General features: G+C 68.0%; 105 protein-coding genes and 1 pseudogene (2 of these 106 cut by a window edge). 57 read left to right on the top strand and 49 right to left on the bottom strand.

All coding sequences use genetic code 11. The features are described from left to right. Together GC106_RS22730 and GC106_RS22725 are read left to right on the top strand one after the other, a co-directional pair. Positions 1-1095 carry the 3' portion of an AfsR/SARP family transcriptional regulator gene (locus GC106_RS22730; RefSeq protein WP_173134151.1) on the top strand. The gene continues 705 nt to the left of window position 1, outside the view, so 1095 of the gene's 1800 nt are visible here — the last part of the coding sequence; its start codon lies off the left edge, out of view; it ends in the stop codon at positions 1093-1095. Between the two features lie 30 nt (positions 1096-1125). Beyond that, positions 1126-1635 (top strand): flavin reductase family protein, encoded by a 510-nt coding sequence (locus GC106_RS22725; RefSeq protein WP_173134148.1) that lies wholly within the window; start codon positions 1126-1128, stop codon positions 1633-1635. Between the two features lie 183 nt (positions 1636-1818). Here the strand turns inward: GC106_RS22725 and GC106_RS22720 are convergent, their stop codons facing one another. Continuing rightward, positions 1819-2859 carry a methyltransferase gene (locus GC106_RS22720; RefSeq protein ID WP_173134145.1) on the bottom strand — a complete coding sequence of 347 codons (1041 nt, stop codon included), beginning with the start codon at positions 2857-2859 and terminating at the stop codon, positions 1819-1821. A gap of 197 nt (positions 2860-3056) precedes the next feature. Between GC106_RS22720 and wrbA the strand changes: the two genes are divergently transcribed. Then, positions 3057-3668, top strand: a complete 612-nt coding sequence (gene wrbA, locus GC106_RS22715; RefSeq protein ID WP_173134142.1) for an NAD(P)H:quinone oxidoreductase — start codon at positions 3057-3059, stop codon at positions 3666-3668. Between the two features lie 63 nt (positions 3669-3731). Here wrbA and GC106_RS22710 read toward each other — a convergent pair whose 3' ends face one another. Continuing rightward, a complete protein-coding gene (locus GC106_RS22710; RefSeq protein WP_173134139.1) occupies positions 3732-4904 on the bottom strand; it encodes an acyltransferase family protein in 1173 nt (390 codons plus the stop codon). 238 nt (positions 4905-5142) lie between these two features. Between GC106_RS22710 and GC106_RS22705 the strand changes: the two genes are divergently transcribed. The 7 genes from GC106_RS22705 to GC106_RS22675 all read left to right on the top strand — a co-directional run bounded on the left by GC106_RS22705 (position 5143) and on the right by GC106_RS22675 (position 11635). Continuing rightward, on the top strand, positions 5143-6378 hold the full coding sequence (locus tag GC106_RS22705) for an acyl-CoA dehydrogenase family protein (protein WP_173134137.1): 1236 nt from the start codon (positions 5143-5145) through the stop codon (positions 6376-6378). A 31-nt stretch (positions 6379-6409) separates the two neighbouring features. Further along, a complete protein-coding gene (locus GC106_RS22700) occupies positions 6410-6823 on the top strand; it encodes a YybH family protein (protein WP_173134135.1) in 414 nt (137 codons plus the stop codon). Between the two features lie 30 nt (positions 6824-6853). Next, entirely contained in the window at positions 6854-8071 is a 1218-nt protein-coding gene (locus GC106_RS22695) for an MFS transporter (RefSeq protein WP_173134133.1), read from the top strand. Between the two features lie 45 nt (positions 8072-8116). Beyond that, complete coding sequence (locus GC106_RS22690; RefSeq protein ID WP_312872789.1) at positions 8117-9361, top strand: acyl-CoA dehydrogenase family protein; 1245 nt, start codon at positions 8117-8119, stop codon at positions 9359-9361. 13 nt (positions 9362-9374) lie between these two features. Then, positions 9375-10211, top strand: a complete 837-nt coding sequence (locus GC106_RS22685) for an aldo/keto reductase (protein WP_173134131.1) — start codon at positions 9375-9377, stop codon at positions 10209-10211. A gap of 10 nt (positions 10212-10221) precedes the next feature. Further along, positions 10222-10650, top strand: coding sequence for an ester cyclase (locus GC106_RS22680; protein WP_173134129.1), 429 nt, complete (start codon positions 10222-10224; stop codon positions 10648-10650). An 85-nt stretch (positions 10651-10735) separates the two neighbouring features. Beyond that, entirely contained in the window at positions 10736-11635 is a 900-nt protein-coding gene (locus GC106_RS22675; RefSeq protein ID WP_173134127.1) for a glutathione S-transferase family protein, read from the top strand. An 18-nt stretch (positions 11636-11653) separates the two neighbouring features. Here the strand turns inward: GC106_RS22675 and GC106_RS22670 are convergent, their stop codons facing one another. The 15 genes from GC106_RS22670 to GC106_RS22600 form a co-directional block, all read right to left on the bottom strand. Continuing rightward, positions 11654-12853, bottom strand: coding sequence for an acyl-CoA dehydrogenase family protein (locus GC106_RS22670; protein WP_312872788.1), 1200 nt, complete (start codon positions 12851-12853; stop codon positions 11654-11656). A 130-nt stretch (positions 12854-12983) separates the two neighbouring features. After that, positions 12984-14414 carry a class II 3-deoxy-7-phosphoheptulonate synthase gene (locus tag GC106_RS22665; protein WP_246366587.1) on the bottom strand — a complete coding sequence of 477 codons (1431 nt, stop codon included), beginning with the start codon at positions 14412-14414 and terminating at the stop codon, positions 12984-12986. Next, a complete protein-coding gene (trpA, locus tag GC106_RS22660) occupies positions 14405-15163 on the bottom strand; it encodes a tryptophan synthase subunit alpha (protein WP_173134124.1) in 759 nt (252 codons plus the stop codon). The genes GC106_RS22665 and trpA overlap by 10 nt, the downstream gene beginning before the upstream one ends. After that, entirely contained in the window at positions 15160-16362 is a 1203-nt protein-coding gene (trpB, locus tag GC106_RS22655; RefSeq protein ID WP_173134121.1) for a tryptophan synthase subunit beta, read from the bottom strand. Before trpB ends, trpA begins: the two co-directional genes overlap by 4 nt. Then, positions 16359-17162, bottom strand: a complete 804-nt coding sequence (gene trpC, locus GC106_RS22650) for an indole-3-glycerol phosphate synthase TrpC (protein WP_217280827.1) — start codon at positions 17160-17162, stop codon at positions 16359-16361. Before trpC ends, trpB begins: the two co-directional genes overlap by 4 nt. Next, complete coding sequence (gene trpD / locus GC106_RS22645; RefSeq protein WP_173134118.1) at positions 17159-18181, bottom strand: anthranilate phosphoribosyltransferase; 1023 nt, start codon at positions 18179-18181, stop codon at positions 17159-17161. Before trpD ends, trpC begins: the two co-directional genes overlap by 4 nt. 1 nt (position 18182) lies before the next feature. Then, positions 18183-18746: an anthranilate synthase component II gene (locus GC106_RS22640; protein WP_173134115.1), complete on the bottom strand. Its 564-nt coding sequence runs from the start codon at positions 18744-18746 to the stop codon at positions 18183-18185. Further along, positions 18743-20140 carry an anthranilate synthase component I family protein gene (locus GC106_RS22635; protein WP_173134112.1) on the bottom strand — a complete coding sequence of 466 codons (1398 nt, stop codon included), beginning with the start codon at positions 20138-20140 and terminating at the stop codon, positions 18743-18745. Before GC106_RS22635 ends, GC106_RS22640 begins: the two co-directional genes overlap by 4 nt. A gap of 32 nt (positions 20141-20172) precedes the next feature. Continuing rightward, positions 20173-21501 carry a cytochrome P450 gene (locus GC106_RS22630; protein ID WP_173134109.1) on the bottom strand — a complete coding sequence of 443 codons (1329 nt, stop codon included), beginning with the start codon at positions 21499-21501 and terminating at the stop codon, positions 20173-20175. A gap of 14 nt (positions 21502-21515) precedes the next feature. Next, positions 21516-24383 carry an aminotransferase class V-fold PLP-dependent enzyme gene (locus GC106_RS22625; RefSeq protein ID WP_173134106.1) on the bottom strand — a complete coding sequence of 956 codons (2868 nt, stop codon included), beginning with the start codon at positions 24381-24383 and terminating at the stop codon, positions 21516-21518. A 166-nt stretch (positions 24384-24549) separates the two neighbouring features. Then, complete coding sequence (locus GC106_RS22620; RefSeq protein ID WP_312872787.1) at positions 24550-25197, bottom strand: transglutaminase-like domain-containing protein; 648 nt, start codon at positions 25195-25197, stop codon at positions 24550-24552. After that, positions 25191-26345: an acyl-CoA dehydrogenase family protein gene (locus GC106_RS22615; RefSeq protein WP_173134103.1), complete on the bottom strand. Its 1155-nt coding sequence runs from the start codon at positions 26343-26345 to the stop codon at positions 25191-25193. Before GC106_RS22615 ends, GC106_RS22620 begins: the two co-directional genes overlap by 7 nt. Positions 26346-26412: 67 nt before the next feature. Next, positions 26413-26787, bottom strand: coding sequence for an ectoine synthase (locus tag GC106_RS22610; RefSeq protein WP_173134100.1), 375 nt, complete (start codon positions 26785-26787; stop codon positions 26413-26415). A 67-nt stretch (positions 26788-26854) separates the two neighbouring features. Further along, entirely contained in the window at positions 26855-27109 is a 255-nt protein-coding gene (locus GC106_RS22605) for a phosphopantetheine-binding protein (protein ID WP_173134097.1), read from the bottom strand. A 1-nt stretch (position 27110) separates the two neighbouring features. Beyond that, positions 27111-28568, bottom strand: a complete 1458-nt coding sequence (locus GC106_RS22600) for an AMP-binding protein (protein WP_173134094.1) — start codon at positions 28566-28568, stop codon at positions 27111-27113. A 344-nt stretch (positions 28569-28912) separates the two neighbouring features. Here GC106_RS22600 and GC106_RS22595 point away from each other — a divergent pair, with 344 nt between their 5' ends. Both GC106_RS22595 and GC106_RS22590 read left to right on the top strand, forming a co-directional pair. Next, complete coding sequence (locus tag GC106_RS22595) at positions 28913-30277, top strand: TrpB-like pyridoxal phosphate-dependent enzyme (protein WP_173134091.1); 1365 nt, start codon at positions 28913-28915, stop codon at positions 30275-30277. 1 nt (position 30278) lies between these two features. Continuing rightward, entirely contained in the window at positions 30279-31178 is a 900-nt protein-coding gene (locus GC106_RS22590) for a DMT family transporter (protein ID WP_173134089.1), read from the top strand. Positions 31179-31239: 61 nt separating this feature from the next. Here the strand turns inward: GC106_RS22590 and GC106_RS22585 are convergent, their stop codons facing one another. Next, positions 31240-31563, bottom strand: coding sequence for a nuclear transport factor 2 family protein (locus GC106_RS22585; protein ID WP_173134087.1), 324 nt, complete (start codon positions 31561-31563; stop codon positions 31240-31242). A 158-nt stretch (positions 31564-31721) separates the two neighbouring features. Between GC106_RS22585 and GC106_RS22580 the strand changes: the two genes are divergently transcribed. Genes GC106_RS22580 through GC106_RS22565 form a run of 4 tightly spaced genes read left to right on the top strand, consistent with a single transcriptional unit; the run spans position 31722 to position 34342 of the window. Next, positions 31722-32144, top strand: a complete 423-nt coding sequence (locus tag GC106_RS22580) for a nuclear transport factor 2 family protein (protein ID WP_173134085.1) — start codon at positions 31722-31724, stop codon at positions 32142-32144. Between the two features lie 10 nt (positions 32145-32154). Then, positions 32155-32520, top strand: a complete 366-nt coding sequence (locus GC106_RS22575; protein WP_173134083.1) for a nuclear transport factor 2 family protein — start codon at positions 32155-32157, stop codon at positions 32518-32520. Then, positions 32517-33965, top strand: a complete 1449-nt coding sequence (locus GC106_RS49390) for a GMC family oxidoreductase (RefSeq protein ID WP_173134081.1) — start codon at positions 32517-32519, stop codon at positions 33963-33965. Before GC106_RS22575 ends, GC106_RS49390 begins: the two co-directional genes overlap by 4 nt. Then, positions 33965-34342 (top strand): VOC family protein, encoded by a 378-nt coding sequence (locus tag GC106_RS22565; protein WP_173134079.1) that lies wholly within the window; start codon positions 33965-33967, stop codon positions 34340-34342. The genes GC106_RS49390 and GC106_RS22565 overlap by 1 nt, the downstream gene beginning before the upstream one ends. A gap of 231 nt (positions 34343-34573) precedes the next feature. Here the strand turns inward: GC106_RS22565 and GC106_RS22560 are convergent, their stop codons facing one another. Beyond that, positions 34574-36232, bottom strand: coding sequence for an NAD(P)/FAD-dependent oxidoreductase (locus GC106_RS22560; RefSeq protein WP_173134077.1), 1659 nt, complete (start codon positions 36230-36232; stop codon positions 34574-34576). Positions 36233-36510: 278 nt separating this feature from the next. Between GC106_RS22560 and GC106_RS22555 the strand changes: the two genes are divergently transcribed. From GC106_RS22555 to GC106_RS22515, 8 genes are read left to right on the top strand one after another with little or no spacing between them, the layout of a single operon-like run. Further along, a complete protein-coding gene (locus GC106_RS22555) occupies positions 36511-37335 on the top strand; it encodes a type 1 glutamine amidotransferase domain-containing protein (RefSeq protein WP_173134075.1) in 825 nt (274 codons plus the stop codon). A gap of 4 nt (positions 37336-37339) precedes the next feature. After that, the gene (locus tag GC106_RS22550; RefSeq protein WP_173134072.1) at positions 37340-38932 is read left to right on the top strand and encodes a thiamine pyrophosphate-binding protein; all 1593 of its coding nucleotides are present in this window, start codon (positions 37340-37342) and stop codon (positions 38930-38932) included. Further along, positions 38929-41436 carry a DJ-1/PfpI family protein gene (locus GC106_RS22540; RefSeq protein ID WP_246366579.1) on the top strand — a complete coding sequence of 836 codons (2508 nt, stop codon included), beginning with the start codon at positions 38929-38931 and terminating at the stop codon, positions 41434-41436. Before GC106_RS22550 ends, GC106_RS22540 begins: the two co-directional genes overlap by 4 nt. Before the next feature lie 5 nt (positions 41437-41441). Then, positions 41442-43496 carry a glycogen debranching protein GlgX gene (gene glgX, locus GC106_RS22535; RefSeq protein ID WP_173134069.1) on the top strand — a complete coding sequence of 685 codons (2055 nt, stop codon included), beginning with the start codon at positions 41442-41444 and terminating at the stop codon, positions 43494-43496. Further along, a complete protein-coding gene (locus GC106_RS22530) occupies positions 43493-43807 on the top strand; it encodes an anti-sigma factor antagonist (RefSeq protein ID WP_173134066.1) in 315 nt (104 codons plus the stop codon). Before glgX ends, GC106_RS22530 begins: the two co-directional genes overlap by 4 nt. Continuing rightward, positions 43804-44289, top strand: a complete 486-nt coding sequence (locus GC106_RS22525) for an ATP-binding protein (RefSeq protein ID WP_173134063.1) — start codon at positions 43804-43806, stop codon at positions 44287-44289. The genes GC106_RS22530 and GC106_RS22525 overlap by 4 nt, the downstream gene beginning before the upstream one ends. Further along, positions 44240-45433: a PP2C family protein-serine/threonine phosphatase gene (locus tag GC106_RS22520; protein ID WP_173134060.1), complete on the top strand. Its 1194-nt coding sequence runs from the start codon at positions 44240-44242 to the stop codon at positions 45431-45433. Before GC106_RS22525 ends, GC106_RS22520 begins: the two co-directional genes overlap by 50 nt. 26 nt (positions 45434-45459) lie before the next feature. Next, positions 45460-46626, top strand: coding sequence for an FAD-dependent monooxygenase (locus GC106_RS22515; RefSeq protein WP_173134057.1), 1167 nt, complete (start codon positions 45460-45462; stop codon positions 46624-46626). Here GC106_RS22515 and GC106_RS22510 read toward each other — a convergent pair. Together GC106_RS22510 and GC106_RS22505 are read right to left on the bottom strand one after the other, a co-directional pair. Then, on the bottom strand, positions 46608-49586 hold the full coding sequence (locus tag GC106_RS22510) for a type I polyketide synthase (protein WP_173134054.1): 2979 nt from the start codon (positions 49584-49586) through the stop codon (positions 46608-46610). The two genes, GC106_RS22515 and GC106_RS22510, sit on opposite strands and share 19 nt — an antisense overlap. Before the next feature lie 236 nt (positions 49587-49822). After that, the gene (locus GC106_RS22505) at positions 49823-50656 is read right to left on the bottom strand and encodes a helix-turn-helix transcriptional regulator (protein WP_246366575.1); all 834 of its coding nucleotides are present in this window, start codon (positions 50654-50656) and stop codon (positions 49823-49825) included. 383 nt (positions 50657-51039) lie between these two features. On the opposite strand from GC106_RS22505, the gene GC106_RS22500 reads away from it, so the two are divergent. The 4 genes from GC106_RS22500 (at position 51040) to metK (ending at position 56162) form a co-directional block, all read left to right on the top strand. Beyond that, positions 51040-52053 (top strand): hypothetical protein, encoded by a 1014-nt coding sequence (locus tag GC106_RS22500; RefSeq protein ID WP_173134048.1) that lies wholly within the window; start codon positions 51040-51042, stop codon positions 52051-52053. Between the two features lie 177 nt (positions 52054-52230). After that, entirely contained in the window at positions 52231-53448 is a 1218-nt protein-coding gene (locus GC106_RS22495; protein WP_173134045.1) for an IS701 family transposase, read from the top strand. Further along, complete coding sequence (locus GC106_RS22490) at positions 53448-54896, top strand: ATP-binding protein (RefSeq protein ID WP_173134042.1); 1449 nt, start codon at positions 53448-53450, stop codon at positions 54894-54896. The genes GC106_RS22495 and GC106_RS22490 overlap by 1 nt, the downstream gene beginning before the upstream one ends. Before the next feature lie 72 nt (positions 54897-54968). Continuing rightward, a complete protein-coding gene (gene metK, locus GC106_RS22485) occupies positions 54969-56162 on the top strand; it encodes a methionine adenosyltransferase (RefSeq protein WP_173134039.1) in 1194 nt (397 codons plus the stop codon). A gap of 79 nt (positions 56163-56241) precedes the next feature. Here the strand turns inward: metK and GC106_RS22480 are convergent, their stop codons facing one another. Next, positions 56242-57390, bottom strand: a complete 1149-nt coding sequence (locus GC106_RS22480) for a cytochrome P450 family protein (RefSeq protein WP_173134036.1) — start codon at positions 57388-57390, stop codon at positions 56242-56244. A 205-nt stretch (positions 57391-57595) separates the two neighbouring features. Next, positions 57596-58027 carry a DUF6069 family protein gene (locus GC106_RS22475; RefSeq protein ID WP_173134033.1) on the bottom strand — a complete coding sequence of 144 codons (432 nt, stop codon included), beginning with the start codon at positions 58025-58027 and terminating at the stop codon, positions 57596-57598. Between the two features lie 39 nt (positions 58028-58066). Here GC106_RS22475 and GC106_RS22470 point away from each other — a divergent pair, with 39 nt between their 5' ends. Continuing rightward, on the top strand, positions 58067-58411 hold the full coding sequence (locus GC106_RS22470; protein WP_173134030.1) for a DNA polymerase ligase N-terminal domain-containing protein: 345 nt from the start codon (positions 58067-58069) through the stop codon (positions 58409-58411). Further along, the gene (locus GC106_RS22465; RefSeq protein WP_246366573.1) at positions 58408-58986 is read left to right on the top strand and encodes a uracil-DNA glycosylase family protein; all 579 of its coding nucleotides are present in this window, start codon (positions 58408-58410) and stop codon (positions 58984-58986) included. Before GC106_RS22470 ends, GC106_RS22465 begins: the two co-directional genes overlap by 4 nt. A gap of 42 nt (positions 58987-59028) precedes the next feature. Here GC106_RS22465 and GC106_RS22460 read toward each other — a convergent pair whose 3' ends face one another. The 4 genes and pseudogenes from GC106_RS22460 to GC106_RS49385 form a co-directional block, all read right to left on the bottom strand. After that, positions 59029-60237: a PQQ-dependent sugar dehydrogenase gene (locus GC106_RS22460; RefSeq protein ID WP_173134026.1), complete on the bottom strand. Its 1209-nt coding sequence runs from the start codon at positions 60235-60237 to the stop codon at positions 59029-59031. Between the two features lie 44 nt (positions 60238-60281). Beyond that, a complete protein-coding gene (locus GC106_RS47995) occupies positions 60282-60629 on the bottom strand; it encodes a cellulose binding domain-containing protein (protein WP_246366622.1) in 348 nt (115 codons plus the stop codon). 189 nt (positions 60630-60818) lie between these two features. Next, a pseudogene (locus GC106_RS22455) lies at positions 60819-62186 on the bottom strand (endo-1,4-beta-xylanase); the annotation flags it as partial. A 142-nt stretch (positions 62187-62328) separates the two neighbouring features. Continuing rightward, the gene (locus GC106_RS49385) at positions 62329-65730 is read right to left on the bottom strand and encodes a CHAT domain-containing protein (protein ID WP_173134021.1); all 3402 of its coding nucleotides are present in this window, start codon (positions 65728-65730) and stop codon (positions 62329-62331) included. Between the two features lie 62 nt (positions 65731-65792). Here GC106_RS49385 and GC106_RS22445 point away from each other — a divergent pair, with 62 nt between their 5' ends. Genes GC106_RS22445 through GC106_RS22435 form a run of 3 tightly spaced genes read left to right on the top strand, consistent with a single transcriptional unit; the run spans position 65793 to position 68094 of the window. Then, positions 65793-66167, top strand: a complete 375-nt coding sequence (locus GC106_RS22445; RefSeq protein WP_173134018.1) for a hypothetical protein — start codon at positions 65793-65795, stop codon at positions 66165-66167. Then, complete coding sequence (locus tag GC106_RS22440) at positions 66164-67060, top strand: hypothetical protein (RefSeq protein ID WP_173134015.1); 897 nt, start codon at positions 66164-66166, stop codon at positions 67058-67060. Before GC106_RS22445 ends, GC106_RS22440 begins: the two co-directional genes overlap by 4 nt. A gap of 5 nt (positions 67061-67065) precedes the next feature. After that, positions 67066-68094: a hypothetical protein gene (locus GC106_RS22435; RefSeq protein ID WP_173134012.1), complete on the top strand. Its 1029-nt coding sequence runs from the start codon at positions 67066-67068 to the stop codon at positions 68092-68094. 220 nt (positions 68095-68314) lie between these two features. On the opposite strand, the gene GC106_RS22430 is transcribed toward GC106_RS22435, so the two are convergent. From GC106_RS22430 to GC106_RS22420, 3 genes are all read right to left on the bottom strand, one after another. Continuing rightward, positions 68315-69352 (bottom strand): fatty acid desaturase family protein, encoded by a 1038-nt coding sequence (locus GC106_RS22430; RefSeq protein ID WP_173134009.1) that lies wholly within the window; start codon positions 69350-69352, stop codon positions 68315-68317. Between the two features lie 262 nt (positions 69353-69614). Further along, positions 69615-69851, bottom strand: coding sequence for a hypothetical protein (locus tag GC106_RS22425; protein ID WP_173134006.1), 237 nt, complete (start codon positions 69849-69851; stop codon positions 69615-69617). A gap of 2 nt (positions 69852-69853) precedes the next feature. Further along, positions 69854-70771, bottom strand: a complete 918-nt coding sequence (locus GC106_RS22420) for an acyl-CoA desaturase (protein WP_173134248.1) — start codon at positions 70769-70771, stop codon at positions 69854-69856. A 605-nt stretch (positions 70772-71376) separates the two neighbouring features. Between GC106_RS22420 and GC106_RS22415 the strand changes: the two genes are divergently transcribed. Continuing rightward, positions 71377-71832, top strand: coding sequence for a DUF6292 family protein (locus GC106_RS22415; RefSeq protein WP_246366571.1), 456 nt, complete (start codon positions 71377-71379; stop codon positions 71830-71832). Between the two features lie 153 nt (positions 71833-71985). Here the strand turns inward: GC106_RS22415 and GC106_RS22410 are convergent, their stop codons facing one another. After that, positions 71986-72369: a winged helix-turn-helix transcriptional regulator gene (locus GC106_RS22410; RefSeq protein ID WP_173134004.1), complete on the bottom strand. Its 384-nt coding sequence runs from the start codon at positions 72367-72369 to the stop codon at positions 71986-71988. A gap of 95 nt (positions 72370-72464) precedes the next feature. On the opposite strand from GC106_RS22410, the gene GC106_RS22405 reads away from it, so the two are divergent. Continuing rightward, entirely contained in the window at positions 72465-72854 is a 390-nt protein-coding gene (locus GC106_RS22405; RefSeq protein ID WP_173134002.1) for a RidA family protein, read from the top strand. Here the strand turns inward: GC106_RS22405 and GC106_RS22400 are convergent. Genes GC106_RS22400 through mobA form a run of 6 tightly spaced genes read right to left on the bottom strand, consistent with a single transcriptional unit; the run spans position 72851 to position 83384 of the window. Next, complete coding sequence (locus GC106_RS22400) at positions 72851-74761, bottom strand: molybdopterin biosynthesis protein (RefSeq protein ID WP_173134000.1); 1911 nt, start codon at positions 74759-74761, stop codon at positions 72851-72853. The genes GC106_RS22405 and GC106_RS22400 overlap by 4 nt on opposite strands. Next, complete coding sequence (locus GC106_RS22395; RefSeq protein WP_173133998.1) at positions 74758-75978, bottom strand: molybdenum cofactor synthesis domain-containing protein; 1221 nt, start codon at positions 75976-75978, stop codon at positions 74758-74760. Before GC106_RS22395 ends, GC106_RS22400 begins: the two co-directional genes overlap by 4 nt. Continuing rightward, positions 75975-77705, bottom strand: coding sequence for an NAD(P)H-dependent oxidoreductase subunit E (locus tag GC106_RS22390; protein WP_173133996.1), 1731 nt, complete (start codon positions 77703-77705; stop codon positions 75975-75977). The genes GC106_RS22395 and GC106_RS22390 overlap by 4 nt, the downstream gene beginning before the upstream one ends. Continuing rightward, on the bottom strand, positions 77702-80644 hold the full coding sequence (gene fdhF, locus GC106_RS22385) for a formate dehydrogenase subunit alpha (RefSeq protein ID WP_173133994.1): 2943 nt from the start codon (positions 80642-80644) through the stop codon (positions 77702-77704). Before fdhF ends, GC106_RS22390 begins: the two co-directional genes overlap by 4 nt. Before the next feature lie 51 nt (positions 80645-80695). Beyond that, positions 80696-82498: an aldehyde ferredoxin oxidoreductase family protein gene (locus GC106_RS22380; RefSeq protein WP_173133992.1), complete on the bottom strand. Its 1803-nt coding sequence runs from the start codon at positions 82496-82498 to the stop codon at positions 80696-80698. 37 nt (positions 82499-82535) lie between these two features. Next, a complete protein-coding gene (gene mobA / locus GC106_RS22375; protein WP_217280826.1) occupies positions 82536-83384 on the bottom strand; it encodes a molybdenum cofactor guanylyltransferase in 849 nt (282 codons plus the stop codon). Positions 83385-83403: 19 nt separating this feature from the next. Between mobA and GC106_RS22370 the strand changes: the two genes are divergently transcribed. Further along, a complete protein-coding gene (locus GC106_RS22370) occupies positions 83404-83706 on the top strand; it encodes a hypothetical protein (protein WP_173133990.1) in 303 nt (100 codons plus the stop codon). A gap of 77 nt (positions 83707-83783) precedes the next feature. Beyond that, a complete protein-coding gene (locus GC106_RS22365; protein ID WP_173133987.1) occupies positions 83784-84200 on the top strand; it encodes a VOC family protein in 417 nt (138 codons plus the stop codon). Positions 84201-84300: 100 nt separating this feature from the next. Here GC106_RS22365 and GC106_RS22360 read toward each other — a convergent pair whose 3' ends face one another. Beyond that, positions 84301-84843 carry a GNAT family N-acetyltransferase gene (locus tag GC106_RS22360; RefSeq protein WP_173133984.1) on the bottom strand — a complete coding sequence of 181 codons (543 nt, stop codon included), beginning with the start codon at positions 84841-84843 and terminating at the stop codon, positions 84301-84303. A gap of 69 nt (positions 84844-84912) precedes the next feature. Here GC106_RS22360 and GC106_RS22355 point away from each other — a divergent pair, with 69 nt between their 5' ends. From GC106_RS22355 to GC106_RS22335, 5 genes are all read left to right on the top strand, one after another. Then, the gene (locus tag GC106_RS22355; RefSeq protein ID WP_173133981.1) at positions 84913-85305 is read left to right on the top strand and encodes a hypothetical protein; all 393 of its coding nucleotides are present in this window, start codon (positions 84913-84915) and stop codon (positions 85303-85305) included. A 79-nt stretch (positions 85306-85384) separates the two neighbouring features. Beyond that, positions 85385-86068 carry a DUF6766 family protein gene (locus GC106_RS22350; RefSeq protein WP_173133978.1) on the top strand — a complete coding sequence of 228 codons (684 nt, stop codon included), beginning with the start codon at positions 85385-85387 and terminating at the stop codon, positions 86066-86068. A 130-nt stretch (positions 86069-86198) separates the two neighbouring features. Next, positions 86199-87212, top strand: a complete 1014-nt coding sequence (locus GC106_RS22345) for an SDR family oxidoreductase (protein ID WP_312872786.1) — start codon at positions 86199-86201, stop codon at positions 87210-87212. Positions 87213-87215: 3 nt separating this feature from the next. Further along, complete coding sequence (locus GC106_RS22340) at positions 87216-88184, top strand: DNA topoisomerase IB (protein ID WP_173133975.1); 969 nt, start codon at positions 87216-87218, stop codon at positions 88182-88184. A 54-nt stretch (positions 88185-88238) separates the two neighbouring features. Next, a complete protein-coding gene (locus GC106_RS22335; protein ID WP_173133972.1) occupies positions 88239-88568 on the top strand; it encodes a plasmid stabilization protein in 330 nt (109 codons plus the stop codon). Positions 88569-88644: 76 nt separating this feature from the next. Here the strand turns inward: GC106_RS22335 and GC106_RS22330 are convergent, their stop codons facing one another. Further along, positions 88645-89031 carry a DUF5997 family protein gene (locus GC106_RS22330; RefSeq protein ID WP_173133969.1) on the bottom strand — a complete coding sequence of 129 codons (387 nt, stop codon included), beginning with the start codon at positions 89029-89031 and terminating at the stop codon, positions 88645-88647. Positions 89032-89088: 57 nt separating this feature from the next. On the opposite strand from GC106_RS22330, the gene GC106_RS22325 reads away from it, so the two are divergent. Both GC106_RS22325 and GC106_RS22320 read left to right on the top strand, forming a co-directional pair. Continuing rightward, on the top strand, positions 89089-89796 hold the full coding sequence (locus GC106_RS22325; protein ID WP_173133966.1) for a LysR family substrate-binding domain-containing protein: 708 nt from the start codon (positions 89089-89091) through the stop codon (positions 89794-89796). Between the two features lie 217 nt (positions 89797-90013). Further along, on the top strand, positions 90014-91306 hold the full coding sequence (locus GC106_RS22320; RefSeq protein WP_312872785.1) for a ferredoxin reductase family protein: 1293 nt from the start codon (positions 90014-90016) through the stop codon (positions 91304-91306). A 61-nt stretch (positions 91307-91367) separates the two neighbouring features. Here GC106_RS22320 and GC106_RS22315 read toward each other — a convergent pair whose 3' ends face one another. Then, on the bottom strand, positions 91368-92276 hold the full coding sequence (locus GC106_RS22315) for a hypothetical protein (RefSeq protein ID WP_312872784.1): 909 nt from the start codon (positions 92274-92276) through the stop codon (positions 91368-91370). A 321-nt stretch (positions 92277-92597) separates the two neighbouring features. Between GC106_RS22315 and GC106_RS47985 the strand changes: the two genes are divergently transcribed. From GC106_RS47985 to GC106_RS22305, 3 genes are read left to right on the top strand one after another with little or no spacing between them, the layout of a single operon-like run. Next, positions 92598-92987: a sensitive to high expression protein 9 homolog gene (locus GC106_RS47985; RefSeq protein WP_246366568.1), complete on the top strand. Its 390-nt coding sequence runs from the start codon at positions 92598-92600 to the stop codon at positions 92985-92987. Then, the gene (locus tag GC106_RS22310) at positions 92936-93931 is read left to right on the top strand and encodes an SNIPE associated domain-containing protein (RefSeq protein WP_246366566.1); all 996 of its coding nucleotides are present in this window, start codon (positions 92936-92938) and stop codon (positions 93929-93931) included. The genes GC106_RS47985 and GC106_RS22310 overlap by 52 nt, the downstream gene beginning before the upstream one ends. Positions 93932-93933: 2 nt before the next feature. Further along, on the top strand, positions 93934-94488 hold the full coding sequence (locus GC106_RS22305; RefSeq protein ID WP_246366565.1) for a DUF2510 domain-containing protein: 555 nt from the start codon (positions 93934-93936) through the stop codon (positions 94486-94488). A gap of 54 nt (positions 94489-94542) precedes the next feature. Here the strand turns inward: GC106_RS22305 and GC106_RS22300 are convergent, their stop codons facing one another. Together GC106_RS22300 and GC106_RS22295 are read right to left on the bottom strand one after the other, a co-directional pair. Then, positions 94543-94905: a YciI family protein gene (locus tag GC106_RS22300; RefSeq protein ID WP_173133954.1), complete on the bottom strand. Its 363-nt coding sequence runs from the start codon at positions 94903-94905 to the stop codon at positions 94543-94545. A 129-nt stretch (positions 94906-95034) separates the two neighbouring features. Beyond that, complete coding sequence (locus GC106_RS22295) at positions 95035-95595, bottom strand: CGNR zinc finger domain-containing protein (RefSeq protein WP_173133951.1); 561 nt, start codon at positions 95593-95595, stop codon at positions 95035-95037. A 50-nt stretch (positions 95596-95645) separates the two neighbouring features. On the opposite strand from GC106_RS22295, the gene GC106_RS22290 reads away from it, so the two are divergent. From GC106_RS22290 to GC106_RS22280, 3 genes are all read left to right on the top strand, one after another. Beyond that, a complete protein-coding gene (locus GC106_RS22290; RefSeq protein ID WP_173133948.1) occupies positions 95646-96326 on the top strand; it encodes an AzlC family ABC transporter permease in 681 nt (226 codons plus the stop codon). Then, entirely contained in the window at positions 96323-96628 is a 306-nt protein-coding gene (locus GC106_RS22285; RefSeq protein ID WP_173133945.1) for an AzlD domain-containing protein, read from the top strand. Before GC106_RS22290 ends, GC106_RS22285 begins: the two co-directional genes overlap by 4 nt. 166 nt (positions 96629-96794) lie before the next feature. Continuing rightward, a complete protein-coding gene (locus GC106_RS22280) occupies positions 96795-96941 on the top strand; it encodes a hypothetical protein (protein ID WP_173133942.1) in 147 nt (48 codons plus the stop codon). 3 nt (positions 96942-96944) lie between these two features. Here GC106_RS22280 and GC106_RS22275 read toward each other — a convergent pair whose 3' ends face one another. Further along, a complete protein-coding gene (locus GC106_RS22275) occupies positions 96945-97376 on the bottom strand; it encodes an STAS domain-containing protein (protein ID WP_173133939.1) in 432 nt (143 codons plus the stop codon). 346 nt (positions 97377-97722) lie between these two features. Between GC106_RS22275 and GC106_RS22270 the strand changes: the two genes are divergently transcribed. The 5 genes from GC106_RS22270 to GC106_RS22250 all read left to right on the top strand — a co-directional run bounded on the left by GC106_RS22270 (position 97723) and on the right by GC106_RS22250 (position 103456). Then, on the top strand, positions 97723-98475 hold the full coding sequence (locus GC106_RS22270; protein WP_246366619.1) for a GAF and ANTAR domain-containing protein: 753 nt from the start codon (positions 97723-97725) through the stop codon (positions 98473-98475). A 132-nt stretch (positions 98476-98607) separates the two neighbouring features. Then, positions 98608-99564 (top strand): UDP-glucuronic acid decarboxylase family protein, encoded by a 957-nt coding sequence (locus tag GC106_RS22265; RefSeq protein WP_173133936.1) that lies wholly within the window; start codon positions 98608-98610, stop codon positions 99562-99564. Positions 99565-99582: 18 nt separating this feature from the next. Then, on the top strand, positions 99583-101223 hold the full coding sequence (locus GC106_RS22260) for a carbamoyltransferase family protein (protein ID WP_173133933.1): 1641 nt from the start codon (positions 99583-99585) through the stop codon (positions 101221-101223). Beyond that, positions 101220-102179 (top strand): glycosyltransferase family 2 protein, encoded by a 960-nt coding sequence (locus tag GC106_RS22255; RefSeq protein WP_173133930.1) that lies wholly within the window; start codon positions 101220-101222, stop codon positions 102177-102179. The genes GC106_RS22260 and GC106_RS22255 overlap by 4 nt, the downstream gene beginning before the upstream one ends. After that, positions 102176-103456, top strand: a complete 1281-nt coding sequence (locus GC106_RS22250; protein WP_173133927.1) for a UDP-glucose dehydrogenase family protein — start codon at positions 102176-102178, stop codon at positions 103454-103456. Before GC106_RS22255 ends, GC106_RS22250 begins: the two co-directional genes overlap by 4 nt. On the opposite strand, the gene GC106_RS22245 is transcribed toward GC106_RS22250, so the two are convergent. Then, positions 103453-103863: a hypothetical protein gene (locus GC106_RS22245; protein ID WP_173133924.1), complete on the bottom strand. Its 411-nt coding sequence runs from the start codon at positions 103861-103863 to the stop codon at positions 103453-103455. The genes GC106_RS22250 and GC106_RS22245 overlap by 4 nt on opposite strands. Before the next feature lie 197 nt (positions 103864-104060). On the opposite strand from GC106_RS22245, the gene GC106_RS22240 reads away from it, so the two are divergent. Then, positions 104061-104894 (top strand): MOSC domain-containing protein, encoded by an 834-nt coding sequence (locus GC106_RS22240; protein WP_173133921.1) that lies wholly within the window; start codon positions 104061-104063, stop codon positions 104892-104894. A 34-nt stretch (positions 104895-104928) separates the two neighbouring features. On the opposite strand, the gene GC106_RS22235 is transcribed toward GC106_RS22240, so the two are convergent. The 4 genes from GC106_RS22235 to GC106_RS22220 are packed head-to-tail and all read right to left on the bottom strand — an operon-like array spanning position 104929 to position 112905. Beyond that, positions 104929-105753: a hypothetical protein gene (locus tag GC106_RS22235; protein WP_173133918.1), complete on the bottom strand. Its 825-nt coding sequence runs from the start codon at positions 105751-105753 to the stop codon at positions 104929-104931. Positions 105754-105762: 9 nt separating this feature from the next. Further along, positions 105763-107082 carry a DUF6055 domain-containing protein gene (locus GC106_RS22230; RefSeq protein ID WP_173133915.1) on the bottom strand — a complete coding sequence of 440 codons (1320 nt, stop codon included), beginning with the start codon at positions 107080-107082 and terminating at the stop codon, positions 105763-105765. A gap of 23 nt (positions 107083-107105) precedes the next feature. Then, complete coding sequence (locus GC106_RS22225; protein WP_246366563.1) at positions 107106-108899, bottom strand: glycoside hydrolase family 127 protein; 1794 nt, start codon at positions 108897-108899, stop codon at positions 107106-107108. After that, a complete protein-coding gene (locus GC106_RS22220; RefSeq protein ID WP_173133909.1) occupies positions 108892-112905 on the bottom strand; it encodes a discoidin domain-containing protein in 4014 nt (1337 codons plus the stop codon). The genes GC106_RS22225 and GC106_RS22220 overlap by 8 nt, the downstream gene beginning before the upstream one ends. A 230-nt stretch (positions 112906-113135) precedes the next feature. Between GC106_RS22220 and GC106_RS22215 the strand changes: the two genes are divergently transcribed. Beyond that, on the top strand, positions 113136-114215 hold the full coding sequence (locus GC106_RS22215) for a glycoside hydrolase family 43 protein (RefSeq protein ID WP_246366555.1): 1080 nt from the start codon (positions 113136-113138) through the stop codon (positions 114213-114215). 93 nt (positions 114216-114308) lie between these two features. On the opposite strand, the gene GC106_RS22210 is transcribed toward GC106_RS22215, so the two are convergent. Next, positions 114309-114803 carry the end of a glycoside hydrolase family 127 protein gene (locus GC106_RS22210; RefSeq protein ID WP_173133906.1) on the bottom strand. 1377 nt of this gene lie beyond the right edge of the window, so only the last 495 of its 1872 coding nucleotides appear in the window; the start codon falls outside the window, past its right edge; it ends in the stop codon at positions 114309-114311.

The raw sequence follows: 114803 nt of genomic DNA, 5'->3' as shown, positions 1-114803 counted from the left end.
CAGGAGCTGCACCACAAGATCCTCAACGGTGAACTGCCCGCGCAGGCCGCTCCGGTGGCCGCGGCGGCGGTTCGTGTTCCCGCGCAACTGCTCGCCGACGCACCGGACTTCGTCGAACGCCGGGAGTACACCAAGGAAATCCGGCGGGTGCTCACCGCGCCCGACGCGACCGGCGTGCGAATCGCCGCACTGCTCGGCCGGTGCGGTGTCGGCAAGTCGGCGTTGGCACTGCACGTCGCCCACCAGATGCGTGACCGGTTCCCGGACGGCCAGCTCTACGCCGAACTCGGCGCGTCCCGCTGCACGCCTGCGGGTATCGGCGAAATCGCGTGCGGTTTCCTTCGCGCACTGGGTGTTTCGGACGCTCGTATCCCGGCCGACCCGGACGAGCGGGCGGCGATGTACCGCAGCCTGCTGGCCACGCGCAAGGTCCTGGTGGTTCTCGACGACGTGGTGGACGCCCGTCAGGTCCGTCCGTTGCTGCCGGGCGGGCCGGGGTCGGCGGTGCTGATGACCAGCCGTACCACCGTGACCGACCTGGCAGGCGTCAATCCCGTCGAGGTCGACGCGTTCAGCGACGCGGAGGCGATCGAGTTGTTCACGTCGATCGTCGGACCCGTCCGGGTCGACGCCGAGCCGGACGCGATGCGCGAGATCCTGCGGCTGGCCGGCAACCTGCCCCTGTTGGTGCGTGCCGCCGGAGCGCGGCTCGCGGCCCGGCCGCACCTGCGGCTCGGCCACCTGGCGACCCGGCTGCGGGACCCTCGCCGACGGCTGGACGAGTTCTCGCACGGCGCCCTCGACGTGCGGGAAAGCCTGGCGGCCACAGTGAACGGACTGCCCGCCGAGGCGAAGCGCCTGTGGCGCGCGCTGAGCAAGCTGCCGGTGGACAGCTTCGACGCGTGGATGGCCGCCGTGGACACCGGCGGTTCCGTGCAGGCCGCCGAACGGCTGCTCGACCTTCTCGTCGACCGCAGGCTCGTCGACATCGTCGGCGTCGACGACCGCGGCAACGTCCGCTACCGCATGCACGAAGTGATCGCGCTGTACGCGACCGAACTGTCCCAGCCGGCTCCGGAAAGCCGCGCCGCGTGAACACCCCTACCTGGAGAAAGGTGATCAGTCATGCGTGACCAGGCCACAGAGCAACTGCTGGACACCAGGCGGTTCCGTGACGTCCTCGGCCGGTTCGCCACCGGTGTCGTGGCCGTCACCGGTATCGACCCGCGGACCGACCGGCCCGTCGGGCTCGCGGTCAACTCGTTCACGTCGGTGTCCCTGGATCCGCCGCTGGTGGCATTCTGCGTGGCGCACACCAGTACCAGCTGGCCGGCCGTGCGGACCTCGGACCGGTACTGCCTGAACATCCTTGGCGACGACCAGCGCCAGGTCACGGCGCAGATCGCCGCCAAGGGAGGCGACAAGTTCCGGGGGGTGGACTGGTTCTCGTCGCCGGGCGGGATGCCGGTGCTGCCAGGGTCGCTGGCCTGGCTGGAGTGTTCGCTGTTCGCCGAGCACCTGGCCGGGGACCACGTGATCGTGGTGGCTCGGGTGCACCACGCCGAGTTCGGTGCGGGTGTCCGGCCGATGGTGTTCTTCGGCAGCAAGTACGGGACGTTCAGCGCCCCCCAGTAGGCCGTGTCCACCGTTCCGGCACCCCGAAATACACATTCCAGCACCGTGAAATCCCCGCCGGCTGGTTCGCGCGGGGATTTCACCGTGCCGGAACGGCGAACACGCGGTGCCGGAACGGCGAACACGCGGTGCCGGAACGGTGGACACGCGGTGCCGGAACGGTGGACACGCGGTGCCGCGGTGTTACTTGACGCCGCTGATCACGCCGTGCGGGGTCCACGTGTCGCCGGGCAGGCGCTCCACGTTGCCGAAGCCGACCTCGGTCAGCCACTTCTCGTACTGGCCCCACGGGTAGATCGTGCTGCCGCTGGCGGTGATGGTCGTGAAGTACAGGTTGTCCAGTGCCGCGTAGAGCGGGCCGTCACCCGTGTCGTCCGACATCACGTTGAAGATCAGCACCCGGCCGCCCTCGTCCAGGGCGTCGTAGGCCTTGCGCAGCAACGAAAGGTTCTCCTCCGGCGACCAGATCACCAGCTGGTTGGCGAACAGGACCGCGTCGTAGCCCTTCGGGTACGTGTCCGCGAAGATGTCGGCCTCGGCCACGTCGATCCGGTCGGTCAGGCCGTTGTCCGCGATCTTCTTCTTCGCGATCGCCACCGCACCGGGCAGGTCCAGCACCGTGAACTCCACGCCCTCGTTGGCCTGGGCCAGCTGGATCGCGTTGACGCCGTCGCCGCCGCCGACGTCGAGCACGCGGCGGACACCGTCCAGATCGGCCTTGGCGACCAGGATCGGGTTCGACAGGCGCGACCAGGACCGCATGCACTGGTAGAACAGTTGCTCGAGGTGCGGCGTCGCGGGCAGCCGGTGGTACAGGTCGGTTCCCTCGCCTTCGAAGTGGCGCAGGCCGACGTTCGTGTTCTGCCGCAACGACTCCACCAGATCACCTTGCGGCGCGTAGACGAACTTCGCCTCGAAGGTGATCAGGTCGGTCATGATCTCCCACTCGTTGGTGGTGAACATGGTGTCGATCAGTTCCGCGTTGCGGTACCGGCCGTCCCGCATCGTCGTCAGCTTCAGGGCGGTCGCGCCCAGCAGCAGCACGTCCACCGGCCGCCGGGCGAGGCCGAGCGCCTCGCTGATCTCGTCGCCGGTCAGGCCCGGCCGCTCGTTCAGCAGCCTGAACAGGCCCAGTTCGTTCCCGGCGTTGAGCACCTGGAAGGCCGCGGCCCCGAACAGGGTGCCGACAAAGTCGTTCCTGGTGAGCCGGTTGTCGTTGACCACTGGAGATCTCCATCCTTCCGGGTGAGGCTTCGCTCCCGATCGTGTCGAGCGGCCACCGCGTGTGGTAGACGTAGTTGACGTTGTTCCCGCACTTAACGAGATCCGGCCGTGTTGCGCGCTGAACACCGGCCGTGTGGCGAACCGATCGATACGGTTGCCGGAGTATCTTCTTTCCAACTTCGGTAGGGGTTGTGGTCATGAGTCCTCGGATCGCGGTCGTGTACTACTCGGCGACCGGCAACGTGCACGCGACGGCGGAGGCCATCGCGGAAGGCGCGGCGGACGCCGGGGCGGACGTGCGCCTCCGGCGGGTCGCCGAGACGGCCCCCGACAAGGCCGTCGACAAGAACCCGGACTGGCGGGCGCACCTCAACGCCACCGCCTCCATCCCGGAGGCCACGTTGGACGACCTGACGTGGGCCGACGGCTACGCGTTCGGCACGCCGACCCGGTACGGCAACATCGCCGCGCAGCTCAAGGCGTTCATCGACACCACCGGTGGCGTCTGGGAAGGCGGCCACCTGGCCAACAAGCCGGTCACCGGGTTCACCAGCACCGGTGAGCGGCACGGCGGCCAGGAATCGACGCTGCTCTCGCTGTACAACGTGATGTACCACTGGGGTTCCATCATCGTCCCGACCGGTTACGTCGACTACGACATCATCCACGCCGCGGGCGGAAACCCTTACGGTGTCAGCCACATCGCCGAGCACGGGCTGCCGGGCAAGGAGACGATCGTCGCCGCCAAGTTCCAGGGCGGCAGGCTGGCCAGGATCACCGAGCTGCTGACCGCGCTGCGCGCGGCCTGAAACCCCTGACACCTGTGAGTGCGCGGCCGGGGAACCGGCCGCGCACTCACAGGTGTCCTGGTCTTAGACAGTCGCGACTTGCTTGACGCGGGGCCGCGGCTTGCTGAACCGGCGCATGATCGGTCGTTCGACCAGCGCGTACAGCAACCAGGCCGCGAACACGCACATCCCCAGTGATACCGCGATGATCCCCAGAGCGGCCGGGACGTCCCAGGTCTGGAACGTGCCCGCGGACATCGGTCCGTGCATCAGCACCAACAGATGCACCATGTAGAACGCGAACGAGATCTCCCCGAGCCACACGGCGACGCGGTTGCGGAACGGGGACCGGTGGCCCTGCACGTCGGCCACCGCGCCGGCGGCGACGATGAGCGCGAGCGGGAGCGCACACGGCAGCACCATGCCGTAGACGTCAGGCAGCGTGATGGTGAGGGCATAACCCGGGATGAGCAGGAGCAGTGCCTTGCCGAGGCTGAGCGGAATCCACCGGCCGGTGAGCACGATCCTGGCCATCACGATGCCGAGCAGGAACTCCGGGATACGGGTGATCGGCAGCGTGTAGACGAACCAGTACTTGTACCACGGGATCGGGTAGTACGAGATGTTCGGCTGGTCGGGGAACACCTGCGCGATCACCGCGATGAGCCCGATCGACGCGACCAGGATCCCGGCCCAGAGCCACAGCCGCTCCGGCCGGATCCGGTTCACCAGCGGCAGGAGCACCGGGAACGACAGGTAGAACACCAGCTCGGCGCACAGCGACCAGCTCACGCCGTTGGCGTAGAACGCGGCGCTCTCCTGCGGGATGAACGCCTGCACGAGCAGGACCGACGGGAAAGTGTCCACAAGGGTCACTGTGCCCGCCGCGGCCATGAAGCCCAGCGCGATGACCATGGTGACGAAGTGGTTCGGGTAGATCTTCACCAGGCGGCGCCGCCAGAACGCGCGCCTGGTGTCGTTGGCACGCGCGGTCCACGTGAGCACGAAACCACTGAGGATGAAGAAGAACGAGACACCGACAAAACCAAGCTGGGAGACGAACTTCGGCAGCGCGTCGCTGATCCCCTGCGCGCTGAATATCCGGGAGTCGGCCACATGGCACAGAAACACCATCAGGGCTGCGGCGAAACGCATGCCGGTCAGCGATGGCAGCCGTGAATGGACGCGCGGGTCGATGGTCTGCACGGTCTTCCCCCTCAGTGCGCGAACGCGGACGACGAACGGAATCGCGGACATAACTCCTGGTGCACGGGCATGGATCGCTCCTGGAAGTGCGGCGGTATCGAGTTGATCGCCACGCTATGGACGGCCGGTCTCACCGCACTCTCCGCGCCCGCGCGCCGACTTGGACAAGTAACCCGGCCGACTTGCGGAAGTAGGTGGCCCGCTTGACGCGAAACGGTTTCGCCCGCCTGCCCGGCGATACCGTCGGGACAGATTTCCGCGACTCGTCAGTTTTGACTAGGAGGGGCTTGTGACCACCACTCAGCAACCGCCCGCACGGGCCGAGGCGGGCCCCCGGCCGGAGTGGGCGACGCGGCCCACCACGCCGGAGGGGTGGATCGAGCGCGCTCGCCAGGTAGGGCAGATCCTGGCCGCCGACGACGCCGAGCGTGACGCGGCGAACAAGACGCCGTACAGCGAGATCACCCTGATCAAGGAATCCGGTCTGGCCGGTCTGCTGCTGCCCGCCGAGCACGGCGGCGGTGGCCTGGAGTGGCCGACGGCGTACAAGGTGATCAAGGAAGTGTCCTTCGGCGACGGCTCGATCGGGCATCTGCTGGGCTACCACTACATGTGGAACTGGGTGCCCGCGGCCATCGGCACGCCCGAGCAGACCGCGCGGCTCGAGGCCGAGTCCGCCCGTGGCAACTGGATCATGGCCGGTGCGGTCAACGCGCGTGACAAGGACGTCGTCGTCCGTGACGAGGGCGATCACCTTGTGTTCAACGGAAAGAAGACGTTCTCCACCGGGGTGAAGGTCTCCGACCGCACGGTGATCGAAGGTGTGCTCGAAGGCACCGACACGCACGTGGTCGCGATCGTGCCGACCGACCAGCCCGGCCTGGTGAAGCTGGACAACTGGGACAACATGGGGCAGCGCCTGACCGAGAGCGGCGGCGTGAACCTCAACGACATCCGCGTCCCGTGGAGCGACGCACTGGGATTCGTGGACAAGAAGTTCCAGCCACGGCCGTACGGCACCATGAACGTGCCGACCGGTCAGGTCATCTTCGCCAGCTTCTGGCTCGGCATCGCCAAACGCGCGCTGCACGAGGCGTCCGAGTACACCCGTACCAAGGGAACGGCGTGGGGCGGTTACGAACGGACCGTCGACGAGCCGCGCGTGCTGGACATCATCGGTGACCTCACCGCGAAGCTGTGGGCCGTCGAGGCGCTCGTCGACCAGGTCGCCGAGGAAGGCCTTCCGCTGCACCGCGACCCGTACGGCGTGACCGAGCGGATGCGTGGCGAGTACAAGATCCGCACCGCCGCGGTGAAGATCGCCGCCGACTCGGTCGTCCTCGAGATCACCAACCGGATGTTCGAGGTGACCGGCGCCCGGTCCACCGCCAGCAAGTACGGCTACGACCGGTTCTGGCGCAACGTCCGCACGCACACCGTGCACGACCCGGTGCCGTACCAGCGCCAGGAGATCGGCGCCTTCCAGTTGCGCGACGAGGTCCCCACCCCCGGCTGGTACTCCTGATCGTCTACTTCGGAACAAAGGATTCCCTGAGATGACCAACACCCTTCCGCACGTGGAGCTGGCCACCGACCCGGCCGGCCACACCGAGGTCTTCGTGCAGGCCTTCAACTCCGGTGACATCGAGCGGGTGCGCCAGCTGTTCGACCCGAAGGCGGTGTTCGTGCCGGAGCCGGGCAAGCCCGTCACCGGTGAGGAGATCATCAGCCGCACCAAGGAGTTCCTCGACGGCGGCCTGCCGCTGTCGGCCACCACCCGGCACGTCTACGACACCGGTGACGGTATCGCGCTGCTGATCGTCGACTGGGTGATCGAAGGCACCACGCCGGACGGCGAGCACGTCCGCACCGTGGGCACCGGGACCGACGTCGTCCGGCGTGGCCCGGACGGCAAGTGGCGTTACCTCGTCGACAGCCCGTTCGGGACCGCCCGGGCGGACGCCGAATAACCGTCTCACTACGCACTGGAGAGAGCTGAAATGCCCGTCGCACTGCTGGCACTGGCGCTTGCCGTCTTCGCCATGGGCACCGCGGAGTTCGTGATCGCGGGCTTGTTGCCGGACATCGCGAGCGACCTGGACGTGTCGATTCCCACCGCGGGGCTGCTCGTGTCGGGGTACGCGATGGCGATCGTGATCGGCGGGCCATTATTCGTGGCCGCCGGCACGCGGTTGTCGCACAAGACACTGTTGATGCTCTCCTCAGTGCTGTTCGTCGCGGGCAACCTGATCGCGGCGATCGCTCCCGGTTACCTGATCCTGATGCTGGGCCGGGTGATCGGCGCGTTCGGGCAGGGGGCGTTCCTCGCGATCGGGTCCGTGGTCGCGGCGGACCTCGTCGCGGCGGGCAAACAGGCACGGGCCATCGCGTTGGTGTTCACCGGTGGCACGGTGGCCAATGTGGTCGGTGCGCCACTGGGCACCCTGATCGGCCAGAACATGGGGTGGCGGGCGACCTTCTGGATCATCACCGCGGTCGGGCTGGCGAGTGCGCTCGGCGTGCTCGCGCTGGTGCCCAAGCGGCCGAGGGCGCGCAACTCCGGCCTGCGTGGTGAACTGGCCGCGTTCAAGCATGTTCACGTGTGGCTGACGCTCTTCACCGGCACGCTGGGGATCGGCGCGCTGTTCGCGTCGTTCAGCTACGTGGCCCCGTTGCTGACCGACGTCAGCGGTTACTCGCCCGGCACACTGACGCCGTTGCTCGCCCTGTTCGGTGTCGGCCTTGTCATCGGCAACCTGCTGGGCGGGTGGGGATCAGACCGCGCCCAGCTGCCGACCTTGCACGTCGCGTTCGCGACGCTCGCGGTCTCGCTCGCCGCGTTCGCGGTGTTCGCCGAGAACCAGGTGGCCGCGGCGATCGCGTTGACAGTCATGGGCGGCGCCGGGTTCGCGCTCGTGCCCGCGTTCATGTCCCGGCTGATCGCCAAGGCCGACGGGGCGCCGATGCTGGCGGCCGCGGTCGGCGGATCGGCCATCAACCTCGGCATCTCGGCCGGAGCCTATGTCGGCGGCCTGACCATCGGCACCGCACTGGGCTTCACCGGGCCACCCACGGTGGGCGCCCTGATGGCGACCGCCGGACTCGGCGTGGTGATGGTGTCCGGGGTGCTCGAAGTCCGGGCGAGGCGGCGCCGACAGGCGGCCGGCGCCGTCCACACCGGACAGCAGGACCCGGTCACCGTGGCGTCCGCCGACTGACCGGTTCGTTCACCGCACACCAGTTGAAACTCTCAAGGAGGTCCTGTGACCACCACCGAGCAGCCGCCCGTGCGCGGCGACTCCGGTTCGCCGCCGGAGTGGGCCCTGGCGCCCTTACCGACCACGCCGGAGGGGTGGGATGAGCGGTCTCGTCAGGTGGGCAGGCTGCTGCTCGCCGACGGCGCGGCCCGCGACCGGGCGGCCAAGACGCCGTACGACGAGATCCAGCTGCTGAAGGACGCGGGTCTGGTCAACATTCTCGCGCCCGCCCACACCGGGGGCGGCGGGATGGAGTGGCCGACCGCGTACCGGGTCGTGCGTGGTGTCGCGTCGGGCGACGGGTCGATCGGACAGCTGATCGGCGACCACTTCCTGTGGGCGTGGCTGCCGCGCATCATGGGCACGCCGGAGCAGGTCGTGCCGTTCGAGGCCGCCGGGGGCGCCAACCGGTACTTCTACGGCTGCGCGCTCAACCCGCGGTTCCGGGACATCGTGGTCCGTGACGAGGGCGACCACCTGGTGTTCAACGGCCGCAAGACGTTCTGCACCGGCGTGAAGGTGTCCGACTACAGCGTGATCGAGGGCCTGCTGGAGGGCACGGAGGACACCTACATCCTGGCGTACGTCCCGATCGACCAGCCCGGCGTGGTGTTCCACGACGACTGGGACAACATGGGACAGCGGCTCACCGAGAGCGGCAGCGTGACGTTCAACGACATCAAGGTGCCGTGGAGCGACGCGCTGGGCTGGCGCGACAAGAAGCACTACCCGCGCGTCTACAACACCATGAACGTGCCGACCGGCCAGCTGATGTTCGCCAACATCTACGCGGGCGTGGCACGCGGCGCGCTGATCACCGCCGAGGAGTACACCCGTACCCAGGGGACGGCGTGGGGTGGTTACGAGCGGACGGTCGACGAGCCGCGGGTGCTGGACGTCATCGGCGACCTCACCACGAAACTCTGGACCCTGGAGGCGTTCCTGGACCAGGTCGCCGAGGACGGGCTGGAGATCCACCGCGATCCCGACGCGCTGACCGAGCGCAAGCGCGGTGAGTACAAGGTCCGCACCGGGGCGGCACGGGCCCGGTCGGCCGAGACCGCGCTGGAGATCACGGCACGGATCTTCGAGGTGACCGGCGCCCGGTCCACCGCCAGCAAGTACGGCTACGACCGGTTCTGGCGCAACGTGCGCACGCACAGCCTGCACCACCCGATCTACTACCACCGCCAGGAGGTCGGCAAGTACCAGCTGCTCGACCAGATCCCGAAACCCGGCCGGTATTCCTGAAAGGCGTCCAGTCATGGCAGAGGTTCCCACCCTGACGTTCAACGACGGGTCCGTGATCCCGCAGATCGGCTACGGCGTCTTCATGGTCCCGCCGGAGGAGGCGGCCCAGGTCACCACGATGGCCATCGAGACCGGCTACCGGCTGATCGACACGGCGGCGGCGTACAAGAACGAAGAAGGCGTCGGCAAGGCGGTCGCCAACAGCGGCATCCCGGCCGACGAGCTGAACGTCACCACCAAGCTGTGGAACGACGACCACGGCTACGACAGGACCATGCGGGCGTTCGACCTGAGCATGAGCAAGCTCGGCATGGAGCGGCTGGGCATCTACCTGATGCACTTCCCGCGGCCGAAGCAGAACCTGTTCGTCGAGAGCTGGAAGGCGTTCGAGAAGCTGCAGGCCGACGGCCGCGTCCGGTCGATCGGCGTGTCCAACTTCGGCATCCCGGAGCTGCGGCGGCTGTTCGACGAGTGCGACGTGGTGCCGGCGATGAACCAGATCGAACTGCACCCGATGTACCCCCAGGAGGAACTGCGCGCGTTCCACGCCGAGCACGGCATCGTCACCCAGGCGTGGAGCCCGATCGGGCGCAACCAGGGACTGCTGGAGCACCCGGTGGTGCTCGGGATTGCGGCCGGGCACGACCGGTCACCCGCGCAAGTGGTGCTGCGCTGGCACATCCAGCTCGGCATCCAGGTGATCCCCAAGTCGGTCAACCCCGACCGGATCCGGAGCAACTTCCAGATCTTCGACTTCGAGCTCAGCGACGAGGAGATGTCGCACCTGAGCAACCTCGGGACCGAGCAGCGGTGCGAACCGCGCCCGGGCACCCTTTTTGACATCTCCTGAAAGGACCCCCATGGCCGAGCACGACATCTACGCCGTCTACCAGCGGCTCATCACCGAGGCGTTCAACAAGGGCGACCTGTCGGTGGTCGACGAGATCCTGGCGCCGGACTTCCTCGAGCACGAGCACGGGGCGGAGACCGTCGGGCCGGAGCCCCTCAAGCAGGCGATCACCGGACTGCGGACGGCGTTGCCGGACGTGCACCTGGAGATCGTGTCCCACGCGGTGGCGGGGGACAAGTTGTGGTGCCGGATCCTGACCGCCGGGACGAACACCGGGCCGTTCATGCATCACGCTCCCACCGGGTTGCCGGTGAAGATCGAGACCATGGACGAGACCCGGTTCGTCGACGGGCGGATGGCCGAGCACTGGGGCGTTGTCGACAACTTCGCGATGTTCATGCAGCTCGGGCTGGTCAACGACCCGACCAAACCCGAATAAGGGCCCCGAAGAACCCTCGTGCGTGTCTCGTCCGGTTTCCGCGGACGAAACACGCACGAGGGTTTTCGTGCGAGGAGGATCAATCATGAGTGACAACGACGACATGGTCATGGTGACCCACTTCAACGCCCGGATCACCGCTGACGGTCCCTGGCCGGCCGAGCCTGGGCGTTATCGCCTTGTGGTCAACAAGGCCTGCCCGTGGGCCAGCCGATCCCTGATCGTGCGTCGGCTGATGGGGCTCGAGGACGCGATCTCGGTCGGCGTGACCGATCCGATCCAGGACGAACGCAGCTGGCGGTTCACCCTCGATCCGGACGGCCGCGATCCCGTACTGGGCATCCGGTATCTGGCCGAGGCGTACGAAGCGGTCAGGCCGGGCTACGACGGCGGTGTCAGCGTCCCGGCCATTGTGGACATCGCGTCCGGCAGGCTGGTGACCAACGACCACAACACCATCACCATCGACCTCGCCACGCAGTGGTCGAAGTACGCGCGACCGGACGCGCCCGACCTGTACCCGCAAGCGCTGCGGCCGGAGATCGACCAGGTCATCGAGGACTTGGCCGAAGACGTGAACCTCGGCGTCTACAAGGCCGGCTTCGCCACGACGCAGAAGGCGTACGACGAGGCGTACCAACGGCTGTTCGACAGGCTCGACGAGCTGGAGAACCGGTTGTCCACGCAGCGGTACCTGGTGGGGGACAGCATCACCGAGGCCGACATCCGGTTCTTCGTGACGCTTGTGCGGTTCGACGTGGTGTACCACGGCCACTTCAAATGCAACCGGAACAAGCTGACCGAGATGCCGGTGTTGTGGGCGTACGCGCGGGATCTGTTCCAGACGCCGGGGTTCGGGGACACTGTGGACTTCGACCACATCAAGGAGCACTACTACAGGGTGCACACCGACGTGAACCCGTCGGGCATTGTGGCGGGCGGGCCGGATCTGAGTGGTTGGCACAGTCCGCACGGCCGGGACTGACCGCCCCGGCCGAGCAGGTCAGGAGTACCAGCCAGGGGTCGGCACGGCGCCGAGGATCGCGTAGCGAGCGATCTCCTCGTGCTGGTAGCTGACCGGGTCGTGCAGCGTGTGCGTCCGGGCGTTGCGCCAGAAGCGGTCGAAGCCGAACGCCGAGGTCGTCGACCTCGCGCCGGTGACCTCGAAGAGCCGGGAGCCGACCTCCACGGCCACTTCCTGGGCGCGGGCCTGGACCGCCGCGGTGCGCACCTTGTACTCGCCGCGTGTCCGCGCGGTGACGCTTGACGGGTCGCGGTGCAGCGGTACGCCTTCCTCCGCGACCTTGTCGAGCAAAGCCTCGGCTGTCCAGAGCTTGGCGGTCAGATCACCGACCACGTCGATGACACGAGGTTCGTCGACCAGCTTCTCGTATCCGCCCCAGCCGCGGCCGTGTTTGTGGCTGTACTCCGCTGTTTCACGCAGCGCCTGGGACGCGATACCGAGCCAGATGCTGGCGAAGATCAGCTGGCGGACGGGGACCGTCATCGTGCTGTACGCGTTGCCGAGTGAGGTGACGGTGCGGTCCGCACGGACATGTAAGTCCTGCAGTGTCAAGGTGTCGCTCGCGGTCAACCGCTGGCCCATGCTGTCCCAGTCGTCGTGCAGGAGCAGGCCTGGCTGGTCGGTGGGGACAAAACCGACGACGTGCGTGCCGTTCAACAGTCCGCCGACCATGGTGACGTCGGAGTAGCGCACCCCTGTCGCGCAATGCTTGACACCGTTGAAGATCAGGTGGTCGCCGTCCTCGCGGATCGTGACACGTGTGTCGTCGGAGTCGAGCGCGCCCGCGAGGAACCAGTTCCCGGCTGTGGCGTCGGCTTCGAATCCGGCGGCCTGGCTGGGGGAGCCGGTCAGCCGTGGCCACGCGTACCACAGGTAGTGGTAGCCGAGCAGTTGGCCGAGCGAGCCGTCCCCGGACGCCACTTCACGGATGATCCGGTGTACCCATGGCCACTCCGCGCCTGCGCCGCCGTGTTCCACCGGGCCGAGCAGGCGGTGCAGTCCGGCCTGCTTCAGCAGTTGCACCTGCGGGTGTGCCGGGGTTCGTTCCCGGTCACGGGAGGCGTCGTTGAGCGAGTAGATGTCACGGACCTGCCTGGCGCGGTCCAGCCATCCGGGAAGGGTGCTGGGTAAGGGCTCACGGGCCCACTGCTCCTGCGCGGGCACCTGAGTGTTCGTCACGGCTTCTCCTTGGCGCAAACGGCACGACGCGGTCACGAAGATGCCGTAACGATATCTTCGTGACCGCGTCCCGCGGCGGTTCGCGCCCGCTCTCCTCCTCACTTCCGGAAGTCCACTCAGGACTTCGCGATCACCGGCCGCGGTGTTCGCGCAACAGCTCGGCGACCCGGAAGGCCAGTTCGATGGACTGGCTGGCGTTCAGCCGGGGGTCGCACGCGGTCTCGTACCGGGTGCAGAGGTGGGTGTCCAGGATTTCCTCGGCCCCACCGAGGCATTCCGTCACGTTGTCGCCGGTGAGTTCGAGATGGATGCCGCCTGGGTGCACTCCTTCCTGCTTGTGTGCGGCGAAGAAGCCGACGATCTCGCGGGTGATGTCGCTCAACCGCCTGGTCTTGTAGCCGCTCTGGGACACGAACGTGTTGCCGTGCATCGGATCGCACGCCCACACCACCGAGCGGCCGGTGGAACGCACCGCGCGCAGCAGCGGCGGCAGCAGGTCGGTCACCTGGTCGGCGCCCATCCGCGAGATGAGCACCAGCCGGCCCGGCACGTGGTCCGGGTCGAGTCGTTCGACCAGGTCACGCAGTCCGCCCGGCGTGGTGGTCGGACCGACCTTCAGCCCGATCGGGTTGGCGATCCCGGACAGGAACTCCACGTGCGCGCCGTCGAGCTGCCGGGTCCGGTCACCGATCCACACCATGTGCGCGCTGGTGTCGAACCAGGCGCCGGTCTTCTTGTCGTACCGGGTCAACGCCTGCTCGTACTGGGGCAGCAGTGCCTCGTGCGAGGTGTAGAAGTGCACCTGCCGCAACGACTCCTTGCCGTTCATGCCGCACGCCTGCATGAACCGCAGTGCCCATGTGATGTTGTCGGCCACCTGCTCGTAGTGCTGCCCGGCCGGGCTGCGGCGGACGAACTCGGTGTTCCACGCGTGCACCTGCTCGAGGTCGGCGAAGCCCTCCTTGGTCAAGGCACGCAACACGTTCAGCGTCGCGGACGAGTGGTGGTACGCGCGCATCAACCGGTCGACGTCCGGGCGGCGGGCCTCTTCGGTCGGCTCGGGGCCGTTGACGATGTCGCCGCGGTAGGCGGGCAACTCGACGCCGTCGATGACCTCGGTGGGCTTGCTGCGTGGCTTGGCGAACTGGCCGGCGATCCGGCCGACCTTGACCACCGGCAGTCCCGAGCCGTAGGTCAGCAGGATCGCCAGCTGCAGGATCACCCGCAGCTTGCTGCGCACGCCGTGCTCGGTGCACGACGTGAACCGCTCGGCGCAGTCACCGGCCTGCAACAGGAAGGCGTTGCCTTCCGCCGCGGCGGCCAGCGACTGCTGCAGGGTGCCGATCTCGTCGGGCAGCACCAGCGGCGGCTGCAGGGCGATCTCCTCGGCGACCCGCTGGACGTGGTGCGGGTCCGGCCAGTCGGGCTGCTGCGCGATGGGCCGGGCACGCCAGGAGTCGGGGTGCCAGGTGGCGGGCGGCAGGTGCGTCCGCGGCGTGGCCGACGTCTCGGGCAGGACGGGGATGCCCAGCCGGTGTGGCTGGATGTCGATCATTTGCATGCTGACAGCAGCTCCCTCACAAGCGGGCCGGGATCCCGTCCGGCGTCCAGTTCGTTGACGATCGCGCTGCCGACGATCGCGGCGTCGGCGTGCTCCCGCAGCAGCGAGACCTGCTCGGCACTGGAGATGCCGAAGCCCGCTGCGACGGGAAGGTCGGTGTGCGACCGGACCTTGGCGAGCAGTCCGTGCACGTCGGGATGCAGTGCCGAACGGCTGCCGGTGATCCCGGTGACCGTCACGCAGTACACAAAACCGGTCGACGCGGTGGCCGCGGCCACGATCCGCTCGTCCGGGCTCGTGGGAGCCACCAGGAACACGGTGTCCAGGCCGGCGGCCGTGATCGTCCGCGCGATGTCGGCGGACTCCTCGACCGGCACGTCCGGGATGATCACCCCGGCGACGCCCGCCTCGGCGGCGTCACGGGCGAACCGCTCCGGGCCGTAGGCCAGGACCGGGTTGACGTACGTCATCAGGATCACGGGTGCCGCCTGCTCGGCCGCGATGTCCGCGGCGACCTCCAGGCAGCCCTCGGTCGTGGTGCCCGCGTCGAGGGCACGCTGCCCCGCGCGCTGGATCACCGGTCCGTCGGCCAGCGGGTCGCTGTACGGGATGCCCAGCTCGATCGCGGCGATCCCGGTGTTGACCAGCTTGCGGCCGACCTCGCGGGTGGTGTCCAGGTCCGGGTGGCCGGCCATCAGGTAGGGGATGAGGGACAGACCGTCTTGCTTCAACCTTGCAGCCAGAGTCATTCCGGGTCTCCGATCACCGGCATGTCGGTGGGGGACACCGACTCGATGGTGTGCATGTCCTTGTCGCCGCGGCCGGAGAAGCACAGCAGGATGCGTGCTCCCGGGCCCATCTCACGGGCGAGCTCGCCGACGTGGTGCAGGGCGTGCGACGTCTCCAGCGCGGGCATGATGCCTTCGAGGCGGGTGCACAGCTTGAACGCGGCGACCGCCTCGTCGTCGTTGACGGCCACATAGGACGCCCGGCCCAGCTCGGCCAGCATCGCGTGCTCCGGGCCGACGCCGGGGTAGTCCAGACCCGCGGCGATCGAGTGCGTCGGCAGCACCTGGCCGTGCCGGTCCTGCAGGATGTAGCTGAAGCTGCCGTGCAGGACGCCGGCCTGGCCGCCGACCGCCGCCGCGGCGTGCTGCCCGCTCGCGACGCCGTGCCCGCCCGCCTCGACACCGACCAGTTCCACGCCGGGGTCGTCGACGAACCCGGCGAACATGCCGATCGAGTTCGACCCGCCGCCGACACACGCGACCACCGTGTCCGGCAACGTGTTCTCCGCGGCCAGATACTGCGCGCGGGCCTCGTCACCGATCACGCGCTGCAACTCGCGGACCATCTCCGGGTACGGAGCCGGTCCGACGACCGAGCCGATGATGTAGTGCGTGTCGCGGACGTTGGTGACCCAGTCACGGATCGCCTCGGACGTGGCGTCCTTCAGCGTGGCCGTGCCGCTGGTCACCGGCCGGACCTCGGCGCCGAGCATCCGCATCCGCCGGACGTTGACCTCCTGGCGGCGCATGTCCTCCGCGCCCATGTAGACGGTGCACGGCAGCCCGAACCGGGCACATACGGTCGCGGTGGCCACGCCGTGCTGACCGGCGCCGGTCTCGGCGATGATCCGCTTCTTGCCCATCCGGCGAGCCAGCACCGCCTGGCCGAGCGCGTTGTTCAGCTTGTGCGCGCCGGTGTGACAGAGGTCCTCACGCTTGAAGTGGATGGTCGCGCCACCGAAGTGCTCGGTCAGCCGCTCGGCGTGGTACAGCGGCGTCGGCCTGCCGATGAACGTCGCCTGCCGGGCCCGCAGCTCACCGAGGAAGCCCTCGTCCTCGCGCAGATCCAGCCACACGGTCTGCAGTTCGTCGAGTGCGGCCATCAGCGTCTCCGGGACGTAACGCCCGCCGAAACGGCCGAACCTGGTGCGGTCGCTCATGCCTGCCTCAGCTCCCTGACTTTCCCCTCGGGGTCGGCGGCCTTCATCAGGACCTCGCCGACGAGTACCGCCGCGGCGCCCGCCTCGTACAGCGCGGCCGCGTCCTGTCTGGTGTTGATCCCGCTCTCACCGACGAGCAGGCGCCCGGAACCGACCCGGTCGCGCAGCCGCGCGGTGAGTGTCATGTCGATCCGGAAGTCCCGCAGATCCCGGTGGTTCACGCCGATCACGGTCGCGCCCGCGTCGAGCGCGATGTCGACCTCGTCGGCGTCGTGCACCTCGACCAGCGCCTCCATGCCGAGGCCTCTGGTGTAGCCGAGCAGTTCGGCCAGCCGGTGCGGCGTCAGCGAGGCGACGATCAGCAGCAGCGCGTCCGCGCCCAGCGCCCGGGCTTCGAGGATCTGGTATTCGTCGTCGATGAAGTCCTTGCGCAGCACCGGGATGCCGCCCTCGGCGCGGGCGACGGGCAGGTGCTCGGGGCTGCCGCCGAAGCCGTCCTCGTGGGTCAGCACCGAGATCGCGGCCGCACCGCCCCTGCGGTAGGCGCGGGCCCGCTCAGCCGGACGGTAGTCGTCGGTCAGCGGCCCTTTCGACGGGCTGCGTGGCTTCATCTCGGCGATGACGCTCAGCCCCGGTTCGCTCAGCGCGGCGACGAAGTCCCGTGGCGGCTCCGCCTTCGCGGCCAGTTCGGCCACTTCGGACAGTGGACGCACGCTCCTGCGCCGTGCGGTCTGCTCGTTGGCGGTCTGGATCAGCCTGGTCAGCATCGTCGGCCGGAGGCCGTTGTCGGACAAGGTCATGACGGCACCGCCACTCGGTTCTGCGACACCGCGACCCACTTGTCGAGCAACGCCGTCACGGCACCGCTGTCGATCGCACGGGCGGCCTGCCCGAGACCGTCGTGCCAGTCCTTGGCGTGCCCGGTGATCCGCAACGCCGCCGCGGCGTTGAGCAGCACGATGTCGCGGCCCGGACCCGGCTCACCGGCGAAGATCCGGCGGATGATGTCCGCGTTCACCGCACGGTCACCCCCGGCGAGGTCGGCGACCGAGGCCTTCGGCAGGCCGAGGCCGGCCGGGTCGAACCGGTACGCCCGGCGCTCGCCGTCGATCACTTCGACCACTGTGGACGGTGCGCCGATGCTCAGCTCGTCCAGGCCGTCCTCGGAGTGGAACACCAGTGCCCGGGTGACGCCCAGCCGGGCGAGCACCTCGGCCATCGGAGCGACCAGGTCGGCGTTGGGCACGCCGAGCGCCTGGTACTGGGCACGAGCGGGGTTGCACAACGGGCCCAGCAGGTTGAACACCGTGCGGATGCCCAGCTCCTTGCGCGGCCCGGAGGCGTGCCGGAACGCGGGGTGGAACACCGGCGCGAACAGGAACGTGATGCCCGTCTCGGCGAGGCACCGGGCCGCGTCCTCAGGCGTGAGGTCGATCCGCACGCCGAGCTCCTCCAGCACGTCGGCGCTGCCGCAGCCGGACGAGGCGCTGCGGTTGCCGTGCTTGGCCACCTTGACGCCACAGGCCGCCGCGACAATGGCGGACGCGGTGGAGATGTTGAACGTGTTCAGGCCGTCGCCGCCGGTCCCGCAGGTGTCCAGCACGTCGGAGCCGAACGGCACCGGCCTGGCCAGCTGGCGGGCCGCCTTGGCCATGCCCACGATCTCGTCGACGGTCTCACCGCGCATCGTCAGCGCCATCGCGAACCCGGCGATCCGCGCGGGCCCCGCGGCGCCGCACATGATCGTGCGCATCGCCAGCGCGGCGTCCGACTCGCTCAGGGTCTCCCCTCGGGACACCCGCTTGATCAGGTCAATCATCTCAGTACTCCAGGAAGTTCGCGATCAGTTGCTTGCCTTCCGTGCTGAGCACCGACTCCGGGTGGAACTGCACGCCGAACGTCGGGTGGTCGCGGTGCCGCAGACCCATCACCAGGCCGTCCACCCAGGCGTTGGGCACGAGCTCCGGCGGGAACGACGCCGGGTCGACCACCAGCGAGTGGTACCGGGTCGCGGTGAACGGGTCCGGGAGTCCGGAAAGGACACCGGTGTTGTCGTGGGTGATCCGCGCGGTCTTGCCGTGCACCGGCGAGGTCCGGACGACGTCCGCGCCGAACGCGGCGCCGATGCTCTGGTGCCCGAGGCACACGCCCAGGATCGGCAGCCGCCCGCTGAGCCGCCGGACCGCCTCGATCGAGATCCCCGCTTCGGCGGGAGTGCACGGACCTGGTGAGATCACCAGGAGGTCGTGCCGGGCCAGCACGTCGACCGAGGTCTCGTCGTTGCGGAAGACCCGCGGGTCGGCGCCGAGCTCGGCGAGGTAGTGCACGAGGTTGTAGGTGAACGAGTCGTAGTTGTCGATGACAGCGACCGTGGGCCTGCTCATCGGACCGCCTCCGCCTGCCGGACGGCGGTGAACATGGCCCGGGCCTTGTGCAGCGTCTCCTGGTACTCGGCGGTCGCGTCGGAGTCGGCGACCACACCCGCACCGGACTGGACGTGCACCTTGCCGTCGGCGACGACCATGGTGCGCAACGCGATCGCCAGATCGGCCGCGCCGTCGTAGCCGACGAAACCGAGGGCGCCGCCGTACACGCCCCGTCGTTCCGGCTCGAGTTCGGCGATGATCTCCATCGCCCTGATCTTGGGTGCGCCGCTGAGCGTGCCCGCGGGGAACGTGGAGCGCAACGCGTCCAGCCCGTCCGCGTTGCCGGCCAGCTCACCGGCCACAGTGGACGAAATGTGCATCACGTGCGAGAAGCGCTCGATCTCCATCAGCTTCTCCACCCGCACGCTGCCCGGCGCCGCGACCCGGCCGAGGTCGTGCCTGCCCAGGTCGACGAGCATGACGTGCTCCGCGCACTCCTTCTCGTCGGCCAGCAGCTCGCGCTCCAGCGCCAGGTCGGCGTCGATGTCCTTGCCGCGCGCCCGGGTCCCGGCCAACGGCCGGGTCTCGATGCGCTTGCCGGTCGCCTTCACCAGCAGTTCGGGCGAGCAGCCGACGATGTGCCGCCCGCCGCCGAGGCTCAGGTGGTACATGTACGGCGACGGGTTGACCGCCCGCAGGTGCCGGTACAGGTCCAGCGGATCCGCGGTCAGCTGCTTGGTGAACCGTTGCGACAACACGATTTGGAAAGCGTCGCCCGCGGCGATGTACTCACGGGCCCGCTCGACCCGTGCTTCGAACTCCTCCTGCGTGACGTTCGACCGCCAGCCGTCCAGCAGGTCGCCCTGCGCGGGGCAGAGTGACACGACCGGACGCTGCGGCACCGGATTCGCCAGCCGCTCCCGCATCCGCGCCACCCGGTCCAGGGCGTCCTGATAGGACTCCTGGGCCGGCCGGTGCACGGTCAGCAGGATCAGCCTGCGGGTGGCGTGGTCGAAGACGGCGAGGTCCTCGACGCTGAGGAACGCCGCCTCCGGCAGGCCGGGCGCCGGGCCCTCGGCCTCGGGCAGCCGCTCGAAGTGCCGAGCGGTCTCCCAGCCGAGGTACCCGACCGCGCCACCGAGGAACGGCGGCAGTCCCGGGACCGGGGCGATCCGCTGCGCCGCGAGCGATCGCAGCGTGGTGAGCGGGTCGCCGGCCGGCAGGGTCAGCGGGACCGGACGATGCCCGATGTACGAGTACCGCCCGACGTCCCCGGTCACCGGCACGCTTTCCAGCAGGAAGCCGGGCTCGTCGGGTCCGCAGAGCCGCTCGAACACCGTCACCGGCGTCATCGTGTCGGCAAGGAATTCCTCGTAAACGGGCACGAGTGGGTACTCGGGACATTCGCGCATGATGGACCGATCCTCGGATCGTGATGATGAGATTACCGGGAAATCGTGATGACCGCGTGGTCTTCGGGACCCATGAAGATGCCCTGTTGCCTCGCGGGCGGAACGGGTGTTTCGTTCTGCCCCAAGTCTAGGCCCGCGACGGCCATGGCCAGTATCATCTTCATCTCAGCCCGGGCGTAGCCGCGGCCGACGCAGGTGCGTTGCCCGCCACCGAAAGCGCCGAACACGTAGGGGTCGACCGGAGCGCCGACGAACCGCTCGGGCAGGAACTCCTCGGGGTTGTCGTACACCTCGGGACTGCGCTGGGAAAGGTACGCGCAGTGCACGAGAATCGACCCGGCCGGGATGAGGTAGTCGTCGATCCGCAACGGTTCCTTGAGCAGCCGGACGCCGTTGAGCGCGGAAACCGGGTGCAGCCGCAGGGTTTCGGAGATCGTCGCGTCCAGGTAGTCCAGGTCGCCGAACTCGTCACGTGACAACGGCCTGTTCCTGAACCGGTCGCCCACCTCGGCCCGGAGCCGGGCGAGCACCTCGGGCCGGCGGGTGATCTCGGCGAACACCCACGACAAGGTGTTGGCGGTCGTGGAGAACCCGGTGTACAGCAGGCTGAACACCTCGTCGCGGACGACCTCGTCGGTGAGCGACTCGTCGCCCTCGGCCGCGTGCCGCAGCAGGGAGGCGAAGACGTCGTCCACACCCAGCTCGTCGGACTTGGCCAGATGACCGGGAATCCGGTCCGCCACGAAGCCGCGGATGATCTTGTCGGCCGCGATCACCTCGTCCACCGTGTACTTGGCGTTCTCGGTGCGCGGCAACAACTCGCACAGCTCGGCCTTGTCGGCCTCGGAGAAGTTGCCGCACACCACCTCGACGATCACCTCGGCCGTGAGCTTCTGCAGCTCCTCGAAGACCGGGAACGGCGTGTCACGCGGCCAGAGCGCGAAGTGCCGGTCCACCGCCTGCTGGATGATCGCGATGTAGTCCTTGCCGCCGCTGAACGCCGGGTGCAGCTGCGCGCGGCGCCTGCGGTGGGCCTTGCCGTCGATGTAGCCGACCGATTCCTCCATGGTGCCGAAGAACACCTGGTTGGCCTCGGCGCCACTGGTGGAGCGCACGGCGCTGTACATCGCACGGATCTGGTGCGGCCGGGACACGAACACCCACTTGCCGTTGGTCTCGACGTCGACGACGTCCTCGTTGCCCAGCGAGCCGAGCTCGATGGCGAAGATCGTGCCGTGTTCGGCGGCCTGCTTCTCGACGTAGCCGAACGGGTCGGCGTGGAAGGCGGCCTGTTGTTGTTCCGGTGCCGCGGCGGAGATCGGCGGCAGCCGGTCCGATGTCGTTGGTGTCACGGGAGACATGTCGGGCTTCCTTGTCAGAGCTTGTCGAGGGACCACTGGACGTCTTCCAGGAGCTGGTCGATGACGATCTTGTCGGTCTGGTGGTGCAGGATGCACGACCGGACGACGACGCCCTCCTCAGGCAGAGTGGTGGTGGACAGGTAGACGTTGCCGCGCGAGTTGATCAGCTCGGCCAGCCGCTCGTTGCGGCGTGCCTGGTCGGCCAGGTTGTCCGACCGGACACCGAACCCGACCGTCGGCAGGTGCGGCTTGCCGCGCTCGACGAGCGTGATGTCGTTGAAGTGCCTGAGCCGGTCGGCCAGGTCGTCGGCCAGGTCGAGCTTCTCGTCCAGGCACCGTTCGAACGCCTTGATGCCGTGCAGCTTGATCGGCAGCCACGCGGTCAGCCCACGGGCCTCCCGGGTGAGTTCCGGGCCGTAGTTGCAGAAGTCGACGTACGCGTCGTCAGTGGACAGTTCCGGCACGTAGGCCGCGCCACCGATCTCGAACGCCACCTTCAGCTGCGACTGGTCCTTGACCAGCAGCCCGGAGATGCCGTGCGGCAGGAACAGCGACTTGTGCGCGTCGACCGCGATCGAGTCGGCCAGCTCACTGCCGGCCAGCAGGACCTTGCCCCTGGCGGTGAGCCGGAAGAACCCGCCGAAGCAGGCGTCGGCGTGCAGCCAGATGCCGTAGTACGCGCAGAAGTCGGCCAGCTGGGCCAGATCGTCGACCGCGCCGGTGCTCGTCGTGCCCGCGGTGCCGACCACACAGGTCGGGATGTAACCGCGGTCGAGGTCGCGGTTCACGGCCCGCCGCAGCTCGTCCAGGTCCATTGTGTAGTCGCGGTTCACGCCGATGCTCCGGACGCGGTCACCGGGGATGCCGGCCATCCGTGCGGCCTTGGCCACGGAGAAATGTCCTTGGGAGGACACGTAGACCGTGCCGCGCTGCTGTGCGACATCACCGGCCCGGGCCAGCGCGCACCGCAATGCCATGAAGTTGGCGATCGACCCGCCCGTGGTGAGGTATCCGAAGGATCCCGTGCCGTAGCCGAGCATGGCGCAGAACCACCGGATCACGTTCGACTCGATCTGCGTGAACCCGGGGGAGGCCGCCCACGCGCCCGGGAACCGGTTGAGCGTGCGCGAGATGAACTCACCGACCGCGGCCTGGAACAGCCCGCCCGACGGGACGTGGGCCATGAACCCGGGGTGTGGGTGGATCATCCCGTTGGGCACGGCCTTGTCGAAGATCTCGGTCAGCAGCACCTCGAGATTGGTGCCGTGCTGCGGGACGTCGTCCTCGCGCAGTTCCGCGCCGATCAGGGCGCCGTCCGGGTCGTGCGCGCCGTCCGGGTGGTGCAGGTACGACGCCGGATACTTGCCGTTGGCCAGGTCCTCCTGGTACCGCAGCAACCGGTTGACAACCGTGTCGAGCAGGTAGCGCTGCTGCTCCGGAGCCAGGTCGAAGCTCAGCGACTGACCGGTCCGGACGCCGTCGCGGCTCGCCGGGAACGAGTCGAGGATCTTGGGCGCCTCGGTGTGGATGTCGAACCGGTCGCACAGCTCGTCCAGAATGGCCTTCTGCTCGTGGTGCCGCTTGATCACCTCGTTGTACGGGATGTTGGTGAACGCGACCATGTGGTAGAGCGGGACGAAGTCCCCGGGGTGGCGCAGGTGCAGCTGCTTCTCCAGCTTGTTGCGGGCGTGGAACTTGGTGTCGTCGGTGTGCGACTTCAGCTCGGCCCGCATCGCCAGCGACAGGTCGGCGATGGCGTCCCCCGGGGCCTTGCGGGCCTCGGTGAAGTCGGCCAGCGCCGCGCGGATGCCCGCCCGCAGCTCCTCGGTGGCCAGGCGCCGGTCCAGGATCTCGAAGAACGTCCGGACATCCTCGAAGCTGCAGTTGATGCCCTGGCCGTAGAACGGGACCATGGTGTGCGCCGAGTCGCCGATGAGCACCGTGCGCTCGTGGTGGTACGGGAAGCACTTGATGGTCTTGAGCCAGGACGGCGGCGCCGCCAGGATGTCCTTGGTCAGCTGCGGCAGGAACGGCACGATGTCCGGGAAGTACCGGGAGAACAGGGCTTCCACGTCCTGTTCGGTCTTCAGCTTGTCCCAGGTCGGCTGCTCGGGGTCGGCGGAGGTGAGCGGCATGAACAGCCCGGTGGTGTAGCTTCGGTCCACATTGGGCTGGGACAGCAGGACGAAGTCGCCGCGCGGCCAGACGTGCAGGCCGTGGTTCTCGCTGTCCGGACGGTGCGGGTCGCTCAGCGCCTCCAGCAGCGCGAAGCCGCCGCCCGCCGACGGCGGCATCTTCAGCTCGGCGAACCCGTCGGTGATGTACTCCTGGGAGATGCTCATCCGGGCGCCCCGGCGGGACATCTCCTGCCGCACGATGCTGTTCGCGCCGTCGCAGCCGATCAGGATGTCGCCCGTGGCCTCCCGGATACCGTAGGAACTGGTGGCGAACGTGGCCGTGGCCGCGGCGGGATCGGCGCGGATGCACTCGTGCTCGAAGAAGATCTCCGCGCCCGCCTTCTCGGCCTCGTCCATCAGCGTGTGGTGCAACAGTCCACGCGGGATGGACAACAGGTAGTGGTCTTCTTCGGTGCCGTAGCGCTGGTAGGACAACGAACCGTCGGCGTGGTGGATGACCCGTTGCGGCAGCGGAACACCGTTCTGGTGCAGGACATCGATGAGGTGCGGCTGCAGCGACTTCAAACCGCGCCGGGTCAGCGTGAGGTTGAAGGAGTGGCCCTTGCCACCGCGCAGACGGCGGAAATCGGTTCCCCGCTCGTAGAGCTCGACCTGGAAAGCGCGCCTGCGCAGTTCGATCGCGACCAAGCACGCGACTGGACCCGCACCGACGATGACCGCTTTCGGTTGGGTGTTTCCGGACATTTACGCCTCCTCCCCAATCGCGCCGTGACCGATCGCGTGGGAGACTCTCGACGAATCAGGATTTCTTGCCAGGAACTGTGCTGCGGGCACTGGTGGTGCTTGGCTTTTCAGTGCCTGACAAGAAAGTTATTCCCGGAAACTCTCGCCGATCTCTCGTCCTGCTCTCTCACACCGAGGTGGCCTGCGCCGCGAGTGACCCGGAGTCCGGCACCACCGTGCCGTTGGCGAACATACCCGGGTGGCGGGTCCGCATGAGCCCCATCAGTCTGTCATAGTCCACGTCGTCAAAGCGACCGTGCTCGGTGAGGAACTCCATTCGCTCGCCGTCGGTGAACGGGTGCAGCCGCGCGTCCGACTCGCCGTCGAACTCCAACGGCTCCATCCGGTACAGCCGGCACAGCACCTTGTTGAACACCGGTGTGACGTGCAGCCAGCGTCCGTCGAGCCGGATCGCGGTGAGCCAGTGCACGAAGGTGTCGCCGCCGACCAGTGCCTTGAGAGCGGGGGACGCCAGGTGGTTGCGGACTTCACTGACCACGAGCCGGCTCGGGATGCCGACCGAGCGCACCGCGGCGGCGTAGAGAATGGACTTGTGCACGCAGAATCCCTGTCCACGAGCGACGATCGAACTCGCGCGTAGGCCTTCCCTGGACAGATCCTGACCGCTCACCTCGTAGTCGAGGCCGTCGCGGACGGCGTAGAACAGCCGTACAGCACAATCTTTGGGTGTCGTGGCATCGCCGATCGCCTTGCCGACGAAGGCACGTACTCGTTCGTGTTCGTAGTCCAGGAACTCGGTCGGCCCGATCACCACGACTGCCCTCCGTTCTCGCCGAGTCCCATGACCGCGGCGACCTTGTTGCGCTGGATCTCCGACGTGCCGGAGTAGATGGTCCCGGCGATGGCGTCCCGCAGGCCGCGTTCGATGCCCGTCTCGGACAGGTAACCCGCGCCACCGAACACCTGCACGGCGGTCCGGGCGGTGGCCACGTTCGCCTCACTGACCACGATCTTGGTCATCGCCACCCGTGCGGTGACGTCCTCACCGGCGACCATCCTGGTTGTCGTGTCGTACAACCAGTAACGGGCGGTCTCCACGCTGATCCGCATGTCGACGATCTTGTGCGAGACGGCCTGGAACGCGCCGATCGGCTGTCCGAACTGGACCCGGCCACGGGCACGCCCGGTGCAGGCGTCCAGCCGCCGCTGCATCTGACCGACCTGGCCCGCGGCGATGAACAGGATCTCGCGCGCCATGACGTGCGACAGCAGCCAGGAACCGCCGCCGACCTGACCGACCACGTGATCGGCCGGAACGCGGACGCCGACCAGGTCCGCGGTCCCCAGTGGCGAACACCGCAGGCCCATCTTGTCCAGCGGTTCGCTCAGGGTCAGCCCGTCGGTGTCCCGGGGGACGATGAACGCGGTCAGGCCGGTGAACGTGCCGGGCACGCCGGTCAGTGCGTAGACCACGATCAGGTCGGCGATCGGGCCGTTGGAGATGAAGGCTTTGTGTCCGTTGAGGACATAGTCGTCCCCGGTGAACGCGGCACAGGTGGACATCGCCAGCGCGTCCGACCCTGCCTCCGGTTCGGTGATGGCGTGTGCGCCGATGAGCCGTCCGGCGCTGACCGCGTGCTCATAGCGTTCCCGCAGGGCGGGCGAGCCGAACCGTGCCAGCGGGACCGCGCAGCTGGCCAGCTGGGTGGCCACGCTGAACCCCAGGCTGGCGTCGTCGCTGCCGTGGCCGAGACCTTCCAGCGCCGCGGTGATCTGCGGCAGCGTCTCGTCCGACCGCCTGCGGTCCTGGGCGAACGGCAGGCCGAACAGTCCGGTCTCGGCGATCAGGTTCCATTTCCCGAAGGAGAACTCGGCGGTCCGGTCCTCTTCGGTCACCGTGGTTCCGAGCTTGTCCCCGAGCTCGGACATCCGTGCGTACCATTCCGCGGCGGGTGCGGGCATTCCTGAGTCCTTTCGCGGCTGGGAGGTGGCGACTGCCGGTCAACCACCTCCCAGCTCTGGGGTGTGGTCAGTAGCAGGAATAGCCGTCCGGGCAGAGCGAGTGCCGTTCGTGGCCGGTCAGCGGCGGGTTGAACACGCTGATCAGGTGCATGTCCTCGGAGGGCGCGGCGATCAGGGTGTGCGGGTCGTGCTGGTCGAGCGCGTATAAGATCCCCGGTTCGATCGTGTGCGTGACGCCGTCGCCGGTGACCACCTCGCCCTTCCCGGAAATGCAGTAACAGGCCTCTAAGTGCTTGCTGTACTGGAGTTTCGAGCTGGTTCCGGCACGGACCACGGTGTGGCACACGGTGAATCCCAGTCCGTCGGCGGCGACGAGCAGGCGGTAGCTGTCGCCGTTGCCCCAGTCGACGACGTTGACGGTTTCTCTGCTGCGAATGAACATGCTGGTACTCCCTTTTGGGCGTGCGATATCCACTGAGGAATTCGGAAAACGGGAAAGGAGAGTCAGATCAGGCCTGCGGCTGGAGCGCGGCGCCGACGAACTCGGTGATCGAGGTGACCGAACGGAAGTACTCGGGGCGGAGGTCGGCGGCGTCGATGTCCACATCGAACTCCGCGGCCAGGCCGCTGACCAGACGGACCAGGCTCAGGCTGCTGATCAGCCCGCTGGCGAGCAGGTCGTAGTCGTCCGGCAGGTCAGCCGGGTCGACGTCGGGGGCGAAGTTGCGGACGATCCATGCTTTGATCTCGTCGGAGCGGGGCATGTCAGATCCTTTCTGTGTAACGGCTCAGGACGGCTTTCCGGTCGACCTTGCCGGTCGACGTCTTGGGCAGCGCCTCCTCGACGATCGTGATCGTGGTCGGAATCGCCGTTCTGGCAAGGCCTTCCCTGCAGACCTCGCGCAGCTTGAGGCTGTTGAGCGAGGAGCCTTCGCGGCGGCACACCACCGCGTGCAGCACGTTGCCGGCCAGTTCGTCCGGCACGGCCACCACCGCGACCTCCCGTACGTCCGGGTGGCGCTGGATGACGTGTTCGACCTCGGCCATGTTGGTACGGGCTCCACGGACCTTCACGTGGAAGTCGGTCCGGCCCTCGAGCGTGAACACGCCATCGTCGTCGCGGTACACCACATCGCCCGTCCGGTAGAACACTGTGTTGCCGTCGGCGGGGTCACGCACGAACCGTTCGCGGGTGGCGATCGGATCGAGATACCCGTTGGCCTGGAACGGCGTGGAAACCCAGAGCTCGCCGGAACCCGATCCTTCGACGACGTCACCGTCACAGCTGATCACCTGCGTGTGCACGCCGGGCAACGGGGAACCGATCGGCAGCTTCCGTTCGGTCGTGTCGATGATCTCGTACATGGTCGAGTCGTTGGTCTCGGTACAGCCGTACACGTTGTAACGACGGGCTCTGGGGAACATCCGGACCAACTCGGGCAGGAGTTTCGGCGGTGTCGCGTCCCCGGTCAGCACCAGGTGCCGCACGCTGGGAAACCGGATCGGGCCGATGCTGAGGTCCGCCAGCAGCCGGTAGACCATCGGCACGGCCTGCACCATGGTGATCTTCTCGGTGTCGAGGGTGTGCGCGAGGTAGCTGCCGTCGGTCGCGAAGCGCGGGTCGACGAGGGTCGTCGTGGCGCCGCTGGCCAGCGTGGTCCAGACGTCCAGCAGTGACAGGTCGAAGTTGAGCGGTGCGCACGACAGCACCTGTGCGCCGGGCCGGATGTCGAACGTGCCGGCCGCCCAGCACATGAAGTTGTCAACGCCTTTGGGAGACAACGGAACGAGCTTCGGCACGCCCGTCGATCCGGAGGTGGTGAGGATCAGCAGCGAGTCGCCGGCCGATGGCACGTGATGGACCCCCACCGGCTCGGTCGTCTCGCTGAGGACCGGGCTGGGAGTGACGAGCCTGGTCACTCCGGCGGCCTTGGCCAGCATGCGAAGCGCCGCGCTGCCGAGATCGTGGGACGGCAACATGACCGTGTGCCCGGCTCGCCACAACGCGATCAGCAGGGCCACCAGTTCCGGTGACTTGCCCGCGGACACCCCGACCCGGTCGTCGCCGCGAAGACCGGCCGAAACGAGTTCCCGAGCGGCGGCATTGGCCAACGCGTCAAGATCGCGATACGTTATGGTGGCCTCCCGCCACCGGATGGCGGGAGTGTCCGGGCGGTCCGCGACCCAGGTGGCGAAACGGTCCAGGAATTGGGGAGAAGGCATGGTCTGCTCCTGCTGCGGTCCCTGCCAACCCGCTGAGCCGTAAGGGAAATCCCTGTCCTGCTGCGAGGTGGCGCTGATGCGATGTACAAACCACTCGCGTCTCGCAGTATTCGCGACTGTGGCGTGGATCACAACCAGTCGTCTTCGAGTTGACGGAGTGTGAACACGGTTGACGGCAAGGACTTGTGGCCGGAACCAGTGCGGTGTAAGAGCGCGATCCGCGCTGTCCGGACGAGTTGGTCAAGTGAGCGCGATCTGAGTTTTCCGCATTGCCGCTGCCGAGTCCCGTGAGTTCACTGGTGTCCCCGGGGCCATGTCTACGAAGCTGATGGCGGGAGAAGCACATGGGTGAGCAGATCAAGTTCCAGCTCGGCGAGGACGACATTCCCTGGACCTGGTACAACCTGGCCGCGGACCTGCCGGAGATCGCGCCGATCCTCGACCCGGCCACCGCGACACCGCTCGGCCGCGACGATCTCGCGCGCACGATGCCCGAACCCTTAGCCGACCAGGAGTTAAGCACCGAGGCGGAGTTCGCGATCCCCGAACCGGTACGGGAGATCTACCGGCAGTGGCGGCCGACACCGATGTTCCGGGCACGCAGGCTGGAGCAGGCGCTGGGCACCCCGGCGAAGATCTACTACAAGTACGAGGGCGTCGCGCCGACCGGCAGCTTCAAACCGAACTCGGCCGTGCCGCAGGTGTACTACAACAAGCTCGCCGGCCGCCAGCGGCTGGTCGTGGAGACCGGCGCCGGGCAGTGGGGCAGCGCGATCGCGTTCGCGGCCGCGTTGTTCGACATGTCCGCCAAGGTCTACATGGTCAAGGTGAGCTACCAGCAGAAGCCGTACCGGCGTTCGCTGATGGAGACGTTCGGCACGAACTGCACGCCGAGCCCCAGCACGGAGACCGCCGCGGGCCGCGCGGTCCTCGCGGAGAACCCGGACCACCCCGGCAGCCTCGGCGTCGCGAAGTCCGAAGCCCTGCAGGCGGTGTTCGCCGACGGCAAGAGCGGATACGCCCGCGGCAGTTCGCTCAACCATGTCTGTGCACATCAGACGGTCATCGGCCAGGAGGCCATCCAGCAGATGGCGCTCGCCGACGACTACCCGGACATCGTGATCGGGTGCGCGGGCGGTGGCAGCAACCTGGCCGGACTGTCGTTCCCGTTCCTGCGGGAGAAGCTGCGCGGCGGCAAGGACGTCCGGCTGATCGCGGCTGAGCCGGTGGCGTGCCCGACGCTCACCAAGGGCCGGATCGCCTACGACTACGCGGACACACGTCAACTCACGCCGCTGTTCCGGACGCACACGCTCGGCCACCGGTTCGTGCCGCCGGCCGTGCACGCGGGCGGTCTGCGCGCGCACAACATCGCGCCTCTGGTCAGCCGTGCAGTTGAGGACGGATACATGGAGGCGGTCGCGTTGCGGCAGACCGCGTGCTTCCAGGCCGGTGTGATCTTCGCTCGCTCGGAAGGCATCGTGCCCGCGCCGGAATCGACGCACGCCGTCCGTGCCGCGGTCGACGAAGCCCTGCGCTGCCGGGACGAGGGCGTCGGCAGGACGATCCTCTTCGGACTGTCCGGGCACGGCAACTTCGACATGGCGGCGTACGAGCAGTACTTCGCCGGGCGGCTGCGTGACGACACCCTGACCGACGAGGCACTGGCCAACGGCCTGGCCAGCATCCCGCAGCCGGCGACGGTCTGACATGGTGCTGTTCCTGCTGCTCGGGCTGATCTGGGGCGGTAGCCACACGTTCATCACCATCTCGTTGACCGGGCTGACCCCGAGCCAGCTCGTGCTGGCACGTCTGGTGCTCGGTGCCGTGGTGTTGCTGGCGATCGTGCGGCTGCGCGGGATCAGGCTGCCCGCGTTCGGCCGAGTGTGGGGGCACATCGCCATGGCGGCGGTGCTCGGCCTGGTGGCACCGTTCCTGCTCCTGGCTTGGGGCCAGCAGCACACGAGCGCGGGAATGGCCGGTGTGCTCATCGGCGCGATGCCGTTGATCACCTTGGCGTTCGCCACCACGACGCTACCCGGGGAGCGGGCGACCTGGCGGAAGACCACCGGTCTGCTCATCGGGTTCGCCGGTGTGGTTCTGGTCGTCTCGCCGTGGGGGAGCGCGCCGGGTTCGCTCGGCGGGCAACTGGCCGTCCTCGGTGCGGCCGCATGCTATGCCGCGCAAGCGGTCTACGTCTGCAAGGTACTGTCCGGTCTGGACATCGTTCCCCTCGCCCTTGCGGCCGCACAGGTGTTGGCGGCAGCCGCCCTGCAGGCTGCCGTCACACCTGTGTTCGAATGGCGCGAGCCCACGTTCACCTGGCCGGTCCTCGTGAGCATCCTGCTGCTCGGGGCCGTGGCCACGGGGGCGGGGTATGTGCTGTACTTCCGGCTGATCCGGGATTTCGGCGCCACCACGGCGTCCGCGGTGAACTACCTGGTGCCGGTCGCCGCGGTGGTGATCGGGGTGATCACCCTTTCGGAATCCATCACCTGGAGCATGGCTGCCGGTGCCGTCATCGTCCTGCTGGGCCTCGCTGTCGCCGAGAACAGACTTGGCGCGGTCCCCTCCGAGGCCCGGCGCGCGGGGAAGGTGACGGCCCGGTAGCCGCCTCGCGGACGGTCCGGGGGAACGGCAGTCTCCCCCCGTTCCCCTGGACCGTCCGGTGTCAGGCGGCGAAACCGGCGGTCTGCCGCCAGATCTTGCCGTCGCGCAGGACCAGCGTGCCGAACGCGTCCCGCGGCTGTCCGTTGAGTTTCATGGTGGCTCGGTAGAAGATCGTGTCACCGCCCTCGGCGTACGAGGTCAGTTCGACCACTTCCGGATTGGTGGTCAGGTAGCCGCGCATCATCTCCCTGACCTCGTCGATGCCCTGCGCCACAAGGTCGAACCGGACCAGGGTCGCGTCGGGCGCGTAGTTGTCCAGCAGCGCGTCCAGGTCACCGCGCACGATGGAGTCGATCTGCCGCTGGAAGACCGGGTGGAGTCGCATGGTGTGTCCCCTCCGCTGGAATCGGTGTCGCTTCCGACAGTAGACAACCGTTTCCGGCCGGTGCGGCACCGATCGGACGTAGTGCGCCCCGGAACGTTGACCCGCACGGGGAAATGGCCGATGTTGGAGTGGTGACCCGGTAGTACGAGGGAGTTGTCGTGATCACCGAAGAGTCGATCAGGAAACTGGTGGACGACTGGTACCGTGCACTGGACCGGCATGACGAGTTCGATGCCGTGAAGCACATGGTCGTCGACGACGGGCTGGAAATGCGCTTCCCCGAGACGACCGCGCGCGGGCACGCCGGTTTCGGCGAGTGGTACCGCGCGGTGACACACCGGTTCTTCGACGAGACGCACACGGTCACCGCCGTGACCACCGACATCGACGGCGACGAGGCGACCGTGCGGGTCCAGGTGAACTGGCAGGCAACGGTGTGGAACGCACCGCATCCGCAGAGCGCGTGGCTCGGCTTCGACGCCGACCAGACGTGGGTCGTCGTCGCGGGGCGACAAGGCCCGCGGATCAAGACCTACATCGTCAACGACCTTGTCCCGATGTCCGGCTCCGCCGCGTTGTGAGGGAGCAGCCGTGAACACCCGTGACGTGCTGACGAAGTACTACGAATACGCCAACGCGGGCGACTGGAACAGCTGGTGCGACTTGTTCACCGAGCGAATGGTGATGGACGAGCAACTCGCCGGCCGGGTCGAAGGACGCGACCAGCTGCGTTCCATGATGGACGGATTCGGCGACATGTACTCGTCGTTCCGGAATGTGCCACGGCGGGTCCTCGTGGAAGGTGCCGAAGGCGTTGTGGTCTCGCACATTTCGGCGCTGAGCACGCGGGGCGATCGCATCGAGGCGGACGTGATGAACTACTTCCGTGTCGAGGACGGCCGGATCGCCTACATGAGCAACGTGCACGACACGGTTCCGTTCAAGGTGCTGTCGTGACCGAGTACGACTACATCGTCGTCGGGGCAGGCGCGGCGGGTTGCGTGCTGGCAAACCGGCTTTCCGCGGACGGTGCCGGCGTTCTGCTGGTGGAGGCGGGCGGCAGCGACCTGCCGGAGCAGGTGTCCGATCCGGCGGCGTGGCTCGGGTTGATGGGCGGGCCGATCGACTGGGGATACCGCAGTGTCCCGCAGCCCGGCCTGTCCAGCAGGTCCACAGTGGAGCCCCGTGGCCGGGCTGTCGGCGGCACGAGCAATCTGTACGCCATGATGCACGTCCGGGGCCACCCCTCGGACTTCGACAACTGGGCGTACCAGGGCGCGGCCGGGTGGTCGTACCAGGACGTGCTGCCGTACTTCGAAGGGCTGTCGGAACCGGCCACCCACGCCGGCTCCTTGGGCAACCCGGCTTCACGGGCGTTCATCGACGCCTGCGTGGAACTCGGCTACCAGGAACTGGAGAGCTTCAACTCGGGCTCGATGATGGGCGCGGGCTGGCACCAGTTGGACATCGCCGGGGGACGACGGGACAGTGCCCGAACCAAGTACCTGGAGCCCGTGCTCGAACGGCCCGGGTTGACCGTGCTGAGCGGCGTCCGGGTGACTCGGTTGCTGGTCGACGGCCACACGTGCACTGGTGTCGAGTACGGAACGTCTCGTGCCTACGCGCGTGGCGAGGTCATCCTGGCCGCTGGGGCCATCGAATCGCCGAAGCTGCTGATGCTGTCGGGCATCGGGCATCCGGGCGAGCTGGCCGAGTTCGACATCCCCGTTTCGGTGCCGCTGCCGGGCGTCGGCAAGAACTTCCACAACCACGTGCTGACGGGCGTGATGACCGAGGGGTGCTCGGACGTCCCGCCGCCGGCTCTCAACTTCTCCGAGAGCGCGTTGTTCACCGCTTCGGATACGCGCTCGCAGGCGCCGGACATCCAGCTCGCGTTCGTGCATGCCCCGTTCTACCCTTCGCCGAATCACCCCAACTCGGTCAGCGTGCTGCCCGGCGTGGTCCGGCCCATGTCACGCGGCTGGGTCCGGTTGGCGAGCGCCGACCCGTTCGCCCATCCTGTCGTGCACCCGAACTATCTCGGTGACCACGCCGACGTCGAGCGCTTGGTGCATGCGGTGCGTCTCGCCCGTGCCCTCGTGTCCACCCGCGCTTTCTCCGACTGGAACAAGCAGGAACTCGCGCCTGGCGGCAGCGTTCACGGCGACCGTGCGCTGGAGACCTTCGTACGTCGCAACGCCGACAGCTACCACCACCACGCCGGCTCGTGCCGTATGGGCATCGACGACCTGTCCGTGGTCGATCCTTCGTTGCGGGTGCACGGTGTTTCCGGGCTACGGGTGGCCGACGCGAGCGTGATGCCCGCTTTGCCGTCGTGCAACCCGCACACGACCGTCCTGATGATCGCGGCCCGCGCGGCCGCTTTGCTGAAGGACTCGTGATGCGCTGGTCCCACGTGGCCCTGAACTGCCTGGACGTCGCCCGGACCGAGGAGTTCTACCGGCAGTTCGGGTTCTCCCGGGTGGCGGTGTTCGGCGACATCGTGTTCCTCGGCAACGGGTCCGTCCACTTGGAACTCTTCCCCGCCCCGGGCTACCCGGTCGCGGGTTCGGGGGACGGCCCGACGACCCCCGGCGTCGTGCGGCACCTGGCATTCCAGGTCGACGACGTGGACGCGGTGGTCGCCGGCCTCGACGCCGAGATCACCCTGGGCCCACTGACCTTCGACGAGTTCGTCCCCGGCTGGCGCACCGTCTGGGTCCGCGACCCCGACGGCGTCATCGTCGAGGTCAGCCAAGGTTTCCCCAAGCCCGCCTGACCTCTCCCCGGCGTGTCCACCACACCAGCACCCCGAGATACCCGTTCCGGCACCCCGAGATACCCGTTGCGGCACCCGGCCATGCCCGGGGTGCGCTGATGGGGAATTTCATGGTGCCGCAACGGTGGACACGGGGTGCCGTAACGGTGGACACGGGGTGCCGGAGTGGTGGACACGGGGTGCCGGAGTGGTGGACACGGGGTGCCGGAGTGGTGGACACGGGGTGGAGGGTCAGGTTTCGGCGCGGTACTGGTGGATCAGGGCCGCGGCCATCGCGCCTTCGCCGACGCCGGAGGCGATGCGTTTGACGGAGTTCGCTCGGGCGTCCCCGGCCGCGAACACGCCGGGGACGCTTGTCTCCAGCGGGAAGGGGTAGCGCTGGATGTCCCAGCCCTCGGGCATCATGCCGCCGGGGTGGATGTCCGGGCCGGTCAGCAGGAAACCGTTGGAGTCGCGCATCACCACGCCGTCGAGCCACTGTGTCCGGGGTGTCGCGCCGATGAACGTGAACAGGAACTCCGCGGGTTCCGTGGTGAACTGGTCAGTCAGCACGTTGTGCAGCGTGATGCACTCCAGGCGGTCGGTTCCCTCGGCCGCCACCAGCCGGGTGTTCACGCGGACGCGGATGTTCGGACAGCGGTCGATCTCGTTGATCAGGTACTGGGACATGCTGCGTTGCAGGCTGTCCGCGCGGACCAGCATCGTCACGCGGGAGGCGTGCTGGGCGAAGTACAGCGCGGCCTGTCCAGCCGAGTTCGCGCCGCCGACGATCCAGACGTGCTGGTCCACGCAGGACGTGGTTTCCGCCGCCGTCGCGCCGTAGTAGATCCCGGCGCCTTCGAACTGGGACGCGCCGTGGGCGTCGAGCCGGCGATACGACAGACCTGTTGACAGCAGTACGCATCCGGCGCTGACCTCGCGGCCATCGGACAGCGTGAGCATCCGCGCCCGCCCGGCGCGTCGTAAGGACACCGCGGCGACAGGGGAGAGGATGTCGGTGCCGAACTTGCGAGCCTGGGCCACCGCACGGCGGGTCAGTTCGGCGCCGCTCACGCCTGCCGGGAAACCGAGGTAGTTCTCGATCCTGCTGGACGTCCCGGCTTGGCCGCCCGGCACGTACGCGTCCAGCAACAGGGTGGACAGTCCTTCGGAGGAGCTGTACACCGCGGTCGCGAGCCCGGTCGGGCCGCCGCCGACGATCGCGACGTCGTAGTGCGGGCGGGAGGCCGTGATCGTCAGGCCGAGTGCGTCCACCAGCTCTTCGAAGGTCGGTTGCGTCAGCATCGTGCCGTCCGGCATCAGCACGACCGGCAGCTCGCCGGGCTTGATGCCGTCCAGTTCCGGCAGGTCGATCCGGTCCACGTCCATGAACCGGAACGGCTGTTGCAGGCGCGTGAGGAAGTCGCGGACCCGGTGTGTCGACGGTGCGAAGCGGTGGCCCGCGATGCGGATTCCGCCGTACGGCGGCTGATACGAGGCCTGCCAGTCCGATAACAGGTCGTCGACCACAGGGTAGAGCCGCTCCTCCGGCGGCTCCCATGGCTTGACCAGGTAGTGGTGCAGGCGGACACGGTTGATGGCGTCGATGGCCACCGCGGTGTCCGCGTACGCGGTCAGCAACACTCTGCGTGCCAACGGAAAACGTTCCAGTGACTGATCGAGGAACTGGATCCCGGTCATCTCCGGCATCCGCTGGTCGACCAGCAACAGCGCCGGTTCCTCACCACGGTCACGCAGTTTGTCCAGGATCCGCAGCCCTTCGGCCGCGGAGGTGGAGGCGAGTACCCGGTAACGGTCCTGATAGGCCCGGCTGAGGTCGCGACGGATGGCCCGCAACACGTGCGGATCGTCGTCCACCGCCAGCATGGTGGGCCGGTGGGATTCGGGCATGAATGTCTCCGTTGCCTTGGCACGGTTGTCCGCGGGAGTGCGGCACCCCCGATTGTGCTTCGGTGAACGGCGACACTGTCGGCCGACGTGACGTAGTGCCATGGTGATCTCGTGCGTTGTCGCGGATTACCGCGGGCACTTGACGGAGTACCGCTTTCACCGCGCGTCATGTGCCGGTGACTTGTCGGAGTAAGCCCACGTCGGATCGTTTTCCTTGTTTCCCAGCCGGTGGCCGGGTTGACTCGGCGGCGAGCGTCGGTCGATGGCTGGAGACGGCGATGACGAAGAAAATACTCTTCATTCTTTCGGAATACGGATACTGGGGCGAAGAGTTACTGGGTCCGCTGGTCGCCTGCGACGAATGGGGTTATCAGTCGGTCTTCGCGACTCCCACCGGCAAACGGCCGCGGGCACTGCCGCCGAGCCTCGATCCCGGCTACGTCGATCCGCCCCTCGGCCGCACGGTCACCGCGCCCGAGATCGCCGTCGCCGCCCGCCGTCTCGACGAGTCGGTACGGCTGGACCACCCGGTGTCGCTGGCCGAATGGCTGCCCGACCGGCCGTACCAGAGCGATCCGGAGTACTTGCGGGCGTTGGAGGCGTACCACCGCGAACTGACCAAAGTGGACGACGACATCGCCGGTTACGACGCGCTGGTGATCGTCGGCGGCAGTGGCCCGATCGTGGATCTCGCCAACAACGGCCGGGTGCACGACCTGGTGCTCGCGTTCGTCCGCGCGGACAAGCCGATCGTGGCGGAGTGTTACGGCGTCGCCTGCCTGGCGTTCGCGCGGGACTGGGACGACCGGCGCAGCATCCTGGCTGGCAAGCACGTCACCGGACATCCCAAGGAGTACGACTACAAGGACGGCACCGGCTTTCTCGGGACCGATTTCGTGATCGGCCCACCGCCCTATCCGCTGGAATACGTCCTGCGGGACGCGACCGCGCCGGGTGGTTGTTTCCACGGCAATGTCGGCCGGGAGACCTCGGTTCTCGTCGATTATCCGTTCGTCACCGCGCGGTCCACTCCGGACTCGTTCCTCGCCGGTCAGAAACTGGTCCAGGTCCTCGAATCCGGACTTCGCAGGTACGGCTGGTGACCCCGTGGCGAAAAGGCCGGGAAATGTCGCGATCTTCGAGCAGTTCACCGCCGACGGAATAACCCGCATGTTCGGCAATCCGGGCACGGTCGAGCAGGGCATGCTCGACGCGCTCGGAGACGTGCGCGGCTTCGAGTACGTGCTCGCCTTGCACGAAAGCGTCGCTGTGGCGATGGCCGACGGCTACGCCCGCGCCACCGCACGGCCAGCTTTGGTGCAACTGCACTCCTCAGTGGGTCTCGGGAACGCGGTCGGCATGTTGTACCAGGCGAAGCGCGGACATTCGCCGTTGCTCGTGATCGCGGGCGACGCCGGGGTCCGGTACGACAACATGGACGGCCAGATGGCCGCGGATCTCGTGGCGATGGCCGCTCCGGTGACCAAGCACGCCACCCGTGTCACGCATCCGGGCTCGCTGTTGCGGGTCCTGCGCCGGGCGGTCAAGGTCGCGATGACGCCCCCGCGAGGACCGGTGTTCGTCGCGCTGCCCATGGACGTCCTCGACGCGATGTGCGACGAACCCGCTGTGCCGAGCACCATCCCGGTGACCACGGCAGCGCCCGACGTCGACCATGTGGTCCGCCTGCTCAGAACGGCACGGCAGCCGATCATCCTGATGGGTGACGGAGTGGCGGTGTCCGGAGCACAGGAAGAACTGACCCGTGTGGCCGAGTCGCTGGCCGCGCCGGTGTGGGGCGTGGACTGCTCGGAAGTCAACATGGACGCCACGCACCCGCTGTACCGGGGTCAGCTCGGCCACATGTTCGGCCACGTCAGCGCGAGCGTCGTCGGCACCGCGGACGTGGTGCTGATCGTCGGCACGGCGGTGTTCCCCGAGGTGTTCCCTTACCTGACAACTCCTTTCCGGGCAGGCGCCACAGTCGTCCAGATCGACCTGGACACCCACGAGATCGCCAAGAACTTCCCGGTGGACGCCGCGGTCGCCGCCGACCCCAAGGCGACTCTCGCCGCGATCGCGGCGGCACTGGGCGGCCGCACCCGGTACGAGTGGAGCTGGCGGCGTCCGGAACCCAACCCGGACGACCTGATGGAAGTCTTCGCCGCCGAACTCGCGGGCCAGGCCAACGACCGGCTGGTGGTCTTCGACGAGGCGCTGACCGCTTCGCCTGCCCTGGTGCGGCACCTGCCGCCGCGCAGGCCGGGCGGCTACTTCCTGACCAGGGGCGGTTCGCTCGGCGTCGGCATTCCCGGCGCGATCGGCGTGCAACTGGCACGTCCGGGCGCCGACGTGGTCGCGTTCACCGGTGACGGCGGCAGCATGTACACGATCCAGGCCCTGTGGACCGCGGCGCGGTACGCCGTCCCCGCCAAGTTCGTCATCTGCGACAACCACCGCTACGAACTGCTTGACCGCAACATCGAACAGTACTGGCGCGAACGCGGCATCGCTTCGCACCGCCACCCGGCGTCGTTCGACCTGTCCCACCCGGAGATCGGGTTCGCCGAACTGGCCCGGTCGCTCGGCGTGGACGCGATCCGGGTGGAGAAACCGAGCCAGGTGCCCGCCGCGGTGCGGCGGATGCTGGCGAGTTCCGGTCCGTTCCTGATCGACCTGGTGACGGGAGATCCACCATGATCGACCCTGTGCAGGGCCGGTTGAGCGGCAGGCGTATCGCGATCCTGCTGGAGAGCGGCTACGTCGAGGCCGAACTGGCGTACTTCGAGCGCCGCTTCGCCGAGGAGGGCGCGCGGGTGGACTTCCTGTCGCGCCTGTGGGGACAGCGTTCGCTCACGTTCACCGGCCAGGACTCGCATTCTCTGTTCACAGTGGACGGAGACGTGGAAGCCGTCGGCGACGAGCAGCTGGCCGGATACGACGCGGTGATCGTGCCGTCCGGCACGGTCGCCGACCGGTTGCGCTACACCGAGGACGTCGACGAACTCGCGCCGGCCGTTCAGCTGCTGCGCAGGGCGTTCGGGATGCGTTCGGTGCTGAAGGCCATCATCTGCCACGGCATGTGGCTGGTCTCGCCGATCCCGGAGGCCGTTCGTGGCCGCCGGGTGACGTGCCACAACAACATGGTCAGCGACATCCGCAACATGGGTGCGCACTACGCCGATCAGGACGTGGTCGTCGACGACGATCTCGTGACGGCACGCAGCACCGATCACTGCCACCTGTTCGCCCGGACCCTGATCGACCTCATCGCCGCCCGCGGCGAGGAACGCCCCTATCGCGCCGCAGTACGAACAGCGCCAGTACGAACAGCGCCCGTCGAAACACCGGTTGTCGAAACAGTGGCTGCCGAACCAGTGGCGCCTGCCGTACGGCACGGCTTCACGTTCTCCGACCTGGTCGCGGGTTACGTCACGGCCTACCACCCGGACCGCAAGCTGGTCGACCTGCGCACGAGTGACGGCCGCGCGGTCCGGATCACGCTGACGTCGACCACATCGGCCGAGTTCCTCCGCAACCTGGGCGATCCGTACCTGGACGCCACCGCCCACCTGACCGGATTGCTTACGTCAGGCCGTCTGCTCTTCGCGTACGGCATCCACTACCCGGACCAGGGCGGGTTCGAGGCGAAGCGGATCGTCTTCGTGGGCCGGACGGCGGGGGAGTACGCGGCCGAGGAACCGGACTGGTGGGTGCGCCAGATCGGCGAACTCGCCCGGTTCTACCGGCGCGCGCAGTTCGGTGACAGCACGCCGGTGGACTACACCGACTACCGCACCATGCTGCGGCTCGGCGGCGACAAGAGCGACCACCACGTGCAGGAGACGGACACGATCTCGCGGCTGGTCTACGGGATGGCTTCGTCCTACCTGTTGACCGGCAACGAGGACCACCTCGACGTGGCCGAGCGTGGTACCGAGTACCTGCGTGCCCACATGCGGTTCGTCGACCGGGACAACGATGTCGTGTACTGGTACCACGGCATCGATGTCCGTGGCTGCCAGGAGAAGAAGCTCTTCACGTCCGAGTTCGGCGACGACTACGACGCGATCCCGATCTACGAGCAGATCTTCGGGCTGGTCGGGCCGGTCCAGACCTTCCGGGTGACCGGCGATCCGCGCATCGCCGACGACATCGACGCCACGGTCCGGTTGTTCCACCGTTTCTTCCGTGACCGGGAGAACGGCGGGTTCTTCTCGCACATCGACCCGATCCTGCTCAGCCCGGACCACGAGTCGCTCGGCCCCAACCGGGCCCGCAAGAACTGGCACTCGCTCGGCGAGCACGCTCCGGCGTACCTGATCAACCTGTTGCTGGCCACCGGCGACCAGCGGCACGCGGACATGCTCGAGGAATGCTTCGACCTGGTGACGAAGCACTTCCCGGACGAGACCAACCCGTTCGTGCGAGAACGGTTCCACGGTGACTGGACGCCCGACACCACGTGGGGCTGGCAACAGGACCGGGCGGTGGTCGGTCACAACCTGAAGATCGCCTGGAACCTGATGCGGATGAACGCGATCCGGCCCAAACAGTCCTATCGCGAGTTCGCCGAGCGGCTCGGCCGGGCCATGCCCGCGCTCGGCGCCGACCGGCAGCGGCTCGGCTGGTACGACGTGGTCGAACGAGCTCTGGCCGAAGGCCAGGACACGCACAGGTTCGTCTGGCACGACCGCAAGGCGTGGTGGCAGCAGGAACAGGCGATCCTCGCGTACCTCATCCTGGCCGCGAATACCGGGGACGAGGAGTTCCTGCGGCAGGCACGGGAATCGGCGGCGTTCTACAACGCCTTCTTCCTCGACCACGACGAGGGCGGCGTCTACTTCAACGTGCTGGCGGCGGGAACGCCGTACCTGCTGGGCAATGAGCGCCTCAAAGGCAGTCACTCGATGAGCATGTACCACTCGGCCGAGCTGTGCTATCTGGCCACTGTGTATGGTCGGCTGCTGCTTCGCGGCGAGCCGTTGACGTTGCATTTCCGCCCCCGGACCGACGGATTCCGGGACCGGGTGCTGCGAGTGGCGCCGGACGCCCTGCCGGCCGGGCGGGTCCGGCTGGACACAGTGGAGCTCGACGGCCGCCCGTACGCGGCGTTCGACCCCGGCGAGATGACCGTGAAGCTGCCGGACTCCACCGAGGACCTGTACGTGCGGGTCCGGCTCGCGCCGACCGACGGAGGCTGAGCCGGATGACCAGCACTTTCCTGGACGCCGGCGTGACGGTCAGGACTGGGCGGACTCTGCCGTTCGGCGCCACTGTGGTGCCCGGTGGTGTGAACTTCTCGGTGTACTCCACCGGGGTGACCGCGATGACGCTGGTGTTGTTCCGGCGTGGCGAGCGGGAACCGTGGCTCGAACTGCCCTTCCCGGACTGCTACCGGATGGGCGGCGTGTTCGCCATGACGGTGTCCGGGGTGGACATCGACGACCTGGAGTACGGCTACCGCGCCGACGGCCCGTGGGATCCCGCCGACGGGCACCGGTTCGACCCGGGCATCATCCTGTCCGACCCGTACGCGAAGTCGATCGGCGGCCTGGAGACGTGGGGCGCCGAGCGCCTCGGCACCGACCGCTACCCGTACCGGTCCCGGGTGGTGCGTGACGACTTCGACTGGGAAGGTGATCGTCCACTCGGGATTCCCCGTGCCGACCTGGTCATCTACGAACTGCACGTCCGGGGGTTCACCCGGCACCCGTCGTCCGGCGTCGGCGCGCCGGGCACGTACGCGGGCCTGATCGAGAAGATCCCGTACCTGAAGTCGCTCGGCGTGAACTGCGTCGAGCTCATGCCGGTGTTCGAGTTCGACGAGAACGCCACCGACCGGTTCGATCCCGCCACCGGCGGCAAGCTGGTCAACTACTGGGGATACAACACCATCGGGTTCTTCGCGCCCAAGGCGTCCTACGCCACGGCTGATCCGGTGCGCGAGCTGAAGAACGTGGTGAAGCACCTGCACCGGGCCGGTATCGAGGTCGTGCTGGACGTGGTGGTCAACCACACCGCGGAGGGCAACGAACTCGGCCCCACCATCTCGTTTCGTGGGCTGGACAACCGTACGTACTACATGCTCGACCCATCCGGTGGCTACCACAACTTCAGCGGCACCGGGAACACCCTGAACTGCAACAACCCGGTCGTCCGCGGGTTCGTGCTGGACTGCCTGCGGTACTGGGCCGCCGAGTTCCACATCGACGGGTTCCGGTTCGACCTCGCCGCGATCCTCGGCCGGGCACCGGACGGCACCCCTCTGCCCAACCCGCCGCTGCTGGAATCGCTGGCGCACGACCCGGTTCTGCGTGACTGCAAACTGATCGCCGAGGCCTGGGACGCGGGCGGGCTGTACCAGGTAGGCAGCTTCCCGAACTACTGCCGGTGGTCGGAGTGGAACGGGCACTACCGAGATACCGTGCGGCGGTTCATCAAGGGAGACATGGGCGTCACCGGCGAGCTGGCGACGAGATTCGTCGGTTCGCCGGACCTGTACGGCTCGCGCGGACCGGCCGCGTCGGTGAACTTCGTCACCGCCCACGACGGTTTCACGCTCAGAGACCTCGTGTCCTACAACGAAAAGCACAACGAGGCCAACGGCGAGGGCAACAGGGACGGCGACAACGCCAACCACTCCTGGAACTGCGGGCACGAAGGCCCGACCGACGATCCGGCGGTGCTGCGGCTGCGGGACCGGCAGGTCCGTAACGCGCTGTTGCTGTTGTTGACCAGCCAAGGCGTGCCGATGCTCCTTTCCGGTGACGAGATCGGCCGCACCCAACACGGGAACAACAACGCCTACTGTCACGACGAACTGTCCTGGTTGGACTGGAACCTGACGGAGTCCCAGGGTCAACTGGTACGTTTCGTACGCAATGCCATAGCGTTACGTCGAGCTCACCCGGTGTTGCGCGGTCGTTCGCACCTGTGGGGTGACGGCGAGTTCCCGGAAGTCAGCTGGCATGGGGTGCGGGCGTGGAGCCCGGACTGGTCGGCGCACTCCCGGCTGCTCGCCGTGATGCTGCACAGGGACCGCGACTGCGTCTACGTCGCCGCCAATTCCTACTGGGAACCACAGGAACTGGAGCTGCCCGCCGCGCCGCACGGCATGGTGTGGCACCGGTTCGCCGACACGTCGGCGGACGCGCCGGACGACATCTGCGAGCCGGGAAGCGAACCACGGCTCGACGACCAGGCCACGGTCCCGGTCGGAGCCCGATCAGTGCTGGTACTGACGGCTGGAGGAACACGATGAGTTTTCAGGCGAAGGTTCGCTCCCAGGACGGCGTGGTCACCTTCCGGCTGGCGGGTGAGCTGGATTCCCGTTCCGCGCCACGGTTCCACGAGATGATCACCCAGGCGGTGGTGCCTGCCGCGCGCAAGCTCGTGCTGCAGATGGACGAACTGTCCTACATGTCCTCGGCAGGGCTGCGTTGCCTGGTCTACGCCCACCAGCGCGCCGGCAACGGCGTGGACATCGAACTGGTCGGCACCCAGCCCGAAGTGGCCGAGACCATCCGGCTGACCGGCTTCGACCGCAGTCTGATCATGCGGGCGCACCGATGAGGACCACCGACCGGTTCCGGCTGACGGGTGACTACGGCATGGCCCTGGTGGTCGCCGACCTCGTGACCACCGTCGCCGGGATGGGGCGGCTGTCGAAACGCCAGGCCTACCGGCTGCGGCTGGCCGCTGACGAGATCACCACGAACATCACGTGCCATGGTTACTGTGGGGAGAAGGGCGTTGTGGACATCGAGGGCGGTGTCGGCGACGACTGGGTCTGGCTGCACATCGAGGACGAGGCGCCGCCGTTCGACCCGACTCATCACTGCCGGGTCACCGTCCCCGACGCGGTCCAGGAAGGCGGGTACGGCCTGTTTCTGGCCGTGACCGGCATCGACCACTTCGCGTACGACTACTCCGGCGGCCGCAACCGCAACACGTTGCTGGTGCGGCGGCTTCCCGCGCACGAGGACACCCTGGACGGAGGAACCGATGACGAGTGCCACCGCGCTGCTGGTCGCCGAACCGGCAGCGTGCACTGACGAACTGGACCGGGCCCTTCGCGACGACGGTTTCGAAGTCAGCCACGCCGACATCGACGGCGTCGAGAGCCAGGCCGCGGATCTCGTGCTGGTGTCGGCGTCGTTCGGACTGCACCGGATCGCCCTGCTCAGCCAGCGGCTCGCCGGCCCGGAGGACTCACCGACCGTCGTGGTCTTCCCGGGCGAGGATCTGGAGGAACTCCAGGCGTGCGTGCGCGGCGGCTTCGACTATGTGGTTCCGCCGTTCCTGCCCGCGCTGCTGCGAACCAGGCTCACCTCTTGCCGTGAACGCGGCAGGTTGACCAGAGCGGTCGAGGAAATGGCCGCGGTGGCCAGCTTACGGGAGTACGAACGGGATCTGAGCATCGCCCGTGAGATCCAGTCGGGTTTCCTGCCCGACGAACTGCCGTGCCCGCCGGGCTGGGAACTCGCGGCCCGGTTCCGTCCGGCCAAACAGGTCGCCGGCGACTTCTACGACGGATTCGACCTGGCGGACGGCAGGCGCCTCGGCCTGGTCGTGGCGGACGTCTGCGACAAGGGCATCGGAGCGGCACTGTTCATGGCGCTGATCCGGACGCTCGTGCGGCATACCGCGCAGCACACCGGAACCGGTGATCCCGCCTGCGACATCGGCGTCGAGCCACTGCGCCAAGCGGTGTGCGGAACCAACCGGTACCTGGCCCGCAACCACTTGCGGCAGGGCTATTTCGCCACGCTGTTCTTCGGCGTGCTGGACCCGGACACCGGAATGTTGTTCTACATCAACGGCGGCCACAACCCGCCTGTGCTCGCGCGCGCCGCGGGCGGCCGTTTCCTGCTGGAGCCCACGGGTCCCGCGGTCGGGATGATGCCCGACAGCGAGTTCGCCATCGGCCAGACCCGCCTGCTGCCCGGCGACCAGCTGTTCGTCTACACCGACGGCGTGGTCGAAGCGCGGGACAACGGCGGCGGCCAGTTCGGCACGGAACGGATGCTCGACCTCATCGGCAGGCCCGCCTCGTGCGCGGACGTGCTGCTCGACCGTGTGGACGAGCGGCTCCGCAGGCACGTCGGCTCCGCCGAACAGTCCGACGACATCACGATGTTGGCGCTGCGGCGGCAGGTACGCGGGCGACCGACAGGACGAAGAGAGGCACAGGGTTGACGATCGAGGGTAGCCGGGTCGGGATCGTGGGGGGCAGTATCGCGGGGTGTGCCGCGGCCATCGCCTTACGGCGTGCCGGTTGCGACGTCACCGTCTACGAACGCACCAGCAGTGAACTCGAGGATCGCGGGCTGGGGATCGGGATTCCCGTTCCGGTGCACGAGCAGGTCGTCGACGCCGGATACGTCGACGCCGTCATGCCTGTGTACCGGTGCAGGGAACGGCAGTGCCTGATCCTCGACCCGGACGAGCCGGACAGCCAGCGGGTGATCTACCGGCACACGTTCGACGCGGTGGTCAACAACTGGGGTCTGCTGTGGCGCAACCTCCGTGATCGCGTTCGCGATGAGGACTACCACCAGTCGTTGGCCGTGCGTCACGTCATTGGCGAGCCCGATGGCGGGACGGTCGTGACCGACGAAGGAAGCGAACGGTTCGACGTCGTCGTCGGCGCTGACGGCTACCGCTCGCTGACCCGTCCCCTGATCGACCCCGAGGCCACCCCGAAGTACGCGGGCTACGTGCTGTGGCGCGGGACGTATCCGGAGTCCTCATTGGACGGACCGGTTCCGGCCGCACTGGAGGAGCGGCTGGTGTGGGTCGGGATGCCGCGGGGGCACGGCGTCTTCTATCTCATTCCCGATCACGAGCCCGGCCGCCGCCGGGTGAACTGGGGCGTGTACGGCTATGTCCCCACGATGTCCGCGTTCGACGCGCCGCCTTTGCTGCCACCGGGTTCGGTCAGCGACGAGCTGTTCGAAGTGCTGGACCAGTCGCTGGCCGATGTCCCGCCCTTGTTCGCTGAGCTCGTCCGTTCGACACCGAGAGCGGAGCTGTCGCTGCATCCGGTGTACGACACGACCATCCGCTCGTACACGGCGGGTCGTGTTCTCGTGATCGGCGACGCGGCGACCATCACCCGGCCGCACAGTGGAGCGGGTGCGACCAAGGCTTTGCAGGATGCCATTGCCCTGGAACGGGTGTGCCGCGAGAGCGACACGTGGGAGCAGGCGCTGACCGCGTACGACCGGGCACGGCGGCCGGCGGGCAACGAGATCGTGGAACTCGGCCGGAGGCTGGGCCGGGCCCAGGTCGAACAGCCGTCGAACTGGGCCCGGATGACCTTGGCGACATTCCAGGAGAACCTGTTCTCCGGGACCTTCACCATCAAGCACTACGAGGCCGGACCGTAGCCGGTCCGGTGCGCCCGGGTGGCGAGGTCGTTGAGCGAGTGGTTGGACAGGAAGTCGCGGATCGGGATGTGCAGGTCCAGTTCCTGCTGCATCCTGGTCCGCAGCTTCGCCGCGAGCAGCGAGTCCAATCCGGAGAACGTCAGCGGCACCGTCGGGTCGATCATGTCGGGTGACATCGCGAGCACCTCGGCGAGCCGCAACTTGATCTGCCGGGTGATCACGTCGACGTCGACGGCCCGCCCCTCCTGCCGGTGCAGTCCCGCGGCCGGCGCCGATGTGGTGCTGTCCGGCTCATCCGACGGATTCACCCAGTACCGCTCGCGCTGCCAGGGATACCTCGGCAGAGGCACGTAACGGCCGCCCGGCGTGACGCGCTCCCAGTCGGGAACGTATCCGTGGGTGTACATCGACGCGAGACTGCTCAGCAGCGACACCATTTCGGGTGAGTTGCGGTGCAACGACGGCAACGCCTCGGCATTGGCTCCGGCGATGTCGATACTGTCCTCGACCGAGTTCGTCAGCACGGGGTGCGGGCTCACCTCGATGAAGACCGTACGCTGCTGCTGATCGGCGAGAACGGCCTGGATCGCCGAGGCGAACCGCACCGGCTGGCGGAGGTTCGCCACCCAGTACTCCGTGTCGAGCTCGGTTCCCTCGACCAGGCGATCCACCACGGTCGAGTAGATCGGCACCTCAGCGGCACGGGGACGCAGGCCGGCCAGGTGCGCACGCATGGCAGGCAGCATCGGGTCGACCGCGGCCGAGTGCGACGCGAAGCCGATACTGACCTGCCGGCAGAAGACTCCGCGCTGGCGCAACGGTTCGACGACCTTGGCCAGTGCGGCGGCGTCCCCCGAGAGGACAGTCAGGTACGCGCTGTTGAGGACACCGACGCTGATCGAGTCACCGTGTTCCCGGATCAGCTCCAGGGCCTGGGCTTCGTTCAGGCCAACCGCCCACATCTCGCCGTTGCCCGCACACTCTCGCATCAACCTGCTCCGCCTGCACACGGCCATGGCCGCGTCGCGGACGGACAGGGCTCCGGCGGCGGTGGCCGCCGCGAACTCACCCATGCTGTGGCCGACGATCAAGTCGGGTTCGATTCCCCAGTCCCGCCACATCGCCGCCAACCCGACCTGGATCGCCCACAGCGCGGGCTGAACCTCGTCGATAGCGGACAGTGGCGTGCCCTCGCGCAGCCGCTCGACCAGCGACCAGCCCAGCTCCTGGGCGATGCCCTGGTCGCACTCGGCGATCCGTTCGGCGAACACCGGGCTTTCGGCCAGCAGTTCACGGCCCATACCGGTCCACTGCGAACCGTGACCGGGGAACACGAACACGACCCGGGGCCGCTCGGCCGTCCTGTTCGCACTGCCGACGGGGAACAGCGCGCGCCCGCCGGACCCGAACTCCCGCAACTCGTCGATGAGCGACTGCCGGTCGGCCGCTGCGACAGCCAGCCGTACGTTGTGCTGGGTCCGGCGGACACCCGCGCTGAAGCACACGTCCACGGGGTCCTCGGCGGTCTCCAGTGTTTCCGCGTACGCCGTGGCCAGCTGCCGCAACGCCGTCGGGTTCTTCGCCGACAGCGGCATCAGCAACGCCTCTGTACCGCTGGGCTTCCGTCGTGGCGTGGCCACAGTGGGCGGTGCCTCGGTCAGCACCATGTGGGCGCTTGTGCCGAACATGCCGAGCGACGTCACACCGGCGATACCCGGACGTTCCCGGTCCGGCCACACCTCGCGGGCCGTGGCCAGCTTGATGGGCGAGTCCTCGCGGTCGAACACGGCACTGGGCTCACACACGTGCAGAGTCCGTGGGATCACCCGGTTGCGCAACGCCAGCACGGCCTTCAACAAGCCGGTCAGACCGGCGGCGATCGCGGTGTGCCCGATGTTCGACTTCGCCGAGCCGACCAGACACGGTTGCTCAGGTGACCGGCCCTCTCGCAGGAAGTTGCTCAACGCGGAGAGTTCCGTCATGTCGCCTTCCGGCGTGCCGGTCCCGTGCGCCTCGACGTAGTCCACCTGGCCAGGACTGACACCGGCCGCCCGGTAGGCGACGTCGAACGTGTCCTGCAAGCCGGTGACCGCCAGGTCGGTCAACGACTGGGTCTGCGTGCCGTTGCTCCCGACACCACTGCCCAGAATCGTGGCGTAGATCTGGTCGCCGTCCTCGACAGCCCGGGAAAGCCGTTTGAGGATGACCGTGACCGCCCCCTCGGCCGGGACGAACCCGTCGGCGTTCCGGTCGCCGAACCGTGACCGCAGGGTCGGCGACAGCAGGCCGGCGTCCGCTCCGCTGAGCTCCAGATTCCGGCACAGCAGCAGGTTCGCGCTGCTGACGATGGCCATTTCGATCTCGTCCGCCTGGATGGCCTGGCAGGCGACGTGCACTGCGACGAGCGAGCTCGCGCAGGAAGCTTCCATCCCCAGAGCGGGCCCGCGCAGGTTGAGCAGGTGCGCGATGCGGCCCGCGGCTACCGAGTAGCGTGACGCACCGAGCAAGGCGTGGATGTCGTGCACGCCGGCGGTGCTGAGCATGTTCCAGTACTGCGAAGCGAAACAGCTGGTGTAGGCGCCGGTTCGGCTCGCCGACAGCTGGTCGGTGGTGAGCCCGGCGTCCTCGACGGCCTCCCAGACCGTCTCCAGGAGTACGCGCTGCTGTGGATCGAGGCGGACCGCCTCGTACGGCGACATTTCGAAGAAGGGCGCGTCGAACTTGTCGATCCAGTCGAGGTAGCCCCCTTGCGCGTCGGGCGGAATCACGTGCATGGCGTCCGAGTCGGATTTCGAGAGCTCGACCGCCTGGCGCTCCGGTGACATCGTCGTGACCGCGTCACGACCGGCGTTGAGTAAGTCCCAGTACGCGTCCACGGTAGGAGCACCTGGTAATCGGCAGGCGGCGCCGATAATGGCCACCGGCTCGCGCCGGGTATCCGATCCCGACAAGTTTGACATGGCAACCCTTCCCCACCTTTGTCCGTATGAAACCAGTACTCCGGCTGCGCCCCCTCGATGCTTCGCAGCGTCCCTTGTATGTGAACCGTGTTATCTGATAAATCCATGTTACGGCGATTTCGCGACCCCAGGTTCGCCAACTGAACCGTGTCACTGACAATTGCGCAGAACGTTAGTTCGGTCAACAATGAACTAACGGAATCCCCATGGCGGCTCACTGGCTGGGACCAAGATCATCAGAACGTCGGGTCCTGTGGCTGGGCGGGCATGTGGAACACCACAAGGCAGGGAGCGAATTCGACACCCTGCACGGTGACCGCGCGGAACGCCCTGGGGCCCAGTTCGGGGTGGTGCAACGTACGCACTCTGCTGCGCAGTTCTCGAACCCCGTGCCCGTCCCACATCCTGCCGAAGTCCTCGTCCTGCCGGCGCAGATCGTCGACCAGGGTCGCCAGTTTGCCGTCGCCCGACCAGGGGGCGCTCAGCGCCCGCCAGCGCGCCAGGACGTCGGCGACGTCGTTTTCCCAGTCGCCGATGCGGCAACGGCCGTCCGGCGAGAAGAGCCAGCGCAACATGTTGCGCCGGTCCGGGGGCAGCAGGCCGAAGTCGGTATACCATTCCGCCGCCGCGCGATTCCACGCCAGGACATCGCAGTAATGGTCGAGTCCATAGACCGGATACGGCATATCATCGGATGATCTGACCAGTCGATTGACCAGTTCCTCGGCGGAGACATCGCCTTGCAGCGGTTGTGATCCGGCAGTCCGTCCGGTCGCCAGTTTGTGGATGTACCGCCGCTCGTCCTCGGTCAGGCCGAGAACCCGCGCCAGACTGTCGAGCACCTCGGGTGACGGATGGATGTCGCGGCCCTGCTCGAGGTACGTGTACCAGGTGGGGCTCAGCCCGGCGAGCACGGCGACCTCCTCGCGGCGCAGACCGGCGATCCGGCGGCGGGGACCCGCGGGCAGCCCGACCTCGGCTGGGGTGATCCGTTCCCGCCGGCTGCGCAGAAACCCTGCGAGTTCGCGTCGGTTGACGCTGTCGTCTTCGGCCGTCACCGCGGTGGCCAATCGGCTAGCGCGGCGAGTGTCGCCGCCGCACAGCACTCCGTTGCGGCGTGGACGGCCGGGACGTGTGCTGGGTGCCTGGTCGAAAGTGTACGAACACCCATCCCATCGTAGGGATGTGGCAGATTGGTTTGGCGCGAAACAGTGACACGCGAGCCAAGATCGACCAGAAGACACCCGATCGGACGAACCGCCAATACTGGGCGAATCGCTCAGCCTGGTACTCGGGGTACCACCACAAGCGGACTCTATCCGCTCGTTCTCGGCAGCCCCCATGCTCAGCATCAGCATCGCTGTGTCAGGTGAGTCGGGAGGACGTCGATGACTGGAGACGTACGGGCGCCGGAACCGATCCGGGGCGCCGCCCGTGGACGGGAGTCACGGCCGTGGTGAACGTCATTGCCGCCGTGGCCGGCGTCCTGGTGCTGGTCGTGGTGTGGTCCAGCGTTCTGCGGACCGTGCTGATCCCGCGCCGGACCTCGTCGCGGATGGCGCGGTGGACGGTCCGGATCGCCGCGGCGGGCGGCACGGCCATCGCCAGGCGGCTGCCGCGGCGGGCGTGCGAGGCGGTGATGGACTTCTGCGCGCCGGTCAGCCTGATGCTGATGATGATCGGCTGGCTGGTGGGCCTCGGCGTGGGGTTCTCGCTGCTCGCGGTGGCCGCGGGGGTGGCGTTCGACAGCGACGCCATCATCCGGTTCTTCGAGCTGAAACTCGAGGGTGCGGCCGGTGCGCTCGCGGTGTTCGCCGCCGTCTCGGTGATCGTGATGATCGCCATCTTCCTGGCGCACGTCGTCCGGTTCGTCGACGCCTACAGCAGGCGGGAGCGGCTGGTGGTCCGTCTCGCCGCCCAGGCGTCGCAGGTGCCGGACGGCGACAAGGTCCTGGCCGACTACCTGCGGTCGGGGTCGCGGGACAACCTCGACAACCACTTCGCCGAGTGGGCGGCCTGGCTGTCGGACATCCACAACAGCCACGCGAACTACCCCGGGCTGGTGTACCACCGGTCGGCAGGCGAGCTCTGGTGGCCGCAGGCGGCGTTGATCGTGATGGACGCCGCCGCGCTGGTCGACGCCGTCGCGCCGAAATGGGCGCCGCCGCACACCAGGGTTCTGCTGGACTCGGGAACGGCGTGTCTGCAACAACTCGCGGCCCGGATGGGCATCGTCATTCCCGAGATGACGGTGAGCCTGCACGGCCGCGAGGAGTGCTCATTCGGCGACACCGTTCAACTCACGACCGCCGCCGGGCTGCCCGGCGAGCGGGATCCGTACCGGGCGTGGGCCGCCTTCCAGGACACCAGAGTTCGTTACGCGCCCTATGCCGTGATGATCGAATCTCGATTGTTGTGCCAACCGGACTTGCGGAAGAGCGAAGACGAATATCCGAGTTATCTGTAGACGCTCGGGCCGGGTGACCTGACAACGAGTGCCGCCGTTGTCTGCTCACCGTGGTTTTCTGCGCTCTTTTTCGGCCGCGTTGAACGCATTCTTCGTCACCTTGACGTGTTCAACGGAATGAGTCATGAGTACTAATGAAAAATGCCGTGAAATTATAGATGTCGATGGGCTGGGGGCATGATGACCACATTCGCGGAAACCGAATTCCCCGCGCTGGAGAAGGCGGACGCGCTGTCCGGCTTCTGCCAGGAGCTGTTCAGTTCGTTGACCCGCTCCGACCAGCGACGATGGGGCGAGGTCTACGTGCGCGGGCTGCTGTGCGTCCCGGGCCGCAAGTCGATCAGGCGCATTTCCGATCACGTCGTCGGGTGGCGTGCCGACCAGTGCCTCCAGCAGTTCGTCAACCAGAGCCCGTGGCGCTGGGAACCGGTCCGCCGGGTGCTGGCGCACCACGCGGCCGCGGCGTTGCGGCCCCGGGCGTGGATCATCGAGGAAGCGGTTTTCCCGAAGAACGGCGGTAGTTCGGTCGGCGTGACCAAGCAATACGCCACTTCGGCGCAGCGCACGCTGAACTGCCAGCTCGGTGCCGCGCTGTTCATGGCCAACGAGGACGCCTCCTGCGCGACGAACTGGCGGCTGCTGCTGCCGGAAAGCTGGGACGGCGACCAGATGCGGCGGGACCGCGTCCGGCTGCCCGCGGGTGAACGGTTCCGGCCGCGCTGGCAGTACATCCTCGAGATGATCGACGAGATGGTCGCCGACTGGGGATTCACCGCTCCGCCGATCCTGGTGCACGCCCGTGACCAGCGGCAGACCCAGCCGTTGCTGCGTGGCCTCGAGGAGCGCGGGCTGCCGTACGTGATCCGTGTCCCGGAGAACACGCCGGTGCTGCCCGCCACGACCCGGATTCCGCAGGGCCGCGCGCTCAGCGCGGGCGAACTCGCCGTCCGGTCGGCCAAACAGGGCCGGATCACCCTCAACTGGCGCGACCGCACCGACGGCAGACTCGTCAGCTCGCAGTACGCCATCTCGCCGGTGTCCACCGGGTCGGTCTCCGGCCCGCTGCACCTGATGCCGGGGCGTCCGCACGGTGGTGCCCGTCGGGTGCTGGCCGAGTGGTCGGCCGGTGGCCGCAGGCTCAACGCGGTGTGGCTGACCAATCTCAACGCCACCCGGCTGCCCGAGCTGATCAACCTGGTGAAGCTCAGCCCACAGGCCGGGCACGACATGGTGCGGCTGCAGGACGACTTCGGCCTGCGGCACTTCGAGGGCCGGTCGTTCGCCGGATGGCACCACCACGTGACGCTGGTGTCCGCCGCGCACGCGTACTGGACGCTGCGTCGGCTGGAGCAGGCGCAGCAAGCCGACGGGATGCGGCTGCGGCCGCACGCGTGATGACGGTCTCCGTTCGCCCGCTCATCGACCGGCTCCGCGATGTGGAGCTGTTCGCCGAACTGGACGACCTCCAGCTGACATGGCTGGCCGGCGCCGGAAATCCGGTGCGGCTCAGTGACGGCGACGTGCTGTTCGACGACGGTCAGGTCGCGACGCACTTCTACGTCCTGCTCGCCGGCGAGTTGCTGATCACGCAGGTCCTCGATGGCTGGGAGCACGTGCTGAGCAGGCACTCGGCGACACCCGCGGTGGGCGGACCCGACCGGCCGGGCGACAAACCCCGTGCGGCACACCAGTTCACCGGCGAACTGCCGATGATCGCGGGCGGTGACTACGTCGCCAAGGCGACCGCGGTGGGCGACACCGAACTGATCGCCTACGACAAGGAGAGCTTCCAGCAGATGCTGGTTCGCTGCCCGCAGGTGTGCCGGGTGCTGGTGCCGGTGCTGGCGTGGCGGATCCACTCGCAGGAGACCCAGGCGGGCCGCCGCGCGATGCTGGAAGGCGTGGGCAAGCTGACCGCAGGACTGGCCCACGAGCTCAACAACCCGACTGCCGCCGTCGTTCGAGCCGCGGGGGAGCTCGAACTGACGGTTCCCGACCTCGCGGCGTGGGCCAACGAATGGGGTGCGCACGCGACACCGGGTGAGCGCGCCTTGCTTGACGACTTCACGGCGCGTGTCACGGCAGGCGAAGGCGTCGTGCGCCCCAGGGACGCGCTCGACGCCGCCGAAGTGGCCGACAGCCTGATCGACTTCCTCGACGACCGGGACGTGGACCGGTCCGGCGAGTTCGCCACCATTCTCGCCGACCACGGCGTGTACCCGGAGATGCTCGGCGAACTCGCCGACGGGCTGCGGACCGACGTTTTCCCTGTCGCCATCGCGTGTCTGTGCTTCTCGCTGCACACACGGGCCCTCGTGGCCGATGTCGCCGAAGCGGGACAACGGATCGAGGCGCTGGTCGCGGCGGCACGCTCGTACACCAACCTGGATCGCGCGCCGGAGCAGGACATCGACCTCGTCGAAGGTCTGGAAGCGACACTCGCGATGCACGCGCCGAACCTGGCAGGCATCCGGATCCGCCGCGACTACGCCGATCTGCCGTTGGTGCCGGTGCATCCCGGCGAGCTCAACCAGGTCTGGACCAACCTGATCGACAACGCCATCGACGCCATGAACGGCGAGGGTGAACTGCGCATCAGCACTCGTCTCGAAGGCGGTTGCGCGGTCGTGGAGATCCGTGACAGCGGGCCGGGCATCGACCCCGACGTCCTGCCGTCGTTGTTCCAGCCGTTCTTCACGACCAAGGACATCGGCCGCGGCACCGGGCTGGGGCTCTACCTGAGCCGCAACATCATCACTCAGCACCACAACGGCTCCATCGACGTGACCTCCGTGCCGGGCGACACCCGGTTCACCGTGATGCTCCCGCTGCCCAGGCGGTGAGTCCGGGGTGAGAGCAGCGCACCAGAGACTGGTCGCAGCTACGACCGCCACGCCGGACACAGAGGGAGAGCCATGCGATCCAGGTTGTTCACAAGCGAATCCGTCACCGAGGGCCACCCCGACAAGATCTGCGACGCGATCAGTGACTCCATTCTGGACGCACTGCTCACCGAGGACCCGGCCAGCCGGGTCGCGGTCGAGACGCTGGTGACCACCGGTCAGGTGCACGTCGCCGGTGAGGTGACCACCAACGCCTACGTCGACATCCCCGGTATCGTGCGCCAGACGATTTTGGACATCGGCTACGACTCGTCGGCCAAGGGCTTCGACGGCAACTCCTGTGGGGTGAACGTCGCGATCGGCGCGCAGTCGCCGGACATCGCGCAGGGCGTGGACGCCGCCTACGAGGCGCGTGTGGAGAACACCGACGACGAGATCGACCGGCAGGGCGCCGGTGACCAGGGCCTGATGTTCGGCTACGCCTGCACCGAGACTCCCGAGCTGATGCCGTTGCCGATCGTGCTGGCGCACCGGCTGTCCCGCAGGCTGACCCGGGTCCGCAAGGACGGTGTGGTGCCTTACCTGCGGCCGGACGGCAAGACCCAGGTGACCATCGAGTACGCGGGCGACCAGCCGGTCCGCCTGGACACGGTGGTCGTGTCCTCGCAGCACGCCGAAGGCATCGACCTGGAGAAGCTGCTCGCGGTCGACATCAACGAGTACGTCGTCCAGCCCGAGCTGGCCGGCCTGGACCTGGACACGTCCAACGTGCGGCTGCTGGTCAACCCGACCGGCCGCTTCGTGACCGGCGGCCCGATGGGGGACGCGGGCCTGACCGGCCGGAAGATCATTGTGGACACGTACGGCGGCATGGCGCGGCACGGCGGCGGCGCGTTCTCCGGCAAGGACCCGTCCAAGGTGGACCGTTCCGCCGCGTACGCCACGCGCTGGGTCGCCAAGAACGCTGTCGCCGCCGGTCTCGCGTCCCGTCTGGAGGTTCAGCTGGCGTTCGCGATCGGCAAGGCCGCGCCGGTCGGCCTGTTCGTGGAGACGTTCGGCACCGAGACGATCGACCCCAGCAAGATCCAGCAGGCCATCACCGAGGTGTTCGACCTGCGGCCGGCCGCGATCATCCGCGACCTGGGCCTGCTGCGGCCGTTGTACGCGCCGACCGCGGCGTACGGCCACTTCGGACGCCCGGACCTGGATCTGCCGTGGGAGCGCACGGACCGCGCCGACGCCCTCAGGCAAGCGATCGGCCTGTGAGACGTGCCCGATGTGCCTGCTCCGCGACCGGGAGGAGCAGGCACATCAACATCGCCCTGTGAAACGGAGTTCCTGCGGCTCAACCGCGCGCTGGGCGCTGAGGGGCAGCGGGGCGAAGCCGGACCGGCAGTCGCGTGACGCCACGTTGGAAGTCGGATCGCCAGCCGACCTCCCCGGCCGGGACGGCCAGTTCCAGGCCGGGGAACCGAGTCATCAGTGCGGTGAAAGCGATCTGTGCCTGGAGACGGGCCAGCGGAGCGCCGATGCAGTAGTGGATGCCGTGCCCGAAACCCAAATGCGGATTCTGCGCACGCTGTAGCCGAACCTCGTCGGCGTCCTGGAAACGAGTTCCGTCCCGGTTGGCGTCCGCGAGCCGGACCATCACCCGTGAACCGGCCGGAATGGACTGACCGCCGAGCTCGACCACCTCGGTGGCGGTGCGCTGCGTCGTGACGGCGATCGGCGGCTCGTACCGGATGAACTCCTCGATGGCGGCCGGCAGCAGTTCGGGTTCGTCGCGCAGCCGGAGCCAGCGGTCCCGGTCGTCGAGCAGGACGAACACGCCGGAGCCGATCAGGTGGGCAGTGGTTTCATGGCCGGCGATCACCAGCATGAACACCATGGACGTCAGCTCGTCCTCGGACAGCCGATCACCCTCCTCGCGCACCGCGAGCAGATCGCCCAGCAGGTCGTCGCCAGGGCGAGCGGCCCGGTCGGCCAGCAAGGCGCGGATACGGGTCAACAGCTTCGCCAACGCTTCGGGCTGCTCGTGCCGCCGGGCGGGACCGGCGGCCACGATGGCGGACCAGGTCCGGAATTCGGCGCGATCCTCGACCGGCACACCAAGCAGCTCGCAGATCACCTGCAGGGGCAGCGGATAGGCGAACGTCTCCACCAGGTCGACCGTTTCGTGGCCGGCGACCGCGTCAAGCATCTCGGCCGCGATCCGCTCGATGTGCGGTCGCAGAGCTTCGACGCGGCGAGGGGTGAACGCGGCCGAGATCAACCGGCGTAGGCGCGTGTGGTCCGGAGGATCGAGGAACAGCATCATGCGCAACATCGCACTGGCGAGCTCTGGATCAAGCCCGAGCTCCTCGGCCTTGAGCACCTTGGACAGACGCGGATCCGACAGCGCCTGCCGGGCCTCCTGGTAGCCCGTGACAAACCAGGCCGACGTGCCGTCGGGCAACTCGATCGCCTGGACTCCCGCGTCCGGGTCTCGGCTCATTGCGATCTCCTCACCTTTCCCGCTACCGAGGTCACTTCCCACTCCCAGCGCTCGATGACAACGGCGGACGCCACTCTGCGGGCGTCACCGCTTTCCGGCAACGCCATGGCATGGCGGTTTTTCGCCGTGGTGGCGAGTTCTCGCCGCCACCGGCTTGGTCAGGCCGGGCGACGCGGGGCAGGCCAGGTCGCGGACAATCGAGAAGCTAAGCCGGTTGCCGGTCGATCGGCAGCGCGCGAACCAGGGCCGCGACCGCGCACACCGCGACCACCACGTGCATGACGAGCAGGGCGATGATCCCGACCGCGTTGGCGTTGGGCTGGAAGTCGGGGACGAAGAACATCGCCACGTCCGGGATGAAGGAGATCACGACGACGGTCGGCACCAGCCACCGCAGCACCGCCCGCGGGTTCTCGGCCCGTTGGCGCACCAGCGCCCAGCCGATCGTGCCGGCGATGATGCCGACCACGGTGTACGTCACATACGCGCCAATGGTGAGTGGCTCGAAGTCTTCTGATGCCCCCGCCGCGTGGGCGAGGGCGGCGATGCCGATGTTGACGAGGCACGCGACGACAGTTGCGGCGAGGAGATAACCGACCGCTGTCACCGGCTTCACGGGAGCAAGCGTCTTGGCCATGCCTGCATGCTACGCACGGCGGGGAAATAAGGTTCAAAGATGAACCGGCCCGCGTTCGTCCTGCACGACCACCGTAAGCCAAGGCCACACTTCGACTTGCGGCTGGAGGATAATGGTGTGCTCCGGTCATGGGCCGTACCGCGTGGCCTGCCGCGTGAGCCGGGGGAGAACCGGCTCGCGGTCGCGGTTCCGGACCACACGATGGATCATCTCACCTATGAGGACGCGGACAAGTCCATCGCCGACATCGGCTGGTGGGAGGAGCACGACCGGAACGACAAGCGCATTCTGTTCACGTTGCACGGCCGGGACGGCGCCGTCCGGTACGCCCTGATCGACACCGGCCGGGACTGGCTGTTGCGTCGCACCAAGGAGCAGCATTGAGCCTGAAGCGCATCCGGCGGGAACTGATGGCCGACCCGGCCAACGCCTGGGCCACCGAGCAGGGCTTCCAGCCCGTCTACCAGGCCGGGCCGGAAGCCAGGATCGTGATCATCGGACAGGCGCCGGGCTGGCGTGCCCAGCAAAGCGGTGTGCCGTTCGACGATCCGAGTGGCGTGCGGCTGCGCGAGTGGCTGGCCGTGACCGACGAGCAGTTCTACGACCCGAGCCTGTTCGCCATCCTGCCGATGGACTTCTACTACCCCGGTAAGGGAACGAGCGGGGATCTGCCGCCGCGCAAGGACTTCGCGCCCCGGTGGCATCCCCGGATCCTGGCCGGGATGCCGGACATCCGGCTGACGCTGCTGGTAGGCGCCTACGCGCAGAAACACTACCTGAAGGACCGGATCAAGCCCAGCCTCACCGAAACCGTCCGGTCCTATCAGGACTACCTGCCCGGCGTACTCCCGCTCGTGCACCCGTCACCACTGAACTTCCGGTGGCAGAACAAGAATCCCTGGTTCACCGCCGAGGTCATCCCCGTCCTGCGCACCGAAGTCGCCAAACACACCTCGTGAGTGTTTATCAGGGTTAGAACGCCGATAAACACTCACGAGGGGCTAGCTGGGGGTTTGTTCGAAACCGACGCGGAACAGCTGGCCCGCGCGGTCGGTGACCACGTACAGCTCACCGGACCGGTCCACTCCGAACGAGCTGACCTGAGCCGGGAACTGGCCGATCCGTGCGTTGGTGTACGTGCCGTCACGGTTCTTGCGCACCGCCCACGCGTTCGCCGAGCAGTAGTCGGTCGCCACGTACGTACCGAACGCGAGGCGCGCGTGTCGCAGGCCCCGGTAGACGTGGCCACCGATCACGGCACAACCGTCGACACGTGTCTGATAGCTGAACACCGGGTCGGTGTACTCGGCGCCCGGCGTGCACCGGGACTCGTTGAACACGACCGGTCCTTCCTTGCAGGACCAGCCGAAGTTGAGGCCGCCGCGGAACGCCTTGGCGTGGTTGACTTCCTCGTACGCGCCCTGGCCGACGTCGGCGATCCACAGCGAGCCGTCGAGGGCGTCCATCGAGAACCGCCAGGCGTTGCGCAGACCGTACGCCCAGATCTCCGGGCGCGCCCCAGGGGTCTTGACGAACGGGTTCGACCGCGGAACGCAGTAAGGCAGCTCGCCGCAGGACCGGTTGACGTCGATGCGCACGATCTTGCCGAGCAACGTCCCCAGGTTCAGGCCGTTCGCGTCCGGATCACCGCCGCTCCCGCCGTCCCCGAGACTCCAGTACAGATAGCCGTCGTGGCCGAACGCGAGCTGGCCACCGTTGTGGTTGCTGAACTTCGAGTGATCCTGCGTGAGCAGGACCTGTTCGCTGGCGGGATCACCGAGCTTGACGCGCGACAGCGTCAGCGCGCCGTCCGCCAGCCGGGTGTAGGTCACGTAGACCTGGGACGACCTGGCGAAGTCCCGTGCCGGGACGATGCCGAGCAGGCCGCGTTCGTTCGCGACGCTGTTCACCCGGTCGCTGATGTCCAGCACCGGGTCCGCGGCCAGACCGTCCTTGGGGTGATAGGCACGCACGGTGCCACGTTTCTCGGCGATGAGCATCCGGCCGCTATGGTCGTTCGCGGCGACCATAGCGACCGGACGCACCAGGCCCGTGGCCACCTCGGTGGTGACCACTCGTACCTGGTCGAGTGGTACGGCTTTGCGCCCGGCTGTCACATCGGCTGTCACATCAGCGCTGGCAGGCGAGACCATGGCGGGCAACAGGGCGGCCATCGCGAGCACGAGGCCTGTCCGTCTGAGTCTTGGCATGCCCAGCACTACGCCTGCCGATCACAACCGGTTCACCGGGAGGCTCAGGGCGTCTGACACGAAACGGACGGCTGTGCCCACTGCCCGTTGGCCATCACCGTGAAACCGAACGTCGTCGAGGCGTTGGCCGCGAGATTGCCGTTGCCGTTGGGCTTCATGGTCATCACGTTGCCACTGTAGGTCGGCGTGCCGTTCCAGGTGGTCGAGACCTGCTGCGGCGACGTGAGCGTGACGGTCACGGTCCAGCTGGTGATCGCCGACTCGCCCGCCCGGACCGTCACCTCGCCGTTGAAGCGGTCACCCCACTGCTGCGAGGTGCGGTAGGTGGCCGTGCAGGACCCGCTGCCCGGCGGCGTGCCCGGGGCGACGACCTGCCCGTTGGTCGAGATCATTCCGGCGCACAGGTTGCGGCTGGCCAGGTTCGCGGCGATCTGCGGGATGGCGTTGATCGTCGACTGGTAGCCGTCGTGCATCAGGATGATCCCGCCGGCCTGCAGTGAGGACGCGGCCTGCACGATCTGAGCTGTGCTGGCGTTGTCCCAGTCACGCGAGTCGACCGTCCACAGCACCTCGGTCAGGCCCAGCTGCGACTGGACTTGCCGGACCGTGCTGTTCGTTTCGCCGTACGGCGGCCGGAACAGCTGCGGTGTCTGACCGGTCGCCTGTTGCAGGGCCTGTTGTGTCTGGGTCAGCTCGGAGGTGATCTGCGACGCGGACATCTGCGTCAGGTGCGGATGGGTGAAGCTGTGGTTGCCTATCCACATCCCGGCGTCGACCTGGCTGCGGGCCAGCGCTGGATTCTGCTGCACCCGCTGGCCCGTGTTGAAGAACGTCGCCCGCAGGTTCGCCGACCGCAGTGCGCCCAGCAACTGGGTCGTGGTGCCGCTGATCGGCCCGTCGTCGAAGGTCAGCCCGACGTACCCGGCGCTGCAGTTCGGCGCGCCGGGAGCGCCGCTGTTCAACGCGCTGAGCACGGCGTCGTAAGCGGGCTTCTTGCCACCGCTGTTGTTGAACAGCAGCGGGTTCTGGCTGGCACGCCAGGAGTCACTGTCACGGATACCCCACACGGTGATGCCGTTGCAGCGGGCGACGGCGAGGCAGTCCTTCACCACGTTGCCGTACGTCGTCGGCGACGCGCCCTCGATGTCCAGTTCGGTGATCTGCACGTCCACGCCGAGCGCGGCGAAGCTCGACAGGGTTGTGCGGTAGTTCGACGGGTACGGCGAATTGTTGTTGAAGTGCGACTGCAGGCCGACGCAGTCGATCGGCACGCCACGGTTCTTGAAGTCCTGCACCATCCGGTACACGGCCTGCGTCTTGGCGTGGGTCCAGTCGTCGGTGTTGTAGTCGTTGTAGCAGAGCTTGGCGTTCGGGTCGGCCGCGCGGGCGGCGCGGAAGGCCGCTTCGATCCAGTCGTTGCCGGTGCGCTGCAGGTTCGAGTCACGCCGCGCGCCGCTGCTGCCGTCGGCGAAGGCCTCGTTCACCACGTCCCACGAGTGGATCTTGCCGCGGTAGTACGAGGCCACCCGGGTCACGTGGTTCAGCATGGCCTGCCGCAGCGCGCTTCCGCTCATGTTCTGCATCCAGCCCGGCTGCTGGGAGTGCCACGCCAACGTGTGGCCGCGCACGCGCATCCCTCGGGAGGTCGCGTGGTTGACGATCCGGTCGGCGTTGCCGAACGTGAACTGGTTCTGGTTCGGTTCGGTGGCGTCGATCTTCATCTCGTTCTCGGGCGTCACCATGTTGAACTCGCGGTTCAGGATGCCGACGTACGTGGAGTCGCCCAGTTTGTGCGCCGCGACCGCGGCACCGAAGTAGCGGCCCTTCTCCGCCGCGGAAGCGCCCAGGGTGGTTCCGGCCTGGGCGACACCGGGCGTGACCACCAGCGCACCGAGCAATCCGGCGAGCGCCAGTGCGTATCGTGATCTTCTTGACAACACGTCCTCCAAGTCATCACTCGGCCCGCGGAAACGTCGCGAGGCAGGGGTTCGAAAGTTTCGGCTGAGCTGATGACGGCTTTCGGAATGTAAGCCGATAAACGCGACCAGTCAAGGTTGCGAAAAGCCTTGGAGCGTTTCGAAAGTATCGAAGTCAGGCGCCGGTGTGGATGTGCGCGGACCACAAACTGGGCGTGCCGGGATAGTCGGCACGGCACCGCAGCACGGCCGCGTGCAAGGCCTCGGCGGCGCCGGCGGACAGGCCACTGTGGACATCCAGCGCGATCCGGCCGGCCACGCGGTCGTTGACCTCCCACAGCGTGCCGATCACTTCCGGGTAGCCCGCCAGCAGGAACGCCGAGGTGATGTGCACGGACTCGTCGGACAGCCGCTCGGCGCCCTGCGAGGTCTGGCAGGCCGACAGGTACGCCAGCCGGGCGCCGCTGAGGTTCAGCCGGGCGATGCTGCGCACGGTCAACGGATCCGCCAGGTGATCGTGCAGCAGCAACCGTCCCGCGGACGGTTCGTCCTGGTCACTGATGCCGTGGCACGCGAAATGCACGTGCGCGTGCCGGGGCATCTCGGCTCGCACGCGCTCGGCTGTCGCTTCCGGCCCGATGAGCCGGACCGTGGCGTCGAGCTGCTCGACCTCACGCCGCGAGCGGGGGAGTGGCGTGGCGCCGGGTGTCTCGGGCATGGCGACGGCCAGCAGGCCTTCCGTCGTGGCTGCCGCGGCGCGGGCGCGTGCATGGCGCAGTGCGCGGACCGTGGGCGTGTAGGACGAGACCACCTTGTCCAGCAAGGAATCCCCGTCCCGCCCGGCGGCGTGCAACGGCAGGAACGCCAGCAGCCCGGTCGGTGACCACCAGACCCGGCGCACACTGTCCATTGTGTCCAGTACTGGCTTCGCCAGCGCGTCCCACAGCCACTCCAGGGTTCCGGTGATCACACCCTGAGCGGCTTTCTCGTCCGGTCCGGGGATCTGGGCGACGCGCAGGGCGCGGTGGAAGTCGGCCGCCCGCCCGGCCACGATTTCGGGCGTGATCGCGGGTAATGCGGCCACGTCGATGCCATCGCTGGTCAGAATGAGGGCGTCACTGCGGTACCGGCTGACGTTGATCAGCACGATCGGCCCGCCGACGGCCACGGCGCGCAGTGCGTCGAACGTGGGCACGTCAAGGAAGTCGGCGAATCCGGGTAGGGCCCTGATCCGCGCGATCAAGTCATTCCATTCCCGGTTCACCCGGTGCCTGCGGTCAGCCTCTTGGCCCGCGTTGGCCAGCCAGTCGCCAGTGGCTTCAGTGGGCGTCGGCTGCAGTTCCGAGCGCAGCCTGGCCACGGCGTCGGCGAGATCGGGATGCTGGGCGCGCAACGTGATCAGGTCCGCGCCCGGGTCGAGCTGTTGTGCGATCAGGACACCACGGCCTTGTTCGAGCAGCCGTACGGCCTTCGCCGGATCGCCGACGGTCAAGGCGCAGGCGGCGGCTTCGGCGGCGAGGCCGTCGAACAGGCCGAGACCGTGTTCCTGATCCCGGCGTGCCACGCCGTGCGACGCGATCCGCGGCAGCAATGCCACCGCCTGCTCGTATCCAGCCAGGGCACGAGCCCAGTCGCCGATCGCCGCCCAGGCCCGGCCCCATTCCCAGGCGTCGGTGACCCGATCCCGGGTCGGCGCCAACGGCGACAGCGCCGCTTCCTGGAACATCGCGGCGGCCTCCGGTTCGCGGCCTGGCCGCCGCATGACCGCGAACGCCAGATTGCTCAACCGCCGTGGCCGTGCCGCGCTCGCCGGGGAGGCGGTGTCCGCCGCCCTGCGCAGCAGGCTGATCGCCTCGTCGAGCAACGCCACGTCTCCAGTGCCGTCGTAGCGCTTCCGCAGCAGGATGCCCAGGTCGTTCCAGCAGGACGACTCCTGGGCACTCCCGGGCTCCGCGATGGTGAGCGCTTCCCGCAACAACTCGATGGCCCCATCCACGTCCGAGGCCCGGTTCACCGCGTTGCTGAGGTTGTGCAGCATCCCCACCCGATACGGATGTCCTTGTGGAGTCGCGGAAACAGCCGCACGGAACGCCTCGATCGCCTCGGTGAGAACCGGCCGGACCCCGGTCCGGTCGAACCGGCTCAGCAGGACCGTGCCCAGGCTGTTGAGATGGTTCGCCCGGTCCACGTGCCCCTCGGGAAGCGCCGCGACCGCACGCCTGCCGGCTTCCGCGGCCTCGTCGAGCGACACGGTGTCGCCGGTGATCTCATGGCGTTTCAGCAGCGCCGTGCTCAGCACATGCAGGGCGGTGGCGTTCTGCTTCTTCGCCACGGCTTCGCGGAGCAGCCCGATGGCCCGTTCCAGGTGCGCCAGGTCGCCGGACCGGTCGAACTGCCGGTGCAGGGCCAGCGCCAAGCCGACTCCGCTGCCGCCGAGCTCGTGCGCCTGCCGTCCCGACTCGATCGCCTGGCGCAAGGCGGTTTCGTCGCCGGTGGCTTCGCAGAGACGGCGCAGGGCTTCGCAGTGATTGGTCAGCGCCGCGACACGGACCTCAGCGGTGGCGGCACCACGCACGGCTTCCGCGCTGAGTTCCACGGCCTCCCGCAGGGCCGCCAGGCCGCTGTCGCCCTGCAACAGGCTCGCGACGAGGTTGTTCACCGCCGTCGCACGCTGTGGATCATCGGACGCCAGCAGGGTGAGACCGCGTCGCCGCAAGGCGATCGCCTTGGTGATCAGTGACCGGTCGCCCGTGCGCTCGCCCAGCTTGTGCGCGGCGTCCGCGGTCGTGTCCAGCAGGCCGGGGTAGTTGCGGTCGCGTTCGGACAACGTGGTGAGCCCACGTCGGCCGACGCTGACGGCTTCCTCCAGTGCTGCCGCGTCTTCGGCGGCCCGGAACTTGTCCGCCAGCGCCGAACACAGGCTCGCTGTGGCGGCGACCTTGTTGGGGTCGCTGTCCGGCAACAGTTCGGACGCGTGCCGCAGCGTGCCGATCGCCTGCTCCAGTTTGGCCAGGTCGCGGGTCTGGGCGTAACAGCGGTGCAGATCCGCGCCGAACACGGCGGCGAAGGGCAGGTACTCGGCGAGGTCGCCGCTGGTGATCCAGACGATCCGGTCACCGAGGTCGATCAACTCCGTGATGTCACGGTCGACGGCACGCAGCAGCACGTACAGGTTCTTCAGGTACATCACCTGGTCAGCGGACTCCGGCGCAGCCGCGGCGACGGCGTCCTCGAGCAGTTCGACCGCTTCGTCCGGGTAGCCGGCTTCGAACAGGTCGATGCCCTGGTCGTGCCACTCCTCGGCGGTCGTTCCGGCGCGACGCAGCTGTTCGAGCACCCCCGGCGGGATCTGATCGGCCAGCGGGACCAGCAACAACGCCGCCTGGCGAAGATCCCGCGTGCTGCGGGGCACGCCCCGGGCGTCGTGACGGCACAGGTACAGCAGGCCGACGGCGTGGTCAACCGCCGGATCGCCGCCCGCGGCGTCCAGCGCGGCGGAGGCGTCCCGCACCGCGGCGGGATCGAGTACTGCCTGGACATCGCCGTTGTCGAGGTAACGGTTGACCCTGTTCCGCACGCGCTCGAACACCCTGGAACGCTACCCTGACGACCGGCAACGAACCCCGGCGAAGGGCAAAGGTGAACGCTGAGGCGCAGGGACAGCTGGCCTTGTTGTGCACACGGCTGGAACAGGACGGCGGTCCGTTGGCCGAAGAAGGGCCGCTCCGCGCCCTGGCGATGTCGATCGTCGAGCGGCTCCGCGCGGGAGAGGACCCGGACGCCGTGGCCGAGAGCCTCGACGACCTGGACGATCAGCTCATGCGCGCCGGATACGCCGGCGGCCTGGGCACGTCTCGGGCCATGGACGTGCGGGTACCTGGTCTCGGCGGCCACCCGGTGCTGGAGGTGCTCGGCTGCCCGGGAAAGCTGTGCGGACGGGTCGCGCTGCCCGACGAGGACCACGTGTGTGCCGTGTTCGGCAGGCCGCTTGAGCGGGTCAGGCTGCGCCCGTGACCAAGCTGCTGGAAACCCTTGGCGGCAAGCTCGCCGAACGGTGGCTGCAACTGCTGGTCCTGCCCGGCGCGCTCTACCTCGTGGTGGCGGTCGCGGCGGTCCGGTACGGCGTGAACACGAGTGCCTTGACCAGGGACATCAACGCCTTGGCGGCGAGCCCGGCCACCCGTAACACCGGGACGATCCTGGTGGTGCTGATCGGGCTGGCTGCCGGTGCCGCGCTTGTCGGCATCGTGGTGCGGGCACTTGGCTCGTTGGTCGAACGGATCTGGTTGGCAGACGCGCACCGTTCGGTGACGCGCGTGCTCACACGCCGCCGGCTACGACGCTGGCAGGCTGCGGACGAGCGCTATCGAACGGCACTCCTGGCGGCAGGGCGGGCACACGTGAGCGGCTCAGCGGACGCGCCGGAGCTGGCCAGGAAAGCCGAACGGCTCGCGCTGGCCCGCAACCGCGTCGGGCTCACACCACCGCGTCGCGTGTTCTGGCTCGGCGACCGGATCGGCGCGGCAGACCTGCGCGTGCTGTCCACGTACCACCTCGACCTGGCGTCCGCGTGGCCACGGCTGTGGTTGGTGATCCCGGAGGAGTCCCGGCTTGTCCTCCAGGCAGCTCGCGCCGAGTTCGCCTCGTCGACCCGCCTGGTGGCGTGGGGCGTGGCGTACTTCGTGCTCGGGTTCGCGTCGTGGCCGCTCTTCGTGGCCGGAGCCGCGACCGTGGTCGCTGGATGGCTACGTGGTCGCGGCACCGGAACGACATTCGCCGACCTGGTCGAATCGACTGTCGACGTGCACGGCCGGAACCTGGCGGCCGCGATGGGCGTCGAATGTCCGGAGGTGCTCACCCCGCAAGCCGGTGAGCAGCTGACGTCGTTGCTCCGTAAGGAAAGCTGACCGGCATGCGCAAGGATGAACTGCTCGACGCGATCGCTGCCCGCATCAACCGCTACACCACGACGGGGGACACCCGTCCGATCCTCGAAGAGGCGGCGGTGCGGGAGGCGGAGGAACTGCTGGCGCTCGTCGGAGATCCCGCGCGTGACACCGAGGTGTGCTATCTCGTCGGCGGCCTCTACTGGTGCCGCTGGGGCGAAACGGCCAACGGAGAACCGACGCCGGACTTCGAGCGCACGATCGACCTGATGATCCACGTCCACCGTGACCGCCCCGAGCAGGTGCCCGAGATGCTGGCCGAGATGTTCGACCGCTCCGGCCACACCACGAACGCCCTGCGCGCCGGAGCCGCGTCGAACGAGGGAGACCGCCTCTGGGCGGAATACCAGCAGACGGGCGACCGGGCGACCCTCGATCAGGCGCTCACCTTCCTCCGCGAAGCGGCACACATGCCAGGCGTGGATCCGGAAAGGCGGCTGCACAACGCGATGGGCCTGGCCCTCGCACTGCACCATGCCCTCCAGCTCGACGGCGACCGGGACGTCGCCGACGAGCTGATCGCCTGGCTGGAGGACCTGCTGGACAACGACCCGTCCGCCCCGGCGGACTTCCGCGGCCTGCTCGTGTCGGCCTTGACGCTCCGCTTCGCGGCCACCCGGGACCTCGACGATCTCGACGACGCGGTGACGGCCGGAAGCGACCTGTACGCCGTGACAGAAGAACCACTGCTACGCGGAACGGTGTGCACGGCAACAGGACTCTGGTTGCAGTACAACGGAGACCACCGACAGGCACCCGAGGTCGCGGAGCTGGCACTGGCCTGCCTGGCCTCCATCCCGGCCGACTACCAAGAGCGAATGGTCCTCGTGGACTCGGTGGTGGACGGCCTGCGAAGCGCGGTCGCGGCAACGCCGAAGAGCGCGGAACTGATGCGGGACCTGGCAACGGTGCTGGAGACGAAGTACCAGCACACCGGGGAGTTCGCGGCACTGGACGAAGCCCAGGCGCTCCGCCGGCGGGCAGCGGGAGTGTGAAACCACCAGTGGCCAGCCGAAGTTCCGCGCGCGAGGTCGTGTTTCGAATGTCCCGGTCGATGAGAGTCTGCCCCGGCCGGAGGCCGGAATCGGCTCGGTGGGGCGGTTCCTGGCGTCGCCGCGGGATCGCCGCGAATACTGGTTGTCTTTGGGCGGTCCCGCGGTGGCGTCAGGGGCCGCATCCGGCCCGGCTATCGCGATCGGGCATTTGAAACACGACCTAGGCCTGTTCGTTCAGGGGAACAAGACGTTCGTTACGGCGCAAGGGTCCGCCGACCTCATGCAGGTGCCGGAGAACCCAGGCATAAGAAGCCCGCATCGAGCACTGGGTGTAGGGGATTCCGTGCCGCGCGCAGTAAGCGCGGACGAGCGGCTGGGCACGACGCAGGTTCGTGCGCGGCATGCTGGGGAACAGGTGGTGCTCGATCTGGTGGTTGAGGCCACCGAGCAGGAAGTCGACCCACCGGCCCCCGGAGATGTTGCGGGAGGTGAGGACCTGCTTGCGCAGGAAGTCCACCTTCTGGCCGGCGGCGATGATCGGCATGCCCTTGTGGTTCGGTGCGAACGAACAGCCGAGGTACACACCCATGACGGCCTGGTGCACGACGATGAACAACACCGCCTTCCCGGGGGAGAGCACGAGGAACAACGCCGTGAAGTAGGCAGCGAAGTGGACGGTGAGGAGGGCCACCTCGAAAGCGACGGACTTGAGCTCTCGCCGCACCATGGCGTTGATGCTGCCGGCCCGTAGCATGACGGCCTGTGTCATCAGCAACGGAAGGAACAGGAACGCCTGGTACTTCACGATCCAGCGAAGCACACCGCGTTTCGAGCCGGCCTGCTCGGCACTGAAGGCCAGGGCGGGGATGTCGATGTCGGGATCGGCGTCCTCGTGGTTCGGGTTGGCGTGGTGACGGTTGTGCTTGCTGACCCACCACCCGTAGCTGATTCCGGTCAGGGCACCGTGAATGTGACCGATGAGGTCGTTGCCCCGGCGGCTGCCGAGGATCTGCCGGTGTCCCGCGTCGTGGCCGATGAAGGCGAACTGCGTCAGCACGATCGCGACGTACGCCGCGGTGACCAACTGCCACCATGAGTCGCCGAGCATGACAAACGCGGCCACGCCCGCGCCGAGCGCGACGACGTTGGCGCTGATCCTCAGTGCGTAGTAGCCGGGCCGGCGCCGCAGCAGCCCGGCCTCGTTGATCTGCCGGGCGAGTTCGGCGAAGTCGCTGCCGCGTGCCGCCGTTTCGGTCATCGTGGTTCCGCCCCGGGACGTCGGCTCGACGGGCTGAACGGGTCGCGTGGCGGCGCCGCCGCGTGTGTCGGCTGGACGTCGTCGACGTCCTGCTCCGACCGGGACGCCTCCAGAAAGACAGTCCCGGCCGCGCTGGAGTCAGCGGCCGAGTCCGCAGTGGACGGCGAGCGGCTGGTGCGGTCCTCGTGGCTGAACAGGGCGTCGCCTGTCCGGTCGCGCGTGCTCGAGCTGATGGCGGGTGTCCTTTCAGGACGATGTGTCGTCAGTTGAGCGGCCCGACGTAACGCGACCGGGTGTCGGCCGTCCTGCTGCCGCTGAGCCCGAGCATCTCGGTCAGCATCGCGTGGTCCTGCGAGTCGATGGCGTGGTCGTCAACCCTGCGCAACGCCCTGGCCTGCTGGAGCAGCTCGTTGTGTGCCTGCGTCTCGCGGGCCCTGCCCAGCCTCGCGGCGTTGCTGTCGGACTGGCTGTCGGCTTGGGAATACCGTGGTGTGGGCATCGTCAGGCCCCTTCAGGTCGTGTGGTTGCCGGCTGGGCCAGCCTGGCCAGCCGCTGCGCCGTCGGCCATCGGACGTTGCGGGCCCAGCCCAGCTTCTCGAAGAACCAGATCAGCCGTGCCGAGATGTCGATCTGTCCACGCAGGACACCGTGCCGGGCGGACGTCGGGTCGGCGTGGTGGGTGTTGTGCCACGACTCGCCCATCGACAGGATCGCCAGCGGCCAGAAGTTCGCCGACCTGTCCCGGCTGGCGAACGGGCGTTCGCCGATCATGTGGCAGACGGAGTTGACCGACCAGGTGACGTGGTGCAGGAACGCCACCCGCGCCAGCCCTGCCCACAGGAATCCGGTCAGCGCGCCCCACCAGGACATCGTCAGCACACCACCGAGCACGGCGGGCAACAGGACACTCAACGAGACCCACAGCGGGAAGAGCCGGTCGACCACCCTGAGCGCCCGGTCGGCGGCCAGATCAGGCGCGAACCGGTCGATGTTGGTGCGGTCACGGCCGAACAGCCAGCCCATGTGCGCGTGCCAGAACCCCTTCGCCAGCGCCGCCGGCGAGGTGCCGAACAACCAGGGCGAGTGCGGGTCGCCTTCCCGGTCGGAGAACGCGTGGTGGCGCCGGTGGTCGGCCACCCAGCTGATGACCGGTCCCTGTGCCGCGAAACTGCCCGCGATGGCCAGCGCGATCCTCAGTGGACGGTTGGCCTTGAAGGAGCCGTGCGTGAAGTAACGGTGGTAACCGACGGTGATGCCCAGTGCGGACACCACGTAGAACACCGCGGCGACGGTCAGGTCCGCCCAGGTGATGCCCCATCCCCAGACCAACGGCACGGCCGCGACCAGCGCCACGAACGGGATGATCAGGAATGCCCGGATGGTCACCAGTTCCGCGCGGGAGGCACGATGGGACAACATCGGTTTGGGGGCGTTTTTGAGGACACTGCGGACAGGGGCGGTTGTGGTCACTAAGTAATCGCCTCGATGTGATTCGCCGGCTGGGACAGCGGGGTGGAGCACGGTCGGCTGCGAATGGGCCCGTGGCCCAGTCGTTTCGCCAAGCCGGCGCGACGCGCCGCCGTGGTAGGAGGGTCAGGCAGTGCCACTGGCGTGCGACAAGCCTTCGATGTCTCCACAATACGGCATGCCCGGCTCCGCGCGCCCGGCGAAACCCGATTCGTCGCGAATCACCGGGTGAACTGGTGCGATCCAGCCGGGCGGCGGCGCGGATCTGGGGTACAGTCAAGGCAGTCGGGCCTCGCACGCCGGCGGTGGAACCGGTGTTCCCGACTCGTGGACCGGTCGGACGCGTTGTCCGGCGGCAGGATCGGTAGGCACGGGCGCCGCCGACTCGCGCACAGAACCTACTCGCAGGCACCACTCGTAGGCACTGTCCGCCTTCTGGGCCGCTGTGGCCATAGAGCTGCCATGGCTGACCATCCCCTGGCGGACAACGCCGATGGACCCATCAAACGGGCAGCCGAACCGCCTGACACCCGGGCGGACGGCGACGAACGAAACGGATGACTTTGACGAACAGTGTGCTCCCCGGCCGAGCGCGGGCGTCCGACTGGCTGGACGAGGACAGCACCTGGGAACTGAGCCTCGGGCTGGCGGGCTACTTGCGGGCCGTCGCCAAGCGGATCGGGGTGCCGGCGGAAGGCACCACCTTCGAGATCAGCGACACGGCCACGGCGTATCTGGCGCTGACGCGGCGCTCACCCGCGTGGCCCGCCCGGGACCTGATGCTGGTGTGGAGCGAACGAACCGGATGGATCGTCTCGGTGGAGACCGAACCGCATGAGGCGCCGGTGGTGATCGCCTGCTTCGGCGGCACCGACCCGCTGCCCGCGCCGGATGCCGTCGCGCGTTTCGTCGCCGAAGCGCTCACCGGCGACGGTGCGGCGGTGGCGCGGGTCACCACGCGTATCGACACCAATCGCGTCCGCCTGGCGAAAGACCTGGCCCACTACATCTGAACTTCGGCGCAGCGGGTCGGATTGTCCGGTTTCTGCCTCGTTGGGCGGTTCAAGCACGGCTTCGGCCGGGTCGTCGACGGTGTCAAGACGGATGCCGGTACCGGGGACGGCCGACGCGGGGATTCGGTCCCGCGGCTGCCGGCGCCAGGACCCCTAACGGGCGTCGAAGCGGCTGCGGGACGTCTCGATGTGCGTGAAGTACCGGTGGGTCCAGTCGCACATCCAGTCCACCGTCTTGCGCAGTGCCAGGCCCGCCTCGGTGAGGGTGTAGTCGACCCGGGGCGGCACCGTCGGGTGCACGGTCCGCTCGACCAGGCCGTTGCGCTCCAGCATCCGCAGGTTCTGGGTGAGCATCTTGTGACTGATCCCCTCGACCTCCTGCCGCAACTCGGTGAACCGCCGGGTGTCGTCGCCCAGCGCCTCGATGATCAGCAACGCCCACTTGTTGGCGACGTCCGAGAAGACCTCCCGGGCCAACGAGTCCGCGCGCCGCAGGTCCGTTTCGTCGAATGTGCCGTTGAGCTGGTTGGTCACCATCGGGTTCCCCAGTCACGAAAAAGTGCGTTCTTCCATGTCGACGCACACTCTCCTACGGTTCCCCAGTAACCACAAGAGACCTGAGGAGAAAGCCCATGGCCGTCACCCTGCTGAATCCCGCCGGACTGCCGGAGATCGACGCGTACCGGCAGGTGTCGATCGCGACCGGATCGAAGCTCGTCTTCATCGCCGGGCAGGTCGCCTGGGACGCCGGGAACGACCTCGCCGCGCAGGTCGAGCAGTGCTACCTCAACGTCGGCCGGGCACTGGCGGGCGCCGGTGCCACGTTCGCCGACGTGGCGAAAATGACCGTCTACGTCGTCGACTGGACTCCGGACAAGATGCCCCTGTTCCTGGAAGGGGTCGCTCGGGCGGCCGCCAAGCTGGGGAGCACCCCGGTACCGCCCGGCACGCTGATCGGCGTCGCGGCACTGGACGTCCCCGAGCACCTGGTCGAGGTCGAAGCCGTCGCCGTGCTCGACTAGCGAATCCGCTGGCCCGTCTCCGCGCAGGAATACCCGCCCAGCGCTTCGACCTGGGCACGGAAATCCGGGCTGGCGAGCAGATCCCAAAGCGGCGCGAGCAGGTCACCGGACAGGTCGTCAGCACGCAGCACCAAGTCGTACGGTTCCTGCGCCACCGGAACGAAGTCCAGGTTGAAAGCACGGGCCGCGGCGAGAATGCCCATGCCTGTGTCGGCACGCCCCGCTGACACCGCGGCGGCGACGGCAAGGTGCGTGTGCTCCTCACGCGAGTAGCCAGGGATGGTCGACGGGTCGATCTCGCGGCGGCTGAGTTCGTAGTCCAGCAGTGCACGCGTCCCGGCGCCGCGCTGACGGTTGACGTAACGCAGACCTGGCCGGGTCAGGTCGTCAATGCCCTTGAGCCCCAACGGGTTTCCGGGAGCCACGAGCAGACCCTGGTCGCGGTGGACCAGCCGGATGACGGCGATGCCGGACCCGTCGAGCAGCCTGTCCACATAGGGCAGGGTGTACTCGCCCGTCGCCGGGTCGAGCAGATGCGAACCGGCGATGTGGCACAGGCCGTCGCGCAGCGCCACCAGGCCGCCGAGCGAGCCGACGTTCGAGGACGCGAGCGTGATCAACGGGTCGGCGGCGCGCAACGCCGACGCGGCCAGGTCCAGGACGAGGTCGTGCGAGCCGATCGCCACGATCGTCCGGTTGATCTCGCTGAGGCCCCGCAGGAGTTCCACGCGCACCTCGGAACCGGCGTGGTGGCCCTCGACTCCGGCGGGCACCACGAGCAGCCCGTCGGCCCGCACCAGTGAGGTGAGCACGCCCGCGCCGCGGGGCAGCGGGGTGGCGACGACCTGATTCTGGACGCGGCCGAGCCGGACCCGGACCCAGTCGTCCATGCCGAAGACGGACGGCAGTTTCCGGGCCAGCCGAGCCGTGGCTGACGGCCGTTCGCGCGGCGCTGCGCCCTCGAGTTCGGCCAGCAGCGGCGCGGCGAAGATGTCGAACGTGAGCGCGGCCGAAACCGGATAACCCGGCACGCCCAGAACAGGCGTCGCCGGGTTGCCCTTGGCCACACCCAGCACGACCGGATGCCCCGGTCGCACCGCGACTCCGTGCACCGCGACAGATCCGGCGCTGGCGACCACCCGAGCTGTGTAGTCGTCACGGCCCGCGCTGGAGCCCGCGATCACCATGACCAGGTCGGCTTCCTCAGCGGCAGCCCGGAGCGCGGTGGTGATCGCCTCCGGATCGTCCACGACGATGTCAGTGACCCTCGCCTCGCATCCGGCTTCACGCGCCTGCGCGGCCAGCATCAGCGAGTTGGTGTCCAGGATCTCGCCAGGCCGCAGCTCCGCCCCGATCGGCCGGATCTCGTCGCCGGTCGGCACGATCACGACAATCGGCGCACGCCGGACCACCAGTTCGGTGACCCCGGCGGCGGCGCAGGCGGCGACGTCGACCGGCCGCAGCCGATGCCCTTCCGGCAGCAGCAACTCCGCCGCGCTGATGTCCTCGCCGATCGACCGGACGTGCTGGTACGGCGGCACGGCCGCGCGCAGTTCGGCGCCTTCGGGCGTCCGGTGTACGTGCTCGCGCATGACGACGGCGTCATACCCGGGCGGCAAGGGATCGCCGGTGTCGACGACCTCGAAATCCGTCACCACCACGGGGGTCGTCTCGGTCGCGCCCACGGTGCCGGACGCCCGGACCGCGATGCCGTCCATGGCCGACGAGTCGAACGCGGGGGAGGAGCGCCGAGCCCACACCGGCTCCGCCGTCACCCGGCCGACAGCCTCGCCGACGGACACGCGGACGGTCTCCACCCGCGCCGGACAGCCCGCGGCGGCGCGTGCTTCCCGCCAGGCGGCGTGCGCCTGGGCCGCGGGGACGTCGGAGACGAAGGGGCTGTTCATGAGTACAGGGTGACATCGACCTCGACACCGGCGTCCAGCCCCGTCGCCGGTTCGGGGATGACCACGTATCCGTCCGCGCGGGTGAGCACCGACAGCAGCGCGGACGGGCCGAACAGCGGCTCGGCCACGCCGTCGACGACCTTGACCTGGATGACGTCGAGCCGTCCCGCGGCGGACGCGAGATCGCGCGACAGCCGGGCACGGACGTTCGGCCGCGCGGGCGGCTTGTCACAACCGCCGATCCGCCACAGCAACTGAATGCCGATCTGTCCGAACACGACCAACGCGGACAACGGGTTGCCCGGCAGGCCGATCACCGGCACGGCACCGCATTCGGCCAACAGCGTCGGTTTGCCCGGTTTGATGGCCAGGCCGTGGCACCACACCGACCCGACCGCGGCCACCGCGCCCGCGGTCTCGTCCCGCGCCCCGACCGACGATCCCGCGGAGACGACGACCAGGTCGGACTCCGGCAGGACCTCGGCCAGCCTGTCCTTCAGCGCGCCGGGCTCGTCCGGCACGATGCCCGCGACGACAGGATCGCCGCCTGCCTCGATCACCAGCCCGGCCAGCGCGGACGCGGTGGCGTCACGGACCTGGCCCGCGGCGAGCTCGGCCGTTCCGGGCGGCACGACCTCGTCGCCGGTGGAGATGATCGTCACCCGGGGCCGGGCGTGCACAGGCACCGAAACCACTCCGGCCGCGGCGAGCAGACCGAGGTCAGGTGCTCGCAGGGGCCGCCCGCCGGGAACCAGAGCGGCTCCGGCGGCGACGTCGTCGTCCGCGCGGACGATGCCGCCTCCGGGCGCCACCGGCCGTGTGACCTCGATCGTGCCGGGCATGGTCTCGGCGGTGTACTCGACCATCACGACGGCGTCGGCACCGTCCGGGATGACGCCGCCGGTGGGCATGGCGACACACCCGCCGGGTCTGACCGGCACGGCCGGCGCGGCGCCCATCCGGACCGCTCCGAGCAGATCCAGATACGACGGCAGTCCTTCCGACGCGCCGTACGTGTCGGCCGCCCTGACCGCATAGCCATCCACAGTGGACCGTGGGAAGCCGGGCAGGGCCTGCGGCGAAAGGATGTCGGCGGCGGGCACGCGGTGCAACGCCGCCGGCAATGCGACCTCTTCGACCGGGGTGCGGTGAGCTGGACGGAACCCCGCCAGTGCCTCGGCGACCGTGCGGGTGGTGAAGAACTCGCGTCCGCTCAACGGTTCGGCTGTTCCTTCGATCCCTCCGGCTTGGGCTGCGGCCGTGCCGCCGCCCCGCCCTTGTCCAGCCCGAGCACGGACACCACCGGGCCGAGCGCCACCTGGCCGAGACCGCAGATGGAGGTCTTGCGCATGGCCTCCTCCAGTTGCAGGATCTTCCCGCGCTGCGCGTCGTCCAGAGTGGACCCCGAGTCCAGCACACCGGTCAGCAACGTGTGCGCCTTCGTCGAGCCGACCCGGCACGGTACGCACTTGCCGCACGACTCGTTGCGGAAGAACCGCAACACGTTCGTCGACGCGGCCAGCAGATCAGTGCCCTCGGCCAGCACGACCACCGCGCCCGACCCGAGCATCGTGCCCGCCTTGGCCAGCGTGCCGAAGTCCAGCCGCAGATCGAGCTGGTCTGGCCCGATGAAGTTGGACGACGCACCACCAGGCTGCACCGCGCCCACGGCGGCACCGTCCAGCACACCACCCGCGGTGTCGATCAGTTCCCGGACCGTCGTGCCCATCGGCACGCAGTACACGCCGGGGTCGCGCACGTGCCCGGAGACGGCGAAGAACTTCCAGCCGACGGACTCGCCGACGCCCTGTTCTTTCCACCACTCGGCGCCACGCCGCAGGATGATCGGCACGTCGGCGAACGTCTCCACCGAGTTGATCAGCGTCGGGCGGCCGTGCAGGCCGTAGTTGCCGGGGAACGGCGGCTTGTTGCGTGGCTCGCCGCGGTGCCCCTCCATGCACTCCAGCAGTGCGGTCTCCTCGCCGAGGATGTAGCCGCCGGGAGAGACGAAGATGTCCAGTTGCAGCCGCCGTCCGCTGCCGCACGCGTCCGGGCCGATCACGCCCGCCTCCCGCAACGCGGCGATCTCCTCGCGCAGGACGTGTTCCTCCGGGCCGTACTCGTGCCGGATGAAGACCCAGCCCTCCTCGGCGCCGACCACGGCCATGCCGAGCAGCAGCCCTTCCAGCACCAGGTGCGGCTGGTCGGCGAGGATCTGCCGGTCCTTGAACGTACCCGGTTCGGACTCGTCGGCGTTGCAGATGGCGTACTTCACCGTGCCCGGCTGGGCCGCCGCGACCAGGCTCCACTTCTGCCCGGTCGGGAAGCCCGCGCCGCCCATGCCGCGCAGGCCGGAGTCCTTCAGCGTGGCCACAATGGACTCCGCGCTGATCTCCCCGGCCAGGAACGCCCGCAGCGACTTGTACCGGTCCGCGACGCCCGATCCGGCCGGATACGGGTCGTTCGGCCACGGCTCGGCACGCCGGGACGCCGAGGCGTGCCCGACGCCGTCGCCGCGCGCCGCCGTCACCAGGTTGTCCACTTCGGACACCGGTGCCGGGTGCTCGTTCACCGCCGCGGCGGGCGCCACGTCGCACCGGCCGAGGCACGAGACCTCGACCAGCTCGACGTCGGTGTCCTCGCCGTACTTCGCCTTGATCTCGGCGATCCGGTCGTCGCCGGAGCGCAGCCAGCACGACAGGTCGTGGCAGACGCTCAGCTGGACCTTCTTCGGCGGCGTGGTGCGGAAGTGCGGGTAGAACGAGATCAGGCCCTCGATCTCGTAGCGCGGCCTGCGCGCCTCACGGGCCAGCTCCTCCAGCTCCTCGCGCGGCAGCCAGCCCAGCCGGGCCTGGATCGCGTTCAGCGCCGGGATCAGCGACGGCCCGGGGAACTTGCCGGCCCGCGCCTCGACACCGGGAACCCGTTCTGGACTCAGGGTCATTCCGCGACTCCCACCGCTTCGATCGGCTCCGAGTGAGCCGCGCCCAACGCTTCCACCTGCACAGCGCAGAACTTGAACTCCGGGATCTTGCCGTACGGGTCGATCTCGTCGATGGTCAGCAGGTTGGCCGCTGCCTCCCGGAAGTGGAACGGGATGAAGCAGTTGCCCAGCTGTTCCCGGTGCGAGATCCGGACCTGCAGCTCGATCTCACCGCGCCGCGAGCGCACCCGCACCCGCTCACCGTGCGCCAGACCACGGTCGGCCGCGTCCTTCGGGTGCATGTACACCTCGGGGATCGGCGAGATCGTGTCCAGCGCGAACGACCGCCGCGTCATCGACCCGGTGTGCCAGTGCTCCAGCAAACGCCCGGTGTTGAGCACCAACGGGTACTCCGCGTCCGGGAGTTCCTTGGCGGGCAGCCACTGCGCGGGCACGAGGTGCGCCAGGCCGTCGTCGGTGTTGAACCGCTCGTCGAACAGCACGACGGTGCCGTCGGAGTGCTCCGGGTCGTCGTTGGGGTAGAGCTTGCCGGACAGCCCGAGGTTGTCGTGCCGGAGGTTCTTGTACGACGGCATCAGCGCGACCATCTCGTCGAAGATCTCGCTGGGGGACGAGTAGTCCCAGTCCAGGCCGACGCGCCGGGCGATGTCCTGGACGATCTCCCAGTCCACCCGGGCCTGGCCCGGCGGGTCCATCACCTTGCGGCCGAGCTGCACCCGCCGGTCGGTGTTGGTGTAGCTGCCCTCCTTCTCCAGGTAGGAGGAGGCGGGCAGGATCACGTCGGCGAACTCGGCCGTCTCGGTCAGGAAGATGTCCTGCACGACCAGGAAGTCCAGCGCCGACAGGGCCTTGCGGACCTTGTTGATGTTCGGGTCGGACAGGAACGGGTTCTCGCCGAGCATGTACATGCCGCGCACGCCGCCCGGCTTGAGCACGGAGCCGATGATCTCGGTGACGGTCATGCCGCGGTTGGGGTCGAGCCGCGTGCCCCACGCCTCCTCGAACCGCCGGCGCGTCGCGTCCCGGTCCACGCCCTGGTAGTCCGGGTAGAACATCGGGATCAGGCCCGCGTCGGACGCGCCCTGCACGTTGTTCTGGCCGCGCAACGGGTGCAGGCCGGTGCCGGGACGGCCGACGTTGCCGGTGATCGAGCACAACGCGATCAGGCAGCGGGCGTTGTCGGTTCCGGTGGTGTGCTGGGAAATACCCATGCCCCAGTAGATGACGCCGGCACCGGCCTCGCCCCACTCCCTGGCGACCGTGCGGATCAGATCGGCGTCCACGCCGGTGATCTGCGCGGCCCGCTCCGGCGGGTAGTCCGCGACCGTGCGCGCCAGCTCGTCGTAGTTCGACACGCGCTCACGGATGAAGTCACGGTCGATCAGGCCGAGCCGGATCACCTCGTGCATGATCGCGTTGTAGAACGCCACGTCCGTGCCCGGCTTGACCTGGCAGTGGTAGTCGGCGTGCTCGGCCACCGTGCTGGCGCGCGGGTCGACGTAGACGATCTTCGTGCCGCGCCTGCGGGCCTGCTTGAAGAACGAGCTCGCGACCGGGTGGTTGGCGGTCGGGTTGGACCCGGTGATGATCACGATGTCGGCGTTGGCGACATCGCCGTAGGTCGTGGACACCGCGCCAGAGCCGACGCCCTCGAACAGCGCCGCGACCGACGACGCGTGGCACAGCCGTGTGCAGTGGTCGACGTTGTTGGTGCCGAACCCGGCCCTGATCAGCTTCTGGAAGAGGTACGCCTCCTCGTTGGAGCACTTCGCCGAGCCGAACCCGGCGATCGCCCCCGGGCCCTGGGCCGCGTGGATCTCCTTGAGCCGCCGGGCGACCAGGTCGAGCGCCTCTTCCCAGGTGGCCTCGCGGAAGTGCGGCATGACCTCGTCGTAGTCGACCAGTCCGCCGGGCTTGCGCCTGCCGTCCCGGCCCTTCTTGCCGCCGCTGCGTTCGCCGCCGTTGCCCGAGCGACCTCGGTCGTTGTGCGAGTCGCCGCGGACATCCGCCGACAGTGGGCCCTTCGGGTACGAGGACTCCTTGCGGATCAACGGAACCGTGAGCCGCTGCGGCGAAGCCGCGTAGTCCCAGCCGTACCGGCCCTTGACGCACAACCGGCTCTTGGAGCCCGGCTGGTCACGGCCTTCGGCGAACGAGATCGCGCCGCGCTCGCGGTCCACGTAGTACGTCAGCGCGCAGCCGACGCCGCAGTACGGGCAGACGCTGTCGACCGCGTCCAACTGCTCGCGCGGCTGGATCGGGATCAGGTTGATCGGCTTGTTGGTCAGCGCGCCGGTCGGGCAGGCCTGCACGCACTCGCCGCACGTCACGCAGGAGCTCTGGCCCATCGGGTCGTTGAAGTCGAACGAGATCGTGGTCGAGTAGCCCTTGCCGGACCGGCCGATCACGTCGTTGCCCTGGATGTCGTCACAGGCCCGGACGCAGCGGTCGCAGAGGATGCACGCGTCGTGGTTGACGTTGATGACCGGGTTGGAGGTGTCGATGCCACGGCCGGAGCCGCACGGCAGGTCCGTGGTCTCCTTCGCCACGTCGAACCGGTCGGCCAGGTCGAGCAGCAGGTTGTCACCGGTCGTGGTCTGCTTCGGGTCCTCGGCGCGGCCGGGCTGGTCGGACAGCAGCAGCTCGGTGAGCGTCGCGCGGTTGCGTTCCAGCTCAGGCGTGGTGGTCTTGACCTCCATGCCGTCGTCGCACGGACGCACGCACGCGGCCGCGAACACGCGTCCGCCGGTGTCGACGACACACATCCGGCACACGCCGACGGGGTCGTAGCGTTCGTTATGGCAGAGGACCGGGATGTCCACGCCGACCTGCTTGGCCGCGTCGTAGATGCTGGTCCCTTCGGGCACGGTCACTGTCTGGCCGTCGATGGTCGCCGTCACGGTGCGCACGGCGGTATCTGGCTCTTCGACTGCCGTCATCACGGACCTCCGTCGCTGGAGCGTATGCCGCATACAACATACGCCATACAATCATGCTTCGAGGAGTAAGTCGGGGAGATCGGTCGTGATCACGCGTCCTGCCTCGTCGAATCCCCGCGCAACGTAATAACTCGTGATCATGGAACGCAACCGGTCGGCGGTCAGCGTGGCGGTCCGGCCGGACGCCAGCTCCAGCGGCGTCGTGAGCATCCGCGCCGGCAGCGTGTCGTCCGCGGCCGTGGCGCCTTCCCGCAGGTTGAAGGCCCGTTTCGCCCGGACGATCCGCTGCGCCGCCCGGCGCAGCTCGCCGTCGTCCATGTCCCAGCCGGTCACCAGCGAGAGCAGCCGGGCCCACTCGGTGAACGGGTCCTCGAAGACTCCGCGGAGGAACTTGCACAAGATCATCGAGTCCATCACCGCGGCGCGGTCCTCGGTGCCGATCGCGGCGGCCACGTGGGCGGCGCCACCGGCGAACCGGTTGACGTCGCCGGACAGGTCGGCCTCGTAGGCGCCCGAGCGGTTGTGGTCGGCACCGCGGGCGTTCACCGCCAGGCCCAAGGCCATGGACTGCAGGCTCCTGGGCTCGTACCCCGGCAGCTCCAGGCCCTTGACCTGCGGCGCGAAGTCGATCGAGCCGTGCCCGACGATCCCGGCGGCCGCCCGGGAGCCCTGGGCGAGCAGTTCGCCGAGGCCGGGGGAGCGGTCGCCGATCGCGTCGAGCGCCCGCAGCAGGGCGGTCCCGTCACCGAATCTGAGCCACGGCTCGTCGATCAGGCCACGCTCGACGCACTCCATCGCCCACGCGATCGTCCCCCCTGCGGAAATGGTGTCGAGACCGAGCTCGTCGCACCGGGCGCTCGCGGCGAAGACGTCGTCCGGGTCGGACACCCCGCACAACGGTCCCAGCGCGAAGACGTTCTCGTACTCCATCCGCTGGCTGCCGCCGCCCTTGCGGGAGTAGATGTGCTCACAGCCGATCGAGCACGACGCACAGCTGTTGCGGGCGACCCCGCGCATCTCGTGCAGCTCCTCGGCGGCCAGCTTCGGCGCGCCCTCGAAGGTCGCGGCCGTGAAGTTGCGGGTCGGCAGCGTGCTGACCGCGTTGAACGCCAGCAGGTTCGCCAACGTGCCCAGCTCGCGGTACTTCGCCGTGGCCGGGCCGAAACTCCGCTTGCGCAGGTCCTTCGCGGCGGCGAGGACCCCGGCCTGGTCGGCCACGGACACCTTGGTCCCCGACCGGACGAGCACCGCCTTGATGTTCTTGGCGCCCAGCACCGCGCCGAGGCCACCGCGCCCGGCGTGCCGCCCGTCGTGACTGATCGTCGCGTACCGGACCTGACGTTCCCCGGCGGGGCCGATCGCCGCCGTGCGCCAGCCACGGCCGAACCGTTCCCGCGCCTGGGTCTCCGCCTCGGACGCGGGCAGTCCGGCCAATTCCGGCGCTGGTTCGAGCCGTACCCCGGCAGCGTCGATCAGCAGCACGGACAGCTGCGTGGCGCGGCCGCGGATCACGATCGCGTCGTGCCCGGTCAGCTTGCCCGCGATGGCGAACTGGCTGGACGCGAGCGCGTCGGTGAGCAGCCCGGTCAGCGGGGACTTCGCCACCACCGCGAACTTCGCGCTCGTGGTCAGCGGCGTGCCGACCAACGAGGAGAACACGAACGCCAGCGGTGCCTCCGGCGCGAGGGGATCGACCCGCGGCGGGGCCAGCCGGTGCATCAGCCACGTACCCAGGCCGACACCGCCGAGGTACGCCCGCAGCACCCGCTCGTCCAGCTCGAAGGGCATGCCCGTCGCGGTCTCACCGTCGACGTCGACGATCAGAGCTCGTGCGAAGAAACCACCCGGCGCCATGTGCAGACTGTATGCCTCCACACTGGCGAAATGCTCGTCAGCCGCCCGCGTCCGCTGAGAGGAACGCCACGGAATCGCCTGTCACGAGCGGCAGTTTCGCATCGCGGTAAACCTGGTCGCCGTTCACCGCGGCGACGACATGCCGATCCAGCGTCAGCCCGACCGCGTCAGCGGCCGCGCCCAATGTGGCCGCTTCGATCTCCGTCGGCCGGTGCCCGTCTTTGCCTGCCAGCGCACCGAACCGCTCGACCACGACCGTGGGCGGCCTGCGGCCGAGGGCAGTCGCGTAGTCCTCGGGCGTGTTGACGTTGACCACCGACTCCAGTTCGGGGTCGAAGCGCTTGAGCGCGCTGTCGTCGAGCAGTTGGGCGTCGTCGAACTGCACGACTTCGCAGTGCTTGAACAGCATGCCCGGCCGCAGATCGCCTTCGCCGATCAACGTGGTGATCAGCCCGGCCAGCGAGGTCCGGTATCCGGCCGCCAACGGCTGCCGGAACCCGCGCGCGAACGGCAGCAGCATGTCGGCTTTGGTGTCGTCCATCCCTCGCAGCACCCGCCGGACGAACGCGGGGTGCAGGAACGGCATGTCCGTCGAGCACACGAAGGCGATCTCGGCCCGGTCGGCCACCGCCGCCAGACCGGCGGCCACCCCTTGCATCGGCCCAAGTCCTTCGACCGGGTCCTGGACGACCGCGACCCCGTCGGGCAGGCCGGGCAGCGTCTGCCCGGGGGCCGCGACGACCACGACGGGACCGTCGACCGCCCGGCCCAACAGGGCGCTGGTCCGGTACAGGAACGTGGAACCGTGCCATGCCAAGCCGGCTTTCGGCCGTCCCATCCTGCTGGAACGGCCGCCCGCGAGGACGACACCCGCTGCAGTCTGCACGTCGCGGATGATAGGTCAGGTGGCCGGTTCCGCCGGCATCGAGCGCGCTGTCCGCTGCGGAGGCCTCACCGTTGCGGTTGCCGAGCTTCCGCTGCATCCGCACGGCACGTTCGCACTCGGTCAGTGCCTTGGTGCAGTCACCGTGGCGGATACGGGTCCTGCGGAGTTCATTGTGGACAGTCGATTGCCCGCGTTCGTCCGCGTTGACCTCGAAGTGCTTGAGCCGTTCGGACAGGGTGAGCGCCTTGGCCGGATGGATCTTCGCGGCGTCGTGGTCCATCAGCCGTCCGAGCGTGCCACGGCTCCGTCAGCCGGGCCGTGACGGCCCGTCGGATTGCCGGGATTGTGTCCGCTGTTCCTTTCGCGTGAGAGGTCCGGTTGGTGCGATAAAGTGCTGGAATGAAACCCGTCGCTGTCGTCGTTTCGTTGCCGGTCACTGATGTGGAACGGTCATCGCGCTTCTACCGTGATGGTCTGGGATTGGAAACGTCTGATGTCGAAGAGGGCGCTGTCGCGTTCGAGTTGCCGAATCTGTCGCTGTTCCTGATCGAGCACTCCCAGTACAAGACGTACACGGATCGTGCCGGGATTCGGGCGGACGATCTTCCCGTCGCGGGTGCCTGCGTCATCTCGTGTGCGATGAGCAGCAAGGGAGAGCTTGATGACGTTCTCGCGCGTGCCAAGGCGGCAGGAGGATCGGTTCCCCGGCCCGCCGATGACCACGACGAGGGGTACATGGGTTACTTCAGTGACCCCGACGGACACCTGTGGGAACTGGTGTTCAGCACTCGCACCGAAGCGGCCGGGGCGTCATAAGCCATCGCTACAGGGTTTCTTTCGCCGACGCTGAAGGGGGAACGGTATTCGTGCGTCCCCTCCGTGATTCCGATCCGGGAAGGCGCCTGCCGAGCTGTGGTCAGCCTGACCACTCCTCGGCGAGCATCGCGTAGACCGCCAGATCGACCCGTTTGCCCTTGAGCATCTCGCTCTGCAGGAAGTACGCCTCCCGGCGCATGCCCAGCCGTTCCATCAGCCGCTGGGACGAGTGGTTCTCGCCGTTGCACAGGCCGACCACGCGGTGGAAGTGAAAGGTCTCGAAGGCCAGTCGCAGCACCTCGCGGCCGGCCTCGGTGGCGTAGCCGCGGCCGCCGTGGCCGGGGTGCATCACGAACCCGATTTCGGCGCGGCCCAGTTCGGCACTGAGCCACTCCAGGTTGAAGTCGCCGATGAGCGTGCCTGAGGCACGCAGTTCGACCGCGATCGCGAGATTGTCGCCCTCAGCCGTCAGGCTGGTCTGCTTGATCCGTTTCGCCAGGGCGGCTTGGGTCTCCTCGCGGGTGTGGGCGTCCCACAACAGGTATCGGGCGACTTCGGGGCGCCTGTGAATGTCGTGCAGGTCGTCGAGGTCGGTCTCGGTGAACGGCCGCAGGACGAGGCGTTCGGTGGTTACCGGGAGCATCGAGGCCCACTGTAGCGGTTGTCCAATACCGACACGGTTAAGTGACGGTCATCGGGGGTATTGAATCTCGTGCGAAAGTTTCCGGTGTGCGTTGTCGCCGCTGTGCTCGCCGTGGGTGGATGCGGAGGATCGTCGGGCACTGCTCCCGCGTCGGACGCGGCCGGCAAGTTCGTGACCGCGCTCGCGGTCAACGACTCCGTCACGGCCTGTTCTTTGCTGGCGCCACAAGCTGTTCGGCGGATCGTCGTGCTCCGTCCCGAAGGGTGCCCGCAGGCGCTGCCGACGCTGGGCCTGCCGACCGACCGCCCGGACGCCGTCGAGGTGTGGAGTGACACCGCGCAGATCAGGACCAAGGGCGACACGTTGTTCCTGCGCGAGTTCCCCGAAGGGTGGCGCATCGTCGGCGCGGGCTGCGTGCCGCACGGCGAGGAGCCCTACGAGTGCAAAGTAGACGGAACATGAAGGCGCGCGGCATTCTCCTGGCGTATCTCGTCCTCGTCTTCGGGGGGCTGCTCTACATGATCCTCATCGGTTTGACGTCATGAACCGCGCGCTGCGGTACGTCCGCCACAATGGATTGAGCCTCTGCTTCGGGTTGTTGCTGCTCGGCGCGCTGGTCGGCCAGGCCTTCGCCGGGTGGGCGGACCACAACGACCGGCTGATCGCCGAGCGCGGAGCGCCCATCGATCTCGTGCGGTACGTGACTTCTTCGGACTTCGCGGTCGATGTCGCGGAGAACTGGCAGTCCGAGTATCTGCAGTTCTTCCTGTACATCCTGCTCACGGTCTGGCTGATCCAGCTTGGTTCGCCGGAATCCAAGCATCCGCCGGACATCGGCGTGGAATCGGACAAGCAGCAACTCGTCGGCCGGTACGCCACCAAGGACTCGCCACTGTGGGCACGCGTGGGCGGGTGGCGAACGGCAGTGTTCTCCCGGTCGCTCGGCCTGATGATGCTGGTCCTGTTCCTGTTGTCGTGGTTCGCCCAGTCCGTCTCCGGCATGAGCGCCTACAACGCCGAACAGCTCGGCAATCTGCAGGACCCGGTCGGGTACGTCGAGTACGTGTTCTCAGCGGACTTCTGGAACCGCACGCTGCAGAACTGGCAGTCGGAGTTCCTCGCGATCGGCTCGATGGCCGTGTTCAGCGTCTACCTGCGGCAGCGCGGTTCGCCCGAGTCGAAACCGGTGGGCGCGCCGCACGCGAGGACCGAGCAGTCCGGCTGACCTCAGCTCACCATGACCCGCCGTGACGCCGTTTTCGGCAACGGGCCACGGTGGGACAGCGGCGGTATGAGCGGTCGGCGCCTGGGTATTTGGTTACCGAAGCGAGCGGAACGAGGAGCGGGGTGGGATCGTGTCGAAGGTCGTGGTGATCACCGGAGCGAGCGGCGGTGTCGGCCGGGCGACCGCACGCGAGTTCGCCCGGCGGGGTGCCCGGATAGCGCTGGTCGCCCGTGGCCAGTCCGGTTTGGACAGCGCGGCCGCCGACGTCCGTGCCGCCGGTGGTGAGGCGATGGCCGTCCCGGCCGACGTGGCGGACCACGAGGCGGTCGAGGACGCCGCGCGGCGCGTCGAAGAGCGGTTCGGGCCGATCGACGTCTGGGTGAACGATGCGTTCTCCGGGGTGTTCGCCCCGGTCACCGAAATCGAGCCGGAGGAGTTCCGGCGCGTGATGGAGGTCAGCTACCTGGGCTACGTCTACGGCACCAAGGCCGCGTTGAAGCGGATGAAGCCGCGGGACTCCGGTGTCATCGTCCAGGTCGGATCGGCGTTGGCGTACCGCGGCATCCCGTTGCAGTCCGCGTACTGCGCGGCCAAGCACGCCATCCAGGGCTTCCACGAGTCGTTGCGGTGCGAGCTCCTGCACGAGAAGTCCGGTGTACGGGTCACGATGGTGCAGTTGCCCGCCGTGAACACTCCGCAGTTCAAGTGGGTGCTGTCCCGGTTGCCCCGACGAGCCCAGCCGGTGCCCCCGATCTACCAGCCGGAAGTCGCCGCACGGGCGATCGTCCACGCGGCCGGTCATCCCCGGCGCCGGGAACGCTGGGTCGGCATGTCCACCGTCGCGACGTTGCTGGGGGACAAGATCATGCCGGGATTGCTGGATCACTACCTGGCGCGCAGCGGATACGCCTCGCAACAGACTGGCGCCCCACAGGATCCACGGCAGCCCGTCAACCTGTGGCGGCCTGCTGACGACCGGTCCGGAACCGATCAGGGCGCTCACGGCGACTTCGACGACATGGCGCATTCCGGCAGCCCGCAGCAATGGGCCAGCCGGCACAAAGGCGTGCTGACGGGCGGTGCGTTGGTCGCGGCGGCCGCCGGCGTGGCGGGTGTCGTCCGGAAGACCGGCCGGCGTCGGTGAGACATGCGGCTGAGGAGAAGTGACCCGAACGGGCCGGGACTGACCCGCCGACGGCGCGGCAAGGGCTGGCAGTACATCGACGAGAACGGCGCGCCTGCCTGCCAGGAGGCGTGTGAACGCGCCACTGGGCTGGTCATCCCGCCTGCGTGGCGCGACGTGTGGATCTGCCCGTATCCGAACGGCCACATCCAAGCGGTCGGTATCGACGACGCGGGCCGTCGTCAGTACCTCTACCACGAGCAATGGCGGCGGGAGCGCGACGAGGAGAAGCACGAGCGCGTACTGGAACTGGTCGAGCGCCTGCCGAAGTTCCGGCAAGCGATCGAGAACGACCTCACGGGGCGCGGCCTGACGTGTACGAGGGTGCATGCGGGCGCGTTGCGGTTGTTGGACCGCGGCGTGTTCCGTACCGGCAACGAGCAGTACTCGGACGACAGTCGCGGAGTCGCCACCCTGCTGCGCGACGATGTCACGATCGTCCAGGGCGAACTGCTGTTCTGTTATACGGCAAAGGGTGGCATCGAACGCCGGTTGCGGATGAAGGATTCCTTGCTGGTCAAGTTGATCAGGTCCTTGCGCCGGGCGTCGGCGGACACCGACAGGCTGCTGGTGTTCCGGGACGGACGCCGGTGGCGCGAAGTGCACGCGGACTCCGTCAACGCCCGGTTCAAGGAACTGACCGGCGACGAGTTCACCGCGAAGGACCTGCGGACGTGGAACGCGACGGTGGTCGCCGCGGTGGCCTTCGCCGAAGTGCACGACCCGCCGAGGTCCAGGACCGCCGCGAAGAAGGTGGAAGCGGCGGTGATGGACCGGGTGGCCGAACAACTCGGCAACACCAGGGCGGTGGCCCGCCGTTCCTATGTGGACCCGCGGGTCGTGTCCGCCTACACCGAGGGCAGAACCATCGACCTGACCAAGGCCGACAGCCGTGAGGACATCGAGCTGGCGGTGCTCGACCTGCTGACATAGACGTCGGCCGAACGGGTACTCCCAGGTTACGCAGTGCTCACGTGGAGGGTGAACATGCCGCAGTCATGGAGCGACAAGCGCGAACGTCAGTACGAGCACATCAAGTCGTCGAGCAAGAAGCGCGGCGCGAGTGACAAACGGGCCAAGGAGATCGCCGCCCGTACGGTGAACAAGAACCGTGCCCAGTCCGGCGAGTCCACAGAGGCCAGCAAGTCCTCGACGAACGACATGTCGCCGCAGCGCCGTGGCGGAAAGCGGTCCGGCAACCGGCAGGGCCCGGGCGGCCCGACGCGGGACCAGCTCTACAACGAGGCCAAGAAGCGCAACATCAAAGGCCGTTCATCGATGACGAAGAAGGAACTGGAGCAGGCACTCGGCCGATGACCGGCGGGAACCGCGCGGAGTGACCCGCCTCCAGGCGTGGCGGGCAGGCCGGTGCCCCCGCGGATGAGCCGCGTTGTCACTTCTGGGACGACTCCGCCTTTTTGTCCTTCAACCGTGCCGTTTCCTTGCGGAACTCGGCCTGAATGGCCCGCTCCTGCTCAAGCCAGTCGGGATTGTCCGCCTTCAGCGCGTCGATCTGCTGCGTGGTGAGGGCTTCGGTGATGCCCGCGCGGGTGAGGCCGCCGATGGAGATGCCCAGCTTCGCCGCGATGACCGGACGCGGGTGCGGGCCGTTGCGCCGCAGGTCACGCAGCCACTCGGGCGGATCGGCCTGCAGGGCGTTGAGCTCGTCGCGGGAGACGACGCCCTGCTGGAAGTCCGCGGGGGTGGCCTCGAGGTAAACGCCCAGCTTCTTGGCCGCCGTGGCGGGCTTCATGGTCTGGGGTGTCTTGCGCGACGTCATGCGGCAAGGGTAACCAGCCGGTGCGGCACGGCCGATGACGCCCGGTAATCTGACCAGGTGACTGCTTCGTTCCGGCTCGGATACGTCCCAGGCGCCACGCCGGCGAAGTGGGCGCGGATCTGGGCCGAACGGCAGCCCGGCGTTCCGCTGCACCTGCGGAGCGTGTCCGCCGCCGAGGCCGCCGGTCACGTCCGTGACGGCGAGGTCGACGCCGTGCTGCTGAGGCTGCCCACCGACCGGACGGGCCTGCACGCGATCCCGCTCTACACCGAGACCACTGTGGTCGTCGTGCCGAAGGACCACGTCATCGCGGCGGCCGACGAGGTGTCCTCCGAGGACCTCGCCGGGGAGGTCGTGCTGCATCCTCTCGACGACACGCTGGACTGGACGCAACCGCCTGGGCGACCGGCTCACGAACGGCCCGCCAGTACGGCGGACGCCATCGAGCTGGTGGCCGCGGGTGTCGGACTGCTCGTGGTGCCGCAGTCCTTGGCGCGTCTGCACCACCGCCGGGACCTGACGTACCGGCCCGTCACGGACGCGCCGCAGTCACGTGTCGCGCTGTCGTGGCGGGAGGATGAGACGACCGATCTGATGGAGGAGTTCATCGGGATCGTCCGCGGTCGTACGGTCAACAGCACTCGTGGTCGTCAACAACCACAGTCACAGCCGAAGCAGCAGCCGAAGCGGGGCAAGCCGGCGGCCGTCAAGGGCGCTGCTCGTCGCGGCGCCGCCAAGGGAAGCCGGCGTGGGCGCCGTTCGTAGCATTCGCTCATGTGTTCGATTCGCCCGTCGTGGCGGTGGGAATATGTATCGCTGGCCGCCTGCCTTCCGGTGATCCACTGTGGATCAGTAACGATCGGAGATGTCCGGGAGCCGGTGCCGGGGGAGCGGGACATACTTGTGCACCCCCGAGGTGGCGTTGAGAGGTAGAACGACAGTGGCGACGAGTGCACAGGTGCGGCGGCGCGCGTTATCGCCAGTGAGTCAGGCACGGCTGGCACTGTGGGCGTTTGTCGTGGTCAACGTGGTGATCGTGGAGGTTCTGTTCTTCACGGCCGGTACCGGCAAGAACGACATCCTCACGGTGGCGAAGTTCTTCGGTCTGCACGCGGCGCTGTTGCTGATGTTCCAGTTGCTGCTGGTGGCTCGGCTGCCCTGGCTGGACCGGCGGATCGGGATGGACCGGCTGACGGTGTGGCACCGCTGGGTTGGGTTCACGATGTTCTGGACTGTGCTCACCCATGCGACGCTCGTTGTGCTCGGCTACGCGACGCTGGACAACGCCTCGATGGGGAAGACTTTCCTCGCGCTGGCCGGTGTGACCGCCTCGTTGCTGGGCATGCTCGCGGCGGCCATCGTCGTTCTGACCGCCGTCGTCTCGATCCGTTACGTCCGGCGGAAGCTGAGGTATGAGGTCTGGCACGGACTGCACCTGCTGCTGTGGCTGGCGTTGGGCTTGGCCTTCGTGCACCAACTGCTCGAAACCACGACGTTCAGGTCGTCCACGTTCGCGATGATCTACTGGTGGGTGTTGTGGCTGTTCGCTTTCGGCTCGTTGGTCACCGGCCGCATCGTCATGCCGGTCTGGCGCAACGCCCACCACCAGTTCCGGGTGGCCGCGGTCGTGCCGGAGGCGCACAACGTGGTCTCGGTGCACGTCACCGGCCGCCACCTGGACCGTCTGCCCGCCAGGGCGGGCCAGTTCTGCGTCTGGCGGTTCCCCGGTCACCGGAGCTTCTGGCTGGCCAACCCGTTCTCCCTGTCGGCCGCGCCCGACGGCCGGTCGTTGCGGCTGACGGCCAAGGCAGTCGGCAGCGGCAGCGCGGGCCTGCGGCAGTTGCCGGTCGGGACGCGCGTGTTCATGGAAGGGCCGTACGGCGCGTTCACCGCACAGCACCGGACACGGCACGGAATGCTGCTCATCGCGGGCGGCGTGGGCATCACGCCGATCCGCGCGCTGTTGGAAGAGGACCCCACCGGCAACGTCGTTGTGCTGTACCGGGTTCGCGACGAGAGCGAAGCCGTGCTCCTGCGTGAGATACAGCAACTGGTCGCGGTCCGTCGCGGACGACTGCACTTGCTGACCGGCCGCACCAGCCAAGGCGCACGGCCATTCGAGCCGGACTCACTGCGTTTCCTGGTCCCGGACATCACCGAACGCGACGTGTATATCTGCGGCCCGCCCGTGATGACCGCGGCCGTCGAGGACTCGCTGCGCAAACTCGGTGTGCCCAACGGCCAGGTGCACGCCGAGAAGTTCAGCCTGGCCTGACTTCGCTGCCAAGCACGAGGGCGGGCGGGCCGGTGGCCTGCCCGCCCTCGCTGGTTCCGGATCAGCCGAAGAAGATCGAGGCGACGGTGTCGTCGAAGCCGACGTCGGCGAGGTCGCGCACATCACCGGTGATCACCTTGGCCGTGCCCTTGCACTCCTTCTCGCTCCACAGCTTCACCGACCCGCCACCGGTAACGATCGAGGACGTCACGTCCGGCCGTGCGAGGTCCTGGCAGCCCGGGCCCGCCACGCCCTGGGAAGCGCCGCTGTCGCTGAAGTCGGCGTCGTCGAAGAGGATCGCGCTCTGCGCTTTCGGGGCCGCCGATCCGTTGTCCGCGGGCGGCGGAGTCGTGCCGCCACCGGCCTTGCCACCGTCCGGGCGAACGGCGAACCACGTGCCGCCCACGCCCTGACCGAGGACGTCACCCGGCTTCTTGTCCTTGGCGAACCGGTACACCGGCCAACCGTCCACAGTGACCTGTAGCCTGCCGTCGGCCCGCTTGACCACGCCGACCGCGGACTTCTTCACCCCGGACACGAAGATCCTGCCCTTGGCCGCCAAGGTCAACGGCGGCCAGGTGACCGCGCAGTCACCGTCGCAAGTGGACTTCGGGGGCTTGTTGGAGTCCTTGTCGAACCGGTAAAGCGTCAGCCCGGCGCCGTTGACCAGGACCGTACCGAGCTCGCCTGCCCTGGTGGCGCGCAGTTCCACCCACCGTTCCGCCACGTCCTTGGCCGCGGTGTCCGGGGTGCCGTCGCCGCCCTTGGCCCAGTCACCGGTGCCGGGCGTGGCGTTGTTCACCTTGGCCGTGCCCGAGGTCAGTCGCAGACCGTCCGGGCCTGCCGTCTCCTCGCCGGTGACGACACTGGCGGACGGCACGGGGGCGCCGGAAACCTCTCCGCCGCAGGCGGACAACAAGGCGACGCCCGCCGTCATCAGGGCAGCGAAGGACACAACATGCTTACGCATCATGGGTTTGGCTCCAAATGTTCGACACGGTTGGCGGGTGGTCCGTTGGCCCTGCCACCCGCTCGGGCCTACACACGGAAATCGGCCCGGATCGGTTTTATGAACTTCGCGTGACCTGAGTCACAGGCCTGCCGTGGAGCGTCGAATGCGGACGGGCGCTGTCCCGTTGTCGGTGTCCCGCCCGTAGTGGCGTGCACCCTACGTGTTGGTATGAACTCGCCCGATCCGGTGACAACCGAGGCTTCCGGCGCGGTTGCTGTAACGACGTCCCGCGCTACCAGGATGCACACGGTTGTCGCATGTGGATGCTGGGAGGCAACAGTGGCGTTGTTCGGGAACAAGGAAAGTGCGGAGATAGCCTCGCTGCACCAGCAACTGGCGGCGGCGAACGGGACAGTCACGGAGTTGCGCAGCTGGGTGAACCAGTTGCGAGGTACGCAGGCCCCGGCGCTCGAAGCCGAGCTCCGGCTGTTGAAGACCGCGGTTGACCAGGCGAAGCGTGAGTACGCGGCGCTGACGAGCTCTCGGCACCAAACGCAGGCGGAGCTCGATGCGCTGCAGGCGCGCCTGATCGAGACCCGGGAGACGGCACTGCTGCAGGAAGTCGGCGTCTACGAGACGCGCATCCACTTGAGGACGCACTCGCCTACAAGGAGGCTTTGGCCGACCTGCGCGCGCGGATCAAGGCCTCGGCGAAGGCGGACGCGGTGACGTGCCAGGTCGACTGGGCGGTGAACGGCTCGGTCAAAGAAGGGCAGAGACTGGGCCGGGACATGGCGAAACTGATGCTGCGCGCGTACAACGCCGAGGCCGACAACGCGGTACGTGTGGTCAAGCCGCACACCCGCGAAGCGGTGAAGAACCGCCTGACCACCACCCGAGACACGATCGGCAAGCTCGGGACGTTGATGCGGATCGTGATCTCGACCGACTACCACCGGCTACGCCTGCGCGAGATCGAACTGACCGCTGACTACCTGGCCAGGGTGGAGGTGGAACGGGAAGCGGCACGCGCGGAACGTGAGCGGCTGCGTGAAGAAGCCAAAGTGATGAAGGAGATCGAGCGTGAGCGCGCGCGTCTGGCCAAGGAACGTGCCCACTACGCCGCAGTCGTCGCCAAGCTGACCGCCAAGGGGGACGGGGAAGGTCTCCGGCGTGCGCAGGAACAACTGGAGACCGTCGACGACGCGATCGCGGGTGTGGAGCAGCGGGCCGCGAACGTGCGGGCCGGTTACGTGTACGTCATCTCCAACATCGGCGCCTTCGGCCCGGACGTCGTCAAGATCGGCATGACACGCCGGCTGGAACCGATGGACCGGGTGCGCGAACTCGGCGACGCCTCGGTGCCGTTCCGCTTCGATGTGCACGCGCTGTTCTTCTCGGAAGACGCGGTCGCGCTGGAGACAGCCCTGCATCAGAAGCTGGCGCACAAACGGGTGAACCTGGTCAACCAGCGGCGCGAGTTCTTCTACGCGACCCCGGCCGAGGTCAAGGAGCTCCTGGTCGGGCTCGGCGACGACCACGTGCTCGAGTACACCGACACCGCGGAGGCGATCGAGTGGCGTGCTTCCCAGCCGGGACGGCGCGAAGTCCCCGGCGGACAGCGGAACACGGACGTCGGCGGCGACGGTGATCTCTCGGATGACGGTGCATGACCATGACTCGTCCCGCCACCTGGTTGCCCGACCCGCTCGACGATTCGTTGCTGCGTTACTGGGATGGTCAACGCTGGACCTTCCACACGGCCATGCGTCCCGCTGTGCCTCAACCTGCCCCCGTGGCGCCGCCGCCGGTTGCCGCGACGCCGATGCTGCGTCCGGACATCGCTGAAGCGCTCGACCGCACGCGGGGGACGCTGATCGGGTCGATGAAGGAAGTCAAGCTGCTTGAGACGTACCTGCTGCCCGAGGAACGGGTACTGGCATTGTGTGGAGCACAAGGGCAAGGCCATGGTGTTCTGGCGTGCACGAACCGTCGCCTGCTCTTTCTGTTCGTCGGCATCGTGACCAAGCAGTTCCTGCACGTCAGCTGGAACGACGTGAAGCACGTCCACTACGACCGACGGTCGACGAGGTTCGCGGTCTACACCACGAAGCTGACCAAACGTGCCGTTCCGGCGTTCGCTGTGCAGGTCAGCAGCATGCAGGACGCGACCGCGATCGGGTCGGCGGCGCAGGCAGCCGCGGCGGCGCCGCGGCTGGACGTGGTGTGACCTGGTGCCCTGGCCGGTCCGCGACCAGCCAGGGCGTTCCGGCACCCAGGTGTACTAGCCCGCGACCTCGTCGAACTCGACGACCTGGCGGACCTCGACCTCGATCTCGTCGAACAGGTCGGCGTAGTCCTGGGCGAGCTTGACCGCTTCGGCCAGGTCGGCCGCGTTGATCAGGGCGAAGCCGCCGATGACCTCCTTGGCCTCGGTGAACGGGCCGTCGGTGGCGGTGATGCCCTTGTCACGGGCCTTGCGAACCTTCGCGCCCTTCTCCGACGGGTGCACGCCCTCCGCCGTGATCAGGATGCCCCGTTGGGTCCAGTCCTGGATCATCGCCCCGATCTTCGCCACGAACTCGGGGCTGGGGTTCCACGCCTCGGTCGCGTTCTGGTCAACACGGTGCACCATCAGAAACCGCATTACGTTCTCCGTTGTCGTCGTGGGCTGGTGCCCGGTCCCTCCGGACACCCTCGCCCATGCGTCGAGCGACAGCATGGCAAGTCGACACATCGCGCGGAGGAATTTTGGACAAACCGGTGCGGCTCAAGATTAGGGGTTCTCCTGCGCGCGGGTTTTCCGGTAATGCCTGCGGGCGCGTTCGCGGTTGCCGCAGTCCTGGGAGCTGCACCACTGGCGGGAGTGGTTGCGGGTGCGGTCGAGGAACAGCCAGCCGCACCTGGGCCCCGCGCACCGGCGCACCTTGGCCGCGTCGGGTGAGGTGAGCAGGTCATCGGCGGCCATCGTGAGGGCGGGCACGATCTCGTCGGCGGTGGTGACGGGAACGGTCCACCGCAACGGTAGAGCGGGGGCGGCCGTCGCCAGGCGTCGTGCCGACGCCAGCAACGCGGCGAAGCGGGCGACGTCCTCCGTCGTAGGGGAGCTCAGCAGCCGGTACACGGTCTCGCGCAGGTCGATCAGCGAATCGATCACCGCCGGGCCGGGGTCGAGCCGCTGTGCCAGGCCGGTCCGGCCGAGCCAGAGCGTGAGGAAACCAGGTGCCGGCAGGCGGTCGTACGTCTGGCTGGGGTCCCCGCGCCACGCGAGTGTGTTCACCAGATCAAGAGCCACATGCCCGCCGACCAGCGAATAGCCGTGCCAGCTGTCGGTCACGCCACTAATTCTAACATCCTAAGTCGCCAATAGGCTGTTAGTGTGAGGCCATGGCAACGACCGAAATCGGATACGCGGCTGGTGTGCGTGTCGGTCTGGCCGTTGGTGTGCCGACGTTCGTCATGGGGGTGACGTTCGGCGCGATGGCACACTCGCTGGGCTGGGGGACACTCGCGCCGGTGGCGTGCTCGTTACTTGTCTTCTCGGGGTCCGCGCAGTTCGCGCTGGCGACCTCGTTGGCCGGGGGCGGCGGCGTCGCGCTGGCGGTTGGGGCGGCCGCGATGGTCAACGCGCGGTTCCTGCCGATGGGCGTGGCGGTCGCCTCCGACCTCAAGGGCGGACGGTTGCGCAGGGCATTCGAAGGGCAGGCCGTCGTCGACGCTTCGTGGGCCGCGGCGCATCAGGGCAACGGCAGGTACGACCGGGAGAAACTGATCTCGGCGACGCTGGTCCAGGCACCCTTGTGGATCGGCGGAACGTTGGTCGGCGCGCTGACGGCACCGTCCGACGAGATCATCCACCGGTTCGCGCTCGACATGGTGTTCCCGGCGTTCTTCCTCCTGCTGCTGATCGACGAGATGCGGGAGTCGGTCCAGGCGCGCTGGGTCGCCGCGTTCGCCGCCGCGCTGGCCGCGACACTCACCCTGGTCGTCCCCGTCGGCCTGGCGATCGTCGGCTCCGGGGCGGCCGCGCTCCTGGGGCTGCGAGCGGGTCCGGGAGCACCCCGGTGAGCACGCTGTGGATCGCCATCCTGCTGGTGGCGCTGGTCAGCTTCGCGATCAAGGCCGCCGGGCCGGCCCTCGTCGGCGGTCGCCGGCTGCCACCGCGTGCGGCCGGCGTGATCGCGCTGCTCGCGCCCGCGCTGCTGGCCGGGCTCGTGCTGACCGACTTCGCCGGACCTGGCTGGACGAAGGCCGACTGGACGGTCGCCGCCGGACTGTCCGTCGCGGGCATCTCGTACCTGCTTCGCGCACCCATGCTGGTGTGCGTGGCGCTCGCGGCCCTGGCGACCGCCCTGCTCAGGCTGCTCTGACGCGCAGTCCCATGCCCAACATCCCTCGTGAGCGTTTATCGGCGTTCTAACCCTGATAAACACTCACGAGTCGTGAGCTGCGGGTTTAGTGGGTTGGCGGACAGGGAAGACACAGGCGTCAGCCGCATCCGAGGGGGTGCGGGAAGTGGGCCTGATGGAGACCGCCGTGGACACACTCGACCTTGAGACGAACTCGCCGGACGACGCCCTGACCGGGCTGCGAACCCGGATCGACCTGCACACCGAGCAGCTCACGAGACACGCCCGGGAACTCAGCCGCCTCGGTGCCGAGCTGGATCAACTGGTCTATTAGGTGTCACCAGTCACCGACGAGCTGCTCTTCCTCAGCCGCGCGCCGGGGGACCGGGCGCCGTGCGGTGATGTGGCTGATCGCTTCGGTGACCGATCCGCGGATGGTGAACAGAGTCGTCACGCCCGCGATGTCCAGCACCCTGAGCACGGTCGGGCTGGCCACCAGGTGCAGGCCGACCTGGTTCTGTTCGGCGTGGCGGTGGGCCTGGACGAGGACCACGATGCCGGCCGATCCGAGGAACCCGACGTCGGTCAGGTCGACGATCAGCTCTCCGGGCCGGCTGGCGAGTTCGTTCAACACCGGTTCGGCGAACCGGAGGCGGGTGGCCAGGTCGATCTCGCCGCGGACGCGGGCGACCGGGATGTCGTGCACTTGCTCGATGATGACCTCGATAGCCGGCGGTGAGCCGGCGGGCCGAGTGCAGTAAGCAGCCATGAGAGGCTCCGATTCGCGACTCCGCGTCGCATCGCCGAGCTACTGCTTAACCCGGGCCGGCGACCAAGTCATTGTGCCGGATGTACCAACAGTATGCTGTCCTGCCCACACTGACAACTTGAAGACGAAGCCTCCCATGACGCCACGTGGCGCATCGGACCTGGTCCGGTGGTAGCCACGATCAGTGCGTCACGAACCGATCTTCGCGCATGCCCTGCTGGATGGGCTGTGTACGCGGGAGTAAGGTGACGTCGGTTTCGTTGAGCAGTCAGCGGCCCTGTTTGTGCTGGAGTTTTGTGGGCTGCTCTCCCGCTTTCCGCCGGGAGCAGTGGATGGAGCTTGCTGACTGGTGGGTGATGCTCGCGTGACCGAGTTGTTGGACGAGGTCAGAGCGGCGATGGCCGCGCTGACGAACGCCCTGGAGACGGCCTCCGACATATCGCAGGTGCTCGACGCTGTCTGTGCCGAGGCGGTGCGGGTCGTGCCCGGTGCCGACATGGCCAGTATCACCGAGATCGACGACGGAGAAGCCCGCACGGCGGCGTCCACCGACGACCGTGCGGTGGAGGTCGACCAGGCCCAGTACGCGGTGGGGGACGGGCCTTGCCTGCGTGCCGCCGCCACCGGGAAGACGGTCCGGCTGTCGCTGGACCACGCCAGTGAACTGTGGCCGGAGTTCACCGCGTGCGCCAAGCAGGTCGGTGTCCGCAGTTATCTCGCGGCGCCGTTGCGGGTGGACGAGGACCTGACCGGGGCGATCAACCTGTTCGGCTTCGGCGACCACGGTTTCGCGGAGATCGATTCCAAACTGCTGGAGTTGTACGTCACGGTGGTGGCGTTCGGCCTGCGCACGATCCGCCGCTACCAGCAGGTCCGGGAACTGGCCGACAACCTCGAGGCGGCGATGCGGTCGCGTGCGGTGATCGAACAGGCAAAGGGCATCCTGATGGCCACGCACAAGATCGACGACGAGACCGCGATCCAGCGGCTGATCAACCACTCGCAGAACACGAACACCAAACTCCGGCTGGTCGCCGCCGACTTCGTCCGCAAGGCGTCGACTCCGGAAGGGCAGGAGCCACGATCGACTGACGGGTAGGTCGCGATCCTGTCACCTCCGCGGTCCCCCGCGGAGGTGGGACTTCAGTGGTCGCTCGTCCCGTGGACCCGTGCCAACGGTGTTCCCCATGATCTCGTGGTTACACCGGAGAAGTGCGGGTAGGTCATTCCCATGACCTTCGAGCGCGTGGTCGTGACCGGTGGCGCCGGATTCCTGGGCTCGCACGTGTGTGCTGAGCTGCTCCGGCGAGGCAGTCGCGTGGTGTGCGTGGACGACTTCCGCACCAGTACAGCGGACAACATCGAGGCCTTTCTGGCCGACCAGCGGTTCGAACTGGGCGTCGCCGATGTGGCCGAACCGATCGAGGTGCCCGGTGACGTGGACACCGTGCTGCACCTCGCCTGCCCAGCGTCCCCTGTGGACTACCTGCGGATGCCGATCGAGACCCTGCGTTCGGGCGGGTTCGGCACCCTGCGCGCGCTGGAACTCGCCGCACGGCACGACGCCAGGATCGTGGTGGCGTCCACCAGCGAGGTCTACGGCGACCCGGTGGAGCACCCGCAGCGGGAAACCTACTGGGGCAACGTCAATCCGATCGGTCCACGGAGCGTGTACGACGAAGCCAAGCGCTTCGGTGAGGCACTGACCGAGGCATTCCGCCGGGAACACGGTGTGCGGACCGGGATCGTGCGGATCTTCAACACCTACGGGCCACGGATGCGGCCCGGTGACGGCCGGATGGTTCCCACCTTCCTGCGCCAAGCGCTCGCCGGAGAGCCCTTAACCGTGCACGGCAAGGGCGAGCAGACCCGCTCACTGTGCTATGTGGACGATCTGGTCCGCGGTCTGCTGGCGATGGCGGCGAGTGACCACGCCGGCCCGGTGAACCTCGGCAACCCCGAGGAAGTGACGGTCATCGAGGTGGCGCGAAGAGTGATCGAGGTGACCGGCAGCCGGTCGCCGATCGAGCACGTCGAACCGATGCAGGACGACCCGCGCAGGCGGTGCCCCGACATCCGGCTGGCACAGCGACTCCTGGCGTGGAAACCGGAGATCTCGCTGTACGACGGCCTACGGATGACGGCCGGTTCGGTCGGGCACGTGCTCGCCGGGCAGCGGCTCACCTGAGACAAGAAGGGGCGAACCATGCGCGTTCTGGGTATCAACGCGATCTTCCACGATCCGGCGGCGGCACTCGTCGTGGACGGCGAGATCGTCGCGGCGGCCGAGGAGGAACGTTTTTCCCGGCGCAAACACGGCAAACGGCCGGTGCCGTTCTCGGCGTGGGAACTACCCGAGCAGGCGGCACGATGGTGCCTGAAGCAGGCCGGGCTGGAACCAGGGGATCTCGACGCGGTCGCGTACTCCTACGATCCGAAGCTCGTCGAGCCGGGGCAGCAGGGCCTGGACGAACGCTGGGAGGAGTTGCGGACCCAGTACGCCGAGCGTTCGCCGTACTTCCTGGCCACGGCACTGCCCGGACTGGACCCGGAGATCGTCCGGTTCGTGCCGCACCACGTGGCCCACGCCGGTTCGACCGGCCTGGCGGCACCGTTCGACGGTGACTGCGCGGTTCTGGTGTCGGACGGCCGTGGCGAGTGCGCGTCGCACCTGGCCGGAAGCTATCGGAACCACCGGCTGGAAACACTGTCGGCGCAACGGCTCCCGCATTCGCTCGGCCTGATGTACGAGGAACTGACCGAACACCTCGGCTTCCTCCGGTCCAGCGACGAGTACAAGGTGATGGCGTTGGCCTCGTACGCCGAGCCGGCACACCTGGACCTGATGCGCGAGAACATCTACGCCACCGACGACGGTGGTTTTGTCGTGCGGCCGATCGACTGGGGCACGTTGGCCAAGCGCCGCAAGGCGGACGGCGAGATGACCCAGGAGCACGCCGAACTGGCTGCCAGCGTGCAGGTCCGCCTTGAGGAGGTCCTGCTGGACCTGGTCCGGTGGGTGCACGAACGCACCGGCCAACGCCGGCTGACCATGGCCGGTGGGGTGGCGCTGAACTGCGTCGCGAACACCCGTATCTTCGCCGAAGGCCCGTTCGAGGAAGTGTGGGTGCAACCGGCGTCCGGCGACGCGGGCACAGCGCTCGGTGCGGCTCTGCACGTGGTCGCCGAAGCCGGTGAGCCCGCCGCCGCGATGCCCGGCGCAGACCTCGGTCGTGAGTGGACGGACGAGGAGATCCGCGGCTACCTGGACCGCGCCAAGATCACGTATTCCGAACCGCCCAGCGTGGCCGCCGAAGTGGCCAAGGCACTGGCTGGTGACGAGGTCGTGGCCTGGTTCCAGGGCCGCAGCGAGTACGGCCCGCGTGCCCTCGGGCGCAGGTCCTTGCTGGCCAACCCCGGGTTCGAGGCGAACCTGCAACGGCTCAACGACGTGAAGGGCCGTGAGCAGTTCCGGCCGATCGCGCCGATGGTGCTGGTCGGCCGGGCGCCGGAGATCTTCCACCGCGGCCCGATCCCGAGTCCCTACATGCTTTTCGTCCACGACGTCCATCCTGAGTGGAAGGACCGGATTCCCGCCGTGGTGCACGTCGACGGCACGGCACGGGTGCAGACGGTCGATCCGGCACGTGAACCGCTGCTGGCCGAGATGCTGACCGAGTTCGACCGGCTCACCGGGTTGCCGGTGGTGGTGAACACGAGCCTGAACACCGCGGGCCGCCCGATGGTCGACGATCCGCGGGACGCGCTGGAGTGCTTCGGATCGTCCCCTGTGGACCTGCTGGCGATCGGGCCGTTCGTGGTGCGCCGGACGGGGGTGGCCGCGTGACGACGGATTACGCCGTGGTGATCCCGACAACCGGCCGGAAAAGCCTCAACGTGGTCCTGCACGCCCTGGCGAAAGGTCACGGTCCGGCGCCGCGCGAGGTGATCGTCGTCGACGACAGGCCCAACCCGGAGCCTCCGTTGGCGCTCGGCGATGAGGTACGTGTGCTGTACGGAGGTGGTCGTGGACCTGCGGCCGCCCGTAACACGGGATGGCGTGCCACGACCACCGAGTGGGTCGCGTTCCTCGACGATGACGTCGCCCCTCCGACCGACTGGAAAGCCAGGCTGGTCAAGGACCTGGCGGAGCTGCCGGCCCGGGTCGCGGGCAGCCAGGCGCGGATCCACGTCCCCCTGCCGAACGACCGCCACCCGACCGACTGGGAGCGCAGCACGGCAGGCCTCTCGGTGGCGAAGTGGATCACCGCCGACATCGCGTACCGCCGGGCGGCGCTGACCGAGGTCGGTGGCTTCGACGAACGGTTCCCGAGGGCATACCGTGAGGACGCCGAACTGGCGTTGCGAATCATCCAGGCGGGCTACGAGATCACGACGGGAGACCGGGAGACCACACATCCGGTGCGGGCCAGCGACTTCCTCGCCAGCCTGCGCGTCCAGCGCGGCAACGCCGACGACGCGCTCATGCGCCGCGTGCACGGCGCCGACTGGCGGGCGAAGACCGGTGCGTATCCGACCAGGGTGCGCTGGCACATGATCACCACGGCCGCGGGCGCCGCCGCGGTCCTCTTCGGACTGTCGGGCCGGCGGAAGGCCGCCTGGCTGGCCGGACTGGTCTGGGCCGGGCTGACCGGTCAGTTCGCGTACCAGCGGATCGTTCCAGGACCCAAGACACCGGAGGAGTTGGCACGGATGGTCGTCACCAGTGTTGCCATCCCGCCTGCCGCGACACTGCATCGGTTGCGGGGCGAACTGGGCGTCCGACGCGGACGAGCGTCGTGACCGGGGCCCGGATCGCCGTGTTCGGCGCAGGCTACGTCGGCCTGACCACCGCTGCTTGCTTCGCACGGCTCGGACATGACGTCGTCTGCTCCGATGTGGACGAGACCAAGGTGACCACGTTGTCGCGGGGCGAGGTCAGCCTGCACGAGCCGGGACTCACCACGCTTGTCGAGCAGGGGCTGGGGCAGGGACGGCTGCGGTTCGTTCTGGGCCTGCCCACCGAGCTGTCCGAAGTGGATTTCGTGTTCCTCGCCGTGCCGACACCGACCGGACCGGACGGCGCGGCCGACCTCAGCGCCGTGGAAGCCGTGTTGTCCCAGATACATGACGTTCTGTCGGACGAATGCGTGGTGGTCATCAAGTCCACTGTGCCGGTCGGCACGACGCGGCGTGTACAGCGGATGATCGGCTGTCCGGTCGTGTCGAACCCGGAGTTCCTGCGGGAGGGGCACGCGGTCGAGGACTTCACCCACCCGCAACGAATCGTCGTCGGCTCGGAGGACAAGGACGCGGCCCGGCGGGTGCTGGCGCTGTACGCCGACGACACCGCGTCGGCGGTGGTGAGCGACAGCGCCAGCGCGGAACTGGTGAAGTACGCCAGCAACTGCTTCCTGGCGATGAAGCTGTCGTACGTCAACGCCCTGGCCGAACTGTGCGAGGAAGTCGACGCGAACATCGAGGACGTCACGGAGGGAATGAGCCTCGACGAACGGATCGGCTCGTCCTTCCTGGCTCCCGGGCCGGGCTGGGGCGGTTCCTGCCTGCCGAAGGACACCAAGGCGCTGCTGGCCACCGCGACGGCAGCCCGGGTGGATTTCCCGTTGCTGGACGCCACGATCGGGACGAATCACCGCCAGCCACACCGGGTGATGCGGAAGGTTCGTGACGCCGTGGGTGGTTCGGTGCGGGACGTCCGGATCGGTCTGCTCGGCCTGACGTTCAAGGCGGGCACCGACGATCTGCGCGACTCACCCGCGCTGGCCGTGGCCGGTCTGCTGGCGGCGGAAGGCGCCGTCCTGACCGGGTACGACCCCTGTGTGCCGGTCGGCAGTGAGGTCGGCCCGTTGCATGTGGTGGGCACGGCCCGGGATGCCGTCCAGCATGCCGACGTGGTCGTCGTGCTCACCGAGTGGCAGGAGTTCGCCGAGCTGGACTGGACCTGCCTGGGCGACGGCGCCGGACGGCCGGTCATCGTGGACACGCGGGACGTGTTGCCCGTGGACAAGGTCCGGGAGGCCGGTTTCCGGCTGATCGCCACGGGCAAGCGCCTGGACTAGCCGGGCGGGGTCGCCGCCGTTCTCCGGTGGGTTGAAGCGGCTGCGGCCCCGTGGTCGTCGGGTCCGAGACGCGGCGACGGCGCTGTGCGGCGTTGAGTCGCGGCCTTCGCCGCGTCGGTCAGGCATTGCAACGCCTTGAGCAGCGCGGCGCGGGCCTGCTCCGGATCGGCACCGTCGAGGTGGCTTTCGGCGTCACGCACGGCCGCGACAGCCGAAGCGATCTGGCACGTCTCGCCCAGCGCGGCGGTGTAGGCGAGCGCGCCGTGCAGACTGTCGTTGACGAGCCGGAGCGTGCGCTCGTCGTCATGGCCGATGTCCTGCAGTTTTCGCACGGCCTCGTCGACTTCACGGTGCAGCCGGGAACCGGGTATGGCCGCCGGTCTGCGCCTGGCCTGGTGACGGGTCATGTCCTGACTCCCTCCACCGTGAGCGGGGACACCGTTGTCCTCGTTCAGCCAGGCTTCCCATGCCGCGATGGATTGAAACTCCCCAGTAGACTGTCCACTTGGTACTCTTTTTGGTACTACATACACAGTGTCTATCATTGTGACGTAATTAAGGCGGTGTGCCGCTGCGGAGACGGGGTGCGTGCCACGCTGAATCCATGAGCGAAACGATCAGCGCGCTGTGGCGTTTTCCGGTCAAGTCGATGCGGGGCGAAGCCGTGGACACGGTGGACGTGACCCCTGCGGGCATCGTGGGCGACCGCGCGTACGGCATGGTCGACATCGCGACCGGCAAGGTCGTCAGTGCCAAGAACCCGAAACTGTGGCCGGACCTGTTCCTGTGCCGGGCTTCTTTCGTCGAGCCGCCGTTGCCGGGAGCACCGCCGCCACCTGCCCGCATCGAACTCGGTGACGGCACCGTGACGCGGACCGACGCGCCGGACGTCAACGCGGTCCTGTCGAGGTTCTTCGGCCGCGACGTACGGCTGATCACCGCCGCGCCGGAGCATTACGTGATCGACGAGTACCGCCAGGACGGCTCGGTGGCCGACGAACCGTTGGGTGCGTCGGCATTCGAGGCACTCGGCCTGCCGTCGGCCGTGCCCGCACGCGCGCTGGTCGACTTCTACCCGGTCTCGGTGCTGGCCACGGCGAACCTGCGGCACTTGAGCACGCTGGTGCCAGGCTGCGACTGGGACGTCCGCCGGTTCCGGATGAACGTGGTCATCGAGACGGTCGACCCCGAGCAGTCCTGGATCGGCACCGAGCTCGCGGTCGGCGATCAGGTGCGGCTCGGCATGGCGATGCGCACCGAACGTTGTGTCATGGTCAACCTCGGCCTGGAGGAACTGCCCTATGACAACCGAGTGCTGAAAACGCTCGGCAGGCACAACCAGCTCTGCCTCGGTGTCTACGGTGTGGCCACGGTCGGCGGCACGCTCCGGACCGGCGATCCGGTCCGGCGCAAACCGGCTGGCAGGGGCGTCGCATGACCGGGCGGGCGGGTGCCCGCCCGGCCACTGTCCGCTACAGTCCCCAGCGGTTCTTCAGGTGCCGCCAGAAGTCGCGGAACATCCATTTGTCGAACTCGGTGATGTGGGCCGCGCTGCCTGCTTTCATCAGGAAGCAGCAGACGCCGGTCGGTGTCCAGTCGTAGAAGTCGTCCAGGCCGAACGAGTGTCCTATCTCGTGGAGCAGGATGTGAATGTTGTCGTTGTCCAGCGAGTTCACGTAGTACTCGCTGCCTATTCGCTGGCCCCAGTCACCGCCGAAGCCACCGCCCATCCCGGCGGTCAGCCACAACGACATGTCGTAGTGCCTGGCCACTCCGCCGGGACAGCGTGGATATTGACCGTTCTGGTTGAAGAACCGGCCGCAGCCCTCCGAGCACTGGGGTGCGTTCTCGCGGATGTCGTTGACGTAGATGTCGACCGAATTGTCCGTCCACTGTAGTGTGTTCCGGTCGCGGACCGCCCAGCCGACCACTTTCACCGGCACCTCGCGGTACGGCCAGTTGTTGTAGCCCTGGCCGTTCTCCAGTTGTACGTCCATCCACTTCTTGAACTGGCGGGACAGCGCGGCGTGCACGCGGTCACGCAACGCGGGGGAGACCGGTTGGCTGGAGTCCCACCGGACGCAGTAGTTGATGTAGCCCCGGTTGGCCATGATCTGGTCCCAGCCGTAGTTCCGGAAGCCGTACAGGTTCGGGTACGTGCTTTCCACGTGCCGCCAGACCTCGTCCAGTGGCCGCACCAGGTTCGACGGCGGGGTCCACTGGTCGGCGGCGACAGCCGGGGTCGCCGGTACGGCCATCAGCATGGCGATGGTCAGTATTGTCTTGCGGAGAAACATGTCGAGTCCTCAGGCAGGCGTCGCGCCTTGAATGGCGAGCTGGTAAGGGAACGTGTCGATGCGGGCGCCGTCCGGATAGTTGACGTGCTTCGACGGCGTGGCCGCGACGGCGAGGATCAGGTACGGCTCGTCCGCGGCGAGCTGGAACGTGCCGGTGGCGCCGGGAGCGAACTGCGGGCTGTAGCGCACCGAGAAGTCGCTCTTCACCGCCACGAAACTGAACCGCCAGTCCGAACCCAGGTTCGGGTCCACGGTCCCGTTGAGCCGGACGGACACCTGCCGCGCCTGGTCCGGGGTGAGCCGGATCAGGTTGTAGCCGTACTGTTGCGGCGCCACGGAGGCCGGAATGCGGTAGTTGCCCTGGCCGATGCCCTCCAGGCCGACAGTGTACAAAGGACGGTACGGAGCGTTGTCGCGCCACAGGTCGCTGCGGATCGCGCGGCCGTCGCTGTAGTCGAACACCACGTTGCGCCGGGCGTAGTCACCGATCAGGTCGGCGAACGCGGGATGCCCGGGGGCGAACATGCGCTTGATCGTCTGGATCGGGTGCTCGCCGTGCTTGGCGTCCCGCCACATCTGGTGCACCTTGTCCACACCGTACGTGTCACGGATCTTGTTCAGCAGAATCCAGTCGCCGTAATAGGTTTCCTGAGCCAGCCAACGGTAGTGGTTGCGGCCGTGGTACCCCGAGCCGGTCACCACCTCGGGACGCCGCATCCTGGCGTTGAAGTTGGCGTGCGCCTCCCAGAACCGGCCGGAATTGGGATTGCCGTAGCCGAACCCGCCTCCGTTGCCGTTCTCCCGGTTGAGCTGACACGCGTAGGCCTGGAGGACGTGGTTGAACTCGTGCGACTCGACCCAGTCATCCCAGTACTTGTCGTACGGCATGCAGATGTGGCCGACGCCGATCTCGTCGGTTCCCGCCCAGTTCGCCGGCGGCAGGAAACCACGCGACCAGCTGCCGCAGAGGTACAGGTTGATCTTGTAGTCCCTGGCCGGCGCGACCGCCGCCGGATCGGCGAACCGGACCTGGTCGACGTAGTACGTGTACGTCTTCTCCATCTTGTCCAGCACGTAGGCGGGATAGTCGGCGATCCCGCGGTTCGCCCGGGCCCAGGCGACCACATCGACCGCGTCGCCCCAGCGAACCACGAAGTTCGCCGATTCCCGGGAGTTGCCGAGATAGGCGTTGTTCTCGATGAGGAACCGCGGAACCCGGGACTGCTTGGCGGCCGCGTGCGTGACCGCAGGCATGGTGAGCATCGACACCAGGAGCATCGACACCGTGGCCGTGATCATGGCCAGCAGGGCGGTGCCTTTTCTCATCATGAGGAGAACCTCCTCTCATTCGGTTATCGGATGCGCCAGTACACGGTGTACCGCTGGCCGTGCATGGCGTAGAACGGCATCAGGTTCACAGGTCCGGTACTGGCCGAAGCGGTGAACCGCAACGGTGTGCTCGCCCTTCGGATCGACGCCGGGTCGAGCGTGGGCAAGGTGGAGAGGTTTGTCGTGCCATAAGCACCGGCGAGCACGATCGGGCCGTACTTCACGGCCTGTACGGACGCGTCGTCCGGAGTGACGTCACGGGTCAGCGCCATCGGCAGGTCGACGTCGAGCACGTCCCCGCCGGTCCACGTGCGACTGATCGTCGCGAAGGTTCCGGGAGTGACGGGCACGTTCTGCACCGTGCCGTTGAGCCGGAGCCGGGCGCCGGAGGTCCAGGACGGAATCCGCACCTTCACCGCGATCTGCCCGGACCCGGTGAACGTCAGCCTGGTCGACGGGGTTTCGGGATAGGTCGTCTCCTGCCGGACCGTGATGCCACGGCCGGGCCAGCGCAGTTCCGAGGCGATGAAGAGGTTGACGTACAGGGTGTTGCCGGTGAAGAAGTAGATGCTGTCGGCGTACTTGGTGTTGCTCTCCATCCCGGTGCCGTGGCAGCACGTGAAGTTGTGGTAGTCGTTGCTGTACGTCTTGATCCCGCCTGGCCGCAGCGGAATGTAGTAGCTGTGGAAACCGTGCGCCGAGTCCGGGTTCTGGGCGCCGAGGATGTGGTTGTAGAGCGTTTTCTCGTAGTAGTCCGCATAAGAGGCTTGCGGATTGGTGCGGAAGAGCTGCCGGGTGAGCTTGAGCATGTTGTACGAGTTGCAGCATTCGCAGGTGGAGTCGCTCAGCTCACTCGCGATCCGGCCGGGTGCCTTGAAGTACTCGCCGTTGGAGTTGCCGCCGATGGCGTAGGTGTGGTCCCGGGTGACGATGGTCCAGAAGTTCGTCGCGATGTCCCGGTACCGGGTCTCCCCGGTGGCGTGGTACTCCCGGATCGCCCCGATCGCCTTGGGGATCTGGGTATTGGCGTGGTAGCCGTTGAGCCGGTCCTGGCCGGCCGCGAGCGGGTCGAAGATCTCGGCGTGGTCGAAGTACCGCGCCGTGGCCAGGTGGGCCGGATCGCCGGTGAGCAGGTAGAGGTTGGCCAGCACCTCGTTCATCCCGCCGAACTCCGTGTCCAGCATGTTCTGCCGCTGGGCCAGGGTCAGCCGGTCGTTGCGTCGCTTCACCCACGCGGCCATGGCCGTGAGCACGGTCAACGCCTGCGTGTTGCCGGCGAGCATGTGCATGTCCAGCAGACCGGCCATGATCTTGTGCAGGGTGTAGTACGGCGCCCATACCTGCTGCCGGGCTTCGACGCGGTCGATGAAGCTCTCCGGGAATGCCGACAGATATCCCGGAGAGGACGCCCTGGCCTGGCATTTGGCCAGTTCGGCGACGAGGTGGTCACCTCTGGACTTGAACTCCGCACGGCCTGTGTTCGCATACGCCTGCGCCAGTGCGGTCAGGACGTGGCCGGTCGAGTGTCCACGTAGTTCGGTCGTCGGGGACTCCCAACCGCCGCACGGCGCCGCCGAGGACGGCAGGCCGTAGTTGAGCCGGAACGTGTGCAGCAACCGGTCGAGGTCGAGAAAGAGCAGGTAGCTGTGCGTCCGGGCGGTGTTGGCCTGGAACGGCCCCGGCGATAGACTCACCGCGGACAGCGGGAACGCCTCGGCCGAAACACCGATGTCCGCTGCGTGCGCCGGGGCGGCGCCGAATGCCGTGACGGCCGTGGCGCCGGCACGAAGGACGGTTCTGCGGCTGATCTCAGCCATGGGACTTGACCTCCACATTCGCCTGTGCGGTCAGGGATGTCCCGGGCACCTGGCCGGTCACGGTGAAGGTGCCCGGTTGTGCGTAACGGGACGGGTCGATCGAGGCCCAGGTGACGGTCGTGCTGACGTTGTCACGAGAGCCGTCGTTGAACGTGGCCGTGACCGTGGATGGCAGGACAGGGGCGACTCCGGCGGGCGTGACCACGGTCTCCGGTTCGAGGAACGTGATGCTGACCTGGTTGTGCGGCCGTACCCACACCGTCGCGGACGCCGGCAGCCCGGTGCCGTCCACAATGCCCTGGACAGTGAACGACGTGCCGCCCGTGGCCACTTGGGACTGCTCGATCGGCTGCCAGGTCACCGTGGAGTCCAACCGCGCTCCGCTGGCGTAGACCTTGGTGACTGTGGCGGACAGCGCCGGTATCTGACCGACGAGCGTGGGCTGGTGAACGGCTCTGATCGCGGTCGGTGTCTCGGCCAGGGCCCGGAACTCCACCAGGCCGACGGACCCCGCGCCGGACGTGAGGACCGCCCGCAGGCGAGTCGTGGTCACGCCCGCGAACGTGGCGGTGTTGAACTGGTCGACTGCCACGGGATACGTGCTGGGGATGTCGGCGTACGCGTTGCCGTTCCAGTACTGGAGTTTCCACGAGCTCGGCACTCGGACACCGCCGCCGTCGTCGAAGAAGTAGAGGCTCGCGGCGTTCAGGCGTTGCGGCCGTGTCCACGTCAGCTCGGCCCACTGCTCGCCGGTCTGCGGCCACGTGCCCCACCTCGGGCTGTCGTTCGAGCTCCCTGGGGTGACACCGTCGTTGATCGCGGCCACGCTTTCCCAGGACGAGGTGTAGGACGCGGACGCGGTGGCCGCGGGGCCGAGGTTGAAGGCGGACCCCTGCGAGACGGTCACGGTGACCTGCGAGGACGCTGAGGCGCCGCCGTCACTGCCGGTCAGGCGGAGGGTGTACGTGCCCGGGGCGCTGAAGGAGGCCAGCGTGGTGGGGGCGTTGGGGGAGCCGAAGATGACGGTGCCTGGGCCGCTGACCTTAGACCAGGCCGTGGACAGCGTGCCGGACGGCAGCGCGTCGTCCTTGACCTTGCCGAGCAACCTCGCCTGCCCGGGCTGGTTGAACGCCGGGTCCCGCCGGGCCAGGACGTAGGGCGCGGTGTTGGCGGCAGCGGGCGGGTTGCCGGAGCTGAAGATCTTCACCTCGGTCAGCCCGGTCCGGAAGCCCGGCTGATGGGTCATCAGTACTCGGACCCGCTGGGCCGTGATCGCCGGGAACTGGACCCGGTTGTAGTTCGATCTCGGTGCCGCGGGTGTCTTCGCCCCTGGCACGGTGACCCACGTGCTGCCGTTGTGGTATTGGATCTGGTACATGGCAGGCTCGGCGTAGCCACCGGTTGCCCGGTCGTTGCGGAAATGCACCCGGATGTCGTCGAACGTCCTGGCGGAACCCAGGTTCAGCTCGTAGGAGTCCTGGGCATTGGGTGATCCCTTGCTGCCCCAGAACGGTTCGTTGATCGTGAAGCCGTCCACCGCGGCCGCGGTCGTCGTTCCCGTGGCGGTGTACGAGGCCGACGCAGTCGCGCCCGCCGTGAGGTTCGTGTTGTTGCCCAGGTTGACGCCTGCCTTGGCGAACATGTCGGTCATCCGGTCGTCGGTGTGCATGACCTGGCTGGGCGCCTGCATTCCGGCGACCGAAGTGCTGTGCAGAACGTTCGCGGCTTGGCCAGGGAAGGCGACCGTGCCGGTGCGCGGGTCCCAGATCGCGTGCGCAAGCCGGTCGATCGTGAGCGCGCGGGTTCCGTTGACGTAGATGGAATATCCCTGTGGAACTCCGGGGTATCGCGTCACGCCGTCGGCGGGGTCGTCCCACACGATGGTCAGGTTGTTGTTGCGATACCGCAGGTTGTTGACCGTGAAATGGGACCAGCCGATGGTGATCGGGGACAGTTCGACCTTGTCGTCGTTCCGGGGGCGCAAGCCCATCGCGTCCTCGACGACGGTCCAGTTGCTGCTGCCGAGTGTCGTGTGGTGGATCCAGGACCGGTATCCGATGGTCTTGGTGGCCGCGTTCCAGTCGGCCCAGAACTCGTTGGAGTCCGGCCACCGGGTGTCGCCGCCGATGTACTGCGCCCAGGCGTTCCAGTACAGCAGCTTCTTGTACATCTCGGGCGTGATGTGCGCGGACGGGTAGTTGCGCAGTGCCGAGGAGAACAGCCGGAACTGCACGGTCGAGTTGATCTGCGAGAAGTTGTTGGTACCCGGCTTGCCCGCGGCCGCGGCGGCGGCCTTGTCACGTTGGTTCGCCGTGTAGAACGGGAAAAGCGGATACTCCTTCTCGTCGGCGAACAACCTCAGCGCTTCGCGGTACTGTGCCGTGTTGGGCATCAACCCGACGGAGTACGGGTAGAAGTTGTTGATCTCCTTCCACGGCACCAGCGCGTTGGTCGGCACATGCCTGTGCTGCAACACCTGTGCTTGCGAGTTCCACAGGACGTTCACGACCGCCTGCTGGACCCGGGCCGCGATGGCGCGCATTTCAGCGGCTTTGGCGGTGTTGCCGATCGTGTCGTACGCCTGAGCGGCTGCCAGGGCGTTGCTGTAGACGTACGCGGACTCAGTACGGTCCAGTCGTCCGTCTCGCCAGTGGAACGAGACGGCGTCGGCGTCGTTCCCGGTCAGCGCGCCCCAGTCGTATTCGATCAGGTTGTTGCGGTCCTGGTCGTAGAAATCCAGCTGTCCCTTGACGTCCTGCTCGGCATACCGGGCCAGGTTGCCGGCGATCACCGGTTGTCCGCCGTGGATCTGGTAGCTACGCCATGCGGCTTCGGAGATGTACTGCGTGTAGCTGTTGCTCCAGTTCTCCGGATCGCCTGGGTTGTCGGTGTAGCGCCGGTTGCGGGACACCTCACCCGCCGAGACCCACGGACCGAAGGAGTACATCGGGTTGCGCAGGTATTTCAGGTCGTCCACGAACATCGGCACGGTGAGCACGATGGCGTTGTTGTAGCCCAGCGCACCTTCCACCGAGGTGGGGAACTGGAAGTCGTTGCCGGGGATGTCCGCGTCGAGGTAGTTGAAGCGCATCAGCCACCAGCGGTAGTAGATGTGCTTCTTGATGGCCGGATCCGGCACGTCGAAGTAGGGGACGTTGTCGGCCCACCAACGGTTGTAGGCGCGCACATGGGTGGCGAACGCGGCGGCCGGCGTGGCGCTCCGATAGGACTGGTAGTCGGTCAGGGACGCGGGGATCTCCTCGGTCACGAAGCCCATGACCACCTTGGTCTGCACACTCTGGCCCGCGCCCACGGTGACCGATCGGGTGAGGTCGGTGCCGTTGACCGTGAACCCGTCTCCGGCGAGCCGCGGGAACACGGTGGTGAGTTTGTTCTTCGCGTCCACGATTCCGGTGAGCTCGTTGCCCTCGGCTGTCTTCGTGTACGGCGATGTCGCGCGCAGCTGCAACGTCTGGGAACTGCTCCCGGTGTTGGTGATGGTCAGCGTGGTGACGGCGACGTTGTCGGCGGTGATGAACTTTCGCTGTTCCACCCGCAGGGAACCACTGGTGTGCAAGCCTTTCCAGTAGCTGGGTGTCTGCAGGCGCTGTGCGGCGTTCTCGGTGAACGTGCCCGGGCTGAGGTTGATCGAGTACGCGGCGCGGTTGTCGATGCTTTCCCAGTAGGCGACCTGACCGCCGAACCCGATCACCGCGGGATCATGGGTCTTCATGAAAACCGCGCGGCCTCGGCTCATCAGCCAGGTGCCCGCCGGATCGGTACCTTGCCGGGCAAGGAGCCGGTCCATCCAGAAGTCCGTGCCCTGGCTCTCCTGGTCGTAGATGGCACGCATCATGTCGTTGGGTGTGTAGGCGACCGGGACGGCCGGAGTCGCCGGTCCGGTGAACGTGGGATAACCGATGGGCTGTGCCGCCGACGCGGTGAGCGGTCCGGTCAGCGAGAGTCCTAAAGCGACTATTGCGGTGAGGGCTGCGGTTCTGCGCATGCGCGTCACTTCCCGGTGCTGTGCCGTAAGTCTTCTTGGAACGTAGCAGGGCTGTCAATGCGGTGTTCTGAGCTGAAAGCATTGTGACAAAAGGAAACAAGCCGATGCTGGCACTGTCCACATCGGTGCCTTCTGTCGCTGCACCTGTACAGCCGACCGTACGGGATGTAGCGTTTTCAACGGGTGCCCGTCGTTGTTTCCCTTTTCCCTTCAACGGATGTGAGGGCTCGATGATGTTTCCGTTCCGACCACGCAGACCATGGCGGGCCTCGGGGTGGCTGATCACCTGCCTGGTGGCCGCGCTGACCACGACGCTGATCACAGTGGTTCCCGCGCGGCAGGCCCACGCCGCGGCCACGTTCACCAATCCGTTGGACTGGCAAGGGCCTGATCCCTGGCTGCAGTACTACAACGGCTACTACTACCTGGCGTCGACCACGTGGAACTCCACGATCACGATGCGCAGGTCGCGCACCCTGGGCGGGCTGGCGAACGCGCCGGAGACCGTCATTTTCACCCTTACCCGGCCCAACGGCGCCGGAACGATGTGGGCGCCGGAGTTCCACCTGCTCGACGGCCCCAACGGCAAACGCTGGTACTTCTACTACACGGCGGGCAGGCAGCCGTTCGACCTGGGCAGCCAACGCATCCACGTGCTGGAGAGCGCCGGGACCGACCCGATGGGCCCGTACAGCTTCAAGGCGGACATGCTGGATCCCGTTCAGGACAACACCTGGGAGCTCGACCCGAGCATCCTGCGGCTCAACGGCAGGCTCTATCTGCTCGGCACGTTCTACAACGGATCGCAGCCCAACTTCATCCGTCCGCTGGCCAATCCCTGGACCGCCAGCGGCACCCGGCGCATCCTGTCCAGGCCGACCTACAGCTGGGAGACCGTGGGCGGCGCGGTCAACGAGGGCGCCGAGGTGTTGCAGCGCAACGGCAAGACGTTCATCGTGTTCTCCGCCAGCCACTGCTCCACGCCGGACTACAAGCTCGGCATCCTGACGTACAACGGCGGCGACCCGCTGCTGGAGTCGTCGTGGGTCAAGTCGAGCCGGCCGGTTTTCCAGCGCGACAACGCCAACGGTGTCTTCGGGCCCGGGCACAACGGGTTCTTCAAGTCGCCGGACGGCACCGAGGACTGGATCGTGTACCACGCCAACAGTTCGGTGAACGGCGGCTGCGACATGAACCGGTCCGCCCGGGCCCAGAAAATCACCTGGAACGCGGACGGAACGCCGAACTTCGGCACTCCGGTGTCGCTGAACACCAGGCTCGCCTCCCCGTCCGGCGAACCGGCATCCTAGCCGACTGTTAGCGCTAACATCCCCTCGCATGACATGCCCTTGTCGCAGGGTGATGTCGTGAGTGTTTATCCGGGTTCTAACCCGGATAAACACTCACGAGGGGGTGGGGAGCCAGACGCGCATGGGACCTGGTTTGCGGTTGCCCCACAGGAAGTACGGCGTAGCGGTGAGCGTGATCGGCTCGCCGGTGTGCGAGGCAGTGGTGTGGGTTGGGTAGAGCTCGTCGGAGGCGGGCGGTTCGACGGAGCCGCTTGCCGTGAGCGTGACGGGGCTGCCTGGCACGACGGTGATCGGTGCATCGGCAACGATCCGCACGTCTTCCAACGTCACGTTGTCCGGTAGATCGGCTTGTTCCAGGCAGTAGACGAGCGGGCCGCGCGCCAGTGCGACACAACCGCGTACCGCGTCGATCCGGGGATGCGGCCGGACAACACGCGCCGGCATGGGCAGATCGAGCGTGACGGTGGCGCCGGCGGACCAGTCCTTACGCACGTGGACGTAGCGGCCGTCAACCGGTGTGCCGTCAACCTGGGCATCGGTGCTCCAGCCGGGAATCCTCAGGGTGAGCGTCATCGGCGCCGCGGTGGT

The sequence above is a fragment of the Kibdelosporangium persicum genome, from assembly GCF_013280595.1.
In the GTDB taxonomy this organism is placed as follows: Bacteria; Actinomycetota; Actinomycetes; order Mycobacteriales; family Pseudonocardiaceae; genus Kibdelosporangium; species Kibdelosporangium persicum.
This window is presented reverse-complemented; position numbering and strand designations above follow the sequence as displayed.

What these genes read in the sequence shown, in the direction of transcription:
- GC106_RS22390 (WP_173133996.1), bottom strand. Translation starts at nt 77,705, where the DNA reads ATGACCCTGAGTCCAGAACGGGTTCCCGGTGTCGAGGCGCGGGCCGGC.
- GC106_RS22225 (WP_246366563.1), bottom strand. Translation starts at nt 108,899, where the DNA reads ATGGCTGAGATCAGCCGCAGAACCGTCCTTCGTGCCGGCGCCACGGCC.
- GC106_RS22460 (WP_173134026.1), bottom strand. Translation starts at nt 60,237, where the DNA reads ATGCCAAGACTCAGACGGACAGGCCTCGTGCTCGCGATGGCCGCCCTG.
- GC106_RS22630 (WP_173134109.1), bottom strand. Translation starts at nt 21,501, where the DNA reads ATGTCTCCCGTGACACCAACGACATCGGACCGGCTGCCGCCGATCTCC.
- GC106_RS22595 (WP_173134091.1), top strand. Translation starts at nt 28,913, where the DNA reads ATGGGTGAGCAGATCAAGTTCCAGCTCGGCGAGGACGACATTCCCTGG.
- GC106_RS22470 (WP_173134030.1), top strand. Translation starts at nt 58,067, where the DNA reads ATGAACCGGCCCGCGTTCGTCCTGCACGACCACCGTAAGCCAAGGCCA.
- GC106_RS22665 (WP_246366587.1), bottom strand. Translation starts at nt 14,414, where the DNA reads ATGCAAATGATCGACATCCAGCCACACCGGCTGGGCATCCCCGTCCTG.
- GC106_RS22240 (WP_173133921.1), top strand. Translation starts at nt 104,061, where the DNA reads ATGAGCGAAACGATCAGCGCGCTGTGGCGTTTTCCGGTCAAGTCGATG.
- GC106_RS22680 (WP_173134129.1), top strand. Translation starts at nt 10,222, where the DNA reads ATGGCCGAGCACGACATCTACGCCGTCTACCAGCGGCTCATCACCGAG.
- GC106_RS22640 (WP_173134115.1), bottom strand. Translation starts at nt 18,746, where the DNA reads ATGAGCAGGCCCACGGTCGCTGTCATCGACAACTACGACTCGTTCACC.
- trpD (WP_173134118.1), bottom strand. Translation starts at nt 18,181, where the DNA reads ATGATTGACCTGATCAAGCGGGTGTCCCGAGGGGAGACCCTGAGCGAG.
- GC106_RS22490 (WP_173134042.1), top strand. Translation starts at nt 53,448, where the DNA reads ATGACGGTCTCCGTTCGCCCGCTCATCGACCGGCTCCGCGATGTGGAG.
- GC106_RS22695 (WP_173134133.1), top strand. Translation starts at nt 6,854, where the DNA reads ATGCCCGTCGCACTGCTGGCACTGGCGCTTGCCGTCTTCGCCATGGGC.
- GC106_RS22675 (WP_173134127.1), top strand. Translation starts at nt 10,736, where the DNA reads ATGAGTGACAACGACGACATGGTCATGGTGACCCACTTCAACGCCCGG.
- GC106_RS22425 (WP_173134006.1), bottom strand. Translation starts at nt 69,851, where the DNA reads ATGCCCACACCACGGTATTCCCAAGCCGACAGCCAGTCCGACAGCAAC.
- GC106_RS22525 (WP_173134063.1), top strand. Translation starts at nt 43,804, where the DNA reads ATGAGGACCACCGACCGGTTCCGGCTGACGGGTGACTACGGCATGGCC.
- GC106_RS22510 (WP_173134054.1), bottom strand. Translation starts at nt 49,586, where the DNA reads ATGTCAAACTTGTCGGGATCGGATACCCGGCGCGAGCCGGTGGCCATT.
- GC106_RS22590 (WP_173134089.1), top strand. Translation starts at nt 30,279, where the DNA reads ATGGTGCTGTTCCTGCTGCTCGGGCTGATCTGGGGCGGTAGCCACACG.
- GC106_RS22235 (WP_173133918.1), bottom strand. Translation starts at nt 105,753, where the DNA reads ATGTTTCTCCGCAAGACAATACTGACCATCGCCATGCTGATGGCCGTA.
- GC106_RS22685 (WP_173134131.1), top strand. Translation starts at nt 9,375, where the DNA reads ATGGCAGAGGTTCCCACCCTGACGTTCAACGACGGGTCCGTGATCCCG.
- GC106_RS22710 (WP_173134139.1), bottom strand. Translation starts at nt 4,904, where the DNA reads ATGTCCGCGATTCCGTTCGTCGTCCGCGTTCGCGCACTGAGGGGGAAG.
- GC106_RS22260 (WP_173133933.1), top strand. Translation starts at nt 99,583, where the DNA reads ATGCGCGTTCTGGGTATCAACGCGATCTTCCACGATCCGGCGGCGGCA.
- GC106_RS22610 (WP_173134100.1), bottom strand. Translation starts at nt 26,787, where the DNA reads ATGTTCATTCGCAGCAGAGAAACCGTCAACGTCGTCGACTGGGGCAAC.
- GC106_RS22315 (WP_312872784.1), bottom strand. Translation starts at nt 92,276, where the DNA reads ATGCGTAAGCATGTTGTGTCCTTCGCTGCCCTGATGACGGCGGGCGTC.
- GC106_RS47995 (WP_246366622.1), bottom strand. Translation starts at nt 60,629, where the DNA reads ATGATCTCGACCAACGGGCAGGTCGTCGCCCCGGGCACGCCGCCGGGC.
- GC106_RS22600 (WP_173134094.1), bottom strand. Translation starts at nt 28,568, where the DNA reads ATGCCTTCTCCCCAATTCCTGGACCGTTTCGCCACCTGGGTCGCGGAC.
- GC106_RS22400 (WP_173134000.1), bottom strand. Translation starts at nt 74,761, where the DNA reads ATGAACAGCCCCTTCGTCTCCGACGTCCCCGCGGCCCAGGCGCACGCC.
- GC106_RS22265 (WP_173133936.1), top strand. Translation starts at nt 98,608, where the DNA reads ATGACCTTCGAGCGCGTGGTCGTGACCGGTGGCGCCGGATTCCTGGGC.
- GC106_RS22495 (WP_173134045.1), top strand. Translation starts at nt 52,231, where the DNA reads ATGATGACCACATTCGCGGAAACCGAATTCCCCGCGCTGGAGAAGGCG.
- GC106_RS22605 (WP_173134097.1), bottom strand. Translation starts at nt 27,109, where the DNA reads ATGCCCCGCTCCGACGAGATCAAAGCATGGATCGTCCGCAACTTCGCC.
- wrbA (WP_173134142.1), top strand. Translation starts at nt 3,057, where the DNA reads ATGAGTCCTCGGATCGCGGTCGTGTACTACTCGGCGACCGGCAACGTG.
- GC106_RS22365 (WP_173133987.1), top strand. Translation starts at nt 83,784, where the DNA reads ATGAAACCCGTCGCTGTCGTCGTTTCGTTGCCGGTCACTGATGTGGAA.
- GC106_RS22405 (WP_173134002.1), top strand. Translation starts at nt 72,465, where the DNA reads ATGGCCGTCACCCTGCTGAATCCCGCCGGACTGCCGGAGATCGACGCG.
- GC106_RS22625 (WP_173134106.1), bottom strand. Translation starts at nt 24,383, where the DNA reads ATGTCCGGAAACACCCAACCGAAAGCGGTCATCGTCGGTGCGGGTCCA.
- GC106_RS22415 (WP_246366571.1), top strand. Translation starts at nt 71,377, where the DNA reads ATGACTTTGACGAACAGTGTGCTCCCCGGCCGAGCGCGGGCGTCCGAC.
- GC106_RS22230 (WP_173133915.1), bottom strand. Translation starts at nt 107,082, where the DNA reads ATGATGAGAAAAGGCACCGCCCTGCTGGCCATGATCACGGCCACGGTG.
- GC106_RS22220 (WP_173133909.1), bottom strand. Translation starts at nt 112,905, where the DNA reads ATGCGCAGAACCGCAGCCCTCACCGCAATAGTCGCTTTAGGACTCTCG.
- trpA (WP_173134124.1), bottom strand. Translation starts at nt 15,163, where the DNA reads ATGACTCTGGCTGCAAGGTTGAAGCAAGACGGTCTGTCCCTCATCCCC.
- GC106_RS22520 (WP_173134060.1), top strand. Translation starts at nt 44,240, where the DNA reads ATGACGAGTGCCACCGCGCTGCTGGTCGCCGAACCGGCAGCGTGCACT.
- GC106_RS22565 (WP_173134079.1), top strand. Translation starts at nt 33,965, where the DNA reads ATGCGCTGGTCCCACGTGGCCCTGAACTGCCTGGACGTCGCCCGGACC.
- fdhF (WP_173133994.1), bottom strand. Translation starts at nt 80,644, where the DNA reads ATGACGGCAGTCGAAGAGCCAGATACCGCCGTGCGCACCGTGACGGCG.
- GC106_RS22475 (WP_173134033.1), bottom strand. Translation starts at nt 58,027, where the DNA reads ATGGCCAAGACGCTTGCTCCCGTGAAGCCGGTGACAGCGGTCGGTTAT.
- GC106_RS22340 (WP_173133975.1), top strand. Translation starts at nt 87,216, where the DNA reads ATGCGGCTGAGGAGAAGTGACCCGAACGGGCCGGGACTGACCCGCCGA.
- GC106_RS22300 (WP_173133954.1), bottom strand. Translation starts at nt 94,905, where the DNA reads ATGCGGTTTCTGATGGTGCACCGTGTTGACCAGAACGCGACCGAGGCG.
- GC106_RS22335 (WP_173133972.1), top strand. Translation starts at nt 88,239, where the DNA reads ATGCCGCAGTCATGGAGCGACAAGCGCGAACGTCAGTACGAGCACATC.
- trpC (WP_217280827.1), bottom strand. Translation starts at nt 17,162, where the DNA reads ATGACCTTGTCCGACAACGGCCTCCGGCCGACGATGCTGACCAGGCTG.
- GC106_RS22615 (WP_173134103.1), bottom strand. Translation starts at nt 26,345, where the DNA reads ATGCCCGCACCCGCCGCGGAATGGTACGCACGGATGTCCGAGCTCGGG.
- GC106_RS22330 (WP_173133969.1), bottom strand. Translation starts at nt 89,031, where the DNA reads ATGACGTCGCGCAAGACACCCCAGACCATGAAGCCCGCCACGGCGGCC.
- GC106_RS22430 (WP_173134009.1), bottom strand. Translation starts at nt 69,352, where the DNA reads ATGACCGAAACGGCGGCACGCGGCAGCGACTTCGCCGAACTCGCCCGG.
- metK (WP_173134039.1), top strand. Translation starts at nt 54,969, where the DNA reads ATGCGATCCAGGTTGTTCACAAGCGAATCCGTCACCGAGGGCCACCCC.
- GC106_RS22725 (WP_173134148.1), top strand. Translation starts at nt 1,126, where the DNA reads ATGCGTGACCAGGCCACAGAGCAACTGCTGGACACCAGGCGGTTCCGT.
- GC106_RS22530 (WP_173134066.1), top strand. Translation starts at nt 43,493, where the DNA reads ATGAGTTTTCAGGCGAAGGTTCGCTCCCAGGACGGCGTGGTCACCTTC.
- GC106_RS22635 (WP_173134112.1), bottom strand. Translation starts at nt 20,140, where the DNA reads ATGCGCGAATGTCCCGAGTACCCACTCGTGCCCGTTTACGAGGAATTC.
- GC106_RS22480 (WP_173134036.1), bottom strand. Translation starts at nt 57,390, where the DNA reads ATGAGCCGAGACCCGGACGCGGGAGTCCAGGCGATCGAGTTGCCCGAC.
- glgX (WP_173134069.1), top strand. Translation starts at nt 41,442, where the DNA reads ATGACCAGCACTTTCCTGGACGCCGGCGTGACGGTCAGGACTGGGCGG.
- GC106_RS22305 (WP_246366565.1), top strand. Translation starts at nt 93,934, where the DNA reads ATGACTCGTCCCGCCACCTGGTTGCCCGACCCGCTCGACGATTCGTTG.
- GC106_RS22585 (WP_173134087.1), bottom strand. Translation starts at nt 31,563, where the DNA reads ATGCGACTCCACCCGGTCTTCCAGCGGCAGATCGACTCCATCGTGCGC.
- GC106_RS22290 (WP_173133948.1), top strand. Translation starts at nt 95,646, where the DNA reads ATGGCAACGACCGAAATCGGATACGCGGCTGGTGTGCGTGTCGGTCTG.
- GC106_RS22560 (WP_173134077.1), bottom strand. Translation starts at nt 36,232, where the DNA reads ATGCCCGAATCCCACCGGCCCACCATGCTGGCGGTGGACGACGATCCG.
- trpB (WP_173134121.1), bottom strand. Translation starts at nt 16,362, where the DNA reads ATGAGCGACCGCACCAGGTTCGGCCGTTTCGGCGGGCGTTACGTCCCG.
- GC106_RS22275 (WP_173133939.1), bottom strand. Translation starts at nt 97,376, where the DNA reads ATGGCTGCTTACTGCACTCGGCCCGCCGGCTCACCGCCGGCTATCGAG.
- GC106_RS22555 (WP_173134075.1), top strand. Translation starts at nt 36,511, where the DNA reads ATGACGAAGAAAATACTCTTCATTCTTTCGGAATACGGATACTGGGGC.
- GC106_RS22540 (WP_246366579.1), top strand. Translation starts at nt 38,929, where the DNA reads ATGATCGACCCTGTGCAGGGCCGGTTGAGCGGCAGGCGTATCGCGATC.
- GC106_RS22420 (WP_173134248.1), bottom strand. Translation starts at nt 70,771, where the DNA reads ATGTTGTCCCATCGTGCCTCCCGCGCGGAACTGGTGACCATCCGGGCA.
- GC106_RS22435 (WP_173134012.1), top strand. Translation starts at nt 67,066, where the DNA reads ATGCGCAAGGATGAACTGCTCGACGCGATCGCTGCCCGCATCAACCGC.
- GC106_RS22350 (WP_173133978.1), top strand. Translation starts at nt 85,385, where the DNA reads ATGAACCGCGCGCTGCGGTACGTCCGCCACAATGGATTGAGCCTCTGC.
- GC106_RS22700 (WP_173134135.1), top strand. Translation starts at nt 6,410, where the DNA reads ATGACCAACACCCTTCCGCACGTGGAGCTGGCCACCGACCCGGCCGGC.
- GC106_RS22410 (WP_173134004.1), bottom strand. Translation starts at nt 72,369, where the DNA reads ATGGTGACCAACCAGCTCAACGGCACATTCGACGAAACGGACCTGCGG.
- GC106_RS22245 (WP_173133924.1), bottom strand. Translation starts at nt 103,863, where the DNA reads ATGACCCGTCACCAGGCCAGGCGCAGACCGGCGGCCATACCCGGTTCC.
- GC106_RS22380 (WP_173133992.1), bottom strand. Translation starts at nt 82,498, where the DNA reads ATGGCGCCGGGTGGTTTCTTCGCACGAGCTCTGATCGTCGACGTCGAC.
- GC106_RS22360 (WP_173133984.1), bottom strand. Translation starts at nt 84,843, where the DNA reads ATGCTCCCGGTAACCACCGAACGCCTCGTCCTGCGGCCGTTCACCGAG.
- GC106_RS22215 (WP_246366555.1), top strand. Translation starts at nt 113,136, where the DNA reads ATGATGTTTCCGTTCCGACCACGCAGACCATGGCGGGCCTCGGGGTGG.